We start from the raw sequence: 102,936 nt of genomic DNA, 5'->3' as shown, positions 1-102,936 counted from the left end.
CACTAAAATGACCCGCGGGTAGCAGCTGATACCAGCCATCATCAGCCTGAGTCATCGACGCAGTCAGGATCGCTAAACGGGGGTTGGGGGTTGGGCTTTTTGTTTTCATGCTGCCATTCTGGGCAATATGAAAAAAAGGTGGGTTTGTGGGGGATCACACCTGTCTAAAGCAGAAAAGATAAAACGGGGCGGCGCAGTGACACTATACCCCGTTTAAAACCCGTTTAAAAATGCCGGGAAGCGTTTAACTTTTTTTCAGGCAAGACTGACACACTAACGCGTTTTCAATGCCGCTGCGTGTTGCGCATTGATAATGTCGATAACATCCGCAACGCCCTGTGCCGACAGTCCCATATACGGTCTGGCGGGAACCGCCGCCGGGCCGGGCGGCATATCGGGCAACCCGCCCCATTGATGGATCGCGGCATAAACTTTATTGGCGCCAATGGCCGCGCTGACGGCGTCATACGCTGTTGACAACGACATCGCCAGTCCCCCCTGTGAGCGCTGTAACATTCTGCCCGTCTTGCCTTTTTTGGCTAATTTAGCTTTATATTTATCGGTTAACGGCCGCCAGGGGTTACCTGTCGTCGGATCAGCTTCATTGGCAAATGCCTCTTCGCTTTCACTGGCGAGAACAGCGGCAATCGCGCGGGTCACCGGCGTGGTATCCCGCCCCAGCTTTTGAACACGTTTAAAGGCTGCTTGTATCGCCGCATCGTCAAATTGATAGTCCAGTTGCATTCATTCTTACTCATGGTAAAATAGGTTAAACAGTGTACGAATAACGGTAATTCGACGTCAGCGCAAAGCGCCATACGTTTATGTGGGTTCAACTCCCGCCACTGTGACAAGCCCCGTTATTCGGGGCTTTGTTGTTACAGCGTGCCTTTCAGTAACTCATAATTCCCGCCGGCGACCCCTTTTTTCAGTTCAGTTAACGGCACCCGGTAGGTATTAATCACTACATCTAAGGCATCCGGTTGCTTGCGTACAGACCAGGGCGCATTGACCACCGTTTTAATGGTGCTGTTATCATCACTACGGATATACAATACATTCTGATTCTGCCTATCCCACAGAACAGCGGAGGGATTAGCCACGGTTTTAGGGAGTGACTGATATTCAGCCATCGTCAAGGCCACGCCTTTTTTCTGGTGTTTAAGGCTGTCAGCATGCACCAGGTCTTTTTCACTGATAGCCAGCACGCGTGCGGCAGGCTTACCCGTCCGTTCTTCCACCGCCACGGCAATATCCTCTGTCATAAACCCTAACGGCTGAATGTTGTTGCCGGGGCGCCGTTGCGTCAGCACCTGACCGACCCATTGCGCGAACGCCTGTTGTCGTACCGGGGCATTATTTAATGACTGGATAACCTGACTACGGAGTTCCCGGTTTTGCAACGCAATCAGCTTACGCGCAATACTGATATCCGACCCCATTGCCAATTGCCCGGCATTGTTTGACCAGCCCGCGCCAGTGGTCATGCGCTGCTGGCCGTGGCGGTACGTCGTGACTTCTGACTGATAAACTTCCCCCGTCCGCTTATCAACCCCGGTTTCAACAAGCTGGGTACTCACCGCCCCAATACTGGACTCGACCTTTAACCCCATTCGTTTAACCTGAGCGGCAGTCAGCGCACGAACGCGGCAGCGACACCCCCAATCGTTAGGCGGATAGAGCGTGTTCCAAATCGGATCATCAAAACGAAACACCCGCCCGTTCATGGCGGCATGGCTTTTGCGGGTATTTTTATCCATCACGGCAATGTACTGCCAATAAGGATGGGTGTCTGTACTTGCCAATTGTTGTTGATATCGCCCGGCCTGATACGCGGTTGCTAAATTGGTGCGATAAATCGTTGCCAGCCGGGCCGGGCTGCCCAGTTGGACCGTTTCCGCATTACCACCACTATCAACCACAATTTGCTTACCCCACCAACCTTGTTCTTGCAAACGGGGTTTCAGGGTCTTGATAAAGTCGCGTTCAGTGGTGCCCTGACTCAGCGCTTTATCCACCTCATCACGAATAGTCGTCAGAATGTCCATATGCGCCGCTTTCGCCACCGTAAACGCCCGTGCATGACTGGCCGCCTCGGTTTCCTGCCAGTTCCAGCTAATGTCATAGCCTTTAGCCCGAAAGTAATCAACGGCCAGCTTTGGCTCCAATTTAGCGGCAATACCCAAATCAACCGGCTGTGGCATTTAAACGCCCCCACAGTTCGGCGACAAACATCGCCCGGTGTAACATATCGGCGAGCTGTTCATCCTCCATTTCAGTATAGAGTTCAGACGCTTTATTTTTTGCCGCCGCATAACCGCCGGCAGTGAGCGCTTCAATGACAGGCGTTAGCAACGGGTCAACGGTGTTTTGCCATTCCTGGCCGCTTACCGCACCTGGCATGGTATTCACCGATGTCACCGGCTCTGCCGTTAATGCTGTCCAGCCGGTTTTAGCATTTAAGAAAGCGGCAGAAAAATCCGGTGTTGCAGGGGACTCCGGTGCTGTCAGACAATCTTCATCATCCGCTGCCACGGGAATTTGTAGCTTATCATGCACCCACTGCACCGGAATTTTCATCCCGAGGCTGACCAGCGAGGGCAATGCCGCTGCGTAGGCGCTCACATCTTCCGGTTCGGACAAATCAAATTCAAACACCGGCTTACGCCGTTGATTATCGAACGATTGGCAATTAAGGGCATACAAAGGAAATACCAGGTCTCGTGTCAGTGTGGACGCTAATTGCGTGGCGTCACTGCTGCGTACTTCGAAACGTACCTCATTATGCACGTTACCCAAGGCGTTGGTACTGGTTGCACCGTCGGCCTGACTGGTTAACGTTCCGCCGAGGATGGCTTTGGACATACTCAGTTCCGCCCAATTCATCATGGACATAAACGGGTCTGCCGTGCCATCCGCGGCATTTTTAAAATCAATCAGCATGGAGCGTGGGATAATCCCGCCGGCATTGTGACCAATCGACATCACCGCATGCAGCAGAGTCTGCTTCTCTTTGTCGGTCGCGCCGGCCGGATATTGTCCGACGCGGATCGGCAGACCGTATATTTCCAGAAATTCAGCTAAGTCCCGGACAGAATAGTTCTTGAAGATAAACGGCCAGACCAGAGTGCGAATTAAGCCGGTACGGGCAAGATAACCCGACTTGGATTTGGCAATATGCTGTATCCAGCCAAACGGCTGTAAATCTTCTCCGTTTGCGGTTCCATCCCGCAAGCGTAACTGATTGCGTTTATCTTGTGGCGTCTGAAACCAGGACGGATCACGCCATTCCACCGCACGCGGAATCATCAGATCACCGACATTTTCCCATTCGATCTCCTGACAGGAAAAACCTTTGTGAATGGCATCCGTGGCATCAAAGAGACAATCCGGCAACCAGCTGGCATCCGATAAGATTTCGGTCAGTTCTTCTGAATCCCGGGTTTCTTCACGGCTGGCCCGGTGTGGTGGCTTAATGGCCCAGTCAAGCGACTGAATAGCCCGCCGGCGCTTACCCAATTCTGACTGTAAATGGGCGTCTTTTTCTTCCATATCTTCCGCCAGTTCACACTGTGCCAGTAGCTGCCCGCGCTCGGCCTCAATCAGAATTTCAGCCGCGCGCGCGGGCGTCAACCCACTCACGGGATGATCCCCGTAGTATCGGCGCAACTGTGACACACGGGACTCATCATCCTGCGTTTGCATCTCCGGCTTAAACCAGAAACGGCGGCCTACCGCATCCACTAACCTGTTTAATATTTTCACCAGCAGCCTCGCTCAAAGGTTGGTAAATCGTCGTCGTCATTTGCCACGGTGTGTTTACCCGGCAACGGAATAAAGTCAATCATTTGTCCCTCCATATAGGTCGCGCGGGTAAACATCAAATACGCCCCGGCACTGTCACCGTGACGTTTTTTACCGTCGGCCCCGGTTCGGCGGGTTTTATCAATTTTCGGGACGCCCCGAATATTCTGAATTTGACGCTGGTCAGTAATAATGTCTTCATCTTTCGGAATGCGGATATCATTGGATTCATACAGCGCTTTGTATTTCGGCGACCACTCCCGATAAAAGTTATCGGTGACATGGATAGCATCAACCATATCTTCACCGTAGTGTAATAACACGGCTTCCCCTAAATAACCGCCATTTCCGGTCGAGTCGATGGCGATACCCACCAGGCGGGGGAGTCGGTCAATCATAAAAAAGGCTATCTGGCGTTGCTGATTGTAAGGCACATCATGCAATTCAACGGTGACATGCAGCATGCGGCGCGTGTCCTGCTCAATACTGCCGGCACCGATAACCGATAGATCGCCGGAACGGGCAAAATCCTGCCCGTAGGCATGACGGGTATCAGGATCCAGTTTTTGTAATGCCGGTAACAGCGTCTCGTCACAAAACGTCAGTACCGTGTTTTTACGCTCATCTTCCGTCCAGGTCATATGGCCCCTGGGCATAGCAAAGCGGACAACAACACACTGGGCGTCGGTTGCCCGATCAATCAGTACGCGAGGGATATAGGCCCCGCTGCCTTGCTTCGGTACACAATAATATTCTTCCAGCGCATCGTCTTCTGTGGCGGTATCTTTGAACAGATGGGTTTTCCATTCGTCCTCGGTTTCCTGTGACCACGGTTGACGCCTGACCTGACAGATACGCTGATACAACCCCTCATTGCAGGCATCATCTAGCGTGATGGTATGAATGGAATAGCGTTTGCGCCCGGCGCGGGAATCCTGGATCAACTCGTTGAACAGGTTTTCAGTGCCATTATGAGTAGAAATAATCCGCACTTTTGCCCCCCACATCGTCAAGGCCAACGCGGCTTTCAGCACTTCGGCCAGCCGTTCATGGAAAGCCGCTTCATCAATGGTGACATTCCCTTGCATCCCACGTAAGTTTTTGGGATTACTGGATAATGCCTGGACTTTAAACCCGCTGCTAAAGTAAATGATGAATGTCAGGATATCTTTGTCTTCATCTTCAAAGACCTCCTCACCGACTTCACCCGCCGCCAGTCCGTAAGCTTTGGCCCACATGGCCGCCGCATCAATGAACTCACGCGCCATGTCTTTATTGGAACCGATATAGAAATGGTTTGTGCCACCAGCATCACGTGATTGAGCCGCCGTCAATGAGGCATCCGCTGCTTCGGCCCAGGTTAACCCGGTACGCCGCGATTTTTCCGCAATCTTGAGGACGGCATTATCCGCTATCCAGCGCCGCTGATAGCCCAGCAAGACGGCATGGGGATCAAACGTCTCATCGTTAACCGCGTTGATAATAAATTCTGTCGCCGGGTTTAATTCCTGTGCCAACATTAAGCAATCCCCAAAATTTGCCGCTTGATCTCTGCCGCCGCTTCTGCCGTGAGGCCAGCCTGTTTGACCAGGGTTTCTGTCTGCTCTGCGGCTTCCGCCGCAAAGGCCGCGCGGATCTCTTTTTCGCGCTTCGTGCTGGTCATGGCGGCCTGTTCAATCCGGGCAGCAACCAGGGCTAACTGGGACAAGGCCTTCGGTTCAACCGGCTCCCCGCCTTCGGCCAGCTTCATGCTGGTTTCAAACGCCAGGGATTTCACAAACTCTTGCAACAACTTACCCACGTCGGAAGAGGGCGCAGAACCCAACCGGGAGACCCACACATCAGCAATTTCCCGCCCTTCACGGATACGCGCGCCCAGGGTTTCCATCCGGGACGCATAACGATTCAGCCCGGTGCGGGAAATTTTCAGTTCATCCGGCAAGCCTTCCTCATCAATCAATTCATTCACTGCCGCCCGGATATCTTCCTGGGTATGCCGTTTGTCACGCAGCAAACCGTGCAACTGGTCCCGGATGGCCTGCGGCAACAAATCAATCTTGGATGGCCGGCCACGCGTCCGTTTATCATTCATGACTATCCCCTGGGCCGTGGCCGTTTTACACCGGGTACGGTACTGCGACCCTCTGCCACATCCACGCCACGCCCGGTTAAAGTCATGACCAGGCAACCGGCAACATCATTGACTGAAACCAGCCCCTGTTCGGCCAGCCAGTGGCAATGCGTTCGTACAACATCACGACTGACCCGATGGCCGTAGGCATCAAGGCAAGTCTGTAACACCGATTCATTAGCATCACCGCCACACTCAGCCAGCGACCGCAAAATCACCAATCGCTGGTCGGTATTTAAGATTTCACGCATGGATGACATTAATTCTTTTCCTTTAATTCATTTTGCAATAACAAATCGCTCAGGTGGCGTAACTGACGCAGCTCCGGCAAGGCGGCTTTTAAGTCGCCGCGCAGGTTCGCCATCTCCAGCTGCAAAGCGTGCAATTCTTTCTGATTGGGCAGAGAGGATAACGAGCCTTCGAGTTGACGCACCTGCATTTTAAGTAACTCCACATCATCACGCTTGGCGTAGGTTTTACTGAGCAACACCAGCACCACGTTAAAGGTGACCGTAACCGCGGCCCACATTATTGCCCAGTTCTCTTTAAGTAAGACCAGCACTGAATTTTTTCCCCCGTAATTCAACCTGTTTTTGACAGCCAATACAGCGCTCAAACGCCGGATTAATGGCAAGCCGGGCGGAGGCAATCGCCTCGCCGCAGTCATGGCAAAATCCGTTCCCTGTCTGAACCGGGCGCTCAAAACACGCTCTTAGGGCTAATTCGCGCTGGTATTGCTCTAACTCATAGGCCTGGTCAATCAGTCTGCTCATTGTGCCTTTCCTGTTGTTTGCCCGCCCAGGCTTTGATTGCCCGAAGCTTTTGCGCCAGCTCCTGACTCCATTGCCCGTACCGACCGGCATGAGTCAGCAGTGCCTGAGGCTCGCCGGAGCGGGGCATCGGCGGTTTCGCAGGCAGTTGTAACAGATCAGGGGGAATTGCCGGGCAGGCTGAAATCACCAGGGGCGGCGTGGCGGTAACCGAGAGCGGTTTGGTAGAGCCGCAACCCGTCAGGGCCAATACCGGTGTAAGCACTACCGTCATTATTAAGGGCATCCGGAATACTTTGCTCAATACGCTGCGTGGTTTGCGATAAGCGCGTGATAGCGGCGTATAAGTCATTTGAAATTTTTTCGTTTGCATGTTGCTGTGCCTGCTGTTTTTCAATCAAATCATGCAGCGCGCCGGCGTTTAATTCGGCGGTGGCTTTTTGTGCCAGGTAAAAAGACAGTTCTGCTGCTTTACGGTTTTCAATTTCTTGATCTATTTTGGGCTGTAAGCGTAATTCAGCGAGTTTATAACCCACACCGCATAGCCAAAAACCTACACCACAGAGCAAGACAATGCGGCCATAGTGTCGGAAACGTCGGATAGGATTAATCACGGGCAAATACCTCTCTGTTCTCGGTCACGCTGCCCCGCTCTCTGTCACGTTTAATGGCCGCTTGTTTTGATGCCTGAGAATGGGTGACCCACGCGGCGAGGTAGCCGACGAACAGCGATTCATCCATATGACCGGCCAGTGCACACCACAGCAATACCACTGTACTGGCAATAAATGCCCCCAATAAAGTCGTATCGGACGTCGAAAGGCGTCCGGTGGCGGGATTGCTGATGAGCTGTTTCAGATGTGCTAACATCCCGGCCTCCTGTTGCGTTCAGCACGCAATAAGCGGATATCTTGAGCAGAAACGGATTGCCAGCCCCGACAAAACAGAGATTGATACGTGGCGTTATGGCTATAGATTGGCATGTCGCTGATATCGTTGCCGGCCAATGCCTGCTGTAAACAACGTTCCCGCCCGGCTTTATAGATACTGAGATAACGCGGGTTACGCAGTTCAGCAATTTGTCTTTTTAATAGGTTGTCTGAAATCGGCGGCGGCAGCATCACAACACCTCTAACACGGCGGATGCCAGCTTATCCAGGCGGTTAAACCACCCGGATAAAAAAGCTTTTTGTGTCGGGTTCACGGCAATAATACGCGCGTAAGTCAGTGCACGCCGATTAAGCAGCCGGATAAACAGATATTGTGGCGCAAAGGTTTCAACGGCATTCAGCGTATCAGGGCCGATAACGCCGTCATCCCGCACACTCATCGCCCGTTGTAATTGCTGTACGGCGGGCTTGATTCCGTGCTGAACGGCGGCATCAAACACCGCCAGTGAGATACCGGCAGGTAACTTATCGCAACCGGCTTTCAGCCAGAAATCCCGGTAATAGAGTGCGGTGGCGTCGTCTTCGGTTAATGCGGCAATATTGAGGTGAGGGTAGCTGCGCTGACTGATACCAAACTTGGTCTGACCGCCCCGATCATTGGGGTTATTGACATAGCCGCCCTCCACGGACAGCAAGTAATGGATAGCATGGATAAAGGAAACGCTGTAACGGTAAGTCATGATGGCTACCTGTTGTTGATAATCGGTAGCTCATCATCTTATGGGGCGGGGAGAGGATGGGTTTGTGGGGAGTCAAACAAAAATCAATCAATAGCGAGAATGATTGTTAACTAAAATCACCTTGGCTAATACCACAGGTAAAAACAATATCACTCGTTCCTTTATCAATGGATGTGTAATATCGAAACGAATTAACAGAGGTAGATACTTGCCTACCCTCAACTCTGGTTGCAGCTGCCATCGTTGCGAGCAATTCTTTACCTTGTTCTTCGGTGAGGTTTTCGATTACAGATTTAGAAAACTGCACACACAAAACAGCCGTATCCATTAACTTTTTTTCCAATACTTTTTCATTGCCTGTTAACTTAAATACTGCGGCTATAGCTCTATTATTAGCCCAATATTGGTTTCCATCAACAATAGCAACATGAGTATTTTTTTTAGTGTCACCTATAAATTTCCATTCACTAGCTTTTAGTAGGCCATAGGCTTCTAAATTTTTCTTCACAGTGTCAAAGGCAGGAAGTTGAGCCGCATGACAAGAAAAAGAGAGTATTAAACATGTTAATAGGAAAAGGCATTTTTTCATGATCGTCCTTACTTATCTAAGAGGTAAATCAATTTGATAACGTTTTCGATGTAGCATCAACTGTTGGCGCAGAATAGCATAAACTGTTGAATGAGTAAGAGCATATTTCTTAGCCAGATTATCAATATTACCTTGCGAACGGCTCCATTCATCAAACAATTGGTTATCCCGTAAAGCCGCTTTTAGTGTTTCCCCAGTGGGCAAGTAAACCGCCCGCCCTCCGTAATAATGCGCCAATGCACCCACAAGCTTACTGCTGGATAAACGGGAGAGTGTTTCTTCTTGTCCTTGCCGTTGCAATTCAGCACTGAACAGATCAACCATATCTGCCAGCAACTGCGGCCAGCGCCCTTGCAACTCAGCAAAGGGGATATCATTTAACCTATCCAAGAGTTGCCCCAGTTCGACATGATCATCATCAAAAAGTGGCAGGTTTATTTCGCTTGTTTTGTTAGCCATTCGGCACCTCCTGATAACTTGGTAACATCAACGCCCATTTGCTGCATTTGTTTAAAATAGGCATCACGACTATCAGAACCTGAAACTTGCTGCCGTTCACGTTCATTGATATTGCTACTTTGAGCAAAAACTTGCTCGGCTGACTGATAGACGGTTTTCAGGTAGTTATGATTAGATAACGGTTTCTTGTCCCCCTGTGCCCGCTTTTCCCGGATCCGTTCAACGGTTTCGCTCAATGCGTGAGCCAGCACCCGGCCAGGTTTGTAAAGCGCCAGCACTTCCCCGGCCAGCTTTAATGCCCGGCTGTTTGACAGGTTTTGTTTCTCACGGCGAAACAGGCCGATATAGGCCACCAGATGCCGGGCACAACTGCCCGGTAACTCAGCCAGTATTTTCAGTAGCTGACGGCTCGCGTCATCTTCACATAACGCCTCTAAATGCCAGTCAGAGTGGCAAATTGGGCAACGGGCTATTTTCATGATGATTTCCCCATATTAAAGGCGTGACATATTGCATCGTATCCCCGGTGTTCTGGCAGAGGTTGCTTGCGGGCTACCATGCCTTCTGTCATCAACCGGATATGCCATTTTTTCAAACTCTCAATAACCGGATAAACCAGTGTGGGTGTTAGCCAGCCGACCTCTGCGACCCCGGCACCATTATTGATTTTAGCTGTTTGCCGCATCACAAATTTATTCAATGCTGACTCTGAACCATCATCAATAAACCCGTGCTGATGCATGGTGATCCAAATAGCCCGAATTTTGTTGATTTCTGCCGTGCGCACACGGCCTTTAACATGCTGATGATTACGTTTAAAACGGCGTTTAAATCCCCGTTCAACAAACGCGGCGTACACCTGTTTTAATTCATGATGAGACATATCACTGCATGATGTTTTCCCGCCGGTTACTGTCGCCAGGGCCGCGCGATAAGTGTCATCATCAAGCTTAAGCGTCGTTTTTGCGATATGAATAAGGCGGATCAGTTGTTGTTTATTCATTCTCATTAACCCATGCTAAACCGTCAATTTTTTTGTATTGCCGGATCAATTGGCTGGCACTTGCAAATATCGGAGAAAGATAAGTGTAGTTGCTATATGCATTTGGGAATGTCTTTTTCAGATAACGTTTACCCATTTGTTTTTCCATTTCTGCAATTTTTGCTTTGCTATAAAGCGGCTGTGTCACCGTCAGCCAGAATAGTTTTGTAAGCGGGTTATACTCGTCACACTTTTCATTCCCCCAACCCGCACACAGAGTATGATTAAAATACACAAAAAGCTTATTTCTGCTTTCACTCACTCTTTCCCGAACAATACTAATGACAGTCTCCTGGTACTTAAAATTAACGTGACAAAACAATCCCTTAAGCTCGCACTCAATTTCTTTCCAGTTTGATTTATCAATCATTGGGTTTTCCTTATTGCCTGAATTTGGCGTAAGCCTGCCCTGGCGGGTTTACGCCAATTAATTAAAATGAATTAACCGATAATTAAATTAAGCCGGAGTTAAATAATCCGTTCTCACAAAATAAGGCTCAATGCTAATTTCAACCACCGTGCAATTCGTTAAGTCTTTCGCTTTACCTATCGTCTTGACCGGTATTCCACCGCGTAATATTTTGTTGGGCTGATAGATAAAACTGGCCCCAACCCGATAACGTTGATTAAACCGTCTCGCTTTCATATCAGACTCCAGCGATATCCAGTGATATCGGTTTATACTGGTCAGTATCACCGACCCGTTCATAAACCCGAATATAGGATTTACTGCCGATAACCTGCAATGCTTCGCCGATGGCAACCATTGCCTGTTGCCAACGTTCGTCATCAATATCAAGACGGCGCAGGGCCAGAACGCGCCCGGTGTTAATATCGCCCTCTTTATCGGTGGAGAACGCCTGATTAATCAGCGCATGAATTTCAGGACGCGCGCCCTCTGTCCAGTCAGCCAGGCAACTGTCAATCAGCTCTTTTGCCGCTTGCAGACGCTCATCAAACGCAATACGGTCCTGTATTGCCCGCTGGATTTTGAAGCGTCCGTCATAGCAAGGTAGTGTGACGTTCCCTTTTTTCCCGCCTTTTGTTGCGCCATACGCTTCTGCTGACAGGTCAATAAACGCCTGAATATCAGCAAATGCCCGCAGCTTCAATTCAGCTAATGCCGAGTTAACGGTAATGGCCTGTTCGACGATTTCCCCGACCAGGCGGTCCCGCTCTTTATCAATTTCACGGATAATAGAGACTGGTGTTAAAACACCTTTAGCATCAACCCAATAGCCCTCCGGGGCCTGCTGTGTGGTGTATTGTTTAGTGGACATATTGGTTAACCTCCTGAGTGTGAAAACATAAATCGTGTTCCTGCGCGAGGTAATGCTTAATGACTTGTACCAGCGCCATGACCTCTTGTTTTTCATTGGCCGTGTAGACAGCCCCCCCTGACGCCTTAACGTCGTGCATTAATTTCCCCTGATGAGTGGTAATGACAATTTCGATTTTAACAGCCATACATCCCCCTAATTAATGTAATGATTCAGACCAATACACCTGACAACCGCAATGCATAAACATCCCCTGCCGATAATCACTGTTGCGCCCCAGATATCGGTAAGTGGCCTTGCCATTACGAATTAACTGTTCGCAATGCGTATGGCGGGCAATTTGAATACGCGGGGCGCTATCCCGTATCATGATACTCATCACAGTAAAGCCTTGTTGCGTCAGCGCGGATACCGCATCACCGACACGATTGAATGCCGAAACCAGAGAATCCTTTGTCATAATGTCGTCCCCTCTAAATCTTTAACCGCTGCGCGGATATGTTTTTCCGCCAGTGATTCGTTATTGCCCTTAGCAAACATCGCGGCCAGCCGCAGGGTATGAGATACGGTACGCAATGCCCCAGGGCGTTCTGATAACTGTTGGACTAATGCGCGTTCCTGTTGGCCCAGTCCCCAGGCATCCGCAATGGCGGTAACGTCATCTTTTTTGGTTTTCAGGATGGCGACTTTTTTCGCAATTCGGCTAAACAGTCGCGCAAAGTCCACACTGCGGGAACTGCCGCCGGTGAGTTTGGCATAGACCTGATGATTACCGACAAGGGCCAGACCAATGCCTGTTTCTTCCTGAAGAATGCGCAACTCCTCAAGCACCGGGTAATCAAGATGGTCGGCTTCATCAATCACCAACAACCCGGATGTCCCGCGTAATTTTCTGCGCACTGCACGGCCTAACTGACCCGCCCGGCGAGGCGCATCCCCCAGGCCCAGTTCTAAAGCCAGTTCGTACAGGCATTCGCTCAGGCTGGCGCGGGAGGGTGAAACGGTTATCAGCCACACGTTAGGCCGTTCAGCCACAAACTGCTGCAAGGCTTTGGTTTTACCGACTCCCGGACTGCCGTAAATCACACTGATACATTGCGCAAGCTGGGCATATTGCAACGCACTCCAGATTTGCCGCACAGTTTTGGTCTGAACAAAATCCGGGGCTGCCGGCATTTCATTGGCGCGCTTGCGGCGGTTCTCCAGCCAGACGGACAGCTGGCCGGCCACTTTGCTGTTGTCCCCTTTATAGCTTTCATTCATAAACTGAGATAAAGCCGTACTGGAAATGCCGCTTTCACGGGCGACATTGCTGTAAGTCAGGCCGTCACTTTCAACCAGGGTTCGGATAGCGGCACGAACGTCGGCCAGCTCTGTTTGTGTTTGAGTCAACGCTATAATATTGGTCATCGTATTCTCCTCAATTAAATTGTGTTTTTCTGCTGTTGTTCATGCAACTGTGCAACCGCATGTTCAAAAGCATAGTCATAATCGGTGTCTGACTCGGTTTGTACTTCAACCTGTACACGCCGCACGGTATTACCTGCCGGGTGGTAAATTTCCACCACCCGGCTTTCTGGGGGGGCCGGCGGCACGGTTTCCGGCATCAGTTCCGCCACCTCTAATGCCGTCATACGGCGCTGGGCAGCCGTGGCTTCTTTAGTGCGCTTAACAAAGCGTGTCCGGTTACGGTCATGCTCACGGGCAGCTTGAGTATCACCAAACCCGGATTTCTCAATACAGGTGGCTTCACAGATAAAACGGCCATCCAGGGTGTAACACAGCACACTGTCATGCAGGGCTGCCGGATCAAAGCGAATGACGATTTTGTTAGGCTTAATCCCCAGCAACTGCTCGTTGTAGTACCGGTTTTTACGTGACTGTATTTTGCCGCCGGCGTTTAAGGTAAAGGCGCCATGGGTGACCGTGACTGATTCAGACGGCAGCAACAGTAAATGGCGCTGCTCTGCGGTCGCTTTACGCACCGTACTTTCCTGATAGCTTTGTTCAAAAGCCGCATCAAAGGACAACATGCCCCGGCAAACTTCCGTATCGCGCCTGGGCCGTCTGTTCCAGAAAGCGATCCCTTCCGCCAGCGCCGTTAAAAAGGTTTCTGCATCAACAACCCGGTCACCGTAATTATCCGGCTTTGTCATTGGGTTAGCGCCGGTGTAAGCCCCCGCCAGTGCCGGATGCTTATCAACAACTTCACCCAGCCCCCCATGAGAGAACGCCCGTTCAACCGGTTTGGCCTGCCCATGGCCCCGACCGAACAGCACACTGGTCCAGTGCAACTGGATACCCAGCAACGGGATGATGCCTTTCGGGTCATCTTCCTTGACCTTGAATCGGTAACGGTTGGGTACACCGCCCGTCATCCACTTGTTAGCGGCGGCCCGGGTGTTATCGATAGTGATGTGTTTGGGAATACCGTATTGCTCAACCACATCGGCCAGAGCCAGCCGGATGCTGTCGCTGTTCTCGGACACATCAGTACGCCAGGCCAGAATCTTGCGAGTACGGATATCCTGCCAAATCCAGGTCTTGGGTCGGATAGTTTCACCGTTAAACCATTTAACAAAAACGTTATGCTGGTAACCGTCGCCGTTAATCCATTCCATCGCATCCAGTTCAAGCACAGTGCGCTCTTGCGCAGGATAGAGCCGCATCAATGCGTGCTCACCTTCACGCAATAACACGACCTGTTCGGTCGGTACTTCACGCTCCAGCTTGCGGCGCAGTGATGACAGGCTCGGTATCGTCCAGCCGTGGTGCACAGCAGCTTCTTCCAGCCGGGCGTAGCAGGTGCGTAAAGCGGGTTGCTCCGGGCGCAGATAATCAGCAAGTAAGAAGTCCCAGGCGGCAGACGTACATTCCGCCTCTTTTGCCTTGCGCGCTGCCATATTGTGCCCATGCTTACCAATTAGCGCTGCCAGCCAGTCAGCGCGGTCAAAAGGTTTCGCCTGGTAGTACCAGCGCCGAACACTGGCTGAGGGAACCTGTAACGCATCCGCGACAGAATCAAATGCGGTTAGGGTGTCGATACCGGTTTCAATCATGCCGGCCACCGCAATCACGACCTCACATTTTTGGCGTGCTTTTTCACGCTGATTATTGTTAGCGTTATTCCAGTTTTGCCAAAGCAGCTCATGCGAGTAGGTTTCTGCCGGCTGTTTTTTATTTTTGATGTCAAACCGCAGGTTGTTGATTTCCACCGCCCCTTGCTTTTTCAGTACTGCCGCCCGGGCGACAGGAGGCAGGCAACTTATCGGGTATTCAAATGATTTTGAACCTGAGCGTGTGCGGCGCTTTTCGCCTGCTAGTTTATCCAGATTTGCACGAATGTTATGTTGCATGCTGGGAAAGCCTGGCAAGCCAATACACTCTTTAGCAGTAACCCAAATATCCATCAGTTTCACACTCCCAAATGAAGGGGATTGCTCCCGTAGTTTTCTTTTGTATGGTTAACGGTTATAGCGACTCGGCCAAATGACTGACGGGTCAACCCCAATTGCCTGAGCGATAATTCTTTCACCCTTCGGCCAAGGGCGTGTTAATGCATTTCGCAAAGTATCCTTAGCTAAACCTGCTCTGACAGACAATGCGCGTAGATTTGTGCCGCGTTTTTCTAAGGCTGCGCGGATATCTGCACGATGCCAATCTGCTTGCTTGCTTGTCTGCATTGTGAAATCCTTATAAGTTTATCGGTGCGGATAATCTCTATTGATTATCGGTGTGAGTATGAATGTACGGCAGAAAAAACCGAATGTAAAGCTAAATTCGGTTTTTTCTGCAAATTAATTCCTGTAGGGATTTTTCAAGGGGGACAGTTCAATGGTGGGCTTTTACAAAGAAGAAACTGACAATAAAGAGAATAAACTGAATCGGATTATTCCAGATGAGCGAATAATCCATTTTGGTGAGCGTTTGCGTGAAGCTATGAAAGGAGAGTCTATCAATTCGTTTGCAAAGCGTTGCGGTATGTCTGAAAGGGTAATTAGGAATTATTTAGATGGCTCATCGTATCCATCAATTGACAGATTGGCCGTTCTCGCCAAAGCAAGTAACACTTCATTGGAGTGGTTAGCTACAGGTCAAGACGTCTCGGTTAAAAATGCCGAATCGGTTTTTTCTGCAATTCATAATGAACAATTATCTCCTTCACAAAAACAACAGCAAGCATGGTCTGAGATTTTAGAAAGAATGACTCCTGAGGAAAGAGAATCAGTTATTGATAGGGTTTTCAGGCAAGGTATCAACGCATTACTCACACCACCCCAGACAGACATTCAGCAAGGATCGCAATTCCCCTGGCCGGAAGACCTGCATGCCAAACTGGGGATATCTAACCACTCATTGGCGTTTGCTCAGTTGTATGCGTCTTTAACTGATGAACAACGGCAGAGATTTTTGGAATCTATCAATGACAAAGAACGTCTCCCGGCAAACCACAAAATGAGCAGCAAAGCAGGTTAGCATTGGCTCAAAGTAGCCGATGTTTTAAAGCGTATTTAAAGATGTTTTAAATGACTGGATAGGGCGTTCCCGGTTTTATTAAAATAAGTGGCACAAAAGCAACAAACACAAAAACTTTCTCATTTTAGTTAGTCTGCCCGTCAGGGCAGGAATAAACTTATCACATCCACGCAACACCGCACCACCATTGAATTTATGCCCGCGAATTTCCGTTTATTTTCACCAATTCCCTATTTCTTTTTGTTTCTCATTACTTGTGGTTCAATACACCCGGGATTCTGCTAAACCCATTAGAGCAATCATGCATCGTGTAAAACATCAAATAATTGACCGTTCAAGCTTTGGTCATTTCACCTCCAGTTTCTGTGAACCGGGTGCCGAAGCAGGTATTTACAGTTATTCCTCTCAAAAGGGATTACATAAAGTGTGCAATTCCCGAGATTTAATAAATGCCAATGATGAAGAAATCTATTTGGGGACACTACAACCAGGGAGCTTAAACAATGACCCTTAGTATTTTTGTACCAAGCAGAGCCAGAATTGATGAAAATCGTATTGTTTTCAGTTCCGGTAATATGGTTACTGCACTACGTGATGGCTGCTTAGCTTTACAGATTCCAGATGGACTCGATTTGGCACCAGGTAAAAAACTGGCTCGGGAATTTTATCTTGATCCTATAACTTATTCAAATTTATCAATAGGTTACAGAGGATTTCGATATAGGTCTGACATTTATTTTGATCGTGAGCATTTTCAAACAGAGCACATTCTTGCTGATGAACTTCAACGCAAATCTACATTCCCGACTGATGTTAATTCTATGTGCGGAAAAATGCATGATCTTGCCAGAATAGTATTACAGGAGATTCTATTTGATATCGGTGTTTCCCCTCTGCTGTGGAATAAAGTAACAGACTCAGCAACTAAAGGTGGTGGAATCAAATGGTTTGCAGTCAACCATTATCGCCCAAATCGACAAAAACCAGGGGCGCCAGCACATAAAGATACAGGATTCATTACAGTTTTATTCTGCGAACAACCTGGCCTTGAAGCGTTGATCAACGATCAGTGGATGTCCATAGAGCCTATAGGAGGATATTTTCTTATCAATTTTGGGGGAACACTCGAACTTATTACAAAAAACCTACCAACAAAAGTTAATGCGGTCCTACATAGGGTAAAACAATGCGAATTCAATCCTGAACTTGGAGACAGATATTCGTTTGCTGCATTTATAAATCCATCCGCTTCATGTGACATTTTCCAAGTTAGCGAAGATGGTCAGGAGGCAATCCCAATTACTTCTGTTGAAGAGTTCCTTAGAAACTTTAATAAACAGACTTGGCAAGATAATTATTCAGACTTCGGCATAACAAAGAAACAAGTTAATACACTATCAGAAAACAATAATAACCAAAGATAAGCACCACAAATAATACACGTAAACGAAATGGAGATACATTATGTTGAATCCAGCTTCTCAGGCCCCCTTTCCTGGCCTTATAGCACATCACCCAGGTACTGATATTCTGTCAGGACACGGAAATGCATTTCATATTGCTACGATTGAAAATGGTGAAGATGCCTCCTCCTATTTCGAGAAATCAGGTATAGCAGACTTAGCTGACAAGAATGGAGGATTGTGTACCTTCTGGCTTGGAGATGATCTTGCTCTTTACCAGAATACTAACATTCCATTAGTAAATGATGACGAACTTGAACCGTCTATCAATACGAACGCTGACTTGTTCGGATCTTTTATGGGGTCATTACACTCTAAAAATCCAATCCACCACCAAAAACGGGCTATTGTCGAGCGTGCCCTTGGTAATGTCAGATTCATATCTGGTCTTGATATGTACATCCAAACAGCAGCGCATGATTACCTCATACAAATAAAAGATAAAAAATTACCGCTAGACGACTTTACGCTATATATGGTTGCTCATATAGATAGTGGCCTTCCTGGTATTCTCGATTTTAATGAAAAACCTTTAACATATTATTTATCATCAAAAAAATATGGATATGCCGCACGAAATTTTTTTGATATCGCGTCCGAAGTTATTAGCAAAGTCAATACTGATTCTATCAAAGACGTAGATCTTGTAGTTAATATGACGAGAGACATGCTTGAGGCAAATTTCTCTTCATTGTCGACAGCTCCCATATCTAATATGGTGAGAGCTCAGTTCACGCAGTGGAAACGTCCTTTCTCGTTAGAATCGATCTGCTCTTTGAGTACTTCAGAGCTGAAAGAAATAGGCACTATCATCATAGCTACCTACGACACCACAAGTTTAAGCCTTCTTTGGACCTTAGCATATCTTGGAGCTAATCCAATTGTTCAAGATCTTCTGAAGGTTTCAATTGATACCGAAGATGATCCAATAGAGTTGGCGTCACTACTCGTTCTGGAAGCATTACGCTTGGGCGGTAGCAACCCAACTGCGCTTTGGAGACGAGTCAGAAGGCCGTTTGTTATTCACCACCAAGGTGCTGATATTACAATTCCGGTAAATACAATGCTTTGGTTGGATCGTCGTCGAGCAAATAGAGATGCTAATGTTTTTCCTTATCCCGATCAATTTGATATCAGAAACATCAGACACATAATGAAAGAAGAGAACGAGAAAATAACCTCTATTCTTTCCAGAAGTCGTCATGAAATTAATTCCTTTAATATGGTCAATACTAATCTAAGCCCCAGAAAATGTCCTGGACGTTTATTTTCTGTCAGAGAACAAGCACTGATACTTGTGGAATTATACCAGAATTATAGCATTTCTATAGTTGGCACCGACTTGGCACTTGCATCCCATAGTTCAATGCCACGCCCCATATCTCCTGGAATTATTCAAATCAAGCCCAAGAGACTAACTCAATCTACTATTACTGAACATAAATAGTGTAGAGGTAAAAAATGACTCACATACTACCACCAGCAGAACTTATTAGTAATAAATTACATTTCTCTGATAAAGATGGTTTTAATCGAGCATGCCAATTTGGTGCTTTCTATCTAAAACATCCAGACGGATTAGATTTCAATGCAGGTATTACACTTGCGAAAAATTACTACCTAAAACCTAATGGTGGGTCAACTGACGATTATCGAGGATATCGTACAAAAGATCTCAAACAATCACTTCTTGGATATTCCCAAACAGGTAATGATCAAGATGAACTACTTCAAATAGAGTGCGTACTCTGGCATGAATATCTACCAAAAGCAGTCTCCAACCTTCTCTGGGCTATTAATGATATTAGCCGAATAACACTTTCAGAACTATTCGTTATGGCAGGCGTCTGCCCCGATGATATCGACACGATAACAGGTGGAATGTATAAAAATAATGCGCTCCAGTATTGTATATTCAACCACTTTAGATCACATATCCAGTATCCTGTCGGCCTGACAGCTCATAAAGATAGTGGCTTCATTACCACTCTTTACACCACTGAACCCGGTTTAGAGTCTCTAGAGGGTGACAAATGGCTTCCTTTTGATCCACTGGATGGACATTTCACCGTAGTCATTGGCCATTCATTCGAAATTCTGATGTCCAAATCATCCCAACCAGTGACCGCTAGTTATCATCGTGTTCGGGGTATGAAACTACGACTATCAAACCAAGAAGATAGATTCACTTTTGGCACCTATATTGGACCGAGATGGGATCAAGATCTTTATCAATATGATAACGATGGCATTCTTACACCTATAGAATCATTTCTCGATTTTCAGAAGAGGAAAGCGGATGAAATGGCTTACGAATTTCATCCAAAAGTCGAGAATATTCACAGATAAAACAAAAGTTCTTTCACCACACTTCAGGACCATGATTATGAAAACATCATCAACAATGCGAACTCTGGTGAAACTACCATCAATGCCATCCGAAATCACAGCCTCAAAAGTGTATAAACCAGCAAACATGGCAAGATCCCATCTGGAAGGAGATCATCTCATTTTTGCTGATGACGATGGTTTTAACCGGGCTCTCCGGCATGGTTTTTTCCTCCTGGAAGTTCCATCATATATGGATTTTGAATATGGAGATCGATTTGCATACCACTTCTTTGAACCCGCCACAGAAGGTGATCTCCTTCCCTATACGGGATTTAAATCATGCACTTTTCCTACCGATTACGAAGGTTATTTCGACAGAAAACATGATCAATGGGAAAATTTATACATCGAACAGAAACACTGGAGTCTAATTCCATCTGAAGTCGCTACACTGGGCCACCATATGGCACACATAGGTATATGTATACTACGTTCAGTGTTAAATCATGTAGGTATTCCGCGTAGTGACTGGGAATTAGTCACAAGCGGACTTTCAGAAGGGCAAGGGCACCAGATGTTAGCGTTTAATCACTTCCGATCAGATAAAGCAACCCGAGGCTCGAAGTTTCATCGAGATTCCGGCTGGGTGACAGTCCTAAGATCAACTGAACGTGGCCTTTTGGCCTATATAGATGATGAGCTTTTGGCTATCGATCCTATTCCAGGCTACCTGATAATTAACTTCGGTAGTTCGATGGAAGTGCTGACAGAAAATTTAATGATAAATGTTCGTGCCAATGTACATGGCGTTGTTCGTACAGAACGGAATGGGCAGCGCGACAGGATGTCATATGCGATGTTTTTAGACAGCAATCTTGCCGGTAATATCTACCAATATGGCCCCCAAGGCCCAATCAAAGTTCAATCCGTCGAAGAATTTGCTATCCAAGAGGTTAGTCGAACATACGATGAAAATAATGGTACTTTGTAGATATTTTCCGCATAATAAATCTGAGGCTTTATAGTATGAATATAAATAATAGATATGAATGGGCATCCTCCAAACTACAAAATGGCAGGCTTCTATTCGACACTACCGATGGATTTAGACGTGCAGTAAAAGATGGTTTCTTCTTTATTAAAGCACCAGATACGTTAAATCTATCTTCTGGTGACCTGTTTGCAACAAACTTCTACCTACCTAAAACTGGAAATTCATATGATGCATATCGGGATTTCAAAAGTTGGACTACCGAAAAGCTTGCGGAAAGGGAAGGATATTTTCTACGCAATGCAGATCAAGTCGAACAATTTTTTTTAGAACATCGATTCTGGAAGAATGTATTTCCACTCTCTCTCGTTACTCAAGCAACTCAGATGAAAGAATTCGGACTAGAGGTACTACGTGCTATTCTCTCTCAACTAGATATTCCTGCCAAATTGTGGAATAAAGCCACAGGAGGGTGCCTATCAGGGCTTGGTACTTACCATCTTACTTTCAATCATTTCCGCCCGACAGTACGTTCACGAGGTCTCAATATACATAAAGATTCCGGCTGGGTGACAATATTACGTTCACTAGAGCCAGGCTTAGAAATACTAAGAAAAGGTGAATGGCTACCAATCATCCCCCGCCCTGATACTTTCATTGTAAACTTTGGTTGTGCAATGGAAATTTTAACTCGATACGCCACAATACCTGTAGCAGCCGTGGCGCACCGTGTAGTTGAACAAAAACCGGGAGAGCAGAGCGGTGTAGACAGGTTTTCCTACGCGCTTTTCATTGACAGTAGCCTTGATAAAAATGTCAGCAAAGGCTTATACTCTTACAAGCATGACAAAGGCTTGGTCCTTGAAACAAGCTTTGAAGAATTTCTGAATAAAATTCTTCATAATACGTATGAACAACATACTCAGGGGCTTTATTAACTCAGCTTAAAGAACGAGCTTGCTCTCTATGGTTATTAGGTGTACCAACTTACTTAACACCCAACTAATCAGATAGAGAGCATCAAATACCCAATCTCACAAATTAATTTCTTGCAAGCTTTCTTTGTCCGGTATACTACTAACAATCTGATTATCCTCACTTTCCCTACCAGCTTTTGTAGTACTTAATACTTCCACCATCCTATCTAATCTTGCCTGACACTTCCTCCCCTCTGTGTATTTCACAACATCTTTTCTATGTTGTTACCGGCTCATCACTCTTTACCACAAAAAATATACGACACGCCCCTACATAAATGCGGAGTTAAATTAATTTATGAACAGTAAAACTCAATATCCACCCACTTTAGGACAGAATACAAACTTCACGCTTTTATTTATCCTTTCAGTCACCGTATTCTTCGTTGGTGCAACCGAATTCATGCTGTCATCCATGCTTGCCTCTCTTGCGGTAGCTTTTGGGACAACTACTGTCGGAGCATCCTGGCTGGTGTCTGGTTATGCATTTTCCTATGCTCTGGCAGCCCCGGTACTCGGATATTTTTCAGATCGTGTTAATCGGAGCAGATTACTTCTGAGTTCCTTATTGTTTTTCGCCGTAGATGGTCTCGCTATCATTCTTGCACCCACTCTTGAAATCGCAATCTCACTGCGGATTTTTGGCGGTATAGCATCAGCGGTAATCATACCGACAGTATTTGCCTTAATTGCTGATATTGTTCCTTATAACCGTCAGGCAGGCGCGATGGGAGTCGTTATGCTTGGTATGACTTTCGGTATTGCATTTGGTCCAGCCTTAGCAGGAATACTCACGGACCTCGTTAGTTGGCGAGCACCATTTTTATTTAGCTCACTTGGCTGCATCGTCACATTTGTCGCAGGGTTTTACTGTCTTCCGACGCAAACAGCATCAAAAGAGCTTATAAGCCGGCAATTAGTCTGGTTTCGGCAATGGTCGGTTGTCAGGCCACTCATCGCAAAAGGTGCCTGGAATGGTGCCGGTGTCTCTGCTTTTCTTTTGTCTGGAGAAGTCTTACGTCAACGGTACGGATTTGGTCCAACCGAAATCGGCTTGACCGTTATCGCCTTTGGCGTCGGTCTGGGAATAGGGAATATGTCCGCTGGTTGGCTTCGCAAGCTTTGTAACCGAGAAGAAGTGACTTTAGTCTTTGTCAGTCTGCTACTGACTGGTGTGATCTCAGTTTTCATGCTCGCTCCAATTACGCTCTTCGGCTCACTGGGATGTTTGATACTTTGGGGAATCGCGCTTGGCGTTGGAGCGCCTTCAAGTACCGTCGTCTTAGTGACAAGAGCAGGTACTGACAAAGGTATAGTTCTGGCTTTTGCAGAAACGTTCAATAATCTGGGCATCTTGAGCTTAGTCCCATTAGCCACAGTAGGATTAACAGAAGGAGGTCCGCACGCAGCAATGATTGTGTTATCGGTAGGATTGGTAATCGGCCTTACATTGACAATATTAGATTTCTGGCTGACGCGTTCAACAAGTTCTTCGCTATGAATCTTCGTCCTCTGGCTTTATATCCCCACCATATATTCGATGGGGATATTGATGAGTTATTGTGTCCAGAGGGACGTTGGTAAGTTTCAGTTACAGCCAGAATAACCAAGCAAACAGAAAGATGATAGCGATACAGGCAATATTCAGCACCATACCCACTCTGACCATTTCAGTCTGTTTAATAAAAACAATCGCATTAGGTGGTGTGGCAACCGGCAACATAAAGACACAGGATGCCCCAAAGCCGATAATTAGTGTTAGCGTCATTATCGGCATACCCAACGCTTCCGCAGCGGTTGCAATATCGGTACTAAGCTGTGTCCCTTAATGTAAGTTGATAGTATTATCATCTAATTAGTTTCAATATTGGAAAAAGATGATGGCCCGCTACGACATTCCTGATGACGCCTGGATATTGATAGAACCTTGTTTGCCCCCTATACATTCAAAGCGAGCAGGACGTCCACATGTTGAACACCGCCGTGTGATGAATGGGATGTTCTGGGTGTTATGCTCAGGGGCACCGTGGCGCGATTTTCCTGAACGCTTTGGCCCCTGGAAAACGGTCTATAATCTATTTAACCGCGGGTCAAAATCGGGCATTATCAAGAAGATATTTAATCGGTTACTGTCCATTCTTGATGAAAAAGGCTTGATTGACTGGTCTGAAATTTGCCTGGATGGGAGTAATATTCGCGCCAGTAAAGATGCCGCAGGGGCAAAAAAAACATCCTGATATCCCTGACCATGATGCGCTGGGTCACTCCCGCGGAGGTTATGGCACNNAAATCCACCTGGCAACCGACNNAAAAGGTTTTCCCCTCNACNNGANTTTNNCNGCNGGGCAAGCTCACGAAAGTCAATNTGCNATCACGTTAAACCCACTGAATGGCTGCATGGAAATTTAGCAGTAACAAGCAACCGTAGCACTCAAAAATGTCCACACTTAAAAATTTCCACGCTACTTACAGTTGCTTATAAAAACCTTATCTAGTTGATTTTAAAATGAATTAATCTTAGCCAGATAAAAAAAACCCGCCTGAGAAAAGCGGGGGAAAAGACAGGGATGGTGTCTATGGCAAGGAAAAATTCTCGGTTGCTACTATTTACTGCTTACTGCTATGGGTATTACAAATCAGTTCGGTAACTGAGAAATACGCTGCTGATGATGTTGCTCCAATTGCACTTGCTGTTCAGGAGTCAGCAATTGGTACATCTGATGATGAATACGGGCCATTTCTATCTGACGTTCAACATTAAATTTGACCATCTTTTCAACTTGAGCCTTTACTGCCGCTTCATCAAAATCTTTCGCAGTGACCAGCTTACGCATCTCTTCACGCTCTGTGCGACTCATGGACATTGACGAACGCTGTTGATGTTTCTGCCCCACCAAATCACGCATTTGCTGACGCTGTTGCTCAGTTAAAGTGATACCATTAAACATATGATCGTTATCACCGATGTCATTATTACGGTAATGATGGTTTCCCTCGCTTTTATAACCACAGGGTGCACAATTACCGGGTACCGTAGCAGCGTGCACTATACTTTCTGTTTCAGCTAAAGATGCTGCCAAGCCAAGAACAAATATTGACGCTAAAACTAACGCTGCTATGTTACGCATTAAACAACTCCTCGTTTCCCCGAACGATGCTATTCGATTCAAATTGTAGACAACTATACCTACGCGGCTGCAAACTAGCGTCAGAGCTTGTAAAAGAACGTAAAGTCGTGGAATAGCAAAGTTTGTTATCGTATTTTTGCTCTTGGAGGAAGTAATCGATGCATAAAATCCTATTAGTTGATGATGACCGAGAATTGACATCACTATTAAAAGAATTACTTGAAATGGAAGGATTTAACGTTGTTATCGCTCATGATGGAGAGCAGGCATTAAAATTCCTTGACGATTCAATTGATCTGCTATTACTCGACATTATGATGCCGCGTAAAAATGGCATTGCAACACTGAAAGAACTTCGGCTAGACCATCAAACCCCGGTGATTATGCTGACAGCACGTGGAAGCGATTTAGATCGCGTGCTGGGATTGGAATTAGGTGCAGATGACTATCTCGCCAAACCATTTAACGATCGTGAGTTGGTAGCACGTATACGCGCTATCCTTCGCCGTTCAAACTGGAGTGAACAACAACAGGCAGAAAATGGCCCTCCCCCCCTTCAGGTTGATAAACTGCAATTAAACCCTGGCCGACAGGAAGCCAGCTTTGCTAATCAAATATTAGATTTAACCGGAACTGAATTCACCTTGCTCTATTTATTGACTCAACACTTAGGCCAGGTTGTATCCCGCGAACACCTGAGCCAGGAAGTATTAGGTAAACGACTGACCCCATTTGACCGGGCAATTGATATGCATATTTCCAACCTGCGCCGGAAATTACCTGAACGGGAAGATGGCCTGCAATGGTTTAAAACATTACGTGGCCGTGGATATTTAATGGTTTCCCCAACATGATAAACAGTCTAACGGCACGCATCTTCGCCATTTTCTGGTTCACCCTGGCATTAGTCCTGATGTTAGTCTTAATGGTGCCGAAACTGGATTCCAGGCAACTGACCTCCCTGTTGGAAAATGAATACCGGCAGGGCGTCATGTTGGAACAACATATTGAAGCAGAATTAGCTCAAGACCCGGCTAATGATTTACTTTGGTGGCGCCGTTTATTTCGCGCCATTGAAAAATGGGCACCACCAGGACAACGCCTGATCCTAGTGACCAGTGAAGGACGAGTCATTGGTGCCCAAAGAAGTGAAATGCAAGTTGTCCGCAACTTTATCGGCCAATCAGATAACGCAGATCATCCGAAAAAGAAAAAATATGGCCGTTCTGAGATGTTAGGACCATTTTCTATCCGGGATGGGGAAGATCATTACCAACTCTATTTAGTTCGCCCGGCGAACAGCCCGCAATCAGACTTTATTAACCTGATGTTTGACCGGCCACTATTATTATTAACGGCCACCATGTTAATCAGTGCGCCATTACTATTATGGCTAGCATGGAGTTTAGCCAAACCTGCCCGTAAATTAAAAAATGCCGCCGACGACGTTGCGAAAGGTAATTTACGTCAGCATCCCGAACTGGAAGCTGGGCCACAAGAGTTTTTGGCTGCGGGTAACAGCTTCAACCAAATGATCAGCGTATTGGAGAGAATGGTCACGGCACAACAACGGCTAATCTCCGACATCTCCCATGAACTGCGCACGCCTCTTACCCGTCTGCAACTGGCAACGGCATTACTTCGCCGCCGTCATGGTGAAAGCAAAGAACTGGAAAGAATCGAGACAGAAGCCCAACGGCTGGACAGCATGATTAACGATCTGTTAGTGCTCTCCCGTAGCCAGCATAAAAACGAACTCCTGCGGGAAAATATCAAAATAACCGATTTATGGAACGATATTCTTGATAACGCCATATTCGAAGCTGAACAAATGGATAAAACCCTTGAAGCAACCTTACCACTGGGTTCCTGGACCATTTACTGCAACCCATTAGCACTTGGCAGTGCTTTTGAAAATATCGTGCGTAATGCCTTACGCTACTCCCACCACCATATTGCGGTCGCATTCCATGCTGATCATCAAGGGATCACCATTACCGTTGATGATGACGGCCCAGGAATCAACCCGGAAGACCGCGAACACATATTCCGTCCTTTCTACCGTACAGACGAAGCCCGCGACCGGGAATCCGGCGGCACAGGCCTTGGTCTGGCGATTGTTGAAACCGCCGTTAGCCAGCACCGCGGCTGGGTACGTGCTGAAGACAGCCCATTAGGCGGCTTACGTCTGGTCATCTGGCTGCCACTTCATGGACGATAATACAAATACCAAGATCAACTAACCTTATTCTATCAATTCATCAAACAAGTATTCTGTCAGGCTTGACCCAGAAGGGCTGACAGTTTACTCTTTTCATTAATCATTAAAAAATCTTATATTTTGTTTCTTTTTGTTGCGACAAGTAACTAAAAAAAGCATTTTAAAATCAAAATATTAAATGAATTTATAGAACTATATGGATTTCTGGGAACCAATAACCTAGTGCGGTAGCTTTATTATTATTTCACTATTTATTATTTCAACAATAGACCTTACACAAACTATTTAAAAATAGCCTGTTAAAGTTTCATCTGCCAAATAGCACTTATGAAAATAAATAGCACCCTAATTAAAAACTGCGAAATGTTATTTATTTTCACAAGTACATTTTCAGGTCATAATATTAAAGGCAAAATATGTCATCACTAAACATTCTCACCGATAAATTTGATAATAAAACAGCCATTATTGCCATTGTTGGTCTTGGCTATGTTGGCTTACCGCTAATGCTGAGATATAACGATATTGGCTTTAAAGTGATTGGGTTTGATATTGATAAAGAAAAAACAGATAAATTAAATCAAGGCCAAAGTTATATCGAACATATTCCCGCAACCAAAATTAATCAGGCCATCCATTCCGGTTTCGAAGCCACAACAGATTTCGCCAAAATAGCCGAATGTGATGCGATTATTCTTTGTGTTCCCACACCGTTAAATAAATACCGTGAACCTGATATTAGTTTCGTGATTAACACCACGGAGATGATAAAACCCCATTTAAGAGCCGGCCAACTCCTCTCCTTAGAAAGCACCACTTACCCCGGCACCACCGAAGAAGAGTTATTACCCCGGGTGGAAGAAAACGGGTTAAAAGTGGGGGAAGACTTCTTCCTGGTCTATTCACCCGAACGCGAAGATCCCGGCAACCCTGATTTCGAAACCCGAACCATCCCTAAAGTCATTGGCGGCCATACTGAAAACTGTTTAAAAGCCGGGCTTGCCGTTTACCAACCTGCGATTGACCAGGTCGTCCCCGTCAGTTCAACCAAAGCGGCCGAGATGACTAAACTGCTGGAGAACATACACCGGGCGGTCAACATCGGTTTAGTCAACGAAATGAAACTGGTCGCCGACAAAATGGGCATTGATATCCACGAAGTCATCCGGGCCGCCGCCACTAAACCCTTTGGCTTTGTCCCCTATTACCCCGGCCCGGGATTAGGCGGTCACTGCATCCCGATAGATCCCTTCTATTTAACCTGGAAAGCCCGGGAATACGGTATCAATACCCGCTTTATTGAACTCTCCGGTGAAGTCAACTCATCCATGCCCGATTATGTGGTCACCAAAACCGTCTTAGCCCTGAATAAAGCAAGTCAATCCATTAATAATAGCCGCATCTTAGTCTTGGGGATCGCCTATAAAAAGAATGTTGACGACATGCGAGAAAGTCCCTCGGTACATATCATGGAAAGACTCAGGGATTTAGGTGCCAATATTGAATATTCCGACCCTCACGTCCCGGTATTTCCTAAAATGCGTGAACACCATTTTAATTTAATCAGCCAGCCTATCACGGAAAAGAATCTAAAAGCATTTGACTGCGTTATTTTAGCCACCGATCACGACAAATTTAATTATGAATTCATCGTCAATCACGCAAAGTTAGTCGTTGATACCCGCGGTAAATATTCTCCAAATCACCAAAACGTCATAAAAGCTTAATCCAGGACAAACCATGCTTAACATAATTAAAGACAGAAAAATAAAATTCGCTTTAGTGGGATGTGGCAGAATTGCTAAAAACCATTTTAATGCTCTGGCAGCACATCAGGAAAATGCTGAATTAGTCGCAATCTGTGATAACGATCAAACAGTATTAACAGCGACGATAGAAAAAATGGGCGTCCCGGGTTTTAACAACTTAAATACCATGCTGGATAATATCACCGCCGATATCATTATCCTGACCACCCCCTCCGGGCTGCATCCCGAACAAGCCATTGCCTGCTTTAATAAAGGCTTTCATGTCGTCACAGAAAAGCCGATGGCGACACGACTCGCCGATGGCGAAAACATGGTCAAAGCTGCCGATAAAGCCGGAAAACGCCTGTTTGTCGTCAAACAAAATCGCTTAAACGCCACATTACAATTACTGAAACGTGCAGTCAGTGAAAAACGTTTTGGCAAAATCCATCTGGTTCACCTCAATGTTTTCTGGACCCGTCCGCAAGAATATTACGATCAAGCCGCCTGGCGGGGCACATGGGAATTTGACGGCGGTGCCTTCATGAATCAGGCGAGCCATTACGTTGACTTAATTGAATGGCTGATTGGCCCGGTCAAAGATGTGCAGGCCATGACATCGACCCACCTGGATATCGAAACGGAAGATACCGGCGTACTGAATATCCGCTGGCGAGACGGGACCTTAGGCTCGATGGCCGTCACTATGTGTACTTACCCGCAAAACCTTGAAGGCTCTATCACCATTCTGGGTGAAAAAGGTACAGTCCGGGTAGGGGGTTTGGCGGTTAATGAAATCCAGGAATGGCGTTTTTCCGACGAAAAAGAGTATGACCGGCAAGTCAAAGAAGCCAGCTATGAAACCACCTCCGTTTATGGGTTTGGCCACCCGCTTTATTATAAAAATATCATTGATGTGATGAGAGGAGAAGCCCAACCCATCACGGATGGCCGGGAAGGCTTAAAATCATTAGAATTGCTTATCGCTGCCTATCTCTCAGCCCGAGATAATAAAACCATTTCTTTACCTTTAACGTATTAAATCAAGGGAACAAGTATCATGTCAGCAGAACACCTAATGATACATCCCAGTGCCATCATTGATGAAGGGGCACAAATCGGGAAAAACAGCCGCATTTGGCATTTTACGCATGTGTGTGCCGGCGCCCAAATTGGTGAAGGCTGCTCTTTAGGCCAAAATGTCTTTATTGGTAACCAGGTCACCATCGGCAATCACTGCAAAATACAAAATAACGTCTCTGTTTATGACAATGTTCATTTAGAAGAAGGTGTATTTTGTGGCCCGAGCATGGTGTTTACCAATGTCTATAATCCGCGCTCATTGATTGAAAGAAAAAGTGAATATAAAACGACCCGGGTGAAAACAGGTGCCACATTAGGTGCCAACTGTACCATTATTTGTGGTACCACCATTGGTGCCTATGCCTTTATTGGTGCCGGTGCGGTCGTGAATAAAGATGTGCCGGATTATGCCTTGATGGTCGGCGTGCCGGCCAGACACATTGGCTGGATGAGTGAATTTGGTGAACAATTAGATTTACCGCTGCACGGACAAGCCACCACAACCTGCCCGCACACGCAGCATATTTATCAACTCAACCACCATACCGTGACCCGAATTAAAGTATAAAAGGTAAAGAAGAATGCAATTCACCGATCTCGCGGCACAGCAACGCAGAATTAAAGATAAAATTGACGCGAATATCCAGACAGTCCTCACCCACGGAAAATATATTTTAGGGCCCGAAGTAGCGGAATTAGAAGAAAAGCTGATGGCCTACACGGGAGCCAAATATTGTATTACCTGTGCGAATGGCACCGATGCCCTGCAAATTGCCTTAATGGCAATTGGCCTCAAACCCGGCGACGAAGTTATCACCCCCGGATTTACCTACATTGCCACCGCTGAAACCATTGCGCTGTTGGGCGGCATTCCGGTCTATGTTGACGTCAAGCCCACAACCTATAACTTAGATCCGGCCCTGCTGGAAGCCGCGATTACCTCCAAAACTAAAGCGATTATTCCGGTTTCTTTATTCGGCCAATGTGCCGATTTTGACGAAATTAATGCCATCGCCGAAAAACATAACCTGACCGTCATAGAAGATGCGGCCCAAAGTTTTGGTGCGACTTATAAAGATAAGCGCTCCTGTAACTTAACCACCATCTCGTGCACCAGTTTCTTTCCCAGCAAACCCTTAGGTTGCTACGGTGATGGCGGAGCTATTTTCACCAACGATGAAGAGCTGGCGAAAATTATCCGTCAAATTGCCCGTCATGGCCAAGACAGACGATACCATCACATCCGAATCGGCATCAATAGCCGTTTAGACACACTACAAGCGGCCATCCTTCTGCCCAAACTGGACATCTTTGAGGAAGAAATGGCATTACGCCAGATTGTGGCAGAAAACTATCATCAAGCGTTGAATAAAATCGGCATCATGACCACACCCTATATTGAACCACACAATCTCTCAGCCTATGCGCAATATACTATCCGGGTCAAAAACCGGGATGAATTGCAACATAGATTAAAAGAACAGGGTATTCCAACCGCGGTGCATTACCCCATTCCCTTGAATAAACAACCTGCGGTTGCCAGCAATATTATTCTGCCTGTCGGTGACGAAATAGCCCAAGAAGTGATTAGTTTGCCGATGCATCCTTATTTATCCATAGATTTAATTAACAAAATCTCCAGCTCGATTTAAACTCTATGAAGAATAAGTTTATAAAGAATTTATCTGGCTTATTACTTTCGTCATTATTAAGCCAGATATTATTATTGCTATCAACACCTGTACTTACTCGATTATTCTCACCCGAGGAATTAGGCATTTATGCTTCACTTTCATCTATTTTAAGTATTTTGGCAGTAGGTGCTTGCCTCCGTTATGAATTTTCAATCAGCTCATCAGAAAAAGAACGTGAAATTAATTCATTAGTCACATTATCTTGTATAATTTCAATCATCATTAGTCTTATAGCAATCACTATTTTTGCAATATTTAATATCCCAGAAAAAATAATTATAGGAAACCACATATACTATATACCTCTAGGTATTATTACTTACGGGTTTTATAGAGCAATGAGCTTCAACAGCATAAGAAAAAGACAATACCGTGAATTCTCTATCACTAAAATAGCTCAAACGGTCACTATGATTAGTATTCAAATAGTTGGGGGCATAGCTAGTTTGGGAGCAAGCAGCCTTATCTTAGGGCAGATATTAGGCCAATCATTAGGCGTCCTATTTTTGCGTAAAAAATCTCAATATCGCCTGATAATAAGGAAAACCGAGTTTAGAAAAATAAGACTTCTCGCTAAGAAATATTACAAATTTCCAGTTTATGATTTCCCTGCCAGCTTAATTAACACGGTTAGTAATGAACTACCTCAATTGTTTATAATGTCTGCCTATGGATTAAAATCCGCAGGATTTTATTTAATCGCATCTAAAATATCAGGCGCACCCATTACACTGCTCAACCAAACAGTTTCGTCAATATTACAAGGTTATTTAAAAGATACTCCTGCATTATCTTTCCTAAAAATAAAAAAAACGTTCTATTACCTAACACTAATTTCTATTTTATTTGCCACCGTTACATACTGGGTTGGTATACCAATCATAACATTTATTTTCGGTGAAGAATGGTATGAATCAGGCAAATATCTATTATGCTTAATACCTCATTTATCCGGGCAAATAATATATTCATCCTTATCAATATATTTATCCATGTATGAGCACCAGAAGAGCAATTTATTCATTCAATCAACATCTATTACATTAAGATTTATAGCCCTTCTCATCGGGTATTTATTAGGAGACATTTATCTCTCCATCTTATTATTTTCACTCATAAGCTTTAGTCTTTATCTAATGAGTACAGCTTATATTTTAAGATTATCTTTTATGCAGCAAAGAGGGTTAGAATGAAAAAAACAAAAAATATAATCAAAATAATTCCATATATAATCATCATCACAATCGTCAGTTATACATTCAATCAATATGCTTATGAGCTAGATGAATTCAACAGTAATGTTAGAAACTTAGTCATGAAAGGGAAATTTACCCAACGTGACTTTAATAGCAATGGTTTTCCATTATCACATTCACCACGTATCCCTGAGCCATTTCTATCCCCGTTTTATGTCGTTCACTATGGAATAATATACTCTTCCTTAAGCTTAGAGAAAGACAATACCAATATATTATGGAGACCGGATTCATCCTTATCAGGATGGAATGTACCGCCACCTAAATTCAATAAAGAGGAATTAATTTCTAATTTTAAATTCTCAGCCGATTGGCTATTGAACAACATCAAGTTATTCCATGGTGAAAATCATTACTTATATAATTTTGATTGGCCATATAAAGGCTATGAAAATAATAAACTCTCTGCTCCCTGGTGGTCTGGATTAACAGATGCATATGCAATTACTCTCTTATTAAGAGCTTATGACAATTTTGGTGATGATAAATATCTATTAACTTCTCACTTACTATACAAATCATCGCTAGCTCCGGCCAATCAAGGAGGTAGCCTGACAATTTTAGATAATATGCCCTGGATTGAAGAATATGTTGATCCTAAAGCAAGTTCAGACAAATTAGCCTTTGTATTAAACGGAATGATTTACTCTACTTATGGTATTGAATCCTTCGAAAATTATCTTAATATAGATAAAAGTAAAAGAATGTCCGAAAGTTTATATAAATCAATCAGTAGCAATATATTTAAGTTCGACATAAAAAATGAATGGTCCAGCTATGATTTAGTTGGTAATCCAGCGAATATGAAATATCATAGAATACATACCCTTCTTCTAAAAGATCTTATAGATAGAAATCAACACTTTAAAAATAAAGAAATAATAAATTTATATAACAATTGGAATAGATCCGTCTCTAATATCGGGTATTATTACATAAAGCATGGGCCTATTAGTTGGGCATACTATCATTTTATCACTATGTACTTATTATCTATATTAGTATTATCAATCATTTATTTTTTTATCAGAAAAAATGCAAAATAAAATCAAAATAATACTAAAAATATTTCTCTATCAAGTAATTATATATCTAAACTCTGTGCTTATATTAGACACATTCCAAGAGGTAAGAGGTTATAATATCAGCCCACAAGGTCACTTAAGTATCCTATTCTGCTGGATATCATTATTACCACTACTCTTACTTAATAACCAAAAAAATCCAATTATGGTTTTTCTATGGTTAATATATATAATTTACATTATACCATTGTCAATTATATTTCCTCTAATTAATTCAGCTTCTATATATTCAGTAATTTTCATATCCGCAATAAATATATTATTTCTATTGTCTATATTATTCTTTCGAATAATAAATAGAATTACGTTACCAAAACTACAAATCCCCTGGGATCTATATAAAACACTTATAATAGGATGCGGTATTATTGTTTTATTCTTTGTTATCACTAACCCTGCATTCAGTTTAATACCACCTAATATATTTAAAGTTTATTTAGTGAGAGAGAATTTCAAAGAAAACACATCATTATTAACCATGTATATTATAACAAGTGGGGGATACGTAATTTCACCATTATTATTATTAGCTTCATTCTATGTAAAAGGTCTTGTTAAATATATCCTTATTGCAATAAGCGTTATGATTTCCTACTCAATATATTGCTCTTCAGGATTAAAAAGTATAGCATTCATGAATATCACCGTTATAACTCTCTTCTTCTATATCAAAGGGAAAAGAAACATAAGTAATTCCGTGATAAATATAATTCTATACTCATTCCTTGCTGCCGGATTACTGTATTTTATTTTCGATTTCTATGACCCACTTATACACTGGTTACGCAGAATATTCTTCACACCAACATTAAATACCTTCTATTTTTATGATTATACATTCAATAATAATAGGGAATTCACTAACGATGCCCCAAAGATAATCTCTCAGATATATTATGGCACCATAGGCTCTGCTAATACAGGCTTTATTGGGGACGGTATAGCCAGATATGGTATTGCTGGCTTAATAATAAATTTCTTTATATTTAATATACTCATCTTCGCAATGAACCTGAGTTCAAAAAAAGTTCCATTTGAATTTTCAACAACATTATATTTACCGTTCGTATACACGGTATCAAACACGGCAATTACAGCACTACTACTGACATATGGGCTGCTGATATTAAGCATACTATTATTCTTATTTCCTACGAAAAATAACAAAAACTCCTTATGAAAATCACACATATGACATCTGCACATCCGCGTTTCGATACACGTATTTTCCTAAAAGAATGTTCTGCATTACAAAAAAAACATGAGGTAACCCTTATTGTCGCAGATGGTAAAGGTGATGAAATAAAGAATAACATATCTATCATCGACGTAGGTATATTGCCAGGCCGATTAAATAGAATCTTTAAAACAACCGATAGAGTCTACAAAAAAGCATTAGAACTAGATTCTGATCTATATCATTTCCATGATCCGGAGTTAATACCTATAGGATTAAGACTTAAAAAGAAAGGTAAAACAGTCATCTTTGATGCCCATGAAGATGTCCCCAAACAAATCCTTAGTAAACCTTATTTAAATAAATTCGCAAAAACGATTATTTCTAAAACATTCTCTCTCTATGAGAAATATGCTATCCCTAAATTTAACGGAATTATTACGGCTACACCCTCAATAAGAGATAAATGCTTAAAACTAAATAATAACACCATAGACATTAATAATTACCCGATATTAGGTGAGCTAAGTAATAATAACACTAATTGGGATGAAAAAGAAAAACAAGTATGCTATGTAGGAGGCATATCTGCCATTAGATGCATAGAAGAAATGGTTGAATCAATATCTTATCTGACGACTGATACAAAAATTAAATTAGCGGGTAGTTTCTCTGAAAAAGATTTAGAAAATAAAATAAAAAACATGGAGAATTGGCATAAAATAGATGAGCTTGGCTTTTTAAATCGAATAGAAACAAAAGAACTTTTATCTAAATCCATTGCTGGAGTTGTTCTATTCCACCCATTACCCAATCATATCGATGCTCAACCTAATAAAATGTTCGAATATATGAGTGCAGGTATTCCTGTCATCGCTTCAAATTTCCCATTATGGAAAGATATCATTGTAGCAAACAATTGTGGAATTTGTATCGATCCATTAACCCCGAAAGAATTAGCTGATGCGATAGATTATTTATCGAATAACCATGATATAGCGGAAAAAATGGGTAATAACGGATTTTTGGCAGTAAATAAAAAATACAATTGGGATATTGAACAGAATAAACTTATTAAATTCTATCAACAATTTGGAAGTTAATAAACATGAAGAAAATAATAACAGTATTAGGAGCAAGACCACAATTCATCAAGGCAAGTCCTGTGTCTCGCGCCTTACAAAATCATAATAAATTTGAAGAAATTATCATTCATACAGGTCAACACTTTGATACTAATATGTCTGATATATTTTTCAATCAATTAAAAATTCCCAAACCTGATTACACACTTAATATTCACGGCGGCTCGCACGGTGAAATGACAGGAAAAATGTTAATTGAAATTGAAAAGGTACTTATCACAGAAAAACCCGATGCAGTCATGGTATATGGTGATACAAACTCTACTTTAGCTGGAGCATTATCTGCATCTAAATTACATATTCCAATTATACATATTGAAGCCGGTTTACGTAGCTTTAACATGAATATGCCAGAAGAGATAAATAGAATATTAACAGATAATGTTAGCTCAATTCTTTTCTGCCCCACAGAAACAGCAATCAATAACCTACAACGAGAAGGCTTCAACTCAAAACCGGTTAATATAAAAAAAGTGGGTGATGTTATGGAAGATGCTGCTATATATTTTAGCCGAATGGCAAAAAGACCTGATGAGCTTATTCACACACCACATTTCATATTAACGACACTACATCGTGCTGAAAATACCGATAATCAAAAACGATTAACTGAAATAGTGAACGCATTAAATTATATACATAAAACAATTTACCCTATTGTCCTTCCTCTTCACCCAAGAACTAAAAAAATGTTGGAAACATATCGCTTACATTTAGATGTTCACTTAATCGAACCGGTTGGATATTTAGAAATGCTATGGTTACTTAAAAATACAGCCCTGGTTATTACAGATAGTGGGGGACTACAAAAGGAGGCTTTTTTCTTTAGAAAACCGTGTGTAACAGTTAGGGACCAAACTGAATGGGTAGAATTAATTGAAACCGGCGTGAACAAATTATCAGATGCTGAAAATAAAAAAATAACCCAGTCAGTTCACAATATGATTAATACTAATATACACTCCGTTCAATCTATATATGGTGGCGGCGTTGCTGCTATAAAAATTGCTGACGAATTAGAAAAATCACTATGAATATAGTATACATAAACCATTATGCAGGCTCACCGGATCTTGGTATGGAGTTTCGGCCATATTATCTAGGCCAAGAGTGGCTCAAATCTGGACATAATATTACCATACTTGCAGCTTCTTATTCTCATGTTCGTACAAAGCAACCAAAACTAACAGATAATAAAAAAACCATCGAAAATCTTTGTGGATTGAAATTTATCTGGTATCCGACCCCTCATTATCATAATAATGGATTAGGCCGGGTAAAAAATATATTCTCTTTCTTAAAGCAGATATGGTTCGATACACATAATTTAATAAAAGAAAATAAACCAGATATCGTTATTGCATCAAGCACTTACCCTTTGGATATTTGGATCGCAAAGCGTCTGGCAAAAAAAGCTAAAGCTAAATTAGTTTATGAAGTTCACGACTTATGGCCTTTATCTCCTATCGAAATAGGCGGTATGTCCCCAAAACATCCTTTTATGAGATTATGTCAATTTGCTGAAAATTATGCTTATCGCCGCTCAGATATGGTCATTTCAATACTTCCTAATGTACATAATCATATGAAAGAACATGGCTTGGACCTGAAAAAATTGCATATCATACCTAATGGCATAGTTGAAAATGATTGGCAAATTAAAAATATCGATCCTATTTCATCTCATATCAGAAAAGTAGTCGATCACTGTAGAACAGAGAATAAAATCATTGTGGGTTATGCCGGATCGCTTGGAAAACCCAACGCCATGAACTACCTTATTGATGCTGCAAAATTATTAGAAAAACAAAACTTTCATTTTCTGTTGGTAGGCTCTGGGCTAGAAAAAGAAAATCTAGTAAAACAAGCTAACTTACTTAATTTGAGAAACATTACCTTTAGTGATCCAATACCGAAAACACAGATCCCTGCTCTGCTCCCGCTATTCGATATTGCTTATATAGGTTGGCATAGAAAATCGATATACAGATTTGGGATTTCACCTAATAAATTAATAGATTATATGATGGCAGGATGCATAGTGTTACATTCTGTTGAAGCTGGTAATAACATTGTTGCCGATGCAAATTGCGGATTATCTATCCCACCTGAATCTCCCCAAGCCATTGCAAATGGATTACTTAAATTAAATAAACTCTCAAGGGAAAAGAAAATTGAATTAAGAAATAACGGTAAAAAATACGCATCAAAAAACCACACATATAATATTCTATCAAATAAATTCCTAAAGGTAATGATAAATCATAAATGAAAAATTCCTTCCTTTAACATTACCTGAAATTGAACAATATAAAATAGATAAAATTATTGATTGACTTAAAACTGGTTGGATAATTACCGGCCCTAAAACCAGAAGATTTGAACAAGATATAGAAATTGCATTTAAATAACTATCATTACTGTCCAAATAGAGGTTATTATTCAATCATGATAAATATATCAGTAATTTGCCCTATATTAAATGAAGAGAAATATATAAAAGAATGTATCGAATCACTTCTAAAACAAGATTACCCTACCGAGCAATTAGAGATTATCTTTATAGATGGCTGTAGCTCAGACAATACTTTGAAAGTTATTCAAAGTTATACTGAGAAATATGAATTCATAAAAATACTATACAACCCTGAACAACATGTACCTACGGCTCTGAATATTGGTATAAAAAATTCAACAGGAGAATATATAGCCAGAATCGATGCTCATTCCAACTATCCTAGCAACTACTTATCCAAACTATATAGTTTATCAAAACAATTTGATATTGATAATATAGGTGGAGTTATTAGCACAAAACCATGCAATCCTACAATTATTGCCCATACTATTGCATATGCCTTAAGTAGTCAGTTTGGTATGGGTAATTCCTATTTTCGAGTTGGTGTCAAGAATATAAGAAAAGTTGATACAGTACCTTTTGGTTTTTTCAAAAGAAATATATTCGATAAAATAGGGTTATTTGATGAAGACTTAACTAGAAACCAAGATGATGAATTTAACAGTAGAATTATAAAACATGGAGGTAATATATATCTTGTCCCAGACATTATTATTGATTACTACCCTAGAGATTCAATTAAAAAAATCTGCTCTATGTTCTATCAATACGGTTTATTTAAACCACTAGTCAACTTAAAATTAAAAACAACAACATCACTCCGACAACTAATACCACCGACTTTTGTCTTAGGGTTAATTCTGGGACTAGTCCTCTCATTCACTAGCCCAATATTTTTATATCTATATATAAGTTGTATTTTCATCTATTTATCTCTGGCTTTACTAGTATCAATAAAAGCCCATATTAAAAATAAAAAAAACTATATTTTTTTACCATTAATATTTCTGTGCATACATCTATCTTATGGATCAGGGTATCTCATTGGAATAATGAAAATTATATTCAATAAGAAATTCCACGTAAAAAATAAAAGATAAGGATTATATCATGAACTCTTTTTTTCTCCCTTTCGCACTCCCAGAAATTGGCCAAGAAGAAATTGATGAAGTCATTGATTCACTTAAAACAGGTTGGATAACTACTGGACCTAAAGCCAAAAGATTTGAACAAGATTTTGCTCAGTATTTAGATTCTGATGTTGAAGCAATCGCGGTAAACTCAGCAACAGCTGGATTACATTTAGCGTTGGAAGCCATTAATATCCAGCCTGGTGATGAAATCATCGTTCCTACCTACACCTTTACAGCAACAGCAGAAGTTGTCCGTTATCTGGGCGCTCACCCTATTTTTGTTGATTCTTTACCTAACAGCCTGAATATTGATCCAACAGCCATAAGAAAAGCAATAACATCCAAAACTAAAGCGATCATACCGGTGCACTTTGCCGGTTTATCCTGTGATATGGATGAAATAATTGCTATAGCTAAAGAATTCAATCTACGAATCGTTGAAGATGCCGCTCACTCATTCCCAACCTTATACAAAGGAAAAAAAATTGGCACTCTGGACACCGATGTAACCGTATTCAGTTTTTACGCCAATAAAACTATGACAACAGCTGAAGGTGGAATGCTAGTAACCAGAAATCCAGATATTATAAAAAGAGCAAAAGTCATGCGCCTGCACGGCATTAGTAAAGATGCCTTTGACCGATATCAATCTAAAATACCAGCCTGGTACTATGAAGTCATTGAACCAGGCTATAAATATAATATGCCAGATATTTGTGCAGCCATCGGTATTCACCAATTACAGAAAATAGACTCTTTTCAGAAGAAAAGAGAAGAGATGGCTAAATTTTACGATAGTGAATTAAAAGACCTACCCATTATTTTACCGACTAAACCTACAGAACCTAATAGTCAACATGCCTGGCATTTATATACTATTAGATTGAATGATGAGGTTAAAATATCAAGAGACGACTTTATAATAAAAATGGCAGAAAAAAATATAGGTTGCTCTGTCCATTTTATCCCACTACATAAACAACCCATATGGAAAAACACCTATTCTCTTGATAAAAATAACTTCCCTGTAGCAGAAGAAAACTTCAAAAGAATTGTATCCATTCCCTTATACACAAAAATGACCCAAGAAGACCAGATCTACGTTATCGAAACAATTAAAGGAATTCTTGAATAAATGAAAATAAATTATTCAATAATAAAAATAGTTTTTGATTTCACTGCATCCTCAATTGGGCTAATTATCCTTTCTCCTATCTTAATCGCGATTGCCATTTGGATAAAAATAGACTCGAAAGGACCTATTTTTTTCCGGCAAAAACGCGTAGGTCAATATAATAAAGATTTTTATATTCACAAATTTAGAAGTATGACTACCGATTCAGAACAGAAAGGCCAACTCACTGTAGGTCACGATCTCCGTATTACAAACTCTGGAAAATTTATACGTAAATACAAACTTGATGAACTAGCTCAACTCATTAATGTTGTTCAAGGAAAAATGAGTCTAGTTGGACCAAGACCAGAAGTCCCACAATTTATGGATAAATATCCAGATGACGTAAGAAACAAAATATTATCTGTCAAACCTGGAATAACAGATTTAGCTTCTATAGAAATGATCGATGAAAATCAAATATTAGATAAATATGCAGATCCTCATCAAGCCTATATTGATATTGTGATGCCTATAAAAGCCAAATACTACTTAGAATATGTCGATGACAAGTCATTTTTCCATGACCTGAAGATTATTTTTAAAACAATTTACAAATTAGTTTTTAGGTAATTTAAAATTATGAATAAAAGAATAGTTTTTGGCCAAGATAGACTAATAAAGACCCTCGTTCTTCTCATAGTAGATATATTTATAATCAGTATTTCATACTGGCTAAGTATGTGGCTACGTCTTGACAGAGAAGTACCGCTCTACAGCTTACAGCATTGGATCACTATTATATTCACAATACCTTGCACGATATTTATTTTCTTAAGAATTGGTTTTTATAGATCGATATTGAAATACGTTAATATGAGCATATTGAAATGGGCTATTATTGGCTCATTATCATCGACTCTATTCTTAACAGCATTCTCCTTATATCAACAAGCATTCTTACCCAGAACTGTACCTATTATTTATTTTTCTTTTCTGGTTATCTCACTCTGTGGCACAAGGTTCTTATATAGAACACTGCGTAATCTATTAAAGTATAAAGGAACCCCAGTAATTATCTATGGCGCAGGAGAATCTGGTCGGCAACTTTTACCCATATTGACAATGCATAGAGAATTCAACCCCATTGCCTTTGTTGATGACAATACTAAATTACATAATTTATCTATTCATGGGGTTTACGTCTTCTCTCCAGAAAAAATAAATTTTCTGGTAGAGAAATATAACATAAAGAAGATATTACTAGCCATACCCAGTGCTTCAATATCCAATAGAAAAAAAATAATTGAGAGACTACAAAAAGAACATTGTGAAATACTCACCATCCCAAGCTTCAATGATCTGGTTGAAGGAAAAGCTCAAATAAACTCACTAAAGCGGGTTTCCATTAATGATCTGCTAGGAAGAGAACAAGTTAATCCATTACAAGATTTACTCAGTAAAAACATCAGAAATAAAAACATACTGATTACAGGCGCTGGCGGTTCAATAGGATCTGAACTGTGCAGACAAATCATCAATCAATCTCCATCTCAAATGATATTATTTGAGCTAACAGAATATTGCCTTTACTCAATAGAAATGGAGCTGCAAAAAATAAATTTAGAAAGAGAACTCAATATAAATATCATTCCAATTTTAGGTGATATAAAAGACTCAGACAAGATAAATAAAATAATAAACAAATTTAACATTAACACAATATACCATGCTGCTGCATATAAACACGTCCCACTGGTAGAAATGAACACACTGGAGGGTATAAATAATAATATTTTTGGCACACTTTCACTTGCTCAGGCGGCACTTAAACAAAAAGTTGAAAAATTTGTATTAATCTCTACCGACAAAGCTGTCCGCCCGACCAACACAATGGGAGCAACAAAAAGATTTGCCGAACTTATACTACAAGCCTTTGCTAAAGAAAACAGCCATACAAAATTCTCGATGGTTCGTTTTGGTAACGTTCTTGGTTCATCTGGCTCAGTAGTACCCCTTTTCGAGCAACAAATGAAAAATGGTGGACCAATAACGCTAACTCATAAAGACATCACACGTTACTTCATGACTATTCCGGAAGCCGCCCAATTAGTTATCCAGGCGGGCGCGATGGGCAACAATGGCGACGTCTTTGTTCTGGACATGGGCGAGTCAGTAAAAATTTATGACCTTGCCCGAAAAATGATTAACCTCTCCGGCTTGACAGTTAAAGATAAAACCAATCCTCATGGTGACATAGAAATCCAAATTACCGGATTAAGACCTGGAGAAAAGCTTTATGAAGAGCTACTCATTGGTGATAACGTTTCTGGCACCAATCACCCTAGAATAATGACAGCAAATGAAATTTTTTTACCTTGGGATAAATTAAACTCATTATTAAATGACTTAAAGATATCTTGTGAAAATTATGATTTCGAAAACATTAGAAAGATTCTTATCAACTCGCCTATTGAGTTTCACCCCAAACAAGATTGCACTTACGATCTTTTAAAATAATATCTAAGCTTTCTAACTGGATAAATAGATATGATGACCATATTAATCACTGGAGGAAATGGCTATACCAGCTCACACATTGCATCCGTGAAGATACTCAACGGATCCGGCTGAAAGCTATATTGGTTATCTGGATAAACAACAACCCTATGAAATTTTTAATATATAAGTAATTAAACATCATATAATTCAAAAAATTAAAATAACAAGCCAACAAAAACCTCATCATTAGATATATCATATGCATTATACTTCCTTCAATTTTTTCCTCAAAAAAGGAAAATGGAAATTATGGAATTAACCTCTTAATACGAGCCCATAAATTTATGAAAAAGTACCCAAATAGCTATGTTTATCAACCGTAAAGTAACAGCAAATGCCTATGGACTATTCTCTGGTGTTTTTTGGGGACTCACTGGTGTTCTTTTAGCTATTTTATTAAAAAGCAACACTCTTTCTTCTTATTTCCTTATACCTATCATTATTGCCTTCCTGAATGACCTGATTTCATGTGTATACATGTTTATATATCTGCTATATCAGAATAAATATCGGGCAATAATAACCATCACTAAGAACAAAAAATATTGGATAATCGTACTGGCAGCTATGCTGGGTGGCCCAATAGGCATGTCTTGTTATATCCTGGCCATTCAACATATTGGTGTTGGTTATACAGCAATTATCGCTGCAACCTACCCTGCCATTGGTTCTCTAATATCATTCTGTCTATTTAAAGACAGAATTCACCTTATAGGAACATTAGGCCTGATATTAGCCGTTGTATGCACCATAATACTAGGCTATTCAACAACAACACAAACAATATCCAACTGGACAGGATTCCTTTTTGCCTTTATCTGTGCACTGGGTTGGGGATCTGAAGTTGTTATCAGTTCCTACGGAATGAACAACAATATACCTGCTGACATCGCCTATTTTATAAGACAACTATCCTCCTCGGTAGGTTATACTATCCTTATCATAATATTCATTTTCTCGCTGCCTAATGTAATACCTATCTTCTCAAGTTTCACACTATCCAGCCTGCTACTAATAACTTCACTGACAACGACCGTATCATACCTCTTCTACTATCGAGCAATCAGCATACTCCAGCCTATTCGAGCGATGGCTTTAAACATCACCTACACCGTTTGGGCAATATTCTTTGCCTACTTCCTTCTGGATGAATCCATCTCTATAAAATTATTAATCCTGTGTATAGGTGTTTCCTTAGGCTCATTCTTAACCGCTATCAACCCTCATAACATCAAAAAATTAATATTGGATCTCAAGTGAGTAAAATTATAAAAAATTTCTTCACAATGTAATAGAATTAAAGTCAGCCAATATTTAAAAATAGGAAGTATAAACAGCGGACTATCATTGTGGACAACATTGAATGGAGGAAATGCCTTAATGTACTGATCTAAATGGCCCTACGCCAAAAACACAGGAGAAGCATAGGTGTTGTGTGATGTAGGAGAAAGAACTCAATAAATAATTATATTATCTAAAGCCCTTCAAGTGGCCCCACTGCTCAGAAAAAATAACATTTTCACACCTTTCTTTAATTAAACAGCTAACTGAATCCCCCTTAAGCCTACCGAACTTGACTCTCACCTAGCAAATAACCTCAAATCCAACCACAGGAACGATTCTAACAAAAAACCATCAAAATCCCCGATTGGCAGCCTTATTCTATCAATTAATTAAACAAGCAGCTTGTTAAGCTTGACCCGGAGAAGCTTACAGTTTATTCTCCCCCCAAATAGTTATAAAATCCTATCCCCCATTACTTTTTGTTACGGCAGGCAAAAGTGCTGGAAAATCAATATAGTGGGTAAGATTATAGAATCCTATAGGCGTTCTGGGAGCCAACAACCTAGTGCGGTAGCTTTATTTAATAAAAAGTATTGAATTTAATTTAGGGTAACATAGCTATAATGCGTTTAATAACAAAATAATAGTTCAATCTGCCAGAGCAAATATCGATTGACACTGCATCCGTTTAACAACATATATAATATTTATAATGGAAAATTTATTTAATTATCTTCTTTGCTTTATTTTACCTCTAATATGTCGAGAAAGAAAAAATTTGGTCATTCTTACATTTGATAAAAATAATATTAAATTCAACTCTAAAGCATTATTTGAATACTCACTTAAAGAAAATGTACTTAATGTTAAATACATCATAAATAATGATGAATTGAGAAAAGAGCTTATTCAAAAATATGGTGATAAGTTTATAACAACTAAAAAAATAAAAGATATAATACAGATATCAAATGCAAAGGTTTGGGTTACCGATGGTGGCTTTCCTCTTAAAACACCATTTGGACATAAGAATAGAATTTTAATTAATTTATGGCATGGTATTCCACTGAAAAAAGTAGGTATCATGGGGTATTCAGGATTACCAAAATTAAGAATGTTTTTAACTCTTAAAATGTTCGCAAGACACTACACTTTATTTTCTGCAACAAGCTCAAATTTATCATCAGTTTATTCGAAAAGTTTTTTAATCAATAAAGATAGAATAAAGCCATTAGGACAACCAAGAAATGATGCATTATTTGAAAATCATTATTCAATCAGTGATTATATTACTGATTTACCCGAATATAAGAAAGTCATCTTATATGCACCAACATGGAGGACAGGAATTTACGGTGATGACTGGATTGGAGAAGACACAGAATTCTTCCCATTTTCAGATTTTAATCAAGATGAACTTGAAGAATACCTAAAAGAAAATAAAATTTTACTTTGTTTAAGGCCTCATCATTTACAAAATATAGAGATAAAAAACTCAGATTGGATTAGAAATTTCTCATCAGATGTTTGTAATGAAGTTATGGATGTTATAGCAAAATTTGATTTGCTAATAACAGATTATTCAAGTATTTATTTTGATTTTTTAATATTGAATAAGCCTATTTTATTCTTACCTTATGACTTAGAGTTGTATGAAAATAATATAGGCTTAAATTTTGATTATCAAACTGTTACACCTGGACCAAAACCAACAAGTCAGAATGAATTTGTTTCTGAAATCTCTAAATTGCTATACACTGAAACTTATTACAAAACTGAAAGACATAAAGTTAATCATTATTTCAATGAAGCTAAGTATGGAAGTTGCCAAAGAATACACAATTTTATCATTAAGTATTTGGATTAAAAATAAAAATTATGGCTAAAAAATTAGTATTTCTGACTGAAAGTATGGTTGGTGCCGGCGGTGTAGTTAGAGTAATTAGTTCATGGGCCAATTATTTTTCTGGGATAGATTTTGATTGCAAAATACTATCAGTTATTCCTGGTAAAGCATATTTTAATTTAGATAAAAATATCAATTTTAAAATAAAAAAATATATCTTTAAGAATAAAATATTAGCTTTGCCTATAAATTTACTCTTGATTCTTCCTATTTTAAAAGAAGCAAAAGATTCATATCTGATTGTTAATAAATCAGCTTATATAGAACCTATCTATTTCTGGAGAAAATTAGGCTTTTTTAAAAATATCAAGCTTGTTTATTTCTCTCATGGTGGAAATAATGAATTTGAAAATTTTTATATGTCCCGCCGTAGCACTAAACATCGAGTGCGCATGATTTTTGATGTATTTGATAATGTAGTTTGTTTGTTCAAAAATACCGACACTACACCAGATGTTGTAAAAAACGAAAAAATAACATTCATCACTAATCCATGCCCAATTCCAATTCATGTAAGAAAAATTGATGAGTATGATAAAATTGTAACTTTTATCGGACGTGTAACCAAAGAGAAAGGAGTTGACGATTTGATAAAAGCTTGGCAGATAATTGAATCCAAGCATAATGACTGGAAATTAGAGATTGTTGGTGATGGGGTTGATAAAGAAAAATTTATATCACTAGCTCAAAAACTAGAATTGAAGAACATTTTATTTTATGAATCAACAAATGATGTAATGAAATATCTTCGTAGAGCAACAATAAGTGTATTGCCTTCTTTATTTGAAGGAATGCCACTAAGTATAATTGAGGCTAAGTCTCAAGGGTGCGCTATCATTTCAACAAAGACAACTGGTGGGAAACAATTAATTAATGATATGGCAAACGGCCTATTAGTCGATATCTCAGATGTGCAAGAATTAGCTGATAAGATTGAATTTTTAATTAATGATAAGAACTTAAGAAATAGAATCATAAAGCAAGGTTATTTAGAAGCGAATATTTTTGAGATACAATATATAGCGAAGAATTGGAAGAGTATTTTTAACGATGATATCTGAATATAGCTCAACTCTCCTATTAGGTTTGTCGTTAGTTTTTTTATTAATATCCATTTTTACAGCAATGGGGAAAAATGAATTTTTTTCTAATTTTATCGCCTTATTTCTGATTATTATATATGTAACCCTATTTGGACTTCGTGATTATTCTATTGGTTCTGATACTAAAGCGTATGTGGAAAACTTTCTTTATAACAATCGAGATTTTGAAATTTTATTTTCAGCAATAACCCAATTAATTCATTTATTCACGAATGATCCAACTAAATATTTTATAATCTTATCATTGACTTATGGAGTAAATATATTTACTGCCTATGTAATATTTGGTAAGAATATAAAAACTTATACAATTATATTTATATGGACTGTTTTATTTAGTCAAGGAATGCTTACTGGAACGATTAATTTATTTAGGCAAGCTTTTAGTTTTTCATTCTTTTTACTAGGTTTAGGAATTTATTTAAGAAAAGATAAAATAAGTTTTCTTTCATGTCTTCTTTTCATATCATCCATACTCATTCATAGTTCTAACTCTATTTTTCTATTATCATTATTTTTTTCTAGATTTATTAATATTAGATTAATGTTTTTCATTTTTATTATTTCATTATTATTATTATTTGGTGGTTTTGGACAGTTTATCGTAGATAAATTCGGGGATTACTATATAGTACAAAGAACATTAGCTAGACATATATATTTTAATGAGCGCCGCTCAATATCAACCATGTATATGAACATTTTTTTATACTCTTCTCATTTATTAATATTTTTATGTTTCTATAAGAATAAGATAAAAGACAAAGTATATACAGATTTATTAAAACTATATGGGTTAACATTATCAATATCTGTTTTTCTATCTTTTAATAGAGAGATAGCTCTCAGGAACTATATTATGTTGCAATATACAATCCCGATTTTATATATGTATATATCTTCATATATAAAACAAAAATTAATATTCAGTATTCTATTTGCTAGTTATACATTGCTATATCTTTATTATTTATTAAGTCGAACTTGGTTCACTGATCAATTCTTAGGAAAGATTACTTCATAAGGAAAAAAATGAAAAAAGTTATAACATATGGAACATTTGATCTTTTTCATGTGGGACATATTCGACTTTTGAAGCGGCTAAAAACGCTTGGTGACTATTTGATCGTCGTAATTTCTACTGACGATTTTAACCGACTTAAGGGAAAGAAATCATTTTTTTCTTATGAAGAACGAAAAGAAATTGTTGAAGCTTGTAAATACGTTGACATGGTTCTCCCCGAAAATATCTGGGAGCAAAAAAGAACGGATATCATTGATAATAAAGTAGATATACTTGGAATGGGAGATGACTGGAAAGGTCATTTTGATGATCTAAATGATGTATGTGAAGTCGTTTATTTAAAACGAACTGAAGATATTTCAACAACTCAGATTAAAAATAAATTGTCAGTTATTACACCTCAAAAATTACAAGAGCTTGAAAAATCAGTTCACAATGTTTTTGATATCGTAAAAGCAATATCTGGAGCTAATAGATAAATGTCAGGACCCAAAGTAATTACATGTACTGGTTATGGTGGTACCGGTTCAAGTGTTGTTTCAGATTTATTGAAAGAGTTCTCTAATATCTGCTCATTCGGAAATTTCGAATTTAGATTCTTACAAGACCCCCATGGCCTTAGAGATCTAGATTATGGCATTGTTCAAAATAATAATCGTTTAACTACAAGTTATCATATTAATAATTATATAAGATATGTAAATTTTCTAAGTAAAAGTAATGTTTATTCATATGAGCGCTTCTTTGATAATAAATTTAGAAAAATTACAGATGAATACTTAAGAAATATCATTAATGTAGAGTGGAATGGGTTTTGGCATCAAGATATTATTGATGAGAAACCTCTTAGAAAGTTTGTATATTATCTTGAAAGATTCTATCAGAAAAGAATTCTAAGGATAAACGAAGGTGGTGCAAAAATATACAGTAAAATTTTTGATAAGAATATGTATTACTCTTATCCAAAGGAAACTTTTTATATTGAAACCCGTAAATATTTGAGAAACTTAATTAACGCATCAAACCACAATTCAAAAGAATATGTAGTATTTGATCAACTCGTTCCACCTAATGATACCAACCAATACTTAAAGTATTTTGATGAGTTAAGAATCATTATTGTTGATCGTGACCCTCGTGATTTATATCTTTTAAATAAATGTCAATGGAATGAGAAGTGGATTCCTACCGAAAATATTCATGCCTATATTAATTGGTTCAGAATACTTAGAGAACACCAGAAATTTGAACAAGAAGATAGTGAAAGAGTTCTTAGATTACCTTTTGAAGATTTTATCTATAAATATGATGAAACAATACAAAAAGTATGTAAATTTTGTTGTATTGAAAACATCAGGCATGCTACTAAATACAAATATTTTGATCCAAAAATATCAATAAATAATACAAACTTAAAAACCAGATATCCTGAATATAATGCTGAAATCAGTTTTATTGAAAAGGAACTTACTGAGTTTTGTTATAATTTTTCACATAAGTAATTAAAGATGTAATTATGAGAAATATTATCTATACATCTGGTGTTTTTGACCTATTACATGCCAGCCACGTTAGAGCCTTAAAATCAGCCAAAGCCCAGGGCGATGATAACGCCATTTTAATTGTGGGTGTTGCTACAGACGAAGATACCCAAGCTTATAAAAGAAAGCCAGTTATACCTTATGAACAACGCGTAAAAATGATCGATTCTCTAGATTTTGTTGATAAAGTGATTACAGCGCCACTTTTTACTAATAAACAGTTCTATGATTTTTTCGGTATTACTTTGCACGTCCAAGGTGAAGATGATGCTGGTGAAATTGATTATTACAAGGGTGGGAAAGATCTTTCAATTATGAAATTTATCGGACGAGATCCGATCGAATCTACAACATCATGTATCTCAAAGTTAAATGATATTATCGGCAACGATTTTGTTGTTGAACCTCTTCATGGCGGTATTTCTAATATGACCTGGAAAGTATCATCATCAAATTCTAACAAAAAATATGTACTTAAATATTTGCAAGCATCAAGTATTGAGTCATTTTCTTTAAGGCATGATTGTATCATTCTAGGTGGAACTTTTGCGCTTTATAAATACATTGAAGGCATAGTTGGTCACGTTACAAGTAAAGAACTTATTGAGTATTTTCAAGAAAAAAGAAGATTAAATAAAAATTTTTTAACAGCATCTAAAGCAAAAAAAGAAATGGCAGAGCCTTTCCCTGCTTTGATGAAATATCTTAATAAGAAAAACGATATTTTTTTGAAAGAATTCAATTTTTATGAATCTATTTTCAAAGCAGGACGAGAATGGTGCTGGTCACATAACGATCTTGTACGCGAAAATATCATCAAAACCGAAAGTGGTATTAAATTTATCGATTGGGAATATGCTGACTTAGCACCTTTCGAAATGGATATAGCTTCATGCATTGTTAATAATGTTGTTGATTTTTCTGATTTAAATTATGATGAATTCGATCTTAAATTTATAAGCCTTCTTGTAATGTTTCAGTGTCAGGTTTGGATAAATTGGTACTATCAACACCCTGATAAATATGACGAAAATATACTCTCAAATTACAGAAATAAGTTTAATTATTTCAGAAAAATATCAAAAGAGCTTAAATGATGGGGTTATTATTAGCCACAAATCTAAATGTGGCGTGCATATTAGTATTATTATTAGCAGTATTGATACTAATAAAATACAGGAATGTTACATATAATGAGAAAGAAGTACCATCAGCAATGCCTGCTTCACAAATAGTGTTTCTTTGTATTCTTTTTACATCAGGTCTTGATATTGGCCTTATTATGTTCCCACTAATGGAATATAAAAATTATACAGAACCTAAATATTTAGGCATTAATCCACTTTCTCTCGAAATAGGTTTTTGGGGTGGCGCTGTTTGGGTTTTTTATTTTATTACAACTTTCTATTTTGCCTATTTAGAGCCTAAGGTTAAAATATTTGAGAATAATGTAATTAAATTTATCCTTGCATTGTTGATGCTATTAACTTGTGCCTTTACTGCTCATCTATTTGTAATATTTTTTAAATATTATTTACCAGAATTCGTTGTTAAAAAATATGATAGTATTTTTACACATGAGAATATTGTTATTTTCACTGTTGGTATTTTATCATTATCAGCATTGTCAGCCCTTAAAGTCAAATTTATCAAAATATTAAGTTACCTATCGGTGCTATTCTTTGGGGGACTTATTTTTTGGGGGTTCGCTCTTAATATAGAGCAGCATTCGTTGCCTTTTTTCTTTACCATATTGGGTAATGGAATAACTGGTTATATTAAAAATATTTCTAAATTTATTACTCCTATCAATGATTACCATCAATTTTATATGTTCTGGTGGTTCTCATGGAGTTTAATGATTGGTAAGTTTGTTGCTACTTTTCTACCTAAAGGAATGAAACCGTTAAAGCTATTTTTGCTAATGATTATTGCTCCAACAATTCTATTAGCTATATGGTTTACCGTTTTATATATTTTTACTCTAAATAATTTTGTTATCCCAGAAATGTATTTAGTTTTAATGTCTATTGTTGGTTTACTTTTTGTAATCAACTCATTTGATTCAATACTTCGTGTTAGTGCTAATTTACTTAAAAATTCAATATCTTTAAGTAAATATAGAAATGCACTATTTATTGCATACGTATTGCTTGTTGTATTCTTTATTGGTTACGCAGGATTTACAAACAGTTCCGAGGGTATTATTAAAATAGATTATACTGGAACCCTAGCAATCTTGATTATTTATTATATGCTTTATTGTTTAGCTCGCAATTATTTATCGCGAAAAAAGGTATCATAAATGTATAATTTTTCAGTACTAATATCTGTTTATCATAAAGAGCAACCATCTTTTTTTGATCAAGCTCTTCGCAGTGTTTATGAGCAAACTTATCAATCAAACGAAGTTGTTATTGTTCAAGATGGCAAGCTGACTAAAGAATTATACGAAATTATTGAAAAATGGCGTAGTAAGCTACCAATAAAAGATATTGTTCTTGAGCAAAACAAAGGATTAGGCATCGCACTAAACAAAGGGTTATATGCATGTTCTAATGACTTGGTCATGCGAGTGGATACAGACGATATCAATAAGCCTGATAGATTTGCAATTCAATACACTTATATGCAAGATAATCCAAATATAACAGTTTGTGGATGTCATATTGCTGAGTTTGATGAAAATCCTTCAGATATCAAGGTACATAGACGCGTACCAATTGGGGATAAAATAAATTCAATTATAAATAAGCGTAACCCCATCAACCATATGACAAGTTGCCTCCGAAGAGATCATATTCTTGATGTTGGCGGATACCTGCACTTAACCTATATGGAGGATTACTACCTCTGGGTACGGTTGTATGCAAAAGGTTTCAAACTGGAGAATCTAGATAAAGTACTTGTATTGGCCCGTACAGGTAACAGTATGCTAGAAAGGAGAAGAGGGTTCGTGTATTTCAAATCAGAAATGAATATGCTGCAAAAGTTATTGAGTTTGAATATTGGTAACAAATTTAGCACAATCACGTATTTTTCTCTTAGAGCATCTATACGATTGATACCATCGCCCTTACTTTCTAAGATATACTCCTTACTAAGAAATAAATAACATAGCATCCTAATAAGCTATCGAGAAATGACGTTGAATAGGAGATTATGACTCTAATTAACTAACTCGTAGTAATATAGGCACCGATGACCTTTTTGTGGCTCTCCACAACGTGGAGGAAAAAATCGTTTTTCTTGCTAGCAACTTAAGAAGAATTTGTAATTTAGGATTATATCGCTTAATACGTTTCATGAAGAGTTTTCCAGCAAGATGAACATTTTAGACTGCCCATATGCAGCTTTCCCAATCAGCGACAATGCAATATATATTGAGTTCATATATTCTCATTGTAGAGCTTAAATAAGACCATATTAAATAGATAAATAGATAAATAGGCTGAAACATGTTCAATTGTAGCTATACTCGAAATGGTCTGAAGATTCTAGAAGTTTATTACACTTCAGATATAAATAAAATTTATATCGATCATAAAAACAGAAAATATGATATTTTAAAGTGTTATCAAGTTAATGAAAAAATACCAAACTTACAAGAATTTCATACCTTACAAATAGATTTAGAAAGAAGTATTGATGAAATTTATTCAAATTTTGCTAAAAACACTCGTAATGAAATAAATAGAAATATGAAAAATGATGACATAGAATACGTTATCAACAGTAAAGTTTCCAAGGAAAACATTGAATTATTTATTACTATGTTTAAAGATTTTGATCGTATGAAAAATCTTAATACTAATATATCTGAGCTTGAAAATACCCTTATTAGAAATATCGATAATCTTACATTTTTTCAAGGTTTAAAAGATAGCAACATTCTAGTTTTCAATATTTATTACCATGATAACATCCGTGCAAGATTAAAGTGTTCAATTTCAATCCGAAGTGATAATAATCAAGAAAGAAACCTTATAGGAAGAACAAATAGAGCTTTGTGTTTTAAAGCCATATCTCATTTTAAAGAAAACGGCTATAAAATATTTGACTTAGGTGGAATTTCTTTATCTGAAAAAGACAAAGACAAAAAAAATATCGATTCATTCAAATCCAAATTTGGAGGCGTTTTGGTAACAGAATACGAAGGGAATTCACCTTTAAGTTTGAAAGGCAAATTATTCATGCTCTTATATAAAATCAAAAATAAGATAAGATAATTAAATCTAGCATAAATAGAAATACCTTCAATAAAACAAGTAGTTATTATTGAATACTTTATTTATATCTCGTCAGCGTAATCTTGATTTTTTAAGAAAAATATTCACATTAAACTAAACAGCATAGTTTTTAATATAATATAAATCATGATTTAAATTATATGCAGTTGGAGAAAACCTTGATTTCTGTAAAAGTCGGCAGTGGAAAATCTATTGATTCTGAAGTAGTAAATTCATGTTTGTTTTATAATAAATTAATGTTAGAATTTTCATTCTCTGATGGAGATATTATAAAGTCATCTTTATTACCCAATAGAGTTTCATTTGCAAAAAATAAGAAGCTCATTAATGAAAAAATTGCTTTATTCGAGAAGAGATTTAATCAAGAAGTTAAGATTTCTAATCCTAAACGCATACTATTTATAGAATCTTTCTTATACTATTTTTGTTTAGTAGTAAAAAATATCTTTGTTAAATTTTTTATGCCAAACCAATGGATTATGGCATATCGCAAAACTGGTAATAAACACTGGGAACTCATTGAGTTTAAAAAAAACGAATTAATGGCAGATCCTTTTATTTATTATCATGATAATAAATACTATGTGTTTTATGAGAGTTTAAATTACGATGTTAACAGAGGACACATTGCTGTTGGCGAGTTAGATACAGAAAAAAATAAAATCATAAATATTAAAAAAGCTATTGATGAAAACTATCATCTTTCTTTCCCTTACTTATTTGAGATTAACTGCGAATTATATATGATTCCTGAATCATCAGAAAATCATACAATAGATCTTTATAAATGTGCTGAATTTCCATATAAGTGGAATAAAGTAAAAACACTTATTAATAATATCGAAGCTGTTGATACAGTTCTGATTGAAAATAAAGGTATGTGGTACTTGCTTACTAGTGAAAAAATTTGCGGTGCATCTTACGGAGATGAATTAACCATATTTACAAGTGAAGACCCATTAACCAAGTCGTTTCGGCGTCTTTCGAATATCCCCGCTGTTCATGACGTTGCTTTAGCTCGTAACGCTGGTTCTATTTATATGAATAAAACAGGCAACTTATATCGAGTATCACAAGACTGTTCTCGTCGATATGGCTATAAAGTTAACATGATGAAAATTAATCAATTATCTGAAAATGGATATCGTGAAGAATTCATATCTAAATTTGACTTACCTAAAAATACAATTGCAATGCATACATACAACTTTGCTAACGAAATAGAAATTACTGATTTAAAAATCATTAATAAAGATATTATTTCATTAGTAAGAAATGCTCTTCGTATTTTCAAAAAAATGATTAAAAAATAACGAATTACAATTAATATGTCGAAATCAATCACTGTTAATGGTATATATAAACTGGCTTTAAATCTATTCAGATTTACCCTACCAGCTCTAATTATACCTTATATATATCGCACATTATCACCTGATAATATTGGTGTTGTTAATTATGCCGAAAGTATTTATTCATATATAAATACTATAGCAATATTAGGTATCTATTATTACGCCATAAGAGAGCTTGGGAAAATAAGGTCTGAAAAACACAAAGCATCAGAGTTATTTTCAAATATATATTTAATAAATATATTTACTATTTTATTCTCTTTGATTATATACTATTTTATTATTTTTCACTTCATAACAGACCAAAAGACTTACATAGTTTCTCTTATACTTACAGCTAAATTATTACTTCTAGCCTTTGATATTGAGTGGGTCAATGAAGCCTATGAAGAATATAAGTTTATATCGTTAAAGACAATGTCTTGCAGGGCAATTTCCTTAATTTTAATGTATCTATTAGTGAATGCCAAAGAGGACTACATAATCTACGTCTGGTTAAATGTACTCTTCGATGCAAGTAATGCTCTTATTTCATTCTTCTATATTATTTTTTATAAGAGAAACGTTTATTTTTCAGTGAAGCTCATCAGGTTTGACTTGCTAAAAAAACACTTCAAAAAAGTATTATCAACATTATTTATCATTGATATCGGCTTTTTCTTTTTCAGCTTCGATAAAGTAATGTTAGGTGCATACTCATCAATTGAAGAAGTTGCTTTCTATACTCTTGTTGAAAAAATAATACTAATTATTGCTGTTTTTTCTTCAACCTTGACCCAAGTAACTTTACCTCGATTATCTATACTTGCAAATTCGAATCGAGAGGAGTTTCTTCTGTTAATACAACGAATTTTTACCGCATTAATGATGATAATAATACCATCATTATTCGGTGTTTTCATTTTATCTAAAGAGGTTCTCTACATATTTGGTGCAACTGAATATACTAATGCCGCTCCTGTAATGAAAGCTTTCATTTTCTATATCATGATATTCGCTTTATTAAAAGTATTGGGTAGCCAAATTTTGTTTGCTTTGAATAAAGAAAAAATCTTTATAAGATTATTGATCACATTCAGTTTGATAAATATCCTCATAAAATTTTGTATGAAAGATCACCAGACAGCTCAAAGCAGTATACTAATTACAATATCATTATTATCTATTTTGTGTTTATTTCTTTATGCTTACATATATTACATAGAAGGGATAAAAATTAACTTTTTAAATAGAAATTTTTTTATTTACATTATTGCTTCTTTACCTATGTCTGGTATTTATTTACTACATAAATACTTTGTAGATACATATACATTTACTGCAATAAGTATAATCTATGCTTTTGTAAGCTATACCTTAATTCTATTATTAACTAAAGAGCAAGTGTCACAAGGTTTAATTAAAAAAATATTTAGACGAGATTAATTTTATTCTCACTCTAAACAGCTTTCGAAAGAGTAATTCTGGGATATAACGTTTATATTATTGTCGTTTATTTCAATCATTTTGATATTAAAATCAGTAGAGTTACACCTTTTATCAAGTGGTCAAACTCATTATACCAATATACTTAACGTTATTATTGTAACTCTATAAAATTGTCAAAAAATAAAAAGGATGTAAAATGATCAAAATAATCGGAGGCTCCGGTTTTATTGGCACCCGTCTTTCAGCTCAATTAAAAAAAGAAAATATCAAATTTAAAATTATTGATAAAAGAAGAAGTAAAGCTTTCCCTGATAACTGGGAATATGGTGATGTTACAAAGCCAGAATCCTTATTAAAATCTCTTAAAGATGCATCTGTAATCATAAACTTAGCAGCAGAACACAAAGACAATGTTCATCCGATTAGTCTTTATTATGACGTCAATGTTGATGGGGCTAAAAACGTTTGTTCAGTCGCAGAACAATTAAATATTAAACACATCATCTTTACATCATCTGTCGCAGTATATGGCTTTGTAGAAAAAGAAACAGCTGAAGACGGAGAATTCCATCCATTTAATGATTATGGTAAATCAAAACTCGAAGCCGAGTATATATATAACGCATGGCAGATTAAAGGGAAAGATAGAACTTTAGTTACAATTCGCCCAACGGTTGTCTTTGGAGAAAAAAATAGAGGTAATGTTTACAATCTATTCCGACAGATAGCATCCGGCCATTTCCTCATGATCGGAGCAGGAAATAATAAAAAATCTATGGCATATGTAGACAATGTTGCTGCATTTCTACAATACGCTACCTTCTTTTCTTCAGGTCACCATGTGTTTAACTATGTAGATAAACCTGACTTCACAATGAATGAGCTAACAAATATCATATGTAATGCTCTAGATAAGAGAAAATCTAATATTAAGATACCTTATACTATTGGTATTTTAGGTGGTTATTGTTTCGATATATTATCTAAAATCACAGGTAAAGAATTTCCTATTAGCAGCATTCGTGTCAAAAAATTCTGTGCTCGTACACAATTCAAATCAAACTGCATTGAAGAAACTGGCTTCAAGGCCCCTGTTTCTTTAGAACAAGGTATTACTAACACTGTTCAGTCTGAGTTTAAACACCTATAAATTTATTATTCGGGATAATAGATGCCAACCTTAATCACCGGCGGAGCCGGCTATATCGGTTCACACACAGTATTAGCACTTCTGGAAAGAGGAGCTGATGTCATTGTTACTGATAATCTCTGTAATTCATCACTAGAATCTCTTCATAGAGTTGAAAAACTTACTGGCAAATCAGTGAAGTTTTATCAAGGTGATGTGCTTGACTTAAATTTACTAAATAAAATCTTCCAGGAAAATAAAATTGAATCTGTGATTCATTTCGCAGGTTTAAAAGCAGTTGGTGAATCCACCAGAAAGCCTCTTGAATATTATCAGAACAATGTTACTGGCACCCTAGTTCTATTGCGGACTATGCGTGCCAATGGTGTACATCAACTTATTTTCAGTTCATCGGCGACAGTCTACGGTGATCCTGAATTTGTACCACTCACGGAAAATTCTAAAACTGGTGGTACAACTAACCCTTATGGCACTTCTAAACTGATGGTTGAGCAAATTCTAAAAGATTTTGCCGCAGCCGAGCCAAGCTTCAAAATCACCAGTCTAAGATATTTCAACCCTGTTGGTGCACACCCATCAGGTATGATTGGCGAAGACCCTAACGGTATTCCCAATAATCTGTTACCTTATATAGCTCAGGTTGCTATTGGTCGTTTGAAATGTTTATCAGTCTATGGTAACGATTATCCAACTAAAGATGGTACCGGTGTTCGTGACTATATTCATGTGATGGATTTGGCTGAAGGACACATTGCCGCCATTGACTATCTGGATAAACAGCAATCCTATGAAGTCTTCAATTTAGGAACAGGTGCTGGTTATTCTGTACTTGAACTACTTGATGCCTTTGAAAAGGCATCAAGCAAAAATATTCTACATAAAATAACAGATAGACGCCCTGGGGATATTGCCGAGTGTTGGTCTGATCCATCCAGAGCCCGCGATATCCTCGGTTGGCAGGCGACGCGCAATATCGACGATATGATGAGTGATAGTTGGAATTGGCAAAAAAACAATCCCTATGGATATGGCAATTAATAATGATGATATTTAAAAAACTAAAGGCAAATATAGATAAGAATCCTCTCATCAGATATGTCAGATTTATCCTACTTCCTTCAATTTTTTCTTCAAAAAAGGAGGTTAAGAGAAATAAGAGATATCACAAATATAATCTGGCTGCTTTGTATGCATTCCAGGAAGCGATGGAAAGTATTAACAAAACATTCTGGCTAAACTGGAGAACTTTGCTTAGTACAAATAAGAGAAAAAGACTTTATCGTACATGATAACGATCTGGATTTTGGCATGTATCCATCTGATTTTTCTTATGAAATTTAAAGAGCATTAATCTCCAAAGGTTTTAAGAAACTCAAAAAGTTTGAGAAAGATAAAGGCAAAACAGCTCTCGAATATACTTATTCCTTAAAAGGTGTACAAGTAGATATCTTCTTCTATTCTAAAAAAGGAGAGCATATGATTTGTCATCACTTTGGTGACTTTGGAGAACCGAAAATCAAAGGTAGTATTAAAAATAAATGATAAATTTGAAATTTTCGTAAGCAAAGGGTATGACTAATATTAATTTAATCATTTGGTTAAAGTAAATAATCAAGAGATAGTTTTGCGAGTGCCAAGCAAAAAACAAAATATTTCATTAATAGGTATCATGAAAAAATCAATAACGAATTAACTTCATCCTTAGGAATTAAGGTGTAAATATTTTATTCCTCCAAATGAAAGGTTAAAACCACCGGCTAAAGCCGGTCAGCTTTAGCTGCAATACTGAAGCCTTCTACAACCCGTCTTCTGGCTGCTGGGAAGCCGAAAAAAGTGGCTCTGGTTGCCTGTATTGCGTAAGCTTCTCACTATCCTGAATGCCATGGTTAAAAAGAATAAGGAATGGGATGAATCGTATCATCACATTGCCTCATAAAAATATCGTTAAAGACAGTTGCTATTTTAGTAGGTGGTAGTTTAGTTTGATCACAACACTGGCTTAAAGGCAACAAAACTCTTAAAAGGCTCTTAAACCTTATCACCAATTAACGCAAGAAACTCGGCTAATATTCTATTGATTAGTAAACAGTTAAAATATTTACATCGATCAGAGCTAGCTTTTAATAATTCATTCAATGTCTTTACTGAATTTCATCGTTACTGGTCATTACTCCATAATAAAATTATTCCTTATCCTTTTGAACATACAGCAGAAGTATTGGATTTTTTCCATCAGATTGAAGCCATTTAAATCAGCAGAGTCTTATAGCAATGAGAGTGTTTCATTTGTTTATCATAACAATTCTGCTTGCTATTCACCGATTTCTGTATGGGATAGGGAATTTCATGGGTAATTATTGTACAACCTAACAGTTGATCAAGATTCAATAAAATGAATAAACTCACGAAAATTTAATTGTTACTTCATACAAATGATAAAATTGTTCACAAAATACGTTTCTATTGGCGCTATTAATACACTCATTCACTGGACTGTTTTTGGTGTTGTACATCATCTACTTGATGCAACCCAGGCTGTCAGCAATTTAGCTGGATTTAGTATCGCTGTAACATTCTCTTTTTTCACTAATGCAAGGATTACATTTAAAGTAAAAGCTACAGGCGAGAGATATATGTCATTCATCTCATTTATGGGGTTGCTTAGTTTCTTAACTGGATATCTATCTGACAAGATGGATTTACCTACAATAGCTACGCTAATAATATTCTCAGCAATTAGCTTGGTTTTAGGGTTCATTTACTCAAAATATTTTGTATTCAAAGGTAAAGAATAATGAAAATTTCATTGATTGTGCCTGTCTTCAATGAAGAAGCAGCAATACCAATTTTCTATAAGACCGTCAGGGAAAATGAAGAACTGAAAAAACATGATATAGAAATTTTATTTATCAATGATGGTAGTAAAGACTCAACAGAGAACATCATCAATGCTCTAGCTGTTTCTGATAAGCTCGTTATTCCTTTAAGCTTCACAAGAAACTTCGGTAAAGAACCGGCATTATTTGCAGGTTTAGATCATGCTACTGGTGACTCAGTGATTCCGATTGACGTTGACTTACAAGACCCAATAGAGGTTATCCCTCAACTAATAGAAAAATGGCAGCAAGGTGCTGACGTAGTTCTCGCCAAACGAACTGACCGCTCTACAGACGGGTGGCTAAAACGCAAAACAGCAGAGTGGTTTTACAAGCTACACAACAAAATCAGCACTCCAAAAATAGAAGAGAATGTTGGTGATTTTAGGCTCATGTCACGTGACACAGTGGAAAACATCAAGCTATTGCCAGAACGCAATCTATTCATGAAAGGCGTTCTGTCATGGATCGGTGGTAAAATTGAGATTGTTGAATATACACGTGCAGAACGTGCAGCAGGTGAATCTAAGTTCAATGGCTGGAAATTATGGAATCTTGCCCTAGAGGGTATAACAAGTTTCTCAACTTTCCCTCTTAGGGTATGGACTTATATCGGTTTAGGAGTTGCAACATTTTCTTTCATCTATGGCATATGGATGATTATAGATAAATTAATTTGGGGAAATCCAGTACCAGGATATCCTTCTTTATTGGTTTCGATTCTATTTCTTGGTGGTATCCAATTAATTGGTATTGGTGTATTGGGAGAGTACATAGGTAGAATATACACTGAATCCAAACAGAGACCAAAATATTTGTTAAAAGAACAGAGAAAAAAATGAAGAATTTAAATATAACAAAAGAAAATGCAATAGCATTAATTGTGCTTTCTATTATTTATACGATACCGATAATTCTGGCCAATGTCTATTATACCGACGACATGAAACGGATTATTTATGGTTATGGATGGGATCATGATGGTAGATTTATAGCGTCATATCTTATGATGGCATTATCTTTTGGTGATATAATAGTATCATCATATCCATTCTCATTAATCATGTCATCTTTAATCATTCTTGCATCAGGGGTAATAATAACAAACACCCTTGATTTAGAAAAAAATCTTAAAATAAAATTATCACCTCTAATATTACTAGTATCTCCTTTTTTTCTAGAGAACTTAGCATATAGGTATGACAATATTCCAATGTCATTATCTATATTATTTGCATTACTACCATTTGTATTTTTCACTAAAAAATATTTTATACCTGTTTCAATAGCATGTCTTTTTCTGTCATTTGGATCATATCAAACGTCAGTTATGATATATTTTTCAATGCTGACATGCATTCAAATAAAAAACCTCACAACTAATAACACTAAAATTTTATTTAATCTATTATTTAGTTGTGTTATATCATTTATTCTAGCATACTTTTTGTACAAAAAATCACTTGACTTACTTGGTATTGAATTATCCAGAAGTAAAATAATGCCAATAAATAATTTTATTGTTAATATAAAAGAAAGAATAGAAAGATACTTCCACATATTTAATTCTTTATTTTATCAAAGTAAGTATATTTATGCAGCATTTCCCTTATTATTACTGTGTATCATCTCTTTATTTGAAAATATAATAAAGAATAATAAATCACTTTCAGTGATGTTATTTAAATTTTTATCTATATTTTTTTTATATATACTTGTTTGTATTATAATGTTAATACCTAACATTATACTTGACACGATATGGTATACAGCAAGAACAATGATAGGGTTTCCATTCGCAATATATGCATTACTCATTTTTATACCATATCTATATAAAAAATATATAAAAATAATTTATTACTCGTCAATTTCATTGCTGTTATATTTTTGCTTTCTTTTCTCTTCATTATTCGGTGAGGTTTTAAAGAACAACAATGATTATTTCAATTTTATAACAGAAAGCGTTAGTATGCAGATAACGAATAACTCAAATAACAAAGAAATATCTATAGCAATTTCAGGATCTGCACCTATACCGGAAAGAAGTAAGCTGATCTATAAAAATTATCCATTTTTATATATCTTAGCTCCATTTTACATGATAGAAGGCTGGTCTTGGGGTGTATCAGACCTATCAAGATACATTAATTACTCTTGGTCTGAAAATACTGACCAAATGATAAATGATAGGTGCACTATGGACCTANGTCGGAATCNTTTGTATTTATTTAATCAAAGATAAGCTGGCTACGAAATTCTCCTGACCAAGTCGCTCTTCGACGTTTCGCTGCTTGACTATCTTTTATACTCGTATTTTGTTTAATCACATTTAATGCTATTCGATTAAAAAGAGCCATTTGTGCTGCACCATCAGGATCTTTAAGCGAGATAGCATCTTCCCGAAAGATGACGTCCAAAACCCAGTGTAGCTCATTTTCTACTGACCAATGCTTTCTTATTGCCGTGGCAGCCCGCTCCACATCTAAAGGCAACGAACTCACATACCAGCGTGAATCACGATGGGCTGGTTGGCCTTTCACACTGCGTTCACTGACCACTTCGATAACAGACTGAATTGATGGCCATTTTTCCTGAAGTGCTGCTGGCAATGCCGCACNAATTTGCATAACATGACGGAATTCTGTCCGTCCATGCCCCTTGCTTTTCTCCGTAAACTCAGCCAGTTCGTCGTTATCATAANGCGCCGCAAAATGCGATTTAACAAACCCAGAGAGCGTTTTTTGATTCCCTTTGACGCTAACAATAAAATCNCCGCCTCNTTGGGTAATTAACTCAAGGGTTTCCTTCTGACAATGCANGGCATCCAGCGTGACAATCGCCCCATCAAGCGCCNATAANNNAANCAANTGTCNTGCAATAGGGCCTTCCTGACCTTTACTTTCNGCTGCNCGATGGTACAGGGCAACACCGGATTCCACATCATAAGCACTGACCACATGCAGGGCTTCAAACAAGGTTCCTTTNCAGGTCCCCCTCATTGTNATTTCCATCAANGGCGATGAGACTTTTTCCGGCTTTAACCAGGCGTCGGTTGATCCAGGCATAAACGGCTTCGACCAGTGCATCTTGTTCTATCATTTTGATAATATTCGCAATACAGTGGCGGCGAGGAATACCGTGAGTAAAGTTGGTATATTGTTTAAGCCACTCGAATTGTATCTCACCAAATTCCTGGATTGATTTCCAGCCAGAAGCCCCACATAACACAGCAGAAAAAGCTAAAAAAATCACATCCATTAATTCATGTTTTTTATTGATGTCAGAACGTGGGTCATTTATCTTGCTGATAAAGTTGAAAATACTCATTATTAAGATCACGCTTTTATAGAATAGAGAGATCTTAACGTTTTAATGAGAGAAGTGGCTATAAAAAGTTATATTTTGGTCTTTATTTAACCCAAATAACCTTGTTAAAATTGTGAGATCTTGCCCTGAGGTGATGTGCTTGATTTAGATTTACTCAATAAGATTTTTCAGGAAAATAACATCGAATCTGTGATTCATTTCGCAGGCTTAAAAGCAGTTGGTGAATCTACCAGAAAACCACTTGAGTATTATCAGAACAATGTTACTGGTACTTTAGTTCTGTTACAGGCTATGCGTTCCAATGGTGTACATCAACTTTTTTGTCTCTGCTCCTGTCCAGTCTACGGTGATCCTGAATTTGTGCCACTAACTGAAAATGCCAAAGTAGGTGGTACAACCAATCCTTATGGCACCTCCAAACTAATGGTTGAGCAAATTCTAAAAGATTTTGCCGCAGCCGAACCAAATTTCAAAATCACCAGTCTAAGATATTTCAACCCTGTCGGTGCACACCCATCAGGTATGATTGGCGAAGATCCTAACGGAATTCCTAATAATCTGTTGCCTTATATCACTCAGGTTGCTATTGGTCGTCTGGAATGTTTATCAGTCTATGGCAACGATTATCCAACCAAAGATGGTACCGGTGTTCGTGACTATATTCATGTGATGGATTTAGCTGAAGGCCATATTGCTGCAATTGATTTTTTGGCTAAACAACAATCTTATGAAGTATTCAACTTAGGGACTGGTACTGGTTATTCTGTGCTTGAGCTACTTCATGCTTTCGAAAAAGCAGCAGGTAAAGCAATTCCATACAAGATCACAAATAGACGCCCCGGAGATATTGCCGAGTGTTGGTCTGATCCATCCAGAGCCCACGATATCCTTGGTTGGCAAGCAACACGCAATATTGACAATATGATGCGTGATAGCTGGAATTGGCAGAAGAATAACCCCAATGGTTTTCGCTCTAATTAAGGTGTATGTCTACACTGTTTGATTCCTTAAAAGAAGTAAAATTCAGAACAAATCTGAATGACTACCTATTCGATATAGTTTCAATTCAGTATTTGTGCGCTGATAAATAAGCAAAATGTCTGGCGTTCCGTAGCATTCAAGATAGTCAATATATTGACCTGCTAATGAATGTTCACGGTAACGCTCAAAGGCCCATTGATCTGCAAGCTCATGGTTTGCAGGCTTTTTTATTATTAGCATAACGTTTTGCATCTTTTTTAAAACGACTCTGGTAAACCGTCATTCCGCACCTCATTCCTGATTTAAAAATNATGTGATTTGCCGCACGCTTTGTTGATTTACGCCTCAAATCAGATTGACNGCGATCTCCGGTTTTGATCTATTACTTCTATTTACCGGAAGCCCAACATGTCTCTCTCTGAACCTGCCATCAAACGTCTCGATCACCTCGGCCTTGTCGCCGCTTTTTGCCATGAGATCGGTTTACCCCGCATGATTGATGCTATTTTGCCTAAATATGCAGAGCATACGGTTTCTCATGGCGAGGCTCTTTTAGCGATGATCCTCAATGGGTTGGGTTTCCACAGTCGAACGCTCCATATGTGCCCTGATTTTTTTNAGCACAAACCCGTTGAACGCCTGATTGGGGCGGGAATTATGGCTGAACACCTCAATGATGATGTGCTCGGCCGCACGCTGGATGCCTTGTTTGACCACGGTGTCTCTGAAATTTATCAGGTTATCGCCGAGCAGGTTATTGATAAATTAGCCTTAAAATCCGATTCCATTCACCTTGATATCACNAGTTTTCACGTGGATGGTGAGTACAAACTCCCCGATGATGACGAGACAAAACGCATCTTTCTGGTGAAGGGGTACAGTCATGATCACCGTCCTGACCTGAATCAGGTTGCTCTGCGACTAATCTGTGAAAATCAGGCGCGGATCCCCGTATATATGCAGGCGATGAGTGGAAACACCCACAACACCTAATCGTGAGCAGAGATGACTAAACATCACATTGGTTGCCTGAAATCCGCGCAAAATCTTCCTGAAAGCTGAATGCCGATGACGCGCTTTATACCAAAAAATGTTTTTTTTCTTGTGATGACGATTCCTCTCAATATTTACGGGAATCCGAAGCAGATTGCCAGTTAATAGGCACTGAGCCCNCAACATNNATGNTGAAAANCGGNGATGCATAAGTGATCNCCCCCNACNCAATCTAGATGGNCAANNGACCNNGNNATTATGCATGTATCAGCTNTNTGCCNCCGGNAGNCAANCATGTGTATATAGGAGCTTATGCNCGCATGNNTTGANGGCTTATTTATTCGTTANCNTGATTTGGCCATGACGATAAGTTTNCTGAANANGGATTGTTGTCATTCAGNATATCTANGCAGAGCAAAAAGTTGAGCGGGGTNNNNGTTTCTTNAAAAGTCTCCTGTTTNGGNCGGGNNTTCACAGTGTGAAAAACCAAAANTGCCTGGAAGCATATNTAGNCGTTANNCANTGGAAACCCAACCCTTTAAGCCTCATCGGAACANGAGNNTCGCCCCGGGAAGNNGCAANNTCCCCAGNTTTATCCAAAAAAGAANGGNTCACCCACCCTAATCCGCTCGTCGCGNAGGANGTTTTTGACNNNTGAACGNAATAGTNCTTTTGAGTTTCAGGAACTCTGTAGGGTGATGGGAATACAGGGGTATAAAAATGAACTGTTGAAAATANGGGGACAACCNTCNNTATNATTTAAGGCCTCAATCGGGANCGCAATCTCGGCTGAGCAATTGTTGTAAATTTTCCAACAGATAAACCCAAGATGGAAATCCCCCCTGCTTCCAACTCAATTTGGATAATCTGTGCCCCTCGAAGCGGCGCGCATATGCTAAACATCGTCTTATTTGAACCTGAAATCCCGCCTAATACCGGTAATATTATTCGTCTTTGTGCCAATACTGGTTTTCAATTACATCTGATTCAGCCTCTGGGTTTTACTTGGGATGACAAACGGCTGCGTCGGGCCGGGCTGGATTATCATGAGTTTGCCAATATCAAACAGCATCATGATTATTATGCTTTTTTGGAGAATGAAGGGTTAACAGGAGAATCTTCTGCCCGGCTATTCGCACTCACGACGAAAGGAACGCCAGCACACAGTGAGGTAAGTTATCAGAGTGGGGATTATTTGATGTTCGGGCCAGAAACCAGAGGGTTACCACCCTATGTTCTGGATAATATGCCACAACAACAAAAAATCCGTATTCCAATGCTGGCAGACAGCCGAAGTATGAATCTTTCTAATTCAGTTGCTGTTGTGGTTTTTGAAGCCTGGCGGCAATTAGGTTATTCAGGTGCTTTATTGAAAGAGTAATTGCCATTGACTAAAGTTAATGCCGTGCATCTAATCAATTAAAAGACCACGGCATTTTTGACTATTCAGTTTTGTGAACAATATTTCTTAAACACAGTTGTTCACAAATTAAATCCCATCACCATACTCAAAGCCATTGTTGATACCATTAAAATGTTGGTTCATATCCAATGAGGGTTTTTCGCTTTCAGGTTTACCGACAATACGGGCTGGCACACCAGCGGCTGTTGTGTGTGGTGGAACAGAGCGAAGGACTACTGATCCTGCACCAATTTTTGCCCCACGACCAATTTCTATATTGCCAAGTATTGTTGAACCCGCGCCAATCATCACCCCTTCCCTGACTTTCGGATGACGATCACCCCCGGTTTTACCTGTACCACCAAGGGTGACGGATTGCAGGATAGAAACGTCATTCTCCACTACCGCCGTTTCACCAATCACAATGCCGGTAGCATGGTCAAGCATGATGCCACAACCAATCTTAGCTGCCGGATGAATGTCAACACCAAAAGACATTGAGATTTGGTTTTGCAGGTAAATAGCCAGTGCCTTACGCCCTTCCCCCCATATCCAATGGGCAATACGATAGGCTTGCAAAGCATGGAATCCTTTGAGGTAAAGCAGAGGCGTTGAGTATTTATCTACCGCAGGATCACGTAAACGCACCGCTATGATGTCGCGGGCAGCAGAGACTATCATTTTCTGATCTGAGCTATAAGCCTCTTCTACGATCTCTCTGACGGCAATAGCCGGCATAATCGGCGTAGCCAGTTTATTAGCCAACATATAACTTAGAGCACTACCAAGATTTTCATGCTTGAGTAATGTCGCATGAAAAAAACTGGCTAACATCGGTTCACATTCAGCCAGTGCTCTCGCTTCTGTTCTTATGCTTTTCCAAACTTCGTCCAATTCTTCCAGCGACATATTTTTTACTCTCACAGTTAGAACCTATCTTTTTTATTAGATTTTTTCCGATTCAAGAGCGTACATTATCGCTCTCGTCCTTTCTGGCTCTTCCTAATAATGCTTGAGCAGCTTCTATCACATTTTTATTGCAATACAGTATTTGATAGATTTGTTCTGCAATCGGCATTTCCACACCGGCACGTTCGGCCAATGCGCGCACTTCTTTGGTATTGCGGTAACCTTCAACAACCTGTCCAATCTGGCACTGAGCTTCTTCAACGCTAATTCCCTGCCCCAGCATCATGCCAAAGCGACGGTTACGTGATTGGTTATCTGTACAAGTTAAGACCAAATCACCCAATCCCGCCATACCCATAAAGGTTGAAGGATCCGCGCCAAGAGCGGTACCAAGGCGACTCATTTCTGTTAATCCACGGGTAATCAATGCAGTACGTGCATTAGCACCAAACCCCATGCCATCAGATATTCCCGCACCTATAGCAATCACGTTTTTTACGGCACCACCAAGTTGAACGCCAATAAAATCGGGATTTTTGTAAACACGGAAGCTTTTGCCACAGTGGAATAGTTGCTGAAGTTCATCACTAAAGGCAGATTCAGTAGCAGAAATCGCTATCGCTGTGGGTAAACCAGCCGCTAATTCTTTGGCAAAGGTTGGGCCAGAAAGCACCGCCAACGGTATTTTATTACCTAATATCTCACGGGCCACGTCCTGCAATAACCGGCCAGTATCCGCTTCCAGACCTTTAGTTGCCCAGACGATACGCGAATCAGGCAGCAGATGTGGTTTTACCTGCTTTAATACCTCGCCAAATACATGGCTAGGAACTACAACAAGAATGTTGCGGCTTGCTGTCAGTGCTTTTGTCAGGTCTGTTTCAAGCAATAAACTGTCAGGGAAGGAGACATCCGGCAGAAATTTCTGATTACAACGTGCCTGTTGCAATGCCTGAATATGCTTTGAGTCATGTCCCCAAAGCACAACATCATGACCATTACGCGCCAACGTAATGGCTAATGCGGTGCCGTATGAACCGGCACCGATAACTGTCATAGAAACAGTACTATTCATTAAGCTTCCTGTTGAGCTTGTTCGTCATTCTGAGGCTGCTCTGCTTGCTGTTGCAGGTAGTTCATGAACAGAGCATCAAAGTTTACCGGAGCAAGGTTCAGTTGTGGGAAAGTACCACGGCTCACCAGGCTGGTGATGCATTCACGAGCATATGGGAACAGGATATTCGGACAATATGCACCCAGGCAATGAGCCAGCTGAGTTCCTTCGATACCTTCAATAGAGAAAATACCGCCTTGCTGTATTTCACACAGGAATGCCGTCTCTTCGCCCAGCGCTGCCGTCACAGTTACACGCAGAACAACTTCATAAACCCCCTGAGCCAACTCACTGGAAGCCGTATCCAGATCGAGCTTTACTTCCGGCTGCCATTCCTGTTGGAACACCTGCGGTGCGTTTGGTGCTTCAAAAGAGATATCTTTGGTGTAGATACGTTGGATCTGGAAAGCCATTTCTGTGTTGTTTTGTTCTGACATAATAATTGTTACCTTTAGATGTCCTTATTAAATTTTTTACGTGAATGTCTCCACTCACACCCAAAATGATTACTTTTTACCACGCGCCAATGGTAAGTTTTCGCCTGTCCAACCAGCCAGACCTTCTTTCAGGGAGCATACGCGTTCAAAACCAGCACGGAGAAGATTCTCAGCCGGAGTGCGCGATTCAGTGCCATTCGCTGAAACAACAATCACCGGCTGCTTTTTATGTTTTTCCAACTCAGCCAGGTTGTTGTCTTTGATTTCAGATGGAGTCAGGTTTATTGAACCAATGATATGCCCTTTGCGGAAATCTTCACGGGAACGTAAATCCACGACGATGGCTTCTTCTTTATTGATCAGATTAATCGCTTGTGCACGGGTTATCTCTTTGGTTTTAGAGAAGAGACTTTTCATCGTCGTCACAATAACGGCAACCAGCAGTGCAATCCAGATGAGGCTTAAGGTCATGTGCTGATTAATAAATTGCATGATTTCTTGCAGCATGGGGGGCAAAAACTCCCGTTGGTTATTAACAAATATCTAAGACTCCAGAGTATACCTTTGTGTTGTGTCAATTACAGCCAAATAGCATAAGCTCAATGCAAATTTTGCGGAGAGTTTCGAGAAAAAATAAAAATATGCTGAAAATGGAACGCGTTAAGTACGCTATCAGAAGATTCTCTGCCACACTGAACGAATACAGGAATCCAGGCAATAAATAGGCTAAAGTGGCTAATGTGCCCAGTTATTATCTGATTTCAATGTTGAAACAATATTATCCGGAAGTGTAAAAAATCAGCAAAGCATCTGGTAACCAATTGTTCAACATGAAATAATCTGATGCTATACAGTCGCAAGGTATATTTACAGCAATGGCAGACAACAAGGAAATACCTGGCCGTCATTATCGGCTCAATCAGAACTCATGGCAGAATAAAATTCGTGCCTTATTGTTCTGTGCTTTCCTGTCCGCGGTTTTCAGCTTTCATACTTTTGCCAATCAGATTATCGACAATAAAAATCAGCTTAAAAATCTTCAGCAAGACATTGCAGAGAAAGAGAAGAATGTGCAACAACAACAGCAAAAACGCAGTACGTTGTTGAGCCAACTGCAAGATCAGGAAAATACAATTTCTAAAGTTGGCCTCTCTCTGCACAGTACCCAAACTCAACTCAGTAAGCTGAATAAAGAGATTACCGCGCTTAATGCCAATATCAAGAAACTGGAAAAACAACAAACAGCGCAACGGGGTATGCTGGCACGTCAATTGGATGCTGCTTTCCGTCAAGGGCAGCATCAAGGGCTTGAGCTCATGTTCAGAGGTGAGGAAGGCAAGAGGGGTGAGCGCATCCTCGCTTACTATAGTTACCTTAATCAAGCCCGTCAGGATACTATTGTTAAGCTTGAGCAAACTACCGTTGATTTAACTGAACAGAAAAAACTTGAGCAGCAAAAACAGAAAGAGCAGAAACAAGTTCTGACGGAACAACAACAACAAAAGCAGCAGATGGAAGTGGCCCGCAGCGCCCGGCAGAAAACCCTGACGGAGCTGGAGTCTTCCCTGAAGAAAGATCAGAAAAGCCTCGCTGAACTAAAACAAAATGAAACCCGCCTACGGGATAAAATTGCTAAGGCAGAACGGGAAGCAAAAGCACGTGCTGAACGGGAAGCCAGAGAAGCGGCGCGCGTCCGTGCTCAGATTGCAGCGAAACAGAAACAAGCGCAGAAAAAAGGTTCCAGCTATAAACCCACTGAAGATGAACGCGCATTGATGGCTCGGACCGGTGGCCTTGGCCGTCCGGCTGGTCAGGCAATCTGGCCTGTCCGCGGTAAGGTGATACATGAGTTTGGTGAGGCACTGCAAGGCGAACTGCGCTGGAAAGGCATGGTGATTGCTGCCACAGAAGGCACTGAGGTCAAAGCGATATCTGATGGCCGGGTACTGCTGGCTGATTGGTTGCAAGGCTATGGGCTGGTTGTCGTTATAGAGCACGGTAAAGGTGATATGAGCCTTTATGGCTATAATCAGAGCGCTCTGGTCAGTGTCGGCCAGCAAGTTCGTGCCGGGCAACCCATCGCCCTGGTCGGTAACAGTGGCGGTCAGGAACAACCCGCCCTGTATTTTGAAATCCGCCGTCAGGGTAGAGCGGTAAACCCACAACCTTGGCTTGGGAGATGATCAGGTGAGACAACTCAAGTTTACAAAACTCATTGGTACTATCATCTTGTTACTCTTGAGCTTGCAAGCCAGTGCTGCCCGTCTGGCAATTGTTATCGATGATTTTGGCTACCGTCCTCATAATGAAAACAAAATATTGCAGATGCCTGTTGCGGTTTCTATCGCAATTCTGCCGGATTCTCCCCACGGCAGGGAAATGGCTGAAAAAGCCCATCAACAAGGACGGGAGATTTTAATCCACCTGCCAATGGCACCTTTAAGTAAGCAACGGTTAGAACCGGATACTCTCCAGCCAACAATGAGTAGTGAAGAGATTGATCGCATTATTCAGCGCGCAATACAAAAGGTCCCTTATGCGGTAGGCATAAATAACCATATGGGCAGCGCAATGACTTCAAGCTTGCCGGGAATGCAGAAGGTTATGCGCTCGCTGTCCCGCTATGAACTTTACTTTCTCGATAGTGTGACGATTGGAAATACTCAAGCAACAAAGGCAGCACAAGGCACTCATGTTCGCGTTATCCGCCGCAATATTTTTCTTGATGATGTGCAGTCAGAAGCGGAAACCCGCTATCAGTTAAACCGTGCGATTTCTATTGCCCGGAAGAATGGTTCAGCTATTGCTATCGGTCATCCTCATCCGACAACCATTCGCGCATTACAACAGATGCTGCCAACGCTTCCCGCTGATATTGAATTGGTCAGCCCTAGTAGGCTGTTAAGTGGCACACCTGTTGGTGACAATCACCGTAAATGGGGCAAGCAGTGTGAAATAAAAGCGGTGCCAACCACTGTTACCAGTCAAGACTATCTGGCAGTCATTAGCAACACTTTGGTTGATAATCCTGTTGTGAATACCATGAGCCAGCATATCCAGAAACTGGCTGGAGATAAATCTCAGGGTAGAACAGAATAGAAAATCATCCGAAAAAATGACTCATAAAACAGGCGCCCAAAAAACTGCAAACGCCTGTTAATCTTAGTGGTAATTTATTGATTAATCCCAGCTCAGAATAACTTTACCAGACTGCCCTGAACGCATGATGTCAAAGCCTTTTTGGAAGTCATCAATAGAGAACCGGTGAGTGATAATGGGGGTCAGGTCCAAACCAGATTGAATCAATGTCGCCATTTTGTACCAGGTTTCAAACATTTCACGGCCATAAATGCCTTTAATAAACAAGCCCTTGAAAATCACCTGACTCCAGTCGATTGCCATATCTGATGGTGGAATCCCCAACAGCGCGACACGGCCACCGTGATTCATGGTATTCAATAAGGTACGAAATGCCGCCGGTGCGCCGGACATTTCCAAACCAACATCAAAACCTTCAGTCATGCCCAATTCTGCCATGACATCTGTCAGGTTTTCCTTGCTGACGTTGACCGCACGGGTAACCCCCATTTTACGGACCAGCTCAAGGCGATATTCGTTAACGTCGGTGATAACAACATGACGCGCACCAACATGTTTACACACTGCCGCAGCCATAATACCAATTGGGCCTGCACCGGAAACCAGCACATCCTCACCAACCAGATCAAATGAAAGCGCGGTATGAACAGCATTGCCAAATGGGTCAAAAATAGAAGCCAGCTCATCAGAGATGTTATCTGGGATTTTGAACGCATTAAACGCAGGGATAACCAGATATTGAGCAAAGCAGCCTGGACGGTTTACTCCGACACCAATGGTATTACGGCATAAGTGAGTACGGCCACCACGACAGTTACGGCAGTGACCACAAGTGATATGCCCTTCGCCAGACACCCGATCACCAATTTTAAAACCTTTCACTTCCTGACCAATAGCAACAACTTCACCAACATATTCATGACCAACAACCATCGGTACAGGAATTGTTTTTTGCGACCAGTCATCCCAGTTATAGATGTGCACATCCGTACCACAAATCGCAGTTTTACGGATTTTGATCATCACATCATTGTGCCCCAGCTCCGGCTCGGGCACATCGGTCATCCAGATGCCTTCTTCTGCTTTTAACTTTGACAATGCTTTCATAGAGATGCCTTATGCAATTACTTTTAATTGCTTACCAATTCGCGTGAACGCCTCAACCGCACGTTCAATTTGTTCTTCCGTATGGGCCGCTGACATTTGCGTGCGGATACGGGCCTGATTTTTAGGGACTACCGGATAGAAGAAACCGGTGACGTAAATGCCTTCTTTCAGTAATTCTGCGGCAAATTCCTGCGCCAATTTCGCATCGCCTAACATGACCGGGATGATCGCGTGATCAGCACCTGCCAAAGTGAAACCTGCGGCGGTCATTTTTTCACGGAACAGGTTGGCGTTCTTCCACAGGCGATCGCGTAATGCATCACCCTCTTTCAGCATATCCAGCACGTTAATGGATGCCGCGACAATCGCCGGCGCCAGTGAGTTTGAGAACAGATATGGGCGTGAACGCTGGCGCAACCACTCAACAACGTCTTTACGTGCCGCAGTATAGCCACCGGAAGCACCACCCAGCGCTTTACCTAATGTGCCGGTAATGATGTCAATACGATCCATCACGTCACAATATTCGTGAGTACCACGACCATGTGCGCCAACAAAACCTACAGCATGGGAGTCATCCACCATCACCATTGCACCAAATTCATCCGCCAGATCACAGATAGATTTCAGGTCAGCAATAACACCATCCATAGAGAACACACCATCTGTTGCAATCACAATATGACGCGCGTTATCTGTTTTTGCTTGCTCCAATTGCGCTCTCAGTTCCTGCATATCATTATTGGCATAGCGATAACGCTTCGCTTTACATAAGCGGACACCATCAATAATAGAAGCGTGGTTCAGAGCATCCGAGATAATGGCATCTTCCGGCCCAAACAACGTTTCAAATAAACCACCGTTGGCATCAAAACAAGAAGAGTAAAGAATGGCATCTTCCATACCCAAAAATTCTGCCAGTTTTTTCTCCAGCTCTTTATGAGTATCCTGAGTCCCACAAATAAAACGAACTGATGCCATACCAAAACCGTGGCTATCCATTCCCGCTTTAGCGGCAGCAATAAGATCCGGATGATTAGCCAAACCTAAGTAGTTATTTGCGCAGAAGTTAATAACGTGGCTGCCATCGGCTACAGCAATATCAGCATTTTGGGCAGAAGTGATGATACGCTCACTTTTGAATAACCCTTCCGAATGGGCTTGCTCTAATTGTTCATTAATTTGCTGATAAAATGATGCTGACATTTATTTTCTCCTGATTTAAGTGAAGGGTCGTTACATATTTTACTCATTGATCAGGCAACTGACGACTCTATCAGGCAGTTAATATTAACTTTGCTGTATCCGTCACGTCATGCAACCTGAATGACCATAATATTTCAGTATATTCCCCTGCTTAAGCTGCTGTCGTCATAGATGTTAGATGTTATTATAGAAGCAATTTGCTTCATTAACCCGATTGATAGAGGTAAGTCTGATGATCATTGTCACTGGCGGTGCTGGATTTATTGGCAGCAATATTGTCAAGGCACTAAATGACGAAGGATATAAAGATATTCTGGTCGTAGATAATCTGAAAGATGGTACTAAGTTCGCCAATCTGGCCGACCTGGATATTGCTGATTACATGGACAAGGAAGAGTTTATTGTTAGCATCCTGGCCGGTGATGATTTAGGTGATATTGACGCTATTTTCCATGAAGGCGCTTGCTCATCCACAACAGAGTGGGATGGTAAGTATATGATGGATAATAACTATCAATATTCAAAAGAATTGCTGCACTATTGCCTTGAACGTGGAATTCCTTTCTTGTACGCCTCTTCCGCAGCAACCTATGGTGGCCGCAGTGATAATTTTATTGAAGAGCGTCAATATGAAAAACCTCTCAATGTTTATGGCTACTCTAAGTTCCTGTTCGACCAGTATGTCCGGGAGCTCTTGCCTCACGCTGATTCACAGATTTGCGGTTTCCGTTATTTCAATGTGTACGGGCCACGCGAAGGGCACAAAGGCAGTATGGCCAGTGTTGCATTCCATCTGAATAATCAAATCAATCAAGGGCAAAACCCTAAGCTATTTGCTGGCAGTGAAGGCTTTCAACGTGATTTTATCTATGTTGGTGATGCCGCTGCGGTTAATCTGTGGTTCTGGAAAAACGGCGTTTCCGGTATTTATAACTGTGGAACAGGTCGCTCTGAATCTTTCCAGGCGGTTGCAGATGCGGTTGTTGAATTCCATAAAGATAAATCACTGACCGTTGAATACATTAATTTTCCTGAATATTTAAAAGGCCGTTATCAGAGCTTCACTCAGGCAGATCTGACTAAACTTCGCGCGGCTGGTTATGATAGACCATTCAAAACTGTCGCCGAAGGCGTCACGGAATATATGCATTGGCTTAATCAGGATAAATAATCTACTCGTTATGAAAATATTGGTGATCGGCCCTTCGTGGGTGGGTGACATGATGATGTCGCAGAGTCTTTACCGGACATTAAAGGCGCTGCATCCTAATGCAGAAATTGATGTGATGGCTCCAGCCTGGTGTCGTCCGCTACTGGCAAAAATGCCGGAGGTCAATCAGGCACTGGCTATGCCATTAGGGCATGGCGCACTGGCATTAGGCGAGCGCCGTCGCTTGGGTGTCTCCCTGCGCGAACGTCAATATGATCGCGCTTATGTGCTGCCAAACTCTTTTAAATCTGCATTAGTGCCTTTCTTCGCCAATATTCCTCTGCGCACCGGCTGGCGTGGTGAAATGAGATATGGATTGCTCAATGATATTCGCACACTGAATAAAGAAGCTTTCCCATTAATGGTTCAACGCTATATCGCACTGGCTTACGATGCAAAACTCAGTAGCGCTACGGAGCTTCCTCAACCATTGCTGTGGCCTCAGTTAGATGTCAGTGATGAAGATGTTGCCGAATCTACTGCGGCATTCAATATTTCTGATCACCGGCCGATTATCGGTTTCTGTCCCGGAGCAGAGTTCGGTCCGGCAAAACGTTGGCCGCATTATCATTATGCCGCGTTGGCTCAACAGCTTATCACTAAGGGATATCAAATTCTGCTGTTTGGTTCCGCCAAAGATCATGAAGGTGGAGAAGATATCCGCAAGTCATTGACTGAAGAAACCCGTGAATACTGTATCAATCTTGCTGGACAAACCTCTCTTGAACAAGCAGTCAATATTATCGCGGCCTGTGATGCTATTGTGACCAACGATTCTGGTTTGATGCATGTTGCCGCAGCACTCAATCGCCCTCTCGTTGCACTCTACGGCCCAAGCAGCCCAGATTTTACGCCACCATTGTCTGATAAAGCAGAAGTTATCCGCCTTATTACTGGCTATCATAAGGTCAGAAAAGGTGATAGTGCACACGGCTATCATCAGAGTCTGATTGATATTCAACCAGAACAGATTATGGCTTCTCTGGATAAATTATTACAAGCGGAGAACCAGGATTAATGCGGGTTTTACTGGTTAAAACTTCTTCCATGGGAGATGTACTCCACTCTCTCCCAGCACTGACTGATGCGGAAAAAAACCTGCCTGATGTCCGTTTTGACTGGGTGGTAGAAGAAGGATTCGCACAAATCCCCGGCTGGCACAGTGCAGTTGATCAAGTTATTCCTGTTGCTATTCGCCGCTGGCGTAAGAATTGGTTTGGTAAAAAGATCTGCGCAGAACGCCGTTTATTTAAAGAAAAACTAAAATTACATCATTATGATGCCATTATTGATGCTCAAGGGTTATTAAAGAGTGCATTTCTGGTAACTCGATTAGCTCATGGCCCCAAACATGGTTACGACCGTAAAAGTATCCGTGAGCCATTAGCGAGTTTTTTTTATGATTGCCGCCATGCCGTCAGCAAGCAGCAACATGCCGTAGAACGTATCCGCGAGCTGTTTGCTGTCAGCCTTGGTTACGCTAAACCAACAAAGCAAGGCGATTATGGTATTGCCCGTCACTTTTTAAAGCAGCAATCAGAAAATCAAGGTGATTATCTGGTTTTTCTCCATGCCACTACCCGTGATGAAAAGCACTGGCCGGAAAGCCATTGGCGTCAGCTTATTGCTGAAATTCAGCCAACTGGTGTGCGAATTAAACTTCCCTGGGGAGCGGAACATGAGCACCAACGTGCATTGAGACTGGCGGAAGATTTCCCTCATGTGGAGGTTCTGCCAAAACTGACTTTGGCACAAGTCGCTCAGGAGTTGGCGGGAGCACAAGGCATTGTCTCTGTTGATACTGGCCTGAGCCACCTCACCGCCGCACTGGACCGCCCTAATATTACACTGTTTGGCCCAACCGATCCGGGCCTGATTGGAGGATACGGCAAGGAACAGATGTCCTTGAAAGCAGAAGATGGGAATATCAAAAGTATTACGCCATCGAAAGTATTCTCCTATCTCTGGCAAAAAATATGAAATTAAATTCAAAATACTGGCTAAAGGCATTCTTTAACCAGTATTCAATATTTTTTAATTTTATATATTTTTCTAACAAATATTTTCCATAATATATTTTTAATCTTTACAGAAAAGGGCCTTCTTTTCCTTATTTCTTTCCAAATTTTTCCTGCCTTAATACTATGCTCATTATTTCTCCCCGATATGGTTGTATTAACAGCATCCTCACTTTCTGTGACCAAAACGGGTACTGTACAACATAATTTTATCACTCCATTTTCCCTGAAAAACGCCCAGCGATCTGCAACCAGCCATACAGGATAAAGGAAAGCAATGAGGTTTTTAGCTGCCTGATTATTCAATATATAACCACAAGTTAATGTGGCGTCCAATACCGATTTAATATCCACACCACAAGGAAACTTATATTTGGAATGTTCAAAATATTGACTGGCTTTACTCAAAAGAATAACAGAAGGGGCCATTAGCTTTTCTTGCTGAATTTCATTTAAGAATTCAGGCAAACGTTCATTTAAGATAACATCATCCTCTAATATTAGTGCCATCGGAATATTATTTTCAACTATCTTCCTGTAGATTTTTATATGACTCAAAGCACACCCAATCTCACCAGGCGTTATAGCATCACTTAATTCTCTTGTTTGCCTTTGTAACTCCTCCTGTGATAACAGGCGGCCATCAACAGCCTCAATAAATTCATAATCTAAGTTTAGTTTAATACATTGTTCTTCTATTCTTTTTCTTCTCTCTGTAGAATGTTTAAGATTAACAATAAAAATTTTCATATCCTGTGCTAATGCTCCATTATTATCATAACGATTAAGGAAAAATCACTCTTTGTAAGTTGTCTCTATTACACCACCTATCTTTATATTCAAATGTTGGCCTCCCGAAACTGAATCTCATCTCCAAATTATTTTTATGACTATATTCAATAGCATCCTTAACATTAACCCACGTAGAAACTGTTCCTAGCGATAGATTTGGATAACTCAAATCCATTCCGCTATTAACATAGTCATAGCAAATCCATTTTTCACATTGTTTTTTAACAATAAATTGCATTGCGCAAGGTTTTCCTTCTAACCATAAAATATTACCAAAATTTATAGAGGGTATTTCTTCAAGAATTTCTTGCATTTCATTTTTATATGTATGTTCATTCCTGCGTTTAAAATAGAGATAATCATAAATATCTGTTAATTCTTTCGAGTCATAATTATCAACATTAATAACACTCCCCCCACTTTTTATAAAACGATTCAACTCTCTATTTCTTGTTTCTCTTGTTTTTCTAGAGATATCCTTAACCAGACATATCTGTCTTTTAGCATTTAATTTATCCGAACAGTTAATAATATTAACTTTATTTTTTGACGACATAAACTTTGATTTAAATGGAATAATAGATCTAACATCCGATTTAATCGGCAATATTATCTCATCAAAATTAAGTGGATATTTATTAATTCCTTCTTTAAGGACAATTTTCTGCTCACCAGCGAGGTAACCATCTCTCCAGCTACAGATTCCACCAATGATATTCCCGGAACCATCTCTTTTTATATAGAATTTTTCATTTAGCTGAAAACGCTTATGGAAAAAATCCAAGACTTTTGGAGAAGTGACCACACTTCCCCCGTATAAATTATAAGCCTCTCGATAATCATCAAAAGAACCTAATTTCCAACCAAAATTCAGTAACATCAATTAATCCTGTTAGTTTTATTTTCTCAATCATTACGGCTTCTTTAACTGGTAATATTCAGCCAATGTCATCCCTTGGACCTGCGATTTAAGGTAGTTAAATAATCCCTCTAAATCCTGATAAAGAGTCTCAATTTGTTCTTCATTTTTAAATGTCGGACTACCACCAGGCATAAATTCAGATGAATGCAGCATAAATTCAACATAATCACAGCCTTCTGCCAATGTTTGCTGAATAACTTTCTTCATTTGCTCCAGATTACCGCCTTTTGGCCGTAACCAGTTAACAGATGGAGAACGCTGCTTTCCGCGCAAATTATCGTATTTCTGTTTCAGGGAGTTCATCAACGGAGAGTGTTTATATTGGATGCTCATTGGTACTTCCAACAAAGAAGAACGGCCTTCTTTGGAGATATCCTGTAAATCCATAAAATAGGCATAAGATGGAAAATGGCTATAATCAGTTCCACCGTTACCTTTAGGATCACCTTTTGTGAAACGCCAATTAACCCGTGGCGTTACCGAACAATCGACTTGATAACCATATTCCACCAATAATTCAGCATAATACTCATTAAATGCCCAACGACCCGCCCGATGGCTTAACATTTTAATTTGTAGTTTATCTTCTAATAACTGAGTCATTAAGCCAACTTTGGCCCTGACTTGTTCTTTGGGAAATTCAATCAGATAAGGTTTATAGCGCATATCATCATCGGTAAGAGGAACAAGAGGTGGATTATTCCAGGCATGTAAATGCATACCTATTTCACCTTGACCTCTGGCAATCACATCTTTGGCAAAGTCAATGTATGAATCATCCATAGCCATCTCATAATTCGTCAACCAAACCGGTTTAAAACCAAAACGCTCACATAGACTCTGGAATCTTGGTAAATAATGCGTATTTTCTGTCGAAATCTGACTGTGGTTTTGCCACAGGTTATCACCTTCAGTATCAATCGTGATAATAAATGCGGGTAAAGTCATTAGAGGTGTGCCCAAAACAGACCCAAAATAATGGTGTTATGGTACGCAGGTCAGCGATACAGCGCAATTAACTTATCGCTAAAAGAGTCGCTATGTCCAACTTTATTTACTCAGAGTAAACAATGAGTTAGCTTATTCAGCTTTATAAAGATAAATATTTTGCCAAAACAATATCTAAATCAAACTTCTTATACATATCCTCTGTGATCACAGGAGGCTCCAGGAAAACAAGTTTCATTTTCTCTGCAAGTGAGTCAACTGTCAGTTCTGATTTATATTTTTCCAACTCACCAACCATAATTTCATTCACACCACCTGGGCATGCAACACTGACAATTGGAGTATCGCAAATCAATGATTCAATCAGTACATTACCCAGCCCTTCACTGTCAGAACTCAAGACAACCGCTTTAGCTCCACGAATAACAGGTAATGGATTTTCGAGGAATCCGGTTAAGATGACTTTAGATTGTAAGTTTAAATCCACAATCTTTTGTTTTATCTGTTGAGTAATAGACTCATCTCCATGACCAACAATCAATAATTTACATGGCAGAGCTGCTTTCGCAAAAGCCTCTAATAAACGATCATGTCGCTTGACCTGGTGAAATCGGCCAACATGTAATAAATACGTTTCATCCGAATAAGGATTATTTTGCAAAGATTTTTCTTTAATGTCAGGAATGTTGAAAGGATTATAAATTGTCACCATTTTCTTAGGTACGAGTGACAGATTAGTTGCTAAATCTTTCCCGACGGCATCAGAGACACAAATTAGATTCCGATTATTATATGTCCATTTAATTTTCTGTTTCTTTATCCAACGGGGTAATCCGCTTTTATTGCCAAGATACGAACTCGAGAACACACCATGTATACAAAACCACACATTTAATCCCGCTAATACCTTTGATTTCACGACAATGCGATCGGTTTTATGCAAATTTGATACAATCAATGAGGGGATTCCCTTCCGAAGAAATATTTTTTCTAAAACTTTATCCATAGATTTAGCCCTACGGCAAATCTCAGTCTGTCTTCTAAAAGGCCCATTGTACTCATCAGCATCAATAATCAGTTCAATGCCACCAGGCACTAAATACTCACATTTTTCCGCCAGAGAAAGCAGCGTAATATCATACCCTTTCTGTTGCAGACCATCACAAAGCCGGATAGTGACATTTTCTGCACCGCCACCAGGTAATCCATCAATGATAAATAATATGTGTCCTTTCATGATGAGAGCACCCTTTCGTATAGTCCAATCAGCTGTTGTGATAAATGTTCGGGTGTATAAGGCAGTACCTTAGTTCTTGCTAATACTGACATTTTATTATTCAAATGATCAGAAGGCGTATTTTGCATCGCTTCTGTAATATCCCGGATATCCAAAGCATCACATATAAACCCGTTACTTCCAGAGGTAACAAATTCAGCACCACCGCATGTCGTACTGGTTATGACCGGAAGCCCACAAGCCATTGCCTCCAATATCACATTTGGGAACGGATCATATAAGGTAGGTAACAGCAAGCCATCTGCAATCTGATAAAAAGGCAGTGTCTTTTTCTGAACGCCCATAAATCTGATTCGCTCATTGCACCCCAGAGAATTAGCTAATTGCTTATATTTCTTCTCTTCTTTATCCTGACCCACAACAATTAAATATGCATCAGTAGCACTAACTGCTTGAATCGCTACTTTTAGCCCCTTTCGCTCAAACCCAGAACCAACATAAACGAAACATTTCGCCTGTCGGGGAAGATTATATTCTTTTCTTAACAGCATTCTTTGAGATTCTATTGCCGGAAAAAATTGCTTATGGTCTATCGCATTATAAATAACTGATATTTTTCTCTCCGAAAGCCCAAAATCCGCCATGACCTCCCGTTTTACCATTTCCGAGTTACAAATAACCATTTTTAGTTCTGGTGCCAAATACATTTTTTGCTCCGCATCCATAACATAACGATGGTAACGACTCGCAAAAAGTAATTTGCCTCTCCAAGAGGATAAAACCCGGGCACGCTGCTGCAACCACCGCTGATGAACACCATCACCCGCACGGTAAATATCGCAACCAGCAATGCGTTCATGACTTTGAACAAGATCAAATTGCTCTTTTTCCCATACTGCTCTGGCCGCTTTAGCAAATCCTCTCTCACGGCTGATTCTTCCCCATTTATGAGGATTTGCTAAATGAACATACCAGTCAGGGCTAATGTCTCCCTGCCAGGAACGAGTAATAACATTGAGCTCCAGATTTTCATTACCTAAAGCTTCTAAGGCGCGGGAGACAAAACGTTCTGCTCCACCATCCGAGCGATATTTCTGCCGAACAATCGCAAGACGTACTGATTTCATAATAAATTTCTCCGGGCGGCAGCAATAACTACATCACTGGGAATGACATTCAGATAACGTATGCCCGTTTTAGTATCAACATCATCAGGATCAGGTAAATCGCCATAATCACCAGCCCAAATTACTTCACCCTTCGCTTCCCATGGGCGCCAGAATACTAACTTTGATGGCCCAAATAAAGCAATACAAGGTGTTTTCAATGCTGCGGCCATATGCATAGAAATAGAGTCTACCCCTATGAATAAATTAGCTTCATCAATCAGCGCTGCAAGTTGAGGCAAGGTTAATAGGCCAGCAAAAGAAATAACACTTTCTTTTGGGCAGCTTGATAAAATAGTCTCGACCATATCTTCTTCCTTACGATCTGGCCCGGAGGTAACAACAACTGTCCAACCATCAGACTGTAACGCACTGATCGTTTCACTCATCTTTTTCTCATCCCAACATTTGAAAAACCAGCGGGATGTTGGCTGCACCACAATATATTTTTGACTTACCCCGTGCTGCTCAAGAAGCATCCGAACAGTGTCTCTATCCTCCTGACGGTAACTCATCGTCACTTTAGTACTGGTCGATGGAAGATTTAACAGCGAAAGAGTTGACAAATTTTGCTCAACGATATGCAAAAATTCACTATGCTCTGTCGGTACTAGATTTGTGAAACATTTTTTCCAAAACAGGCTTCGCCGTTTTGCTAAATCAAGCCCAATACGTACTTTTGCTCTAGTAAACCGTGTCACAAACGCACTATACCATTGATCAGCAAGATTAATAACTATGTCATATTTACGATTCCTTAATTGTTTAAGTAATCGCCATTCATGACTAAAATGTACTCTGGCTCCTTGCTTCCTCCATTGTCTATCCATAGAAAATATATTCGCTACAGAAGAAAAATTAGCCAATATCGGTTCTGTTTCTTTGTAGAGTAAAACATCAATTTCCACTGAAGGATAATTATCCTTCAGAGTATTAATAACAGGTGTAACTAATAGCACATCACCATGATGCCGTAACTTTATTATCAGAATACGGCTAAATTGAGCTGGTAATTTACTCATAGTATTCCCAATATAAAGATACAGATAATAAGGAAAAAACTGTCTCTATATGTCCGGTAGCTGCAAGAAACTCCTGCTACTTTTATATATAATAGAAGCACAATTTTACCCAAAAAGCCTAATTTCCCGTTCTTATTCTGTTCAGATCCTAGAGGCTATACGCATTTTCATACTTTCTTTGAAGCAGTGTGATACTATTGGCGCTAATTTATATAAATGAATTTGATAGAATGTTACTGCGTTTATATCAGGTACTTCTCTACCTTATCCAACCTCTGATTTGGTTGCGTTTATTACTTCGCAGCCGCAAGGCTCCTGCTTACCGTAAACGTTGGGGTGAACGTTATGGTTTCTGTGCCGGTAAAGTTGCCGCTGGAGGCATTCTGCTTCATTCCGTGTCCGTGGGTGAGACGCTGGCTGCAATCCCTTTAGTTAGAGCTTTACGCCATCATTACCCTTTTTTACCGATTACAGTGACGACGATGACACCAACGGGCTCAGAAAGAGTCCTCTCCGCGTTGGGAAATGATGTCAATCACGTCTATTTGCCATACGATCTTCCCGGCTCCATGGAACGCTTTCTCAATCAAGTTAATCCAAAGTTAGTCATCATTATGGAAACAGAACTTTGGCCTAATCTGATTTTTCAACTCCACCAACGTAACATTCCTCTGGTTATTGCTAATGCCCGTTTATCTACACGTTCAGCCGCGGGATACCAGAAAGTAGGTAATTTCGTAAAAATAATTTTGCGAAAAATTACCTTGATTGCGGCTCAGAATCAGGAAGATAGCGAACGTTTTATTGAACTGGGTTTGAGGCGCTCTCAGCTGGCTGTCACCGGTAGTTTGAAATTCGATATCTCAGTAACGCCTGAATTAGCAGCTAAAGCCGTGACATTACGACGCCAATGGGCTGCTCGCCGTCCTGTCTGGATAGCGACCAGTACTCATGATGGAGAAGAGAGCATTATTCTGGATGCTCATTGCAAGTTGCTAAAACAATGTCCAAATCTGCTACTGATTCTAGTGCCACGCCATCCTGAACGTTTTACTAAAGCTGAAGAATTAACAAAGAAAGCCGGACTAAGTTATATTCTTCGCAGCTCCGATAAAATTCCTGACGCCAATATTCAGGTTGTTATCGGTGATACTATGGGTGAGCTGATGCTGCTCTATGGTATTGCTGATCTGGCTTTTGTTGGTGGCAGCCTGGTCGAACGTGGTGGGCATAACCCACTGGAAGCCGCCGCCCACGCCATTCCCGTGTTGATGGGCCCACATACCTTTAACTTTAAAGATATCTGCGCCAAACTGGATCAGGCTAATGGTCTGATTACCGTTACGGATAGCCAGTCTTTGTTCACCGAAATCAATAGCTTACTAACTGACGAAGATTATCGCCTGTACTATGGCCGCCACGCAGCGGAAGTATTACATGAAAATCAGGGAGCGCTTCAACGTCTGCTTAAATTACTGGAACCCTATCTCCCGCCCCGGAGCCACTAAATGAATGAGAGAAAGCGCCTTTCCGTTGTCATGATTGCCAAGGACTCAGCGGATCTGATAACAGATTGCCTGGCCTCAGTCAGTTGGGCTGATGAGATCGTTGTGCTTGATTCTGACAGTTCAGACGATACCTGCCAGATAGCACAGGCGATGGGGGCAAAAGTATTTTCTAATATTCACTGGCCGGGGTTTGGCCATCAGCGTCAACTGGCTCAACAATACGCTTCCGGCGATTATATTTTTATGATTGATACCGATGAGCGTGTAACGCCAGAACTGAGAGTATCCATAGAGCAAGTTCTGGCACATACTGATGACAACAAGGTCTATAGTTGTGCCCGCCGGAATCTGTTTCTTGGCCGCTTTATGCAACACAGCGGCTGGTACCCGGATCGAGTTATTCGCCTCTACGCCCGCAATCGTTACCAATACAATAATAATCAGGTTCATGAATCCCTTGAAACTCATGGAGTTCCGGTTGTTATTTTGAAAGGGGATTTACTCCATCTTACTTGCCGTAATCTGATGGAGTTTCAGACAAAACAACTGAATTACGCTAAAGCATGGGCAAAACAACGCCATGAACAAGGTAAACAGTGCAGTTATTTTTCGATTTTCAGCCATACTTTTGGCGCTTTCTTTAAAACCTGGCTGTTGCGTGCTGGCTTTCTTGATGGTAAACAAGGGTTAGTACTGGCGATTGTCAACGCTCAATATACGTTTAATAAGTACGTCGCATTGTGGGAAAAGAGACAACAAAAGGGTAAAAATTGATGACAACCAAAGCTATTTATCCCGGAACATTTGATCCTGTTACCTACGGGCATATTGATATCATCACACGCGCCGCAGGCATGTTTAACCACGTTTTGTTTGCTATTGCCAATAGTGCCAGAAAGAACCCAATGTTTACTCTGGATGAGCGCATTAGCTTAGCGAAAGAAGTGACCTCACATCTAAATAATGTAGAAGTGGTCGGTTTTTGTGAATTGATGGCTAATTTCGCCAAAAAACAGCAAGTAAATGTTCTTATCCGTGGTCTTCGTTCAGTATCTGACTTTGAGTATGAATGGCAGCTCGCAAATATGAACCGCCACTTTATGCCTGAATTAGAAAGTGTCTTTTTACTGCCATCACAAAATCTCTCGTTTATATCTTCATCCTTGATTAAAGATGTCGCCCGCCATGATGGCGATATCTCATCATTCCTGCCAGAACCTGTTGCGCAAGCAATGCTAAAAAAACTCGGTAAGTAATTTACTGAGCTCACTGGGAGCGACGCACTGTAGGATCTCTCCCTTACTACGCCTCCCCAACTCTCCGATATCAACTAAAACTGGCAGCGACGACAAAAGAAAGTACTGCGCTGCCCAAGTTTGATACTTTCTATTTTCTCACCACAAATCCGGCATGGCTCTCCTGCCCTGCCATAAACAAACAGTTCCTGAGCAAAATACCCCGGCTTACCATCAGATTGCAGGAAATCCCTGAGCGTTGTTCCCCCCTGCTCAATAGATCGTTGCAGGACCTTTTTAATCGTTTCTGCTAGTAAATCTGCCTCACGCTCAGTTAATGTATGTGCCGGGCGATCAGGCCGAATATGGGCAGTAAACAATGCTTCATTCGCATAGATATTACCGACACCGACAACCAGTTTATTATCCATTAACCAAGGCTTAATCAATGTTTTTTTACTACTTGATCGAGTGTAGAGATAAGAGCCGTTAAAATCATTAGAAAGTGGTTCAGGCCCCAAATGCGTTAATACTGAGCACTGATTGAGATCATCACTCCATAGCCACGCTCCAAACCGTCTTGGGTCGGTATAACGCAAAACCTTGCCGTCTGCCATAACTAAATCTACATGATCATGTTTTTCAGCAGAACGTTCCTCCGACAAGATCCGTAAGCTGCCCGACATACCCAAATGGACAATAATCCAACCATCAGCCAATTCAATCAGCAAATATTTGGCCCGGCGTTGAACACTGAGCACAAGCTGATCACTCAGCTTCATAATTTCTTCCGCTACCGGCCAGCGTAACCTCCCATTCCGGACTACCGCATGTTGGATCACGTTCCCTACCAGATGTGGCTCTATTCCTCTCCGGCTGGTTTCTACCTCTGGTAGTTCTGGCATGATAATAACTCCTGTATTATGTCTGTTTGTTTCAACTCTATTGCATCTCAGCAGATTAAGATAATCTTTTCATGTATCATTTCCAACCAAGTTCAACAGAAATGAAAACCGATTGATGAATATTTTTAATCTTAAAAGTTGTAATAAAAAATCATTATGGAATTTATCCCTTATTGGGATTTATATAGCCCTTGTTTATCTGCCTGATATAACAAGATATAAAAACCTGGTTATTATCCTGATTGGCATTACCGCGCTGACCTATCTGGTAACAGATTTTCGTCAGGTAATGCACTCTATGCGTAATTCGCTATTTCTATCCATTCTGTTATTCATCTTAGCAATGTTCTACTCAGTCGCGATTTCAGTCGATCCCACATTGAGTTTTCAAGAGATGAATAAACCTATTCTAAATGGATTGCTGCTGTTCAGTTTTACTTTTCCGGTTGTATTGTACAACGAGAATAAAGAAAGCATTGCCAAGATGATTCTGTTCTCATTCGCCATGGGGATGCTGGCAATATGTCTGACTGATATCGGTAGATACATTATTAACTACAATCAGGGTGAAATGCCTTTCACCGGCTATAGCCACCGGGAATTTTCTTACGGTTTTATTTTCTATTTCCCAATTTTACTCTGTACCTGGGCATTGTGGAAAAAGCATACCTTAGTTAGCTGGCTGATATTGGCTATTGCTTCAGCTATCAGCCTGTTTCTGTTGTTAGGTACCTTAACCCGTGGTGCCTGGGTAGCTGCTGTTGTTATAACGACCTTTATCATCACTATTAACCGGGAATGGAAACTAGTCATAGCAGCAGGTTTAAGCCTTAGCCTCTTAGTTGGGGTTATTCACACCACTATGACACATTATTCAGATATTAAATTACTATTTTGGAAACTCACCCAGACAGATAGCAGCCATCGCTATACCAATGGCACCCAAGGAGCTGCTTTTGAGTTAATTCTGGAGAATCCAATTAAAGGCTATGGTTATGGCAATAAAGTCTACCATAAGGTCTACAACGAACGAGTTGCTGACTATCCAGACTGGATATTTCGTACATCTATCGGCCCTCATAATATCTTTCTGGCACTCTGGTTTGCTGGTGGAATCATCGGCCTGATCACAACTTTGTTGATGACCATCTCAGCGCTGCACACAGGTAGTCATATTATTAGCCGTAACAACGAAATAGTGAGGCAGGCAGGAGTTATTCTGCTAACTGGATTTATCGGACTATTTATTGTCCGTGGAGCTTTTGAAAATACCTATATCAATGAGATAGGTATTTTATTTGGTTTGATGATTGCGCTATATAAAAAGAAAAGTGACTAACAAAATATCCCAGCCATATCATCAGTGGCTGTATACGACCATCTCCACACCGATTATTATGCAGAAATATCCTTTGATATTGTCTGCATAATAAGCCTGGCCCGCTTATCCCAGTTAAGACGCTCTGTTACCAGCATTTTTGCATAACCGACTTGCGCTTTAACTCTCTTTGGATTGTCTCTTAATGACTGGATTTGCTGGGCAAAACTTTCCGCATTCTCACTGTCAGCAAAACTGACCGCGTTTTCATCAACCACATCACGAATAGAAGGAAAATCGGAAATAACTACAGGTTTACCCATCGCCATATACTCAAATAACTTCAGTGGTGAGGTATAGCGGCTGCCAATGCTGGTTTTAGTTAATGGCAACAGACAAATATCATTATCTGCAATTATCTGGAAACGCAATTTAGGCTGAACAAACCCAAGAAAATTGACTCGGTCACAAACACCAATCTGCTGGGCAATCTGCTGTAGCTGTTGAATTTGTTCTGGTTCACCTCCAGCAATATTCAGTGCTGCATTTTCAAGATAACTCATCGCCTTAATCGCCGTCGGAACCCCCTTCCAATGATGCAAACTGCCCAGATAAAGAATCTGAGTTGGGAATTCACTCTTAGTTGATGCAAGTTTATTTGATGACATCGACTCTGCTGCCAGCATATCCACACCATCTGGCGCAATAACAATAGATGTATCGACATGATATTCACTAATAATGTCATCACGCAGTAGCGAGGTCAGAACAAAAACAACCCGGGACTGGCTATAAACAAAGTGCTCGGTTTCTCTCAACTTCTGATATTTACGCTGATTTTTATTTTTACCTAAATCATGTGACTCCTTAAATGACTGAGCAAAAATCTCATGACTTTCGAAAAACAGCGGAATTTCTGGGTGTTTACATAATAGATACTTCGCAATTTTCAGATTACGGGTAAAAACGGCGTTTACCTCATTCTTGCTCAACCAGCTGGAAACCTGAAAATAGAACATCTTTTGGGTATTCAACGGAAAATACCATTTACGCCGGATATTGCGTAACGATATCAGTTTAGCTGATGATGATAATGAGCGCCCAAGTATCTCCTCTACGGTATTTTTACCTTCAGGCACAACCAGATAAACATCCGCCCCCTGACGAGCAAACGCATCAACATTTTGCAGAATTTGTAGTGATGCAACCCGATAATCAGGAACCGGGTAGGGATCAATATAGGCAATCTTCATTGTTTATTGCTTTCAGTAAACGATTTGCTGAATGTTCCCAGGTATACATTGTTTCAATCCGCTGGCGAGCTGCTTTTCCCATTCTTTGCCCTCTGTCTGGCTGAGACAATAAAAAATTAACTGCATCGACAATGGCTGAAACATCCCCAGGCGTGACCAAAATACCTGACTTATTCTCGTTACCGACAACTTCCGGTATGCCTCCGATATAACTGGCAATAACCGGTCTGCCACACGCCATAGCTTCCGCGATTGTTATTCCAAACGCTTCATCACCAATACTTGGGAAGATCCCCGCATCACCAGCAGCATAATATTCAGGCAATTGATCATGTCCTACAGGTGGGTGAAAAATTACCTGTTTTTCCAGTCGCAGTACTGCAACCCGTTTTTTCAGACGTTTTAGATCTTCACCCACTCCGATAATCAGTAATTTAACATCTTTATCCTGTAGCTGAGCCATTGCATCAATCGCCACATGCATACCTTTCCAACCAACCAAACGCCCGGCAAAGGTCAGCAAAAATGTTTTATCACTGATTCCAAGACGAGTTCTGACAGAAGAGTCAGCCGGCCTGAATTTATTAATATCAACGCCATTGTAAATAACCTTTGGGAATTGTTTAAAATGGTGCTGAATCTGCCAGGCATTAAAATGACTGCATGCCACCCAGGCTGAAATTCGTTTACTCAGCGTTCTGTCACCCTTGAAGAAACTGGTACCGCCGCTCATATAACAAAACTTAGTACGACTCCCTTTTGGCATCATTCGTGGCCAGAAAAAATCAAATGGCTTAGTCAGAATAATCCAGTCAAAATCTTCAGTAATAACCGTATTTCGGGCATGACGGGCAAGCGAGTAACGTTCAATAATACGCTGAAAACGCCGGCCGATATTAATCACTTTCTCTCTGGGAGTGAATGGAAAAGTATGGATCCGTATTGCTCTTCCATTTAGCTCTGGCCGGACATCACCCACTCCACCCAAAATATGGATCTCATGACCGGCATCAGTCAGCGCTTTCGCAAGTTCCCAGACTGCCGTCTGAATGCCACCGTAAGACATAGTCACAGTGACATCAACTAAACCTATTTTCATCTGTTTATTACCCTGCTGACTTGGTTGCCAATAATTTCTGAGTTGCCTGCCAGACTTGCTCAACAGATATAGCAGACATCGGATCTTCACGTGTGGCTTGCATATAATGAACGGGATGTTCAATAACCACCAAATGTGTATGCTGTTGAGGCGCTAAAAAACGGCCCGGATGAAAACTGTGATACATCGCAACCATCGGGATACCTAATGCACCAGCTAAATGTGTCGGCCCAGTATCAACACCAACGTACAAATCAAGTTTGCTCATCATTGCCGCATTTTGTCGCATTGTCAGTCTCCCTACCAGCGAAGTACATTTTTCAGCACCGAGTCTTTCTGCCAATGATTGAGCCACAATTTCACCATCAGTGCTGCCTAATAACATAATATGCGAATGTGGATAACCGCGATAAATGTATTGCGCTAATTGATAAAAATGTTCAACCGGCCAGTCACGATAAGCTTTTGCCGGGAAACTTTGTAATTGAAAACCAATCAGGAGCTTATTATCCAAATGATGCTGCCGCATAAAATCATCGGCAAAACGTAGTTCCCCTTCACTAACACAATAATTCAACCGCCAGTCACTCACCTCAACATCTATCGCATTAGCAAGCATCGCCCGCTCTTGCTGAGCTGGCACCAATACTTCTGGCTTTTTCACTACTATCCAACCCGATTGCAACGAAGATTCATCTGAAAATGAAACTGTTAAGTGTGATTTGCGTTTTGCATACTGTAATAACGGTTTATCATCGCTATATACTAAAGCCAAATCATAATGTTTACCGGTAAACCAACCACACCATTTTGCCTTGCCTTTTGAAAAAGCAGTCAATCTATTGATATCGCCTATATTTTCAAGGATCTGTTTGGTTCTTTTATGCGCCATAACATCAATATTCGCACCAGGCCACTTCTGTTTTAAAGCACGAAGAACCGGTGTCACCAGTAAGGTATCACCGAAACGCGCTATGATAATGACCAGAATATTTTTGATTTGCATAAGACAATTATCTGATTAATCTGCTATAAAATTCAACAAAATATACAACAAAGCTTTTTTGTATGCTATCGCTCGGGGCAGGATAATTAAACTACAATCAACTTTATAGCCATTTAATATCAACAAATTACTTTTCGTCCAGAACCATAAATCAAAGGATAGCACCGAGAATAATCTTAAAGAATGTTAATACTTTTCACCTTTAAAGCTGTGAAAAAAGATCTTTTCCATTTTATCTAGCATATTATCCATTCCAAATAAAGCAATTGCCCGCTCTAATGAAGAATGACTGAATTGCAAGCGCAGTTCATTATTATGAATCAACAACTCTAAACTTTCTGTCAATAGCGCTGCGTTTCTGGGTTCCACGATATAACCCGTTTCACCATCAACTACCGCTTCGGTAATTGCACCAACCGAGGTTGACACGACAGGTATCCCACACGCCATCGCCTGCATAATCCCTTGTGGCACGCCTTCATTACCAAAAGAAGGTAATGCAAATAAATCCATCGCATTCAGGCAATCAGGAACATCCCGGCGGTTACCTAAAAAAATGACACTATCCGACAAACCTTCTCGCTTCACTAAAGGTTCCAGTGATTTACGTTGTGGGCCATCACCAACAAACAAAAGCTGCCAGTCAGGATATTTCTGGTGTAAAACCTTCCAACTTTCTAACAGATAACGATGCCCTTTCCAAGTTCTCATCGTCGCAACAACACCTAATGTCGGTTTATCCTTAATACCGATCCGCTGACGGCAAACTTTCTTATCTTCCGGCCGGAAACGATCTAAGTTGATACCAGTGGGTACTGATGTCATATGTTGTAATGGATAACGATTATTGGCATGTAAATGCTGACGTAGTTTTTCACCGGTAGTCGCAATATGCCGGCACGCTTTCAGATATAACCAACGAGTTGTCATTGAATTAGAAACCTGGGTTGATACATGCCGGGTTCTGACCATCGGCGGCATATGCCTCAACGTTGCACAAGCCAAAGCAACCAACCATGAATCTGTCGAGCTGTGTGTATTAATAACGTCAAACTGACGGCCTTCTTTTTTCAACCAATTACGCATAGCAAGAAAGCTGGACCGACGTTTTTTCTCAATAGGCAAGGCTACAACCGGCACATCATAAGATTTTGCTTCACGGCAGATGTTAGAACTTGGACAGCAAACAATAACCACCTTGTGCCCACGTTTTATCATTCCCTGGGATTCCGTCAGAATACGGATTTCCTGACCTCCCCAACCACAAGAAGATTCTGTATGTAAAATATTTAGTTTTTCTTTAGCCATTTCGGTTCCCTATCCAGCCTGCCGGAAGGTGTTAGTATAGCGAAACAGCATTTTACGTCTATGAATAACCGGATATATATGAAACGCTGAGAAGAATGAGTGAATATTGACTATAAAATCTATAGGCAACAAAAAACCCAGCCGAAGCTGGGTTTTTATCAAATCAACCAAAATTATTTAATCTTAGCTTCTTTGTACATTACATGCTGACGAACAACTGGATCAAACTTTTTCATTTCCAGTTTCTCAGGCATGGTGCGCTTGTTCTTCGTAGTGGTATAGAAGTGACCAGTACCAGCTGAAGAAACGAGCTTGATTTTATCGCGAATACCTTTAGCCATTTTTCAGCTCCTTAGTACTTCTCACCACGGGTACGAAGTTCAGCCAAAACTGCATCGATACCCTTCTTATCAATCACACGCATACCTTTAGCAGATACACGCAGAGTTACAAAGCGCTTCTCGGACTCAACCCAGAAACGGTGGGAATGCAGGTTAGGCAGAAAACGACGCTTAGTCGCATTCAATGCGTGAGAGCGGTTGTTACCACTCATCGGGCGTTTGCCAGTAACTTGGCAGACTCGGGACATGTCTATTCTCCAAAAATCAAATCAGCTCGAGCTTTGTATTGGGTATGGCCGCCTCGTCAGGCTTAGGAGCCCATCTCAGCAAATTCTACTGAAAAGACTCACATTTACTCAGAAAATGTGCTGAGATAGGCTCTTCTCGCCAAACCAAAGATCCTCAAAGGTGGCGTAGTATACGCCCTCAATCGCTGACGCTCAAGTCCCGCACAACTAAAGATCCCCAAGGATCTTGAAAAAGTTGGCTAAATCCAGCCTCGCTCAGCAAATGAAACACAACATTGCCGGCCAATAACCAGATGATCCAATACTTGTACACCAACCAGATTACAGGCATTAATTACTTTGTCTGTGACAATCTTATCCGCCAGGCTAGGCTCTGCATGACCCGATGGGTGATTATGAGCCAAAATAATAGATGAAGCATTCACCTTTATCGCCGATCTGACAATTTCACGAGGATGAACTTCAACTTTATTGATTGTGCCTTTAAACATCTCCTCATGACAGATAACTTTATTCTGATTATTGAGAAACAACACAACAAATATTTCCCTGTCACGCCCTGATAACAGGTTTTGCAAATACTCTTGAGTCACACTTGGGCTGCTCATAATATCTTCGTGAACAAACTGACTGGAGAAAAAACGTTTTGCCAATTCTGCAATAGCCTGCAATTGTGCATATTTGGCTAATCCCATCCCTTTATGAGAACAGAAAGTGTCATAATCAGCAGAGAGTAAATGGTACAAAGACCCAAATTCCTTCAGCAAGAATTCAGCCATCTGCAAAACCGGAAGCCCTCTGGTCCCGGTGCGCAGAAAAATAGCCAGTAGCTCCGTATCCGTTAAAGAAACTGAACCATATGCCAGCAATTTTTCTCTGGGAGCTAAATTTGAATATATTTCTTCTGTATTTTCAGCAATGCCAACTTCCATATATTCATCTCCCTGCCCTGTTTCATCTGATACAAACAGTATTCCATGCCTTAAAAATAAGGACGAACGTCATATTCATAAGCTGCGTAGCCGCTCGCAAACTTACCCTTTTTCACTATCAAAGTTCAGACTATCCTCAACTCTGTAATCTCTTGTGATAAAATCCAGAACCCTTGCAACTTAATATTCGGACAACCATGATGGCAGGACTTTCCGGCAAACAGATTGTGCTCGGTATTAGCGGAGGGATTGCCGCTTACAAAACTCCCGAACTGGTACGCCGCCTGCGTGATCGCGGTGCACAGGTACGTGTAGTGATGACACCGGCAGCAGAAGCGTTTATTACCCCACTGACGTTGCAGGCAGTTTCCGGTTACCCCGTCTCCGACGACCTGTTAGATCCGGCAGCAGAAGCTGCGATGGGACATATAGAACTTGGCAAATGGGCTGATCTCATTATTCTCGCCCCAGCTACGGCTGATTTACTGGCTCGTCTGGTAGTTGGTATGGCAAATGATCTGGTGACAACTGTCTGTCTGGCTTCCCCGGCACCCGTTGCCGTGTTACCCGCGATGAATCAACAGATGTTTCGTGCTCAGGCAACACAACATAATCTCAAGATCCTTGAAGAACGGGGGATTCTCCTGTGGGGCCCAGACAGTGGCAATCAGGCTTGTGGTGACGTTGGCCCTGGTAGGATGTTGGATCCAATGGCGATTGTTGAACTGGCTGAACAACATTTTCAAGCAAGCCAGGACTTAACTCACCTAAAACTTGCTATTACCGCCGGACCAACCCGTGAAGCACTGGATCCCGTCCGTTTTATCAGCAATCACAGCTCCGGCAAAATGGGGTTTGCCATCGCCCAAGCCGCAGCGGCGCGGGGCGCAGAAGTCACCCTTATCACAGGCCCCGTTAATTTATCGACCCCACCGGGTGTCAAACGAATCGACGTAACCAGCGCCTTAGAAATGAATGAACAAGTACTGGCGGTAGCTGGGTTACAGAATATTTTTATTGGTTGTGCTGCGGTTGCAGATTACCGCGCTAAACAAATTGCCCCAGAAAAAATTAAAAAACAGGGCGAAGAAATTACTTTCACTCTGATTAAAAACCCTGACATTGTTGCCAATGTAGCCACAATGCAAGAAAATCGCCCTTTTGTTGTTGGATTTGCGGCTGAAACCCAGAATGTGGAAGAATACGCACGTAAAAAACTGAACCAAAAACATTTGGATCTGATTTGTGCGAATGATGTATCCCTTACTGGTCACGGCTTTAACAGTGATACTAATGCACTACATTTGTTCTGGCATGAGGGGGATATCCGCTTACCTCATAGTAATAAGTTATTACTCAGCCACCATTTATTAGACGAGATAGTCAGACGCTATGATGAAAAAAATCGACGTTAAAATCCTTGACCCACGTATCGGGCAGGAATTTCCTCTGCCAACTTACGCGACTCCCGGCTCCGCAGGTTTAGATTTGCGGGCTTGCCTCGACAACGCGGTAGAACTGGCTCCCGGACAAACTGAACTTCTTCCGACCGGGCTTGCCATTCATATTGGCGATGAGCAACTGGCAGCGGTTATTCTGCCCCGTTCAGGCCTTGGACATAAACATGGCGTCGTTCTGGGTAACCTGGTTGGTTTGATTGATTCTGATTATCAAGGTCAGCTGATGGTTTCTGTCTGGAACCGCAGTGATAAAACTTTCACTATCGAACCGGGCGAACGTATTGCTCAGATGGTTTTTGTACCCGTCATTCAGGCTGAATTCAATCTGGTAGAAGATTTTGAAACCAGCGAAAGAGGCAGCGGTGGTTTTGGTCATTCTGGTCGCCAATAAGTCTCTATAAAACCTAATATCATTAACTAATTATCATATTCTTTGCTCAAAATACCCTTGGGCAAAGAATTGCTGATTTGTTTATTTTACTGTTCTTATCAGAGGTTTTGTCAGACATGGCAGAAAACGAAAATACGAAGAAAAGAAACAGGCGTGAGGAGATTTTGCAAGCCCTTGCGCATATGTTGCAATCCAGTGATGGCAGCCAGCGGATAACCACCGCTAAACTGGCCGCCAATGTAGGCGTTTCCGAAGCTGCGCTGTACCGGCATTTTCCCAGTAAAACCCGGATGTTTGACAGCTTGATCGAGTTTATTGAAGACACATTAATTTCACGGATTAACCTGATTCTACAAGACGAAAAAGACACCATTACTCGTATCCGTCTGATATTGGTTCTGATTCTGGGCTTTTCAGAAAAAAACCCTGGTCTGACCCGCATCATGACAGGACATGCTCTGATGTTTGAACAAAATCGGCTGCAAGGGCGCATAAATCAATTATTTGAACGAATTGAAGTACAGATCCGTCAAGTTTTAAAAGAGAAAAAATTACGTGATGGGCAAGGTTTCAGTTATGATGAGTCGTTATTAGCTTCCCAATTACTGGCGTTTTGTGAAGGGATGCTATCACGCTTTGTTCGCTCAGAATTCCACTATCGCCCAACACAGGAATTTGAAGCGCGCTGGGCAGTGTTTTGGCTCAGTTACATAAGCTATTCTACTACTCACCCCGCCCGTTATTGGGCATAGGTATCTACACAATTCTCGTCAGAAATGGTATTAATATTCAGTATGCTTTCAACTTTTCTATCACCGGGCTCGATGCCCGGCTCAACCGTCGATATCAATCTTTGGTTAAACAACATATGACTCCTGCCGCTTCCCTTGCGCCGGCGATTAAAGATATCGCCAGTGCCCAGAAGACGACCTTTGCCCCACTCAGGCGTCTGGCGTTTTCTCAACAATGACCGTATTTCATTTAGCCAGTTAATCAGCCGATGATTGAACTGGCCCGACAGGGCATCGCTCAGAGTTCCCATGCTTATGCGTTGGTGGTTCATGACTGGTCTCGCTTACAGTTTGCCTCACATCCGCATAAAGCCCAGCGTCTTCAGATGACCCATGCCCGGGATATCGGTTATGAGCTGCAAACCAGCCTGCTGGTTGATGCCGCTTCCGGTCTGCCAATCGCCCCGGTGGCACAGTCACTGACGGACAATACCGGATGTCACTCGACGCTGGATGAGAACCGGCTTCCCCAGGAAACGCATCTGGATGCGTTGACAGCCAGTATCAACCAGATTGAAGCCCTGGAACTGGGTAAAACATTGATTCATGTGATTGACCGGGAAGGTGATTCGGTGGNATNTNNTNGCCCATTGGACCGCTTCAATGAAGGTGGGAGAGGAAATGGGTCCATCTGAGGTGGTTTAATGGTAAAGCTGGTTGTGGAACAGCGAATCGTTTTTTAAGGGGATAAAGGGGCAGGGTCATGATGTGGAGTCCGGGTGGCAAACCAGAAGGGGAATGGTGCTACGGGGGGTTTTAAAGGTGAGTATGGATATTGTGGGCATGGGTCGTTTACAGAGAGGAAATGATGAAGAGAACATCAGGGCAAGGTGATTAAGGCCAGTCATGAACCACCGTCAACAGAAACGGGGGCGACGAGAAAGCGCCCCGGCTATTCCAGTTCAATTATCGGTGGAGCTAAACACGTTACAGTTGTTGTGGGAATACTGGGCAGAGGAACTGACCCGGTTAGCCGCAAGTGTGTTAGGTCAGTTGCACGATGTGTAGATACCTATGCGTTATTGGGGGAGGGGTTTTTTTAAAGCTTACTGTCAGATACCGTACTGCTCACGATATGCTTTCACTGCATCCAGGTGATCTTTCATCTCTGGCTGACTAGCTAAATAACTAATCAAACATTCAGGGTAATAATGGAAAACACTTGCAACCGTAATCCCTTTCAACTTCCTGAATTGCCGAGATTTCCCCCTTCCCTCGCTCCTGACGATCAAGACAAATCATCACGCCGGCAAGAGTCGCATTATGCTGCTTGATAATCTCCATGGATTCACGGATAGCTGTGCCTGCGGTAATAACATCATCAACCAGAACAACATTTCCTTTAAGTGGACTACCGACCAAAGTGCCACCTTCACCATGATCTTTAGCTTCCTTACGATTAAAACAATACGGCATATTAATATCATAGTGATCTGCCAATGCAACCGCCGTTGTTGTTGCAATTGGGATCCCCTTATAAGCTGGTCCGAACAACAAATCACACTGAATACCGCTATCCAACAATGTTGCCGCGTAAAAACGCCCGATTAACGCCAAATCACGCCCGGTATTAAACAGCCCGGCATTAAAAAAATACGGGCTTTTACGTCCTGATTTCAGGGTAAATTCCCCAAACTTCAGCACCTGTTTTCTTAGCGCAAGCTCAATAAATTCGCGCTGATAGGCTTTCATTGGTGTTTCTCCTCTTATTTAGTTTGGTTATCCGCTACACGACAGACACAAAAAAGGCGACAATTACGTCGCCTGATCAACTTATTGTTTCAACGCATTTCTCTGCGCTTCAAAAATGTCCTCTAATCCCCCCTTGGCAAGGGCCAACAAGGACAACAATTCATCATGACTAAACGGCTCGCCTTCCGCAGTGCCTTGCACTTCAATCATCCGGCCATCTTCCATCATCACGACGTTCATATCAGTTTCAGCGGCTGAGTCTTCCACATATTCCAGATCGCAACGGCCTTCACCATCCACAATACCGACAGAGACCGCAGCAACCATTGATTTCAGTGGACTTTCTTTTAGCTTACCCGCTGCAACTATTTTATCCAGCGCATCAACCAGCGCCACACAAGCGCCCGTTATAGAAGCTGTGCGGGTACCACCATCAGCCTGGATCACATCACAATCCAGAGTAATGGTGTATTCACCTAGTTTTTTCAGATCAACAGCGGCGCGCAGCGAACGGGCGATTAAACGCTGGATTTCCATAGTACGCCCCCCCTGTTTTCCTCTGGCTGCCTCACGGGCATTTCGGGTATGAGTAGAGCGCGGTAACATGCCATATTCAGCCGTAACCCAACCTTGTCCCTGACCTTTCAGGAAACGGGGAACCCCTTCTTCAACGGATGCATTACATAACACTTTCGTATCCCCAAACTCCACCAGAACCGAACCTTCCGCATGCTTAGTGTAATTACGGGTTATAGTGATAGGGCGCACTTGCTCTGCCGCTCTTCCTACTGGGCGCATAGTGTTATCTCCGTTGTTAAATCATTATTGGGGGCGCATTATACGGCCTAACAGGGCTAATGCCTATCCTGCATCTACAACGAGCGTTATAATCCCTTAATCTTTTATTTAAATGGGAACGAATCATGATTCGTAGTATGACTGCTTTTGCACGGCACGATATCAAAAGTGAATGGGGCAATGCGGCTTGGGAACTGCGCTCCGTTAATCAGCGTTATTTAGAGACTTATATCCGCCTGCCAGAACAATTCAGAAGCTTGGAACCGGTGATCCGTGAACGCATTCGTTCCCGTCTGACTCGCGGAAAAGTTGAGTGCAACCTGCGTTTTGAACTGGACTCACGCATTCAAGGCGAACTCATTCTAAATGAAACTTTAGCGAAACAGCTGGTAAATGCAGCGAATTGGGTTAAACAACAGAGTAATGAAGGTAAAATCAATCCTGTTGACATCCTACGCTGGCCAGGTGTCATGGCAGCGGAAGAGCAGGATTTGGATGCTATCAGTACCCAATTGCTGGAAGAGCTGGAGAAAACACTGGATGCTTTTATTCAAAGCCGTGAAACCGAAGGGACTGCACTTAAGACCATGATTGAACAGCGTCTGGACGCTGTCACCGAAGAAGTCAGTAAAGTTCGCCAGCAAATGCCTGAAATCATGCAATGGCAACGGGAACGTCTACAAACCAAACTGGAAGAAGCTCAGATACAGCTCGAAAATAACCGACTTGAGCAAGAATTAGTTTTGTTGGCTCAACGCCTTGATGTGGCGGAAGAATTAGATCGCCTCGACGCCCATGTTAAAGAAACCCACAATATTCTGAAGAAAAAAGAGGCCGTCGGCCGTCGTCTGGATTTTATGATGCAGGAATTTAACCGCGAGTCTAATACTCTAGCATCTAAATCTATTAATGCCGATATCACCAATTCCGCTATTGAATTGAAGGTGCTGATTGAGCAGATGCGGGAGCAGATTCAAAACATCGAGTAAGTTTTCAGGCGAATTCACAAAGTCCCACGACACCTCACCACCATCGCTAAGTCCGCGTAATTGCGGACTTTTTTAATACTATAAAGTCTCATATAATATCACCACAGCAAAGATATTATTGGAATGATGTATGGCGAAATTAACGGATATACAAATCAAAGCATGGATAACGATTTGATGGGCGTTCTGATGATAATGGACTGT

General features: G+C 40.6%; 103 protein-coding genes and 8 pseudogenes. 60 read left to right on the top strand and 51 right to left on the bottom strand.

Annotated features, from left to right (window positions below):
• Window positions 1–273: 273 nt before the first annotated feature.
• The 25 genes from PTE_RS09830 to PTE_RS09715 form a co-directional block, all read right to left on the bottom strand.
• Window positions 274–744, bottom strand: a complete 471-nt coding sequence (locus tag PTE_RS09830) for a phage virion morphogenesis protein (protein WP_036845637.1) — start codon at window positions 742–744, stop codon at window positions 274–276.
• 134 nt (window positions 745–878) lie between these two features.
• Window positions 879–2,204, bottom strand: a complete 1,326-nt coding sequence (locus tag PTE_RS09825; protein ID WP_036845634.1) for a phage head morphogenesis protein — start codon at window positions 2,202–2,204, stop codon at window positions 879–881.
• On the bottom strand, window positions 2,188–3,705 hold the full coding sequence (locus PTE_RS09820) for a DUF935 domain-containing protein (protein ID WP_339366720.1): 1,518 nt from the start codon (window positions 3,703–3,705) through the stop codon (window positions 2,188–2,190). Before PTE_RS09820 ends, PTE_RS09825 begins: the two co-directional genes overlap by 17 nt.
• A gap of 56 nt (window positions 3,706–3,761) precedes the next feature.
• Window positions 3,762–5,324: a terminase large subunit domain-containing protein gene (locus PTE_RS09815; RefSeq protein WP_110742861.1), complete on the bottom strand. Its 1,563-nt coding sequence runs from the start codon at window positions 5,322–5,324 to the stop codon at window positions 3,762–3,764.
• On the bottom strand, window positions 5,324–5,896 hold the full coding sequence (locus tag PTE_RS09810) for a DUF3486 family protein (protein WP_036845631.1): 573 nt from the start codon (window positions 5,894–5,896) through the stop codon (window positions 5,324–5,326). The genes PTE_RS09815 and PTE_RS09810 overlap by 1 nt, the downstream gene beginning before the upstream one ends.
• Before the next feature lie 2 nt (window positions 5,897–5,898).
• The gene (locus PTE_RS09805) at window positions 5,899–6,186 is read right to left on the bottom strand and encodes a VpaChn25_0724 family phage protein (RefSeq protein WP_036845708.1); all 288 of its coding nucleotides are present in this window, start codon (window positions 6,184–6,186) and stop codon (window positions 5,899–5,901) included.
• Window positions 6,187–6,194: 8 nt separating this feature from the next.
• Window positions 6,195–6,497, bottom strand: a complete 303-nt coding sequence (locus tag PTE_RS09800) for a DUF2730 family protein (RefSeq protein ID WP_036845628.1) — start codon at window positions 6,495–6,497, stop codon at window positions 6,195–6,197.
• On the bottom strand, window positions 6,481–6,708 hold the full coding sequence (locus tag PTE_RS26485; protein WP_051477337.1) for a TraR/DksA C4-type zinc finger protein: 228 nt from the start codon (window positions 6,706–6,708) through the stop codon (window positions 6,481–6,483). Before PTE_RS26485 ends, PTE_RS09800 begins: the two co-directional genes overlap by 17 nt.
• Window positions 6,692–6,835 carry a hypothetical protein gene (locus PTE_RS25710; RefSeq protein ID WP_165577088.1) on the bottom strand — a complete coding sequence of 48 codons (144 nt, stop codon included), beginning with the start codon at window positions 6,833–6,835 and terminating at the stop codon, window positions 6,692–6,694. The genes PTE_RS26485 and PTE_RS25710 overlap by 17 nt, the downstream gene beginning before the upstream one ends.
• Before the next feature lie 28 nt (window positions 6,836–6,863).
• Window positions 6,864–7,319 (bottom strand): hypothetical protein, encoded by a 456-nt coding sequence (locus tag PTE_RS09790; protein WP_036845626.1) that lies wholly within the window; start codon window positions 7,317–7,319, stop codon window positions 6,864–6,866.
• Window positions 7,312–7,575: a hypothetical protein gene (locus PTE_RS09785; protein WP_036845623.1), complete on the bottom strand. Its 264-nt coding sequence runs from the start codon at window positions 7,573–7,575 to the stop codon at window positions 7,312–7,314. Before PTE_RS09785 ends, PTE_RS09790 begins: the two co-directional genes overlap by 8 nt.
• Window positions 7,569–7,826, bottom strand: a complete 258-nt coding sequence (locus tag PTE_RS09780; protein WP_036845620.1) for a hypothetical protein — start codon at window positions 7,824–7,826, stop codon at window positions 7,569–7,571. The genes PTE_RS09785 and PTE_RS09780 overlap by 7 nt, the downstream gene beginning before the upstream one ends.
• On the bottom strand, window positions 7,826–8,335 hold the full coding sequence (locus tag PTE_RS09775; RefSeq protein ID WP_036845617.1) for a glycoside hydrolase family 108 protein: 510 nt from the start codon (window positions 8,333–8,335) through the stop codon (window positions 7,826–7,828). Before PTE_RS09775 ends, PTE_RS09780 begins: the two co-directional genes overlap by 1 nt.
• A gap of 106 nt (window positions 8,336–8,441) precedes the next feature.
• Window positions 8,442–8,924 carry a hypothetical protein gene (locus PTE_RS09770; RefSeq protein ID WP_036845615.1) on the bottom strand — a complete coding sequence of 161 codons (483 nt, stop codon included), beginning with the start codon at window positions 8,922–8,924 and terminating at the stop codon, window positions 8,442–8,444.
• Window positions 8,925–8,936: 12 nt separating this feature from the next.
• Window positions 8,937–9,383 (bottom strand): Mor transcription activator family protein, encoded by a 447-nt coding sequence (locus PTE_RS09765; protein WP_036845704.1) that lies wholly within the window; start codon window positions 9,381–9,383, stop codon window positions 8,937–8,939.
• Window positions 9,359–9,862: a hypothetical protein gene (locus PTE_RS09760; protein WP_036845612.1), complete on the bottom strand. Its 504-nt coding sequence runs from the start codon at window positions 9,860–9,862 to the stop codon at window positions 9,359–9,361. The genes PTE_RS09765 and PTE_RS09760 overlap by 25 nt, the downstream gene beginning before the upstream one ends.
• Complete coding sequence (locus PTE_RS09755; protein WP_036845609.1) at window positions 9,859–10,386, bottom strand: gp16 family protein; 528 nt, start codon at window positions 10,384–10,386, stop codon at window positions 9,859–9,861. Before PTE_RS09755 ends, PTE_RS09760 begins: the two co-directional genes overlap by 4 nt.
• Entirely contained in the window at window positions 10,379–10,795 is a 417-nt protein-coding gene (locus PTE_RS09750) for a hypothetical protein (RefSeq protein WP_036845606.1), read from the bottom strand. Before PTE_RS09750 ends, PTE_RS09755 begins: the two co-directional genes overlap by 8 nt.
• 87 nt (window positions 10,796–10,882) lie before the next feature.
• A complete protein-coding gene (locus PTE_RS09745) occupies window positions 10,883–11,071 on the bottom strand; it encodes a hypothetical protein (RefSeq protein WP_036845603.1) in 189 nt (62 codons plus the stop codon).
• A gap of 1 nt (window position 11,072) precedes the next feature.
• The gene (locus tag PTE_RS09740) at window positions 11,073–11,705 is read right to left on the bottom strand and encodes a DUF3164 family protein (protein ID WP_036845600.1); all 633 of its coding nucleotides are present in this window, start codon (window positions 11,703–11,705) and stop codon (window positions 11,073–11,075) included.
• Window positions 11,695–11,892 (bottom strand): hypothetical protein, encoded by a 198-nt coding sequence (locus tag PTE_RS09735; protein ID WP_036845597.1) that lies wholly within the window; start codon window positions 11,890–11,892, stop codon window positions 11,695–11,697. Before PTE_RS09735 ends, PTE_RS09740 begins: the two co-directional genes overlap by 11 nt.
• 12 nt (window positions 11,893–11,904) lie before the next feature.
• Window positions 11,905–12,165, bottom strand: coding sequence for a hypothetical protein (locus PTE_RS09730; protein WP_036845594.1), 261 nt, complete (start codon window positions 12,163–12,165; stop codon window positions 11,905–11,907).
• Window positions 12,162–13,115 (bottom strand): AAA family ATPase, encoded by a 954-nt coding sequence (locus PTE_RS09725; RefSeq protein ID WP_051477335.1) that lies wholly within the window; start codon window positions 13,113–13,115, stop codon window positions 12,162–12,164. Before PTE_RS09725 ends, PTE_RS09730 begins: the two co-directional genes overlap by 4 nt.
• Window positions 13,116–13,129: 14 nt before the next feature.
• Window positions 13,130–15,115 carry a transposase domain-containing protein gene (locus tag PTE_RS09720; protein ID WP_036845591.1) on the bottom strand — a complete coding sequence of 662 codons (1,986 nt, stop codon included), beginning with the start codon at window positions 15,113–15,115 and terminating at the stop codon, window positions 13,130–13,132.
• Between the two features lie 54 nt (window positions 15,116–15,169).
• Complete coding sequence (locus PTE_RS09715; RefSeq protein WP_036845590.1) at window positions 15,170–15,388, bottom strand: helix-turn-helix domain-containing protein; 219 nt, start codon at window positions 15,386–15,388, stop codon at window positions 15,170–15,172.
• Window positions 15,389–15,539: 151 nt separating this feature from the next.
• Between PTE_RS09715 and PTE_RS22805 the strand changes: the two genes are divergently transcribed.
• The 7 genes from PTE_RS22805 (at window position 15,540) to PTE_RS09675 (ending at window position 23,444) form a co-directional block, all read left to right on the top strand.
• Window positions 15,540–16,181, top strand: a complete 642-nt coding sequence (locus PTE_RS22805; protein WP_051477333.1) for a helix-turn-helix domain-containing protein — start codon at window positions 15,540–15,542, stop codon at window positions 16,179–16,181.
• Between the two features lie 503 nt (window positions 16,182–16,684).
• The gene (locus PTE_RS09700) at window positions 16,685–17,605 is read left to right on the top strand and encodes a 2OG-Fe(II) oxygenase family protein (RefSeq protein ID WP_036845586.1); all 921 of its coding nucleotides are present in this window, start codon (window positions 16,685–16,687) and stop codon (window positions 17,603–17,605) included.
• Window positions 17,606–17,645: 40 nt separating this feature from the next.
• Window positions 17,646–19,091, top strand: a complete 1,446-nt coding sequence (locus PTE_RS09695; RefSeq protein ID WP_070974575.1) for a cytochrome P450 — start codon at window positions 17,646–17,648, stop codon at window positions 19,089–19,091.
• Between the two features lie 14 nt (window positions 19,092–19,105).
• Complete coding sequence (locus tag PTE_RS09690; protein ID WP_036845585.1) at window positions 19,106–19,993, top strand: 2OG-Fe(II) oxygenase family protein; 888 nt, start codon at window positions 19,106–19,108, stop codon at window positions 19,991–19,993.
• Window positions 19,994–20,030: 37 nt separating this feature from the next.
• Window positions 20,031–20,966: a 2OG-Fe(II) oxygenase family protein gene (locus PTE_RS09685; protein WP_036845694.1), complete on the top strand. Its 936-nt coding sequence runs from the start codon at window positions 20,031–20,033 to the stop codon at window positions 20,964–20,966.
• Between the two features lie 35 nt (window positions 20,967–21,001).
• A complete protein-coding gene (locus PTE_RS09680) occupies window positions 21,002–21,904 on the top strand; it encodes a 2OG-Fe(II) oxygenase family protein (protein WP_036845582.1) in 903 nt (300 codons plus the stop codon).
• A 337-nt stretch (window positions 21,905–22,241) separates the two neighbouring features.
• Window positions 22,242–23,444 (top strand): MFS transporter, encoded by a 1,203-nt coding sequence (locus tag PTE_RS09675; RefSeq protein WP_051477331.1) that lies wholly within the window; start codon window positions 22,242–22,244, stop codon window positions 23,442–23,444.
• A gap of 90 nt (window positions 23,445–23,534) precedes the next feature.
• On the opposite strand, the pseudogene PTE_RS09670 reads toward PTE_RS09675, so the two are convergent.
• Window positions 23,535–23,744, bottom strand: a pseudogene (locus PTE_RS09670) (anion permease); the annotation flags it as partial.
• A 79-nt stretch (window positions 23,745–23,823) separates the two neighbouring features.
• Here PTE_RS09670 and PTE_RS09665 point away from each other — a divergent pair.
• A pseudogene (locus PTE_RS09665) lies at window positions 23,824–24,307 on the top strand (IS5 family transposase); the annotation flags it as partial.
• A gap of 272 nt (window positions 24,308–24,579) precedes the next feature.
• Here PTE_RS09665 and cpxP read toward each other — a convergent pair.
• Window positions 24,580–25,071 carry a cell-envelope stress modulator CpxP gene (gene cpxP, locus PTE_RS09660; protein ID WP_036845578.1) on the bottom strand — a complete coding sequence of 164 codons (492 nt, stop codon included), beginning with the start codon at window positions 25,069–25,071 and terminating at the stop codon, window positions 24,580–24,582.
• A gap of 158 nt (window positions 25,072–25,229) precedes the next feature.
• Here cpxP and cpxR point away from each other — a divergent pair, with 158 nt between their 5' ends.
• The 34 genes and pseudogenes from cpxR (at window position 25,230) to PTE_RS09490 (ending at window position 63,810) form a co-directional block, all read left to right on the top strand.
• The gene (gene cpxR / locus PTE_RS09655; protein WP_036845575.1) at window positions 25,230–25,925 is read left to right on the top strand and encodes an envelope stress response regulator transcription factor CpxR; all 696 of its coding nucleotides are present in this window, start codon (window positions 25,230–25,232) and stop codon (window positions 25,923–25,925) included.
• Window positions 25,922–27,292, top strand: coding sequence for an envelope stress sensor histidine kinase CpxA (gene cpxA, locus PTE_RS09650; RefSeq protein WP_036845572.1), 1,371 nt, complete (start codon window positions 25,922–25,924; stop codon window positions 27,290–27,292). Before cpxR ends, cpxA begins: the two co-directional genes overlap by 4 nt.
• A 416-nt stretch (window positions 27,293–27,708) precedes the next feature.
• Entirely contained in the window at window positions 27,709–29,019 is a 1,311-nt protein-coding gene (locus PTE_RS09645; protein ID WP_036845570.1) for a nucleotide sugar dehydrogenase, read from the top strand.
• 13 nt (window positions 29,020–29,032) lie between these two features.
• The gene (locus PTE_RS09640; protein WP_036845568.1) at window positions 29,033–30,082 is read left to right on the top strand and encodes a Gfo/Idh/MocA family protein; all 1,050 of its coding nucleotides are present in this window, start codon (window positions 29,033–29,035) and stop codon (window positions 30,080–30,082) included.
• 18 nt (window positions 30,083–30,100) lie between these two features.
• Window positions 30,101–30,691 carry an acyltransferase gene (locus PTE_RS09635; RefSeq protein WP_036845566.1) on the top strand — a complete coding sequence of 197 codons (591 nt, stop codon included), beginning with the start codon at window positions 30,101–30,103 and terminating at the stop codon, window positions 30,689–30,691.
• A 13-nt stretch (window positions 30,692–30,704) separates the two neighbouring features.
• Window positions 30,705–31,775 (top strand): DegT/DnrJ/EryC1/StrS family aminotransferase, encoded by a 1,071-nt coding sequence (locus PTE_RS09630; RefSeq protein ID WP_036845564.1) that lies wholly within the window; start codon window positions 30,705–30,707, stop codon window positions 31,773–31,775.
• Between the two features lie 5 nt (window positions 31,776–31,780).
• Window positions 31,781–33,010 (top strand): oligosaccharide flippase family protein, encoded by a 1,230-nt coding sequence (locus tag PTE_RS09625; protein ID WP_036845562.1) that lies wholly within the window; start codon window positions 31,781–31,783, stop codon window positions 33,008–33,010.
• Window positions 33,007–34,119: a D-glucuronyl C5-epimerase family protein gene (locus PTE_RS09620; protein WP_036845560.1), complete on the top strand. Its 1,113-nt coding sequence runs from the start codon at window positions 33,007–33,009 to the stop codon at window positions 34,117–34,119. The genes PTE_RS09625 and PTE_RS09620 overlap by 4 nt, the downstream gene beginning before the upstream one ends.
• Before the next feature lie 478 nt (window positions 34,120–34,597).
• Entirely contained in the window at window positions 34,598–35,338 is a 741-nt protein-coding gene (locus tag PTE_RS26480; RefSeq protein ID WP_239002543.1) for a hypothetical protein, read from the top strand.
• An 11-nt stretch (window positions 35,339–35,349) separates the two neighbouring features.
• The gene (locus PTE_RS09610) at window positions 35,350–36,438 is read left to right on the top strand and encodes a glycosyltransferase family 4 protein (RefSeq protein ID WP_245219038.1); all 1,089 of its coding nucleotides are present in this window, start codon (window positions 35,350–35,352) and stop codon (window positions 36,436–36,438) included.
• A 5-nt stretch (window positions 36,439–36,443) separates the two neighbouring features.
• Entirely contained in the window at window positions 36,444–37,514 is a 1,071-nt protein-coding gene (wecB, locus tag PTE_RS09605) for a non-hydrolyzing UDP-N-acetylglucosamine 2-epimerase (protein WP_036845556.1), read from the top strand.
• Complete coding sequence (locus PTE_RS09600) at window positions 37,511–38,752, top strand: glycosyltransferase family 4 protein (RefSeq protein ID WP_036845554.1); 1,242 nt, start codon at window positions 37,511–37,513, stop codon at window positions 38,750–38,752. Before wecB ends, PTE_RS09600 begins: the two co-directional genes overlap by 4 nt.
• 176 nt (window positions 38,753–38,928) lie before the next feature.
• Entirely contained in the window at window positions 38,929–39,939 is a 1,011-nt protein-coding gene (locus tag PTE_RS09595) for a glycosyltransferase family 2 protein (RefSeq protein ID WP_051477329.1), read from the top strand.
• A gap of 10 nt (window positions 39,940–39,949) precedes the next feature.
• A complete protein-coding gene (locus tag PTE_RS09590; RefSeq protein WP_036845552.1) occupies window positions 39,950–41,107 on the top strand; it encodes a DegT/DnrJ/EryC1/StrS family aminotransferase in 1,158 nt (385 codons plus the stop codon).
• A complete protein-coding gene (locus PTE_RS09585) occupies window positions 41,108–41,719 on the top strand; it encodes a sugar transferase (RefSeq protein ID WP_241826152.1) in 612 nt (203 codons plus the stop codon).
• Between the two features lie 9 nt (window positions 41,720–41,728).
• On the top strand, window positions 41,729–43,606 hold the full coding sequence (locus PTE_RS09580; RefSeq protein WP_036845550.1) for a polysaccharide biosynthesis protein: 1,878 nt from the start codon (window positions 41,729–41,731) through the stop codon (window positions 43,604–43,606).
• Between the two features lie 348 nt (window positions 43,607–43,954).
• The gene (locus tag PTE_RS09575) at window positions 43,955–44,908 is read left to right on the top strand and encodes a DMT family transporter (protein WP_241826151.1); all 954 of its coding nucleotides are present in this window, start codon (window positions 43,955–43,957) and stop codon (window positions 44,906–44,908) included.
• A gap of 736 nt (window positions 44,909–45,644) precedes the next feature.
• Window positions 45,645–46,799 carry a CDP-glycerol glycerophosphotransferase family protein gene (locus PTE_RS09570; RefSeq protein WP_081738195.1) on the top strand — a complete coding sequence of 385 codons (1,155 nt, stop codon included), beginning with the start codon at window positions 45,645–45,647 and terminating at the stop codon, window positions 46,797–46,799.
• An 11-nt stretch (window positions 46,800–46,810) separates the two neighbouring features.
• Window positions 46,811–47,899 carry a glycosyltransferase gene (locus PTE_RS09565; protein WP_036845542.1) on the top strand — a complete coding sequence of 363 codons (1,089 nt, stop codon included), beginning with the start codon at window positions 46,811–46,813 and terminating at the stop codon, window positions 47,897–47,899.
• On the top strand, window positions 47,889–48,965 hold the full coding sequence (locus PTE_RS09560) for an EpsG family protein (RefSeq protein ID WP_036845539.1): 1,077 nt from the start codon (window positions 47,889–47,891) through the stop codon (window positions 48,963–48,965). Before PTE_RS09565 ends, PTE_RS09560 begins: the two co-directional genes overlap by 11 nt.
• Window positions 48,966–48,973: 8 nt before the next feature.
• The gene (gene tagD, locus PTE_RS09555) at window positions 48,974–49,444 is read left to right on the top strand and encodes a glycerol-3-phosphate cytidylyltransferase (RefSeq protein ID WP_036845536.1); all 471 of its coding nucleotides are present in this window, start codon (window positions 48,974–48,976) and stop codon (window positions 49,442–49,444) included.
• A complete protein-coding gene (locus PTE_RS09550) occupies window positions 49,445–50,467 on the top strand; it encodes a sulfotransferase (RefSeq protein WP_036845533.1) in 1,023 nt (340 codons plus the stop codon).
• 14 nt (window positions 50,468–50,481) lie between these two features.
• Window positions 50,482–51,603 (top strand): adenylyltransferase/cytidyltransferase family protein, encoded by a 1,122-nt coding sequence (locus PTE_RS22800; protein ID WP_051477327.1) that lies wholly within the window; start codon window positions 50,482–50,484, stop codon window positions 51,601–51,603.
• On the top strand, window positions 51,600–52,811 hold the full coding sequence (locus tag PTE_RS09540) for a hypothetical protein (protein ID WP_051477325.1): 1,212 nt from the start codon (window positions 51,600–51,602) through the stop codon (window positions 52,809–52,811). Before PTE_RS22800 ends, PTE_RS09540 begins: the two co-directional genes overlap by 4 nt.
• The gene (locus tag PTE_RS09535) at window positions 52,812–53,621 is read left to right on the top strand and encodes a glycosyltransferase (RefSeq protein WP_036845530.1); all 810 of its coding nucleotides are present in this window, start codon (window positions 52,812–52,814) and stop codon (window positions 53,619–53,621) included.
• Window positions 53,622–53,964: 343 nt separating this feature from the next.
• Complete coding sequence (locus tag PTE_RS09530) at window positions 53,965–54,735, top strand: hypothetical protein (RefSeq protein WP_036845527.1); 771 nt, start codon at window positions 53,965–53,967, stop codon at window positions 54,733–54,735.
• 179 nt (window positions 54,736–54,914) lie between these two features.
• Complete coding sequence (locus PTE_RS09525) at window positions 54,915–56,069, top strand: glucosamine inositolphosphorylceramide transferase family protein (protein WP_131601474.1); 1,155 nt, start codon at window positions 54,915–54,917, stop codon at window positions 56,067–56,069.
• Between the two features lie 15 nt (window positions 56,070–56,084).
• Complete coding sequence (locus PTE_RS09520; RefSeq protein ID WP_036845521.1) at window positions 56,085–57,536, top strand: oligosaccharide flippase family protein; 1,452 nt, start codon at window positions 56,085–56,087, stop codon at window positions 57,534–57,536.
• 199 nt (window positions 57,537–57,735) lie between these two features.
• Window positions 57,736–58,689 (top strand): NAD-dependent epimerase/dehydratase family protein, encoded by a 954-nt coding sequence (locus PTE_RS09515; protein WP_036845518.1) that lies wholly within the window; start codon window positions 57,736–57,738, stop codon window positions 58,687–58,689.
• Window positions 58,690–58,710: 21 nt separating this feature from the next.
• The gene (gene galE, locus PTE_RS09510) at window positions 58,711–59,727 is read left to right on the top strand and encodes a UDP-glucose 4-epimerase GalE (RefSeq protein WP_036845516.1); all 1,017 of its coding nucleotides are present in this window, start codon (window positions 58,711–58,713) and stop codon (window positions 59,725–59,727) included.
• Between the two features lie 765 nt (window positions 59,728–60,492).
• Window positions 60,493–60,625: pseudogene (locus PTE_RS26475) on the top strand (IS110 family transposase); the annotation flags it as partial.
• Between the two features lie 496 nt (window positions 60,626–61,121).
• The gene (locus tag PTE_RS09500) at window positions 61,122–61,484 is read left to right on the top strand and encodes a GtrA family protein (RefSeq protein ID WP_036845510.1); all 363 of its coding nucleotides are present in this window, start codon (window positions 61,122–61,124) and stop codon (window positions 61,482–61,484) included.
• Window positions 61,484–62,407 (top strand): glycosyltransferase family 2 protein, encoded by a 924-nt coding sequence (locus tag PTE_RS09495; RefSeq protein WP_036845507.1) that lies wholly within the window; start codon window positions 61,484–61,486, stop codon window positions 62,405–62,407. The genes PTE_RS09500 and PTE_RS09495 overlap by 1 nt, the downstream gene beginning before the upstream one ends.
• Window positions 62,404–63,810 carry a glucosyltransferase domain-containing protein gene (locus tag PTE_RS09490; RefSeq protein ID WP_036845505.1) on the top strand — a complete coding sequence of 469 codons (1,407 nt, stop codon included), beginning with the start codon at window positions 62,404–62,406 and terminating at the stop codon, window positions 63,808–63,810. The genes PTE_RS09495 and PTE_RS09490 overlap by 4 nt, the downstream gene beginning before the upstream one ends.
• Here the strand turns inward: PTE_RS09490 and PTE_RS09485 are convergent.
• Window positions 63,797–64,895 (bottom strand): annotated as a pseudogene (locus tag PTE_RS09485) (ISAs1 family transposase). The gene PTE_RS09490 and the pseudogene PTE_RS09485 overlap by 14 nt on opposite strands.
• Window positions 64,896–65,027: 132 nt before the next feature.
• Here PTE_RS09485 and galE (PTE_RS09475) point away from each other — a divergent pair.
• Window positions 65,028–65,876 (top strand): annotated as a pseudogene (gene galE, locus PTE_RS09475) (UDP-glucose 4-epimerase GalE); the annotation flags it as partial.
• Window positions 65,877–65,918: 42 nt separating this feature from the next.
• Here galE (PTE_RS09475) and PTE_RS22795 read toward each other — a convergent pair.
• Window positions 65,919–66,116, bottom strand: a complete 198-nt coding sequence (locus PTE_RS22795) for a type II toxin-antitoxin system RelE/ParE family toxin (RefSeq protein WP_245219037.1) — start codon at window positions 66,114–66,116, stop codon at window positions 65,919–65,921.
• Window positions 66,117–66,284: 168 nt separating this feature from the next.
• On the opposite strand from PTE_RS22795, the pseudogene PTE_RS09465 reads away from it, so the two are divergent.
• Both PTE_RS09465 and trmL read left to right on the top strand, forming a co-directional pair.
• Window positions 66,285–67,006: pseudogene (locus tag PTE_RS09465) on the top strand (IS1634 family transposase); the annotation flags it as partial.
• 755 nt (window positions 67,007–67,761) lie between these two features.
• Entirely contained in the window at window positions 67,762–68,250 is a 489-nt protein-coding gene (trmL, locus tag PTE_RS09460) for a tRNA (uridine(34)/cytosine(34)/5-carboxymethylaminomethyluridine(34)-2'-O)-methyltransferase TrmL (RefSeq protein WP_036845503.1), read from the top strand.
• 108 nt (window positions 68,251–68,358) lie between these two features.
• Here the strand turns inward: trmL and cysE are convergent, their stop codons facing one another.
• The 4 genes from cysE to PTE_RS09440 all read right to left on the bottom strand — a co-directional run bounded on the left by cysE (window position 68,359) and on the right by PTE_RS09440 (window position 71,238).
• Window positions 68,359–69,180 (bottom strand): serine O-acetyltransferase, encoded by an 822-nt coding sequence (gene cysE / locus PTE_RS09455; protein WP_036845501.1) that lies wholly within the window; start codon window positions 69,178–69,180, stop codon window positions 68,359–68,361.
• Window positions 69,181–69,232: 52 nt separating this feature from the next.
• Window positions 69,233–70,255 (bottom strand): NAD(P)H-dependent glycerol-3-phosphate dehydrogenase, encoded by a 1,023-nt coding sequence (gene gpsA / locus PTE_RS09450; protein WP_036845499.1) that lies wholly within the window; start codon window positions 70,253–70,255, stop codon window positions 69,233–69,235.
• Window positions 70,255–70,731 (bottom strand): protein-export chaperone SecB, encoded by a 477-nt coding sequence (gene secB / locus PTE_RS09445; RefSeq protein ID WP_021324088.1) that lies wholly within the window; start codon window positions 70,729–70,731, stop codon window positions 70,255–70,257. The genes gpsA and secB overlap by 1 nt, the downstream gene beginning before the upstream one ends.
• A 69-nt stretch (window positions 70,732–70,800) precedes the next feature.
• Window positions 70,801–71,238 carry a rhodanese-like domain-containing protein gene (locus PTE_RS09440; RefSeq protein ID WP_036845497.1) on the bottom strand — a complete coding sequence of 146 codons (438 nt, stop codon included), beginning with the start codon at window positions 71,236–71,238 and terminating at the stop codon, window positions 70,801–70,803.
• Window positions 71,239–71,606: 368 nt separating this feature from the next.
• On the opposite strand from PTE_RS09440, the gene envC reads away from it, so the two are divergent.
• The gene (gene envC, locus PTE_RS09435) at window positions 71,607–72,914 is read left to right on the top strand and encodes a murein hydrolase activator EnvC (RefSeq protein WP_036845496.1); all 1,308 of its coding nucleotides are present in this window, start codon (window positions 71,607–71,609) and stop codon (window positions 72,912–72,914) included.
• Window positions 72,915–72,918: 4 nt separating this feature from the next.
• Window positions 72,919–73,830, top strand: a complete 912-nt coding sequence (locus PTE_RS09430; protein ID WP_036845666.1) for a divergent polysaccharide deacetylase family protein — start codon at window positions 72,919–72,921, stop codon at window positions 73,828–73,830.
• A gap of 81 nt (window positions 73,831–73,911) precedes the next feature.
• Here PTE_RS09430 and tdh read toward each other — a convergent pair whose 3' ends face one another.
• Together tdh and kbl are read right to left on the bottom strand one after the other, a co-directional pair.
• A complete protein-coding gene (gene tdh / locus PTE_RS09425) occupies window positions 73,912–74,937 on the bottom strand; it encodes an L-threonine 3-dehydrogenase (RefSeq protein WP_036845494.1) in 1,026 nt (341 codons plus the stop codon).
• Between the two features lie 9 nt (window positions 74,938–74,946).
• Window positions 74,947–76,143, bottom strand: a complete 1,197-nt coding sequence (kbl, locus tag PTE_RS09420) for a glycine C-acetyltransferase (RefSeq protein ID WP_036845492.1) — start codon at window positions 76,141–76,143, stop codon at window positions 74,947–74,949.
• A gap of 232 nt (window positions 76,144–76,375) precedes the next feature.
• Between kbl and rfaD the strand changes: the two genes are divergently transcribed.
• The 3 genes from rfaD to rfaC are packed head-to-tail and all read left to right on the top strand — an operon-like array spanning window position 76,376 to window position 79,333.
• A complete protein-coding gene (gene rfaD, locus PTE_RS09415) occupies window positions 76,376–77,314 on the top strand; it encodes an ADP-glyceromanno-heptose 6-epimerase (RefSeq protein WP_036845490.1) in 939 nt (312 codons plus the stop codon).
• 10 nt (window positions 77,315–77,324) lie between these two features.
• The gene (gene rfaF / locus PTE_RS09410) at window positions 77,325–78,371 is read left to right on the top strand and encodes an ADP-heptose--LPS heptosyltransferase RfaF (RefSeq protein WP_036845488.1); all 1,047 of its coding nucleotides are present in this window, start codon (window positions 77,325–77,327) and stop codon (window positions 78,369–78,371) included.
• Window positions 78,371–79,333, top strand: a complete 963-nt coding sequence (gene rfaC / locus PTE_RS09405) for a lipopolysaccharide heptosyltransferase RfaC (protein ID WP_036845487.1) — start codon at window positions 78,371–78,373, stop codon at window positions 79,331–79,333. Before rfaF ends, rfaC begins: the two co-directional genes overlap by 1 nt.
• A gap of 44 nt (window positions 79,334–79,377) precedes the next feature.
• Here the strand turns inward: rfaC and PTE_RS09400 are convergent, their stop codons facing one another.
• The 6 genes from PTE_RS09400 to rfaQ form a co-directional block, all read right to left on the bottom strand.
• A complete protein-coding gene (locus PTE_RS09400; RefSeq protein WP_051477323.1) occupies window positions 79,378–80,121 on the bottom strand; it encodes a glycosyltransferase family 25 protein in 744 nt (247 codons plus the stop codon).
• A 34-nt stretch (window positions 80,122–80,155) separates the two neighbouring features.
• Window positions 80,156–81,043: a GNAT family protein gene (locus tag PTE_RS09395; RefSeq protein ID WP_036845485.1), complete on the bottom strand. Its 888-nt coding sequence runs from the start codon at window positions 81,041–81,043 to the stop codon at window positions 80,156–80,158.
• A gap of 33 nt (window positions 81,044–81,076) precedes the next feature.
• Window positions 81,077–82,033 (bottom strand): polysaccharide deacetylase family protein, encoded by a 957-nt coding sequence (locus PTE_RS09390; protein WP_036845482.1) that lies wholly within the window; start codon window positions 82,031–82,033, stop codon window positions 81,077–81,079.
• Between the two features lie 142 nt (window positions 82,034–82,175).
• Complete coding sequence (locus PTE_RS09385) at window positions 82,176–83,270, bottom strand: glycosyltransferase (protein WP_036845479.1); 1,095 nt, start codon at window positions 83,268–83,270, stop codon at window positions 82,176–82,178.
• Entirely contained in the window at window positions 83,267–84,397 is a 1,131-nt protein-coding gene (locus tag PTE_RS09380) for a glycosyltransferase family 4 protein (protein ID WP_036845475.1), read from the bottom strand. The genes PTE_RS09385 and PTE_RS09380 overlap by 4 nt, the downstream gene beginning before the upstream one ends.
• Window positions 84,394–85,458, bottom strand: coding sequence for a putative lipopolysaccharide heptosyltransferase III (rfaQ, locus tag PTE_RS09375; protein ID WP_036845472.1), 1,065 nt, complete (start codon window positions 85,456–85,458; stop codon window positions 84,394–84,396). The genes PTE_RS09380 and rfaQ overlap by 4 nt, the downstream gene beginning before the upstream one ends.
• 230 nt (window positions 85,459–85,688) lie before the next feature.
• Here rfaQ and waaA point away from each other — a divergent pair, with 230 nt between their 5' ends.
• Genes waaA through coaD form a run of 3 tightly spaced genes read left to right on the top strand, consistent with a single transcriptional unit; the run spans window position 85,689 to window position 88,222 of the window.
• Complete coding sequence (gene waaA, locus PTE_RS09370) at window positions 85,689–86,966, top strand: lipid IV(A) 3-deoxy-D-manno-octulosonic acid transferase (RefSeq protein WP_036845469.1); 1,278 nt, start codon at window positions 85,689–85,691, stop codon at window positions 86,964–86,966.
• On the top strand, window positions 86,967–87,740 hold the full coding sequence (locus tag PTE_RS09365) for a glycosyltransferase family 2 protein (protein WP_036845466.1): 774 nt from the start codon (window positions 86,967–86,969) through the stop codon (window positions 87,738–87,740). It begins immediately after the preceding gene.
• Window positions 87,740–88,222, top strand: a complete 483-nt coding sequence (coaD, locus tag PTE_RS09360) for a pantetheine-phosphate adenylyltransferase (protein ID WP_036845463.1) — start codon at window positions 87,740–87,742, stop codon at window positions 88,220–88,222. Before PTE_RS09365 ends, coaD begins: the two co-directional genes overlap by 1 nt.
• Window positions 88,223–88,296: 74 nt before the next feature.
• Here coaD and mutM read toward each other — a convergent pair whose 3' ends face one another.
• Entirely contained in the window at window positions 88,297–89,106 is an 810-nt protein-coding gene (gene mutM, locus PTE_RS09355; protein ID WP_036845460.1) for a bifunctional DNA-formamidopyrimidine glycosylase/DNA-(apurinic or apyrimidinic site) lyase, read from the bottom strand.
• Window positions 89,107–89,221: 115 nt separating this feature from the next.
• Here mutM and rfaL point away from each other — a divergent pair, with 115 nt between their 5' ends.
• Window positions 89,222–90,445: an O-antigen ligase RfaL gene (gene rfaL, locus PTE_RS09350; protein ID WP_036845457.1), complete on the top strand. Its 1,224-nt coding sequence runs from the start codon at window positions 89,222–89,224 to the stop codon at window positions 90,443–90,445.
• Between the two features lie 56 nt (window positions 90,446–90,501).
• Here rfaL and PTE_RS09345 read toward each other — a convergent pair whose 3' ends face one another.
• The 7 genes from PTE_RS09345 to radC all read right to left on the bottom strand — a co-directional run bounded on the left by PTE_RS09345 (window position 90,502) and on the right by radC (window position 96,611).
• Complete coding sequence (locus tag PTE_RS09345) at window positions 90,502–91,677, bottom strand: glycosyltransferase (RefSeq protein ID WP_036845455.1); 1,176 nt, start codon at window positions 91,675–91,677, stop codon at window positions 90,502–90,504.
• Window positions 91,658–92,776: a glycosyltransferase family 4 protein gene (locus PTE_RS09340; protein WP_036845452.1), complete on the bottom strand. Its 1,119-nt coding sequence runs from the start codon at window positions 92,774–92,776 to the stop codon at window positions 91,658–91,660. The genes PTE_RS09345 and PTE_RS09340 overlap by 20 nt, the downstream gene beginning before the upstream one ends.
• 7 nt (window positions 92,777–92,783) lie before the next feature.
• Entirely contained in the window at window positions 92,784–93,782 is a 999-nt protein-coding gene (locus PTE_RS09335; RefSeq protein WP_036845449.1) for a glycosyltransferase family 9 protein, read from the bottom strand.
• Between the two features lie 186 nt (window positions 93,783–93,968).
• Window positions 93,969–95,090: a glycosyltransferase family 4 protein gene (locus tag PTE_RS09330; RefSeq protein WP_036845446.1), complete on the bottom strand. Its 1,122-nt coding sequence runs from the start codon at window positions 95,088–95,090 to the stop codon at window positions 93,969–93,971.
• Between the two features lie 173 nt (window positions 95,091–95,263).
• Window positions 95,264–95,431: a 50S ribosomal protein L33 gene (gene rpmG, locus PTE_RS09325; RefSeq protein WP_010847629.1), complete on the bottom strand. Its 168-nt coding sequence runs from the start codon at window positions 95,429–95,431 to the stop codon at window positions 95,264–95,266.
• Between the two features lie 11 nt (window positions 95,432–95,442).
• On the bottom strand, window positions 95,443–95,679 hold the full coding sequence (gene rpmB / locus PTE_RS09320) for a 50S ribosomal protein L28 (protein WP_004265123.1): 237 nt from the start codon (window positions 95,677–95,679) through the stop codon (window positions 95,443–95,445).
• A 239-nt stretch (window positions 95,680–95,918) separates the two neighbouring features.
• Window positions 95,919–96,611: a RadC family protein gene (radC, locus tag PTE_RS09315; protein ID WP_036845443.1), complete on the bottom strand. Its 693-nt coding sequence runs from the start codon at window positions 96,609–96,611 to the stop codon at window positions 95,919–95,921.
• Window positions 96,612–96,808: 197 nt separating this feature from the next.
• Here radC and coaBC point away from each other — a divergent pair, with 197 nt between their 5' ends.
• The 5 genes and pseudogenes from coaBC (at window position 96,809) to PTE_RS26465 (ending at window position 100,261) form a co-directional block, all read left to right on the top strand.
• Window positions 96,809–98,026, top strand: coding sequence for a bifunctional phosphopantothenoylcysteine decarboxylase/phosphopantothenate--cysteine ligase CoaBC (gene coaBC / locus PTE_RS09310; protein WP_036845441.1), 1,218 nt, complete (start codon window positions 96,809–96,811; stop codon window positions 98,024–98,026).
• Window positions 98,004–98,462: a dUTP diphosphatase gene (dut, locus tag PTE_RS09305; protein ID WP_036845438.1), complete on the top strand. Its 459-nt coding sequence runs from the start codon at window positions 98,004–98,006 to the stop codon at window positions 98,460–98,462. The genes coaBC and dut overlap by 23 nt, the downstream gene beginning before the upstream one ends.
• Before the next feature lie 116 nt (window positions 98,463–98,578).
• Window positions 98,579–99,151: pseudogene (gene slmA / locus PTE_RS09300) on the top strand (nucleoid occlusion factor SlmA); the annotation flags it as partial.
• An 8-nt stretch (window positions 99,152–99,159) separates the two neighbouring features.
• Window positions 99,160–99,432 (top strand): hypothetical protein, encoded by a 273-nt coding sequence (locus tag PTE_RS26470; RefSeq protein ID WP_245219036.1) that lies wholly within the window; start codon window positions 99,160–99,162, stop codon window positions 99,430–99,432.
• Between the two features lie 667 nt (window positions 99,433–100,099).
• Window positions 100,100–100,261: a hypothetical protein gene (locus tag PTE_RS26465; protein WP_245219034.1), complete on the top strand. Its 162-nt coding sequence runs from the start codon at window positions 100,100–100,102 to the stop codon at window positions 100,259–100,261.
• Between the two features lie 44 nt (window positions 100,262–100,305).
• On the opposite strand, the pseudogene pyrE reads toward PTE_RS26465, so the two are convergent.
• Both pyrE and rph read right to left on the bottom strand, forming a co-directional pair.
• A pseudogene (pyrE, locus tag PTE_RS09290) lies at window positions 100,306–100,945 on the bottom strand (orotate phosphoribosyltransferase).
• Window positions 100,946–101,026: 81 nt separating this feature from the next.
• Window positions 101,027–101,743, bottom strand: a complete 717-nt coding sequence (gene rph, locus PTE_RS09285; RefSeq protein ID WP_036845432.1) for a ribonuclease PH — start codon at window positions 101,741–101,743, stop codon at window positions 101,027–101,029.
• 125 nt (window positions 101,744–101,868) lie between these two features.
• Between rph and PTE_RS09280 the strand changes: the two genes are divergently transcribed.
• Window positions 101,869–102,732, top strand: a complete 864-nt coding sequence (locus PTE_RS09280) for a YicC/YloC family endoribonuclease (RefSeq protein WP_036845429.1) — start codon at window positions 101,869–101,871, stop codon at window positions 102,730–102,732.
• Window positions 102,733–102,936: the final 204 nt, after the last annotated feature.

It is taken from the genome of Photorhabdus khanii NC19 (assembly GCF_000517265.1).
Classification (GTDB): Bacteria; Pseudomonadota; Gammaproteobacteria; order Enterobacterales; family Enterobacteriaceae; genus Photorhabdus; species Photorhabdus khanii.
The sequence above is the reverse complement of the archived record's forward strand: the minus strand, read 5'-3'. Positions and strand labels throughout refer to the sequence as shown.

What these genes read in the sequence shown, in the direction of transcription:
- PTE_RS26465 (WP_245219034.1), top strand. Translation starts at nt 100,100, where the DNA reads ATGAACCACCGTCAACAGAAACGGGGGCGACGAGAAAGCGCCCCGGCT.
- PTE_RS09825 (WP_036845634.1), bottom strand. Translation starts at nt 2,204, where the DNA reads ATGCCACAGCCGGTTGATTTGGGTATTGCCGCTAAATTGGAGCCAAAG.
- rpmG (WP_010847629.1), bottom strand. Translation starts at nt 95,431, where the DNA reads ATGGCTAAAGGTATTCGCGATAAAATCAAGCTCGTTTCTTCAGCTGGT.
- PTE_RS09635 (WP_036845566.1), top strand. Translation starts at nt 30,101, where the DNA reads ATGTCAGCAGAACACCTAATGATACATCCCAGTGCCATCATTGATGAA.
- PTE_RS09755 (WP_036845609.1), bottom strand. Translation starts at nt 10,386, where the DNA reads ATGAATAAACAACAACTGATCCGCCTTATTCATATCGCAAAAACGACG.
- PTE_RS09580 (WP_036845550.1), top strand. Translation starts at nt 41,729, where the DNA reads ATGAATAAAAGAATAGTTTTTGGCCAAGATAGACTAATAAAGACCCTC.
- tdh (WP_036845494.1), bottom strand. Translation starts at nt 74,937, where the DNA reads ATGAAAGCATTGTCAAAGTTAAAAGCAGAAGAAGGCATCTGGATGACC.
- PTE_RS22795 (WP_245219037.1), bottom strand. Translation starts at nt 66,116, where the DNA reads ATGCTAATAATAAAAAAGCCTGCAAACCATGAGCTTGCAGATCAATGG.
- PTE_RS09340 (WP_036845452.1), bottom strand. Translation starts at nt 92,776, where the DNA reads ATGAAAATAGGTTTAGTTGATGTCACTGTGACTATGTCTTACGGTGGC.
- PTE_RS09535 (WP_036845530.1), top strand. Translation starts at nt 52,812, where the DNA reads ATGTATAATTTTTCAGTACTAATATCTGTTTATCATAAAGAGCAACCA.
- PTE_RS09760 (WP_036845612.1), bottom strand. Translation starts at nt 9,862, where the DNA reads ATGAAAATAGCCCGTTGCCCAATTTGCCACTCTGACTGGCATTTAGAG.
- PTE_RS26485 (WP_051477337.1), bottom strand. Translation starts at nt 6,708, where the DNA reads ATGAGCAGACTGATTGACCAGGCCTATGAGTTAGAGCAATACCAGCGC.
- PTE_RS09495 (WP_036845507.1), top strand. Translation starts at nt 61,484, where the DNA reads ATGAAAATTTCATTGATTGTGCCTGTCTTCAATGAAGAAGCAGCAATA.
- PTE_RS09735 (WP_036845597.1), bottom strand. Translation starts at nt 11,892, where the DNA reads ATGGCTGTTAAAATCGAAATTGTCATTACCACTCATCAGGGGAAATTA.
- PTE_RS09400 (WP_051477323.1), bottom strand. Translation starts at nt 80,121, where the DNA reads ATGAAAATTTTTATTGTTAATCTTAAACATTCTACAGAGAGAAGAAAA.
- radC (WP_036845443.1), bottom strand. Translation starts at nt 96,611, where the DNA reads ATGGAAGTTGGCATTGCTGAAAATACAGAAGAAATATATTCAAATTTA.
- PTE_RS09335 (WP_036845449.1), bottom strand. Translation starts at nt 93,782, where the DNA reads ATGCAAATCAAAAATATTCTGGTCATTATCATAGCGCGTTTCGGTGAT.
- dut (WP_036845438.1), top strand. Translation starts at nt 98,004, where the DNA reads ATGATGAAAAAAATCGACGTTAAAATCCTTGACCCACGTATCGGGCAG.
- rfaQ (WP_036845472.1), bottom strand. Translation starts at nt 85,458, where the DNA reads ATGAGTAAATTACCAGCTCAATTTAGCCGTATTCTGATAATAAAGTTA.
- PTE_RS09805 (WP_036845708.1), bottom strand. Translation starts at nt 6,186, where the DNA reads ATGCGTGAAATCTTAAATACCGACCAGCGATTGGTGATTTTGCGGTCG.
- PTE_RS09815 (WP_110742861.1), bottom strand. Translation starts at nt 5,324, where the DNA reads ATGTTGGCACAGGAATTAAACCCGGCGACAGAATTTATTATCAACGCG.
- PTE_RS09695 (WP_070974575.1), top strand. Translation starts at nt 17,646, where the DNA reads ATGTTGAATCCAGCTTCTCAGGCCCCCTTTCCTGGCCTTATAGCACAT.
- PTE_RS09715 (WP_036845590.1), bottom strand. Translation starts at nt 15,388, where the DNA reads ATGCAGACAAGCAAGCAAGCAGATTGGCATCGTGCAGATATCCGCGCA.
- PTE_RS09725 (WP_051477335.1), bottom strand. Translation starts at nt 13,115, where the DNA reads ATGACCAATATTATAGCGTTGACTCAAACACAAACAGAGCTGGCCGAC.
- PTE_RS09620 (WP_036845560.1), top strand. Translation starts at nt 33,007, where the DNA reads ATGAAAAAAACAAAAAATATAATCAAAATAATTCCATATATAATCATC.
- PTE_RS09560 (WP_036845539.1), top strand. Translation starts at nt 47,889, where the DNA reads ATGATATCTGAATATAGCTCAACTCTCCTATTAGGTTTGTCGTTAGTT.
- PTE_RS09540 (WP_051477325.1), top strand. Translation starts at nt 51,600, where the DNA reads ATGATGGGGTTATTATTAGCCACAAATCTAAATGTGGCGTGCATATTA.
- rfaD (WP_036845490.1), top strand. Translation starts at nt 76,376, where the DNA reads ATGATCATTGTCACTGGCGGTGCTGGATTTATTGGCAGCAATATTGTC.
- tagD (WP_036845536.1), top strand. Translation starts at nt 48,974, where the DNA reads ATGAAAAAAGTTATAACATATGGAACATTTGATCTTTTTCATGTGGGA.
- PTE_RS09590 (WP_036845552.1), top strand. Translation starts at nt 39,950, where the DNA reads ATGAACTCTTTTTTTCTCCCTTTCGCACTCCCAGAAATTGGCCAAGAA.
- secB (WP_021324088.1), bottom strand. Translation starts at nt 70,731, where the DNA reads ATGTCAGAACAAAACAACACAGAAATGGCTTTCCAGATCCAACGTATC.
- kbl (WP_036845492.1), bottom strand. Translation starts at nt 76,143, where the DNA reads ATGTCAGCATCATTTTATCAGCAAATTAATGAACAATTAGAGCAAGCC.
- rph (WP_036845432.1), bottom strand. Translation starts at nt 101,743, where the DNA reads ATGCGCCCAGTAGGAAGAGCGGCAGAGCAAGTGCGCCCTATCACTATA.
- PTE_RS09680 (WP_036845582.1), top strand. Translation starts at nt 21,002, where the DNA reads ATGAATATAAATAATAGATATGAATGGGCATCCTCCAAACTACAAAAT.
- PTE_RS09330 (WP_036845446.1), bottom strand. Translation starts at nt 95,090, where the DNA reads ATGGCTAAAGAAAAACTAAATATTTTACATACAGAATCTTCTTGTGGT.
- PTE_RS22800 (WP_051477327.1), top strand. Translation starts at nt 50,482, where the DNA reads ATGAGAAATATTATCTATACATCTGGTGTTTTTGACCTATTACATGCC.
- PTE_RS09280 (WP_036845429.1), top strand. Translation starts at nt 101,869, where the DNA reads ATGATTCGTAGTATGACTGCTTTTGCACGGCACGATATCAAAAGTGAA.
- PTE_RS09390 (WP_036845482.1), bottom strand. Translation starts at nt 82,033, where the DNA reads ATGACTTTACCCGCATTTATTATCACGATTGATACTGAAGGTGATAAC.
- PTE_RS09440 (WP_036845497.1), bottom strand. Translation starts at nt 71,238, where the DNA reads ATGCTGCAAGAAATCATGCAATTTATTAATCAGCACATGACCTTAAGC.
- PTE_RS09640 (WP_036845568.1), top strand. Translation starts at nt 29,033, where the DNA reads ATGCTTAACATAATTAAAGACAGAAAAATAAAATTCGCTTTAGTGGGA.
- rpmB (WP_004265123.1), bottom strand. Translation starts at nt 95,679, where the DNA reads ATGTCCCGAGTCTGCCAAGTTACTGGCAAACGCCCGATGAGTGGTAAC.
- PTE_RS09630 (WP_036845564.1), top strand. Translation starts at nt 30,705, where the DNA reads ATGCAATTCACCGATCTCGCGGCACAGCAACGCAGAATTAAAGATAAA.
- PTE_RS09570 (WP_081738195.1), top strand. Translation starts at nt 45,645, where the DNA reads ATGGAAAATTTATTTAATTATCTTCTTTGCTTTATTTTACCTCTAATA.
- galE (WP_036845516.1), top strand. Translation starts at nt 58,711, where the DNA reads ATGCCAACCTTAATCACCGGCGGAGCCGGCTATATCGGTTCACACACA.
- PTE_RS09645 (WP_036845570.1), top strand. Translation starts at nt 27,709, where the DNA reads ATGTCATCACTAAACATTCTCACCGATAAATTTGATAATAAAACAGCC.
- PTE_RS09780 (WP_036845620.1), bottom strand. Translation starts at nt 7,826, where the DNA reads ATGCTGCCGCCGCCGATTTCAGACAACCTATTAAAAAGACAAATTGCT.
- PTE_RS09550 (WP_036845533.1), top strand. Translation starts at nt 49,445, where the DNA reads ATGTCAGGACCCAAAGTAATTACATGTACTGGTTATGGTGGTACCGGT.
- PTE_RS09380 (WP_036845475.1), bottom strand. Translation starts at nt 84,397, where the DNA reads ATGAAATCAGTACGTCTTGCGATTGTTCGGCAGAAATATCGCTCGGAT.
- PTE_RS09530 (WP_036845527.1), top strand. Translation starts at nt 53,965, where the DNA reads ATGTTCAATTGTAGCTATACTCGAAATGGTCTGAAGATTCTAGAAGTT.
- cpxP (WP_036845578.1), bottom strand. Translation starts at nt 25,071, where the DNA reads ATGCGTAACATAGCAGCGTTAGTTTTAGCGTCAATATTTGTTCTTGGC.
- coaBC (WP_036845441.1), top strand. Translation starts at nt 96,809, where the DNA reads ATGATGGCAGGACTTTCCGGCAAACAGATTGTGCTCGGTATTAGCGGA.
- mutM (WP_036845460.1), bottom strand. Translation starts at nt 89,106, where the DNA reads ATGCCAGAACTACCAGAGGTAGAAACCAGCCGGAGAGGAATAGAGCCA.
- PTE_RS09520 (WP_036845521.1), top strand. Translation starts at nt 56,085, where the DNA reads ATGTCGAAATCAATCACTGTTAATGGTATATATAAACTGGCTTTAAAT.
- PTE_RS09730 (WP_036845594.1), bottom strand. Translation starts at nt 12,165, where the DNA reads ATGACAAAGGATTCTCTGGTTTCGGCATTCAATCGTGTCGGTGATGCG.
- PTE_RS09685 (WP_036845694.1), top strand. Translation starts at nt 20,031, where the DNA reads ATGAAAACATCATCAACAATGCGAACTCTGGTGAAACTACCATCAATG.
- PTE_RS09385 (WP_036845479.1), bottom strand. Translation starts at nt 83,270, where the DNA reads ATGAAAGGACACATATTATTTATCATTGATGGATTACCTGGTGGCGGT.
- PTE_RS09775 (WP_036845617.1), bottom strand. Translation starts at nt 8,335, where the DNA reads ATGACTTACCGTTACAGCGTTTCCTTTATCCATGCTATCCATTACTTG.
- wecB (WP_036845556.1), top strand. Translation starts at nt 36,444, where the DNA reads ATGAAGAAAATAATAACAGTATTAGGAGCAAGACCACAATTCATCAAG.
- PTE_RS09810 (WP_036845631.1), bottom strand. Translation starts at nt 5,896, where the DNA reads ATGAATGATAAACGGACGCGTGGCCGGCCATCCAAGATTGATTTGTTG.
- waaA (WP_036845469.1), top strand. Translation starts at nt 85,689, where the DNA reads ATGTTACTGCGTTTATATCAGGTACTTCTCTACCTTATCCAACCTCTG.
- PTE_RS09740 (WP_036845600.1), bottom strand. Translation starts at nt 11,705, where the DNA reads ATGTCCACTAAACAATACACCACACAGCAGGCCCCGGAGGGCTATTGG.
- cpxR (WP_036845575.1), top strand. Translation starts at nt 25,230, where the DNA reads ATGCATAAAATCCTATTAGTTGATGATGACCGAGAATTGACATCACTA.
- PTE_RS09675 (WP_051477331.1), top strand. Translation starts at nt 22,242, where the DNA reads ATGAACAGTAAAACTCAATATCCACCCACTTTAGGACAGAATACAAAC.
- trmL (WP_036845503.1), top strand. Translation starts at nt 67,762, where the DNA reads ATGCTAAACATCGTCTTATTTGAACCTGAAATCCCGCCTAATACCGGT.
- PTE_RS09500 (WP_036845510.1), top strand. Translation starts at nt 61,122, where the DNA reads ATGATAAAATTGTTCACAAAATACGTTTCTATTGGCGCTATTAATACA.
- PTE_RS09515 (WP_036845518.1), top strand. Translation starts at nt 57,736, where the DNA reads ATGATCAAAATAATCGGAGGCTCCGGTTTTATTGGCACCCGTCTTTCA.
- PTE_RS25710 (WP_165577088.1), bottom strand. Translation starts at nt 6,835, where the DNA reads ATGCCCCGCTCCGGCGAGCCTCAGGCACTGCTGACTCATGCCGGTCGG.
- PTE_RS09830 (WP_036845637.1), bottom strand. Translation starts at nt 744, where the DNA reads ATGCAACTGGACTATCAATTTGACGATGCGGCGATACAAGCAGCCTTT.
- PTE_RS09785 (WP_036845623.1), bottom strand. Translation starts at nt 7,575, where the DNA reads ATGTTAGCACATCTGAAACAGCTCATCAGCAATCCCGCCACCGGACGC.
- PTE_RS09565 (WP_036845542.1), top strand. Translation starts at nt 46,811, where the DNA reads ATGGCTAAAAAATTAGTATTTCTGACTGAAAGTATGGTTGGTGCCGGC.
- PTE_RS09625 (WP_036845562.1), top strand. Translation starts at nt 31,781, where the DNA reads ATGAAGAATAAGTTTATAAAGAATTTATCTGGCTTATTACTTTCGTCA.
- PTE_RS09575 (WP_241826151.1), top strand. Translation starts at nt 43,955, where the DNA reads ATGTTTATCAACCGTAAAGTAACAGCAAATGCCTATGGACTATTCTCT.
- PTE_RS09365 (WP_036845466.1), top strand. Translation starts at nt 86,967, where the DNA reads ATGAATGAGAGAAAGCGCCTTTCCGTTGTCATGATTGCCAAGGACTCA.
- rfaL (WP_036845457.1), top strand. Translation starts at nt 89,222, where the DNA reads ATGAATATTTTTAATCTTAAAAGTTGTAATAAAAAATCATTATGGAAT.
- PTE_RS09820 (WP_339366720.1), bottom strand. Translation starts at nt 3,705, where the DNA reads ATGCAAACGCAGGATGATGAGTCCCGTGTGTCACAGTTGCGCCGATAC.
- coaD (WP_036845463.1), top strand. Translation starts at nt 87,740, where the DNA reads ATGACAACCAAAGCTATTTATCCCGGAACATTTGATCCTGTTACCTAC.
- PTE_RS09585 (WP_241826152.1), top strand. Translation starts at nt 41,108, where the DNA reads ATGAAAATAAATTATTCAATAATAAAAATAGTTTTTGATTTCACTGCA.
- PTE_RS09770 (WP_036845615.1), bottom strand. Translation starts at nt 8,924, where the DNA reads ATGAAAAAATGCCTTTTCCTATTAACATGTTTAATACTCTCTTTTTCT.
- PTE_RS09395 (WP_036845485.1), bottom strand. Translation starts at nt 81,043, where the DNA reads ATGTTACTGAATTTTGGTTGGAAATTAGGTTCTTTTGATGATTATCGA.
- PTE_RS09600 (WP_036845554.1), top strand. Translation starts at nt 37,511, where the DNA reads ATGAATATAGTATACATAAACCATTATGCAGGCTCACCGGATCTTGGT.
- rfaF (WP_036845488.1), top strand. Translation starts at nt 77,325, where the DNA reads ATGAAAATATTGGTGATCGGCCCTTCGTGGGTGGGTGACATGATGATG.
- PTE_RS09610 (WP_245219038.1), top strand. Translation starts at nt 35,350, where the DNA reads ATGACATCTGCACATCCGCGTTTCGATACACGTATTTTCCTAAAAGAA.
- PTE_RS09700 (WP_036845586.1), top strand. Translation starts at nt 16,685, where the DNA reads ATGACCCTTAGTATTTTTGTACCAAGCAGAGCCAGAATTGATGAAAAT.
- PTE_RS09690 (WP_036845585.1), top strand. Translation starts at nt 19,106, where the DNA reads ATGACTCACATACTACCACCAGCAGAACTTATTAGTAATAAATTACAT.
- PTE_RS09720 (WP_036845591.1), bottom strand. Translation starts at nt 15,115, where the DNA reads ATGGATATTTGGGTTACTGCTAAAGAGTGTATTGGCTTGCCAGGCTTT.
- gpsA (WP_036845499.1), bottom strand. Translation starts at nt 70,255, where the DNA reads ATGAATAGTACTGTTTCTATGACAGTTATCGGTGCCGGTTCATACGGC.
- PTE_RS09750 (WP_036845606.1), bottom strand. Translation starts at nt 10,795, where the DNA reads ATGATTGATAAATCAAACTGGAAAGAAATTGAGTGCGAGCTTAAGGGA.
- PTE_RS09765 (WP_036845704.1), bottom strand. Translation starts at nt 9,383, where the DNA reads ATGGCTAACAAAACAAGCGAAATAAACCTGCCACTTTTTGATGATGAT.
- PTE_RS09345 (WP_036845455.1), bottom strand. Translation starts at nt 91,677, where the DNA reads ATGAAGATTGCCTATATTGATCCCTACCCGGTTCCTGATTATCGGGTT.
- cysE (WP_036845501.1), bottom strand. Translation starts at nt 69,180, where the DNA reads ATGTCGCTGGAAGAATTGGACGAAGTTTGGAAAAGCATAAGAACAGAA.
- envC (WP_036845496.1), top strand. Translation starts at nt 71,607, where the DNA reads ATGGCAGACAACAAGGAAATACCTGGCCGTCATTATCGGCTCAATCAG.
- PTE_RS09745 (WP_036845603.1), bottom strand. Translation starts at nt 11,071, where the DNA reads ATGAAAGCGAGACGGTTTAATCAACGTTATCGGGTTGGGGCCAGTTTT.
- PTE_RS09595 (WP_051477329.1), top strand. Translation starts at nt 38,929, where the DNA reads ATGATAAATATATCAGTAATTTGCCCTATATTAAATGAAGAGAAATAT.
- cpxA (WP_036845572.1), top strand. Translation starts at nt 25,922, where the DNA reads ATGATAAACAGTCTAACGGCACGCATCTTCGCCATTTTCTGGTTCACC.
- PTE_RS22805 (WP_051477333.1), top strand. Translation starts at nt 15,540, where the DNA reads ATGGTGGGCTTTTACAAAGAAGAAACTGACAATAAAGAGAATAAACTG.
- rfaC (WP_036845487.1), top strand. Translation starts at nt 78,371, where the DNA reads ATGCGGGTTTTACTGGTTAAAACTTCTTCCATGGGAGATGTACTCCAC.